Source organism: Amycolatopsis sp. La24, assembly GCF_029087445.1.
Lineage (GTDB): Bacteria > Actinomycetota > Actinomycetes > Mycobacteriales > Pseudonocardiaceae > Amycolatopsis > Amycolatopsis nivea.
On the sequence record NZ_JARACH010000004.1, the window covers coordinates 56,121 to 169,620 of the forward strand.

Annotated in this window: 102 protein-coding genes (2 of these 102 only partly in view); 42 read left to right on the top strand and 60 right to left on the bottom strand. The window is 70.1% G+C overall.

Annotated elements, in window-relative coordinates:
* Window positions 1–495: the 3' portion of a prolyl oligopeptidase family serine peptidase gene (locus PUT80_RS06975; protein ID WP_275291430.1), read on the top strand. It extends 1,515 nt beyond the left edge of the window; 495 of the gene's 2,010 nt are visible here — the last part of the coding sequence; the start codon falls outside the window, past its left edge; its stop codon occupies window positions 493–495.
* On the opposite strand, the gene PUT80_RS06980 is transcribed toward PUT80_RS06975, so the two are convergent.
* Window positions 492–1,052: a hypothetical protein gene (locus PUT80_RS06980; RefSeq protein ID WP_275291431.1), complete on the bottom strand. Its 561-nt coding sequence runs from the start codon at window positions 1,050–1,052 to the stop codon at window positions 492–494. The genes PUT80_RS06975 and PUT80_RS06980 overlap by 4 nt on opposite strands.
* A 107-nt stretch (window positions 1,053–1,159) precedes the next feature.
* Here PUT80_RS06980 and PUT80_RS06985 point away from each other — a divergent pair, with 107 nt between their 5' ends.
* Genes PUT80_RS06985 through PUT80_RS06995 form a run of 3 tightly spaced genes read left to right on the top strand, consistent with a single transcriptional unit; the run spans window position 1,160 to window position 2,646 of the window.
* Window positions 1,160–1,717, top strand: a complete 558-nt coding sequence (locus tag PUT80_RS06985; protein WP_275291432.1) for a TetR/AcrR family transcriptional regulator — start codon at window positions 1,160–1,162, stop codon at window positions 1,715–1,717.
* Between the two features lie 5 nt (window positions 1,718–1,722).
* Window positions 1,723–2,244, top strand: coding sequence for a DUF4865 family protein (locus PUT80_RS06990; RefSeq protein WP_275291433.1), 522 nt, complete (start codon window positions 1,723–1,725; stop codon window positions 2,242–2,244).
* Between the two features lie 9 nt (window positions 2,245–2,253).
* Window positions 2,254–2,646, top strand: coding sequence for a tautomerase family protein (locus PUT80_RS06995; RefSeq protein WP_275291434.1), 393 nt, complete (start codon window positions 2,254–2,256; stop codon window positions 2,644–2,646).
* Window positions 2,647–2,661: 15 nt separating this feature from the next.
* Here the strand turns inward: PUT80_RS06995 and PUT80_RS07000 are convergent, their stop codons facing one another.
* From PUT80_RS07000 to PUT80_RS07020, 5 genes are all read right to left on the bottom strand, one after another.
* Window positions 2,662–3,090, bottom strand: coding sequence for a cytotoxic translational repressor of toxin-antitoxin stability system (locus PUT80_RS07000; RefSeq protein ID WP_275291435.1), 429 nt, complete (start codon window positions 3,088–3,090; stop codon window positions 2,662–2,664).
* Window positions 3,087–3,503, bottom strand: a complete 417-nt coding sequence (locus PUT80_RS07005) for a prevent-host-death protein (protein ID WP_275291436.1) — start codon at window positions 3,501–3,503, stop codon at window positions 3,087–3,089. The genes PUT80_RS07000 and PUT80_RS07005 overlap by 4 nt, the downstream gene beginning before the upstream one ends.
* 166 nt (window positions 3,504–3,669) lie before the next feature.
* Window positions 3,670–6,486 carry a vitamin B12-dependent ribonucleotide reductase gene (locus PUT80_RS07010; protein ID WP_275291437.1) on the bottom strand — a complete coding sequence of 939 codons (2,817 nt, stop codon included), beginning with the start codon at window positions 6,484–6,486 and terminating at the stop codon, window positions 3,670–3,672.
* Between the two features lie 38 nt (window positions 6,487–6,524).
* On the bottom strand, window positions 6,525–7,016 hold the full coding sequence (gene nrdR / locus PUT80_RS07015; RefSeq protein ID WP_037809784.1) for a transcriptional regulator NrdR: 492 nt from the start codon (window positions 7,014–7,016) through the stop codon (window positions 6,525–6,527).
* Between the two features lie 307 nt (window positions 7,017–7,323).
* Complete coding sequence (locus PUT80_RS07020) at window positions 7,324–8,055, bottom strand: LysM peptidoglycan-binding domain-containing protein (RefSeq protein WP_275291438.1); 732 nt, start codon at window positions 8,053–8,055, stop codon at window positions 7,324–7,326.
* On the opposite strand from PUT80_RS07020, the gene PUT80_RS07025 reads away from it, so the two are divergent.
* Window positions 8,038–8,745: a hypothetical protein gene (locus PUT80_RS07025; RefSeq protein ID WP_275291439.1), complete on the top strand. Its 708-nt coding sequence runs from the start codon at window positions 8,038–8,040 to the stop codon at window positions 8,743–8,745. The two genes, PUT80_RS07020 and PUT80_RS07025, sit on opposite strands and share 18 nt — an antisense overlap.
* Window positions 8,746–9,181: 436 nt before the next feature.
* Entirely contained in the window at window positions 9,182–9,841 is a 660-nt protein-coding gene (gene lexA / locus PUT80_RS07030) for a transcriptional repressor LexA (RefSeq protein WP_037810096.1), read from the top strand.
* A 567-nt stretch (window positions 9,842–10,408) separates the two neighbouring features.
* Here lexA and PUT80_RS07035 read toward each other — a convergent pair.
* The 3 genes from PUT80_RS07035 to PUT80_RS07045 are packed head-to-tail and all read right to left on the bottom strand — an operon-like array spanning window position 10,409 to window position 13,459.
* Window positions 10,409–11,410, bottom strand: coding sequence for a hypothetical protein (locus PUT80_RS07035; RefSeq protein WP_275291440.1), 1,002 nt, complete (start codon window positions 11,408–11,410; stop codon window positions 10,409–10,411).
* A 53-nt stretch (window positions 11,411–11,463) separates the two neighbouring features.
* On the bottom strand, window positions 11,464–12,909 hold the full coding sequence (gene hflX, locus PUT80_RS07040) for a GTPase HflX (RefSeq protein ID WP_275291441.1): 1,446 nt from the start codon (window positions 12,907–12,909) through the stop codon (window positions 11,464–11,466).
* A 43-nt stretch (window positions 12,910–12,952) separates the two neighbouring features.
* Window positions 12,953–13,459, bottom strand: coding sequence for a helix-turn-helix domain-containing protein (locus PUT80_RS07045; RefSeq protein ID WP_238607608.1), 507 nt, complete (start codon window positions 13,457–13,459; stop codon window positions 12,953–12,955).
* Window positions 13,460–13,517: 58 nt separating this feature from the next.
* On the opposite strand from PUT80_RS07045, the gene PUT80_RS07050 reads away from it, so the two are divergent.
* The 3 genes from PUT80_RS07050 to PUT80_RS07060 are packed head-to-tail and all read left to right on the top strand — an operon-like array spanning window position 13,518 to window position 17,613.
* Entirely contained in the window at window positions 13,518–14,771 is a 1,254-nt protein-coding gene (locus PUT80_RS07050; protein WP_275291442.1) for an MFS transporter, read from the top strand.
* Window positions 14,772–14,780: 9 nt separating this feature from the next.
* Entirely contained in the window at window positions 14,781–17,288 is a 2,508-nt protein-coding gene (valS, locus tag PUT80_RS07055) for a valine--tRNA ligase (RefSeq protein ID WP_275291443.1), read from the top strand.
* A gap of 10 nt (window positions 17,289–17,298) precedes the next feature.
* The gene (locus PUT80_RS07060; protein WP_275291444.1) at window positions 17,299–17,613 is read left to right on the top strand and encodes a putative quinol monooxygenase; all 315 of its coding nucleotides are present in this window, start codon (window positions 17,299–17,301) and stop codon (window positions 17,611–17,613) included.
* A gap of 54 nt (window positions 17,614–17,667) precedes the next feature.
* On the opposite strand, the gene dapF is transcribed toward PUT80_RS07060, so the two are convergent.
* Window positions 17,668–18,501: a diaminopimelate epimerase gene (gene dapF / locus PUT80_RS07065; protein WP_275291445.1), complete on the bottom strand. Its 834-nt coding sequence runs from the start codon at window positions 18,499–18,501 to the stop codon at window positions 17,668–17,670.
* A 9-nt stretch (window positions 18,502–18,510) separates the two neighbouring features.
* Window positions 18,511–19,431, bottom strand: a complete 921-nt coding sequence (gene miaA, locus PUT80_RS07070; protein WP_275291446.1) for a tRNA (adenosine(37)-N6)-dimethylallyltransferase MiaA — start codon at window positions 19,429–19,431, stop codon at window positions 18,511–18,513.
* A 225-nt stretch (window positions 19,432–19,656) separates the two neighbouring features.
* Between miaA and PUT80_RS07075 the strand changes: the two genes are divergently transcribed.
* Entirely contained in the window at window positions 19,657–20,970 is a 1,314-nt protein-coding gene (locus PUT80_RS07075) for a DUF349 domain-containing protein (protein ID WP_037809767.1), read from the top strand.
* A 60-nt stretch (window positions 20,971–21,030) separates the two neighbouring features.
* On the opposite strand, the gene PUT80_RS07080 is transcribed toward PUT80_RS07075, so the two are convergent.
* Both PUT80_RS07080 and miaB read right to left on the bottom strand, forming a co-directional pair.
* Window positions 21,031–21,507: a hypothetical protein gene (locus PUT80_RS07080; protein WP_275291447.1), complete on the bottom strand. Its 477-nt coding sequence runs from the start codon at window positions 21,505–21,507 to the stop codon at window positions 21,031–21,033.
* Window positions 21,504–22,985 carry a tRNA (N6-isopentenyl adenosine(37)-C2)-methylthiotransferase MiaB gene (miaB, locus tag PUT80_RS07085; RefSeq protein ID WP_275291448.1) on the bottom strand — a complete coding sequence of 494 codons (1,482 nt, stop codon included), beginning with the start codon at window positions 22,983–22,985 and terminating at the stop codon, window positions 21,504–21,506. Before miaB ends, PUT80_RS07080 begins: the two co-directional genes overlap by 4 nt.
* 233 nt (window positions 22,986–23,218) lie before the next feature.
* Between miaB and PUT80_RS07090 the strand changes: the two genes are divergently transcribed.
* Complete coding sequence (locus tag PUT80_RS07090; protein WP_275291449.1) at window positions 23,219–23,932, top strand: heparin lyase I family protein; 714 nt, start codon at window positions 23,219–23,221, stop codon at window positions 23,930–23,932.
* A gap of 19 nt (window positions 23,933–23,951) precedes the next feature.
* Entirely contained in the window at window positions 23,952–24,869 is a 918-nt protein-coding gene (locus PUT80_RS07095; RefSeq protein WP_037809759.1) for a TAXI family TRAP transporter solute-binding subunit, read from the top strand.
* On the opposite strand, the gene PUT80_RS07100 is transcribed toward PUT80_RS07095, so the two are convergent.
* Both PUT80_RS07100 and PUT80_RS07105 read right to left on the bottom strand, forming a co-directional pair.
* Window positions 24,866–26,251, bottom strand: a complete 1,386-nt coding sequence (locus tag PUT80_RS07100) for a HAMP domain-containing sensor histidine kinase (protein WP_037809757.1) — start codon at window positions 26,249–26,251, stop codon at window positions 24,866–24,868. The two genes, PUT80_RS07095 and PUT80_RS07100, sit on opposite strands and share 4 nt — an antisense overlap.
* Before the next feature lie 3 nt (window positions 26,252–26,254).
* Window positions 26,255–26,923, bottom strand: coding sequence for a response regulator transcription factor (locus PUT80_RS07105; protein WP_037809755.1), 669 nt, complete (start codon window positions 26,921–26,923; stop codon window positions 26,255–26,257).
* Between the two features lie 280 nt (window positions 26,924–27,203).
* On the opposite strand from PUT80_RS07105, the gene PUT80_RS07110 reads away from it, so the two are divergent.
* The 4 genes from PUT80_RS07110 (at window position 27,204) to PUT80_RS07125 (ending at window position 30,577) form a co-directional block, all read left to right on the top strand.
* Window positions 27,204–27,932 (top strand): amino acid ABC transporter ATP-binding protein, encoded by a 729-nt coding sequence (locus PUT80_RS07110; protein WP_199817444.1) that lies wholly within the window; start codon window positions 27,204–27,206, stop codon window positions 27,930–27,932.
* A gap of 117 nt (window positions 27,933–28,049) precedes the next feature.
* Window positions 28,050–28,955, top strand: coding sequence for a glutamate ABC transporter substrate-binding protein (locus PUT80_RS07115; protein ID WP_275291450.1), 906 nt, complete (start codon window positions 28,050–28,052; stop codon window positions 28,953–28,955).
* Between the two features lie 84 nt (window positions 28,956–29,039).
* Window positions 29,040–29,687, top strand: coding sequence for an amino acid ABC transporter permease (locus PUT80_RS07120; RefSeq protein WP_037809751.1), 648 nt, complete (start codon window positions 29,040–29,042; stop codon window positions 29,685–29,687).
* Window positions 29,684–30,577: an amino acid ABC transporter permease gene (locus tag PUT80_RS07125; protein ID WP_275291451.1), complete on the top strand. Its 894-nt coding sequence runs from the start codon at window positions 29,684–29,686 to the stop codon at window positions 30,575–30,577. The genes PUT80_RS07120 and PUT80_RS07125 overlap by 4 nt, the downstream gene beginning before the upstream one ends.
* 66 nt (window positions 30,578–30,643) lie before the next feature.
* Here the strand turns inward: PUT80_RS07125 and PUT80_RS46265 are convergent, their stop codons facing one another.
* The 6 genes from PUT80_RS46265 to PUT80_RS07150 all read right to left on the bottom strand — a co-directional run bounded on the left by PUT80_RS46265 (window position 30,644) and on the right by PUT80_RS07150 (window position 37,122).
* On the bottom strand, window positions 30,644–30,991 hold the full coding sequence (locus tag PUT80_RS46265) for a VOC family protein (protein WP_343076870.1): 348 nt from the start codon (window positions 30,989–30,991) through the stop codon (window positions 30,644–30,646).
* Window positions 30,992–32,128: 1,137 nt separating this feature from the next.
* Window positions 32,129–32,881, bottom strand: a complete 753-nt coding sequence (locus PUT80_RS07130; RefSeq protein ID WP_037809745.1) for a succinate dehydrogenase/fumarate reductase iron-sulfur subunit — start codon at window positions 32,879–32,881, stop codon at window positions 32,129–32,131.
* Entirely contained in the window at window positions 32,878–34,794 is a 1,917-nt protein-coding gene (locus tag PUT80_RS07135; RefSeq protein WP_275291452.1) for a fumarate reductase/succinate dehydrogenase flavoprotein subunit, read from the bottom strand. Before PUT80_RS07135 ends, PUT80_RS07130 begins: the two co-directional genes overlap by 4 nt.
* Window positions 34,795–34,852: 58 nt before the next feature.
* On the bottom strand, window positions 34,853–35,683 hold the full coding sequence (locus PUT80_RS07140; RefSeq protein WP_037809742.1) for a hypothetical protein: 831 nt from the start codon (window positions 35,681–35,683) through the stop codon (window positions 34,853–34,855).
* Complete coding sequence (locus PUT80_RS07145) at window positions 35,680–35,967, bottom strand: hypothetical protein (RefSeq protein WP_037809740.1); 288 nt, start codon at window positions 35,965–35,967, stop codon at window positions 35,680–35,682. The genes PUT80_RS07140 and PUT80_RS07145 overlap by 4 nt, the downstream gene beginning before the upstream one ends.
* Before the next feature lie 255 nt (window positions 35,968–36,222).
* A complete protein-coding gene (locus tag PUT80_RS07150) occupies window positions 36,223–37,122 on the bottom strand; it encodes a helix-turn-helix transcriptional regulator (protein WP_275291453.1) in 900 nt (299 codons plus the stop codon).
* Window positions 37,123–37,410: 288 nt separating this feature from the next.
* On the opposite strand from PUT80_RS07150, the gene edd reads away from it, so the two are divergent.
* Together edd and eda are read left to right on the top strand one after the other, a co-directional pair.
* Window positions 37,411–39,351 (top strand): phosphogluconate dehydratase, encoded by a 1,941-nt coding sequence (edd, locus tag PUT80_RS07155; protein ID WP_043829017.1) that lies wholly within the window; start codon window positions 37,411–37,413, stop codon window positions 39,349–39,351.
* Window positions 39,348–39,971 (top strand): bifunctional 4-hydroxy-2-oxoglutarate aldolase/2-dehydro-3-deoxy-phosphogluconate aldolase, encoded by a 624-nt coding sequence (gene eda / locus PUT80_RS07160; protein ID WP_275291454.1) that lies wholly within the window; start codon window positions 39,348–39,350, stop codon window positions 39,969–39,971. The genes edd and eda overlap by 4 nt, the downstream gene beginning before the upstream one ends.
* 63 nt (window positions 39,972–40,034) lie before the next feature.
* Here the strand turns inward: eda and PUT80_RS07165 are convergent, their stop codons facing one another.
* From PUT80_RS07165 to PUT80_RS07180, 4 genes are all read right to left on the bottom strand, one after another.
* Complete coding sequence (locus PUT80_RS07165) at window positions 40,035–40,553, bottom strand: regulatory protein RecX (protein WP_037810091.1); 519 nt, start codon at window positions 40,551–40,553, stop codon at window positions 40,035–40,037.
* 635 nt (window positions 40,554–41,188) lie between these two features.
* Entirely contained in the window at window positions 41,189–42,232 is a 1,044-nt protein-coding gene (gene recA, locus PUT80_RS07170) for a recombinase RecA (protein WP_037809735.1), read from the bottom strand.
* Window positions 42,233–42,479: 247 nt separating this feature from the next.
* A complete protein-coding gene (locus PUT80_RS07175) occupies window positions 42,480–42,674 on the bottom strand; it encodes a DUF3046 domain-containing protein (RefSeq protein WP_037809733.1) in 195 nt (64 codons plus the stop codon).
* Between the two features lie 34 nt (window positions 42,675–42,708).
* On the bottom strand, window positions 42,709–44,538 hold the full coding sequence (locus PUT80_RS07180; protein ID WP_037809731.1) for an Hsp70 family protein: 1,830 nt from the start codon (window positions 44,536–44,538) through the stop codon (window positions 42,709–42,711).
* A 141-nt stretch (window positions 44,539–44,679) separates the two neighbouring features.
* On the opposite strand from PUT80_RS07180, the gene PUT80_RS07185 reads away from it, so the two are divergent.
* The 3 genes from PUT80_RS07185 (at window position 44,680) to def (ending at window position 51,286) form a co-directional block, all read left to right on the top strand.
* Window positions 44,680–45,885, top strand: coding sequence for a hypothetical protein (locus PUT80_RS07185; protein WP_275291455.1), 1,206 nt, complete (start codon window positions 44,680–44,682; stop codon window positions 45,883–45,885).
* A gap of 81 nt (window positions 45,886–45,966) precedes the next feature.
* On the top strand, window positions 45,967–50,625 hold the full coding sequence (locus PUT80_RS07190; RefSeq protein WP_275291563.1) for an ATP-dependent helicase: 4,659 nt from the start codon (window positions 45,967–45,969) through the stop codon (window positions 50,623–50,625).
* A 160-nt stretch (window positions 50,626–50,785) separates the two neighbouring features.
* The gene (gene def, locus PUT80_RS07195; protein WP_037809726.1) at window positions 50,786–51,286 is read left to right on the top strand and encodes a peptide deformylase; all 501 of its coding nucleotides are present in this window, start codon (window positions 50,786–50,788) and stop codon (window positions 51,284–51,286) included.
* On the opposite strand, the gene PUT80_RS46270 is transcribed toward def, so the two are convergent.
* The 4 genes from PUT80_RS46270 to PUT80_RS07215 form a co-directional block, all read right to left on the bottom strand.
* Window positions 51,219–53,087, bottom strand: coding sequence for a GNAT family N-acetyltransferase (locus PUT80_RS46270; RefSeq protein WP_343076871.1), 1,869 nt, complete (start codon window positions 53,085–53,087; stop codon window positions 51,219–51,221). The genes def and PUT80_RS46270 overlap by 68 nt on opposite strands.
* A 104-nt stretch (window positions 53,088–53,191) precedes the next feature.
* Window positions 53,192–53,908, bottom strand: a complete 717-nt coding sequence (locus PUT80_RS07205; protein ID WP_275291456.1) for a VOC family protein — start codon at window positions 53,906–53,908, stop codon at window positions 53,192–53,194.
* 169 nt (window positions 53,909–54,077) lie between these two features.
* Window positions 54,078–54,842: a maleylpyruvate isomerase N-terminal domain-containing protein gene (locus PUT80_RS07210; RefSeq protein ID WP_275291457.1), complete on the bottom strand. Its 765-nt coding sequence runs from the start codon at window positions 54,840–54,842 to the stop codon at window positions 54,078–54,080.
* Entirely contained in the window at window positions 54,832–55,650 is an 819-nt protein-coding gene (locus tag PUT80_RS07215; RefSeq protein ID WP_275291458.1) for an SAV_6107 family HEPN domain-containing protein, read from the bottom strand. The genes PUT80_RS07210 and PUT80_RS07215 overlap by 11 nt, the downstream gene beginning before the upstream one ends.
* 735 nt (window positions 55,651–56,385) lie before the next feature.
* On the opposite strand from PUT80_RS07215, the gene PUT80_RS07220 reads away from it, so the two are divergent.
* The gene (locus tag PUT80_RS07220) at window positions 56,386–56,910 is read left to right on the top strand and encodes a YbaK/EbsC family protein (RefSeq protein ID WP_275291460.1); all 525 of its coding nucleotides are present in this window, start codon (window positions 56,386–56,388) and stop codon (window positions 56,908–56,910) included.
* Window positions 56,907–57,482: a GNAT family N-acetyltransferase gene (locus PUT80_RS07225; protein WP_037809718.1), complete on the top strand. Its 576-nt coding sequence runs from the start codon at window positions 56,907–56,909 to the stop codon at window positions 57,480–57,482. The genes PUT80_RS07220 and PUT80_RS07225 overlap by 4 nt, the downstream gene beginning before the upstream one ends.
* A gap of 92 nt (window positions 57,483–57,574) precedes the next feature.
* Here PUT80_RS07225 and PUT80_RS07230 read toward each other — a convergent pair whose 3' ends face one another.
* The 5 genes from PUT80_RS07230 to PUT80_RS07250 form a co-directional block, all read right to left on the bottom strand.
* Window positions 57,575–58,564, bottom strand: coding sequence for a DUF3558 family protein (locus PUT80_RS07230; protein ID WP_275291461.1), 990 nt, complete (start codon window positions 58,562–58,564; stop codon window positions 57,575–57,577).
* 99 nt (window positions 58,565–58,663) lie between these two features.
* Window positions 58,664–59,560: a DMT family transporter gene (locus tag PUT80_RS07235; protein ID WP_275291462.1), complete on the bottom strand. Its 897-nt coding sequence runs from the start codon at window positions 59,558–59,560 to the stop codon at window positions 58,664–58,666.
* Between the two features lie 203 nt (window positions 59,561–59,763).
* On the bottom strand, window positions 59,764–60,264 hold the full coding sequence (locus PUT80_RS07240) for a GNAT family N-acetyltransferase (protein WP_134665868.1): 501 nt from the start codon (window positions 60,262–60,264) through the stop codon (window positions 59,764–59,766).
* A 51-nt stretch (window positions 60,265–60,315) separates the two neighbouring features.
* Complete coding sequence (locus PUT80_RS07245; RefSeq protein ID WP_238607643.1) at window positions 60,316–61,995, bottom strand: DUF885 domain-containing protein; 1,680 nt, start codon at window positions 61,993–61,995, stop codon at window positions 60,316–60,318.
* A 140-nt stretch (window positions 61,996–62,135) separates the two neighbouring features.
* The gene (locus tag PUT80_RS07250) at window positions 62,136–63,023 is read right to left on the bottom strand and encodes a methylenetetrahydrofolate reductase (RefSeq protein ID WP_275291463.1); all 888 of its coding nucleotides are present in this window, start codon (window positions 63,021–63,023) and stop codon (window positions 62,136–62,138) included.
* A gap of 102 nt (window positions 63,024–63,125) precedes the next feature.
* On the opposite strand from PUT80_RS07250, the gene merB reads away from it, so the two are divergent.
* The 4 genes from merB (at window position 63,126) to PUT80_RS07270 (ending at window position 67,331) form a co-directional block, all read left to right on the top strand.
* Window positions 63,126–63,770 (top strand): organomercurial lyase, encoded by a 645-nt coding sequence (merB, locus tag PUT80_RS07255; RefSeq protein WP_037809711.1) that lies wholly within the window; start codon window positions 63,126–63,128, stop codon window positions 63,768–63,770.
* Between the two features lie 71 nt (window positions 63,771–63,841).
* Window positions 63,842–64,933: a polyprenyl synthetase family protein gene (locus PUT80_RS07260; protein ID WP_037809708.1), complete on the top strand. Its 1,092-nt coding sequence runs from the start codon at window positions 63,842–63,844 to the stop codon at window positions 64,931–64,933.
* The gene (crtI, locus tag PUT80_RS07265) at window positions 64,933–66,408 is read left to right on the top strand and encodes a phytoene desaturase family protein (protein ID WP_275291464.1); all 1,476 of its coding nucleotides are present in this window, start codon (window positions 64,933–64,935) and stop codon (window positions 66,406–66,408) included. Before PUT80_RS07260 ends, crtI begins: the two co-directional genes overlap by 1 nt.
* Window positions 66,405–67,331: a phytoene/squalene synthase family protein gene (locus PUT80_RS07270; RefSeq protein ID WP_275291465.1), complete on the top strand. Its 927-nt coding sequence runs from the start codon at window positions 66,405–66,407 to the stop codon at window positions 67,329–67,331. The genes crtI and PUT80_RS07270 overlap by 4 nt, the downstream gene beginning before the upstream one ends.
* Here PUT80_RS07270 and PUT80_RS07275 read toward each other — a convergent pair.
* Window positions 67,303–67,731, bottom strand: a complete 429-nt coding sequence (locus PUT80_RS07275) for a pyridoxamine 5'-phosphate oxidase family protein (RefSeq protein ID WP_275291466.1) — start codon at window positions 67,729–67,731, stop codon at window positions 67,303–67,305. The two genes, PUT80_RS07270 and PUT80_RS07275, sit on opposite strands and share 29 nt — an antisense overlap.
* 5 nt (window positions 67,732–67,736) lie before the next feature.
* Entirely contained in the window at window positions 67,737–68,285 is a 549-nt protein-coding gene (locus PUT80_RS07280; RefSeq protein ID WP_275291467.1) for a CGNR zinc finger domain-containing protein, read from the bottom strand.
* A gap of 19 nt (window positions 68,286–68,304) precedes the next feature.
* Between PUT80_RS07280 and PUT80_RS07285 the strand changes: the two genes are divergently transcribed.
* Complete coding sequence (locus PUT80_RS07285; RefSeq protein WP_275291468.1) at window positions 68,305–69,459, top strand: MFS transporter; 1,155 nt, start codon at window positions 68,305–68,307, stop codon at window positions 69,457–69,459.
* Here the strand turns inward: PUT80_RS07285 and PUT80_RS07290 are convergent.
* The 3 genes from PUT80_RS07290 to PUT80_RS07300 all read right to left on the bottom strand — a co-directional run bounded on the left by PUT80_RS07290 (window position 69,437) and on the right by PUT80_RS07300 (window position 73,477).
* A complete protein-coding gene (locus tag PUT80_RS07290) occupies window positions 69,437–70,552 on the bottom strand; it encodes a S8 family serine peptidase (protein ID WP_275291469.1) in 1,116 nt (371 codons plus the stop codon). The genes PUT80_RS07285 and PUT80_RS07290 overlap by 23 nt on opposite strands.
* Entirely contained in the window at window positions 70,549–72,717 is a 2,169-nt protein-coding gene (locus PUT80_RS07295; RefSeq protein WP_275291470.1) for a hypothetical protein, read from the bottom strand. Before PUT80_RS07295 ends, PUT80_RS07290 begins: the two co-directional genes overlap by 4 nt.
* A gap of 391 nt (window positions 72,718–73,108) precedes the next feature.
* Complete coding sequence (locus PUT80_RS07300; RefSeq protein WP_037809697.1) at window positions 73,109–73,477, bottom strand: Rv2175c family DNA-binding protein; 369 nt, start codon at window positions 73,475–73,477, stop codon at window positions 73,109–73,111.
* Between the two features lie 92 nt (window positions 73,478–73,569).
* Here PUT80_RS07300 and pknB point away from each other — a divergent pair, with 92 nt between their 5' ends.
* From pknB to PUT80_RS07325, 5 genes are all read left to right on the top strand, one after another.
* Window positions 73,570–75,588, top strand: coding sequence for a Stk1 family PASTA domain-containing Ser/Thr kinase (pknB, locus tag PUT80_RS07305; protein WP_037809695.1), 2,019 nt, complete (start codon window positions 73,570–73,572; stop codon window positions 75,586–75,588).
* A complete protein-coding gene (locus tag PUT80_RS07310) occupies window positions 75,585–75,794 on the top strand; it encodes a hypothetical protein (protein ID WP_037809693.1) in 210 nt (69 codons plus the stop codon). The genes pknB and PUT80_RS07310 overlap by 4 nt, the downstream gene beginning before the upstream one ends.
* Window positions 75,795–75,860: 66 nt before the next feature.
* Entirely contained in the window at window positions 75,861–77,336 is a 1,476-nt protein-coding gene (locus PUT80_RS07315) for a flotillin family protein (RefSeq protein WP_037809691.1), read from the top strand.
* A complete protein-coding gene (locus PUT80_RS07320) occupies window positions 77,336–78,031 on the top strand; it encodes a hypothetical protein (RefSeq protein ID WP_037809689.1) in 696 nt (231 codons plus the stop codon). Before PUT80_RS07315 ends, PUT80_RS07320 begins: the two co-directional genes overlap by 1 nt.
* A gap of 104 nt (window positions 78,032–78,135) precedes the next feature.
* Complete coding sequence (locus tag PUT80_RS07325) at window positions 78,136–79,407, top strand: wax ester/triacylglycerol synthase domain-containing protein (protein ID WP_275291471.1); 1,272 nt, start codon at window positions 78,136–78,138, stop codon at window positions 79,405–79,407.
* A 45-nt stretch (window positions 79,408–79,452) separates the two neighbouring features.
* Here the strand turns inward: PUT80_RS07325 and PUT80_RS07330 are convergent, their stop codons facing one another.
* Both PUT80_RS07330 and PUT80_RS07335 read right to left on the bottom strand, forming a co-directional pair.
* A complete protein-coding gene (locus PUT80_RS07330; RefSeq protein WP_037809686.1) occupies window positions 79,453–80,844 on the bottom strand; it encodes a 3-deoxy-7-phosphoheptulonate synthase class II in 1,392 nt (463 codons plus the stop codon).
* Between the two features lie 52 nt (window positions 80,845–80,896).
* Complete coding sequence (locus PUT80_RS07335) at window positions 80,897–84,067, bottom strand: hypothetical protein (protein WP_275291472.1); 3,171 nt, start codon at window positions 84,065–84,067, stop codon at window positions 80,897–80,899.
* A gap of 133 nt (window positions 84,068–84,200) precedes the next feature.
* Between PUT80_RS07335 and PUT80_RS07340 the strand changes: the two genes are divergently transcribed.
* A complete protein-coding gene (locus tag PUT80_RS07340) occupies window positions 84,201–85,088 on the top strand; it encodes an NADP-dependent oxidoreductase (protein ID WP_275291473.1) in 888 nt (295 codons plus the stop codon).
* On the opposite strand, the gene PUT80_RS07345 is transcribed toward PUT80_RS07340, so the two are convergent.
* The 3 genes from PUT80_RS07345 to gltB form a co-directional block, all read right to left on the bottom strand.
* The gene (locus PUT80_RS07345) at window positions 85,085–85,456 is read right to left on the bottom strand and encodes a MerR family transcriptional regulator (RefSeq protein WP_037809681.1); all 372 of its coding nucleotides are present in this window, start codon (window positions 85,454–85,456) and stop codon (window positions 85,085–85,087) included. The genes PUT80_RS07340 and PUT80_RS07345 overlap by 4 nt on opposite strands.
* 63 nt (window positions 85,457–85,519) lie before the next feature.
* Window positions 85,520–87,028, bottom strand: coding sequence for a glutamate synthase subunit beta (locus PUT80_RS07350; RefSeq protein ID WP_275291474.1), 1,509 nt, complete (start codon window positions 87,026–87,028; stop codon window positions 85,520–85,522).
* Entirely contained in the window at window positions 87,021–91,562 is a 4,542-nt protein-coding gene (gltB, locus tag PUT80_RS07355) for a glutamate synthase large subunit (protein ID WP_275291475.1), read from the bottom strand. The genes PUT80_RS07350 and gltB overlap by 8 nt, the downstream gene beginning before the upstream one ends.
* Window positions 91,563–91,960: 398 nt before the next feature.
* On the opposite strand from gltB, the gene PUT80_RS07360 reads away from it, so the two are divergent.
* Genes PUT80_RS07360 through PUT80_RS07370 form a run of 3 tightly spaced genes read left to right on the top strand, consistent with a single transcriptional unit; the run spans window position 91,961 to window position 94,929 of the window.
* Window positions 91,961–92,302: a hypothetical protein gene (locus tag PUT80_RS07360; RefSeq protein WP_037809678.1), complete on the top strand. Its 342-nt coding sequence runs from the start codon at window positions 91,961–91,963 to the stop codon at window positions 92,300–92,302.
* Window positions 92,303–92,343: 41 nt separating this feature from the next.
* The gene (locus PUT80_RS07365) at window positions 92,344–94,101 is read left to right on the top strand and encodes a hypothetical protein (RefSeq protein ID WP_275291476.1); all 1,758 of its coding nucleotides are present in this window, start codon (window positions 92,344–92,346) and stop codon (window positions 94,099–94,101) included.
* 15 nt (window positions 94,102–94,116) lie between these two features.
* A complete protein-coding gene (locus PUT80_RS07370; RefSeq protein ID WP_275291477.1) occupies window positions 94,117–94,929 on the top strand; it encodes a hypothetical protein in 813 nt (270 codons plus the stop codon).
* 146 nt (window positions 94,930–95,075) lie between these two features.
* On the opposite strand, the gene lgt is transcribed toward PUT80_RS07370, so the two are convergent.
* From lgt to PUT80_RS07395, 5 genes are all read right to left on the bottom strand, one after another.
* The gene (lgt, locus tag PUT80_RS07375) at window positions 95,076–96,092 is read right to left on the bottom strand and encodes a prolipoprotein diacylglyceryl transferase (RefSeq protein WP_037809675.1); all 1,017 of its coding nucleotides are present in this window, start codon (window positions 96,090–96,092) and stop codon (window positions 95,076–95,078) included.
* 68 nt (window positions 96,093–96,160) lie between these two features.
* Window positions 96,161–97,351, bottom strand: coding sequence for a M20 family metallopeptidase (locus PUT80_RS07380; protein ID WP_275291481.1), 1,191 nt, complete (start codon window positions 97,349–97,351; stop codon window positions 96,161–96,163).
* Window positions 97,348–98,484: an amidohydrolase family protein gene (locus PUT80_RS07385; RefSeq protein ID WP_275291482.1), complete on the bottom strand. Its 1,137-nt coding sequence runs from the start codon at window positions 98,482–98,484 to the stop codon at window positions 97,348–97,350. Before PUT80_RS07385 ends, PUT80_RS07380 begins: the two co-directional genes overlap by 4 nt.
* An 87-nt stretch (window positions 98,485–98,571) precedes the next feature.
* The gene (locus tag PUT80_RS07390) at window positions 98,572–99,135 is read right to left on the bottom strand and encodes a CYTH domain-containing protein (RefSeq protein WP_275291483.1); all 564 of its coding nucleotides are present in this window, start codon (window positions 99,133–99,135) and stop codon (window positions 98,572–98,574) included.
* 11 nt (window positions 99,136–99,146) lie between these two features.
* Complete coding sequence (locus tag PUT80_RS07395; protein ID WP_275291484.1) at window positions 99,147–99,992, bottom strand: XRE family transcriptional regulator; 846 nt, start codon at window positions 99,990–99,992, stop codon at window positions 99,147–99,149.
* A gap of 77 nt (window positions 99,993–100,069) precedes the next feature.
* Here PUT80_RS07395 and PUT80_RS07400 point away from each other — a divergent pair, with 77 nt between their 5' ends.
* A complete protein-coding gene (locus PUT80_RS07400; RefSeq protein ID WP_275291485.1) occupies window positions 100,070–100,354 on the top strand; it encodes a hypothetical protein in 285 nt (94 codons plus the stop codon).
* A 263-nt stretch (window positions 100,355–100,617) separates the two neighbouring features.
* Here PUT80_RS07400 and PUT80_RS07405 read toward each other — a convergent pair whose 3' ends face one another.
* Entirely contained in the window at window positions 100,618–102,033 is a 1,416-nt protein-coding gene (locus PUT80_RS07405) for an APC family permease (protein ID WP_275291486.1), read from the bottom strand.
* Between the two features lie 171 nt (window positions 102,034–102,204).
* Here PUT80_RS07405 and PUT80_RS07410 point away from each other — a divergent pair, with 171 nt between their 5' ends.
* A complete protein-coding gene (locus tag PUT80_RS07410; RefSeq protein ID WP_343076874.1) occupies window positions 102,205–103,512 on the top strand; it encodes a glutamine synthetase family protein in 1,308 nt (435 codons plus the stop codon).
* Window positions 103,513–103,518: 6 nt separating this feature from the next.
* On the opposite strand, the gene PUT80_RS07415 is transcribed toward PUT80_RS07410, so the two are convergent.
* From PUT80_RS07415 to PUT80_RS07445, 7 genes are all read right to left on the bottom strand, one after another.
* Window positions 103,519–104,178 (bottom strand): peptidoglycan recognition family protein, encoded by a 660-nt coding sequence (locus tag PUT80_RS07415; protein ID WP_037809668.1) that lies wholly within the window; start codon window positions 104,176–104,178, stop codon window positions 103,519–103,521.
* Window positions 104,179–104,226: 48 nt separating this feature from the next.
* Window positions 104,227–104,769, bottom strand: coding sequence for a Uma2 family endonuclease (locus tag PUT80_RS07420; RefSeq protein WP_275291489.1), 543 nt, complete (start codon window positions 104,767–104,769; stop codon window positions 104,227–104,229).
* 50 nt (window positions 104,770–104,819) lie between these two features.
* The gene (gene trpA, locus PUT80_RS07425; protein WP_275291490.1) at window positions 104,820–105,611 is read right to left on the bottom strand and encodes a tryptophan synthase subunit alpha; all 792 of its coding nucleotides are present in this window, start codon (window positions 105,609–105,611) and stop codon (window positions 104,820–104,822) included.
* Window positions 105,608–106,843: a tryptophan synthase subunit beta gene (gene trpB, locus PUT80_RS07430; protein WP_037809661.1), complete on the bottom strand. Its 1,236-nt coding sequence runs from the start codon at window positions 106,841–106,843 to the stop codon at window positions 105,608–105,610. The genes trpA and trpB overlap by 4 nt, the downstream gene beginning before the upstream one ends.
* Window positions 106,822–107,631, bottom strand: coding sequence for an indole-3-glycerol phosphate synthase TrpC (gene trpC / locus PUT80_RS07435; protein WP_043828938.1), 810 nt, complete (start codon window positions 107,629–107,631; stop codon window positions 106,822–106,824). Before trpC ends, trpB begins: the two co-directional genes overlap by 22 nt.
* A 120-nt stretch (window positions 107,632–107,751) precedes the next feature.
* Window positions 107,752–108,270: a Trp biosynthesis-associated membrane protein gene (locus PUT80_RS07440; protein ID WP_051728716.1), complete on the bottom strand. Its 519-nt coding sequence runs from the start codon at window positions 108,268–108,270 to the stop codon at window positions 107,752–107,754.
* A 109-nt stretch (window positions 108,271–108,379) separates the two neighbouring features.
* The gene (locus PUT80_RS07445; protein WP_275291492.1) at window positions 108,380–109,942 is read right to left on the bottom strand and encodes an anthranilate synthase component I; all 1,563 of its coding nucleotides are present in this window, start codon (window positions 109,940–109,942) and stop codon (window positions 108,380–108,382) included.
* A gap of 96 nt (window positions 109,943–110,038) precedes the next feature.
* Between PUT80_RS07445 and PUT80_RS07450 the strand changes: the two genes are divergently transcribed.
* On the top strand, window positions 110,039–110,644 hold the full coding sequence (locus PUT80_RS07450; protein WP_275291493.1) for a TetR family transcriptional regulator: 606 nt from the start codon (window positions 110,039–110,041) through the stop codon (window positions 110,642–110,644).
* On the opposite strand, the gene PUT80_RS07455 is transcribed toward PUT80_RS07450, so the two are convergent.
* The 3 genes from PUT80_RS07455 to hisF are packed head-to-tail and all read right to left on the bottom strand — an operon-like array spanning window position 110,641 to window position 112,129.
* Complete coding sequence (locus PUT80_RS07455) at window positions 110,641–111,003, bottom strand: DUF1304 domain-containing protein (RefSeq protein WP_275291494.1); 363 nt, start codon at window positions 111,001–111,003, stop codon at window positions 110,641–110,643. The genes PUT80_RS07450 and PUT80_RS07455 overlap by 4 nt on opposite strands.
* On the bottom strand, window positions 111,003–111,359 hold the full coding sequence (hisI, locus tag PUT80_RS07460; RefSeq protein ID WP_037809655.1) for a phosphoribosyl-AMP cyclohydrolase: 357 nt from the start codon (window positions 111,357–111,359) through the stop codon (window positions 111,003–111,005). Before hisI ends, PUT80_RS07455 begins: the two co-directional genes overlap by 1 nt.
* Window positions 111,356–112,129 (bottom strand): imidazole glycerol phosphate synthase subunit HisF, encoded by a 774-nt coding sequence (gene hisF / locus PUT80_RS07465; RefSeq protein ID WP_037809653.1) that lies wholly within the window; start codon window positions 112,127–112,129, stop codon window positions 111,356–111,358. Before hisF ends, hisI begins: the two co-directional genes overlap by 4 nt.
* 98 nt (window positions 112,130–112,227) lie before the next feature.
* Here hisF and PUT80_RS07470 point away from each other — a divergent pair, with 98 nt between their 5' ends.
* On the top strand, window positions 112,228–112,743 hold the full coding sequence (locus tag PUT80_RS07470) for a SigE family RNA polymerase sigma factor (RefSeq protein ID WP_037809651.1): 516 nt from the start codon (window positions 112,228–112,230) through the stop codon (window positions 112,741–112,743).
* Window positions 112,740–113,500, top strand: partial view of a hypothetical protein gene (locus PUT80_RS07475; protein ID WP_275291495.1) — the 5' portion only. The gene runs 208 nt beyond the window's last position; the window shows 761 of its 969 coding nt (coding positions 1–761); it begins with the start codon at window positions 112,740–112,742; its stop codon lies off the right edge, out of view. The genes PUT80_RS07470 and PUT80_RS07475 overlap by 4 nt, the downstream gene beginning before the upstream one ends.

Here is a 113,500-nt window from a genome sequence, read left to right on the forward strand (position 1 = left end):
GCCGCGGTCGCGCGCGATCTCGTCGCGCGGGGCATCACGACGAAGGAACGGCTCGGCATCCAGGGCGGCAGCAACGGCGGGCTGCTGATGGGCGTCATGCTCACCCGCTACCCGGAACTGTTCGGCGCGATCGTGTGCCAGGTGCCGCTGCTCGATCTGAAGCGCTACCACCTGCTGCTGGCCGGTGCGTCGTGGATGGCTGAATGGGGCGACCCGGACGTCCCGGAGGAGTGGGAGTACATCTCGAAATACTCGCCGTACCAGAACGTTTCCGCGGACGGCCAGTATCCGCCGATCCTCTTCGTCACCTCTACCCGCGACGACCGCGTGCACCCTGGGCACGCGCGCAAGATGTTCGCGCGGATGCAAGAACAGGGCCACGACGTGGAGTACTTCGAGAACATCGAAGGCGGCCACGGAGCGGCGGCAGACAACGAACAACTCGCGTTCCGTTCAGCGGTCGCGTACGAATTCCTCTGGTCGAAGCTTTCCTAGACCAGCCCCCGGGGCCGCGCCCGCACGCGCGGCCCCGGGCGGATCGACGGTCCTCTGCGGGCCTCCGCGAGCGCCCGCTCGAACCGCGCCCAGGCGTCGGTGACGAACGCCAGCCACGGCACGCCGAGCCGCCGCAACGCGCGCCCGTGGCCGACTAACACGCCGCCGGTTTCCACGATCGCTTTGGCTCGCCATCTCGCACTCGCTGAGATTCTTTGCCGCCGCAACCGATCCACGTGATAGCTGAGCCGCCGTTCCACCCCGGCGAACACCCGGGCGGCGACCTCCACGGTGACCGGGTCGCGGGTGCCGTCCCGCACCGCGCTGTAGTAGCCGAGCGCGAGCACGTCGGAGATCAGCTGGCTCATCACGTCGCTTTTCGCTGACTGGCTTGCGGTTTCGAGAAGCCTCAGCTCGTCCGGCGGGTGCTGGAACCTCCGGACGCTGCGCGCCACGACCGGATCCAGCGGAACCCCGCTCCCCCACACCGGCCGCGGCCGGACCTTCCGTCGCCGCGCCTCCGCCTCGAACACCGCACTCCAGTCCACGGCGGCCATGCTGCCGCCCGGATGTGCCGGTGCCGCGGGGAGAATGTGGAGATTCAGTGGAGGGAGAGCTCGCACCCGGCCTTGTCTCTGTACCTACTAGTATGTACGGTGAACTCATGTCCACGAGAGACCAGCTCATTGCGAGCACGCAGGACCTGCTGTGGGAGCGGGGGTACGTCGGCACCAGCCCGAAGGCGATCCAGCAGCGCGCCGGGGCCGGGCAGGGCAGCATGTACCACCACTTCACCGGCAAGGCCGACCTGGCGCTCGCCGCGATCCGGCAGAACGCCGACGATCTGCGCGCCTCCGCCGAGACCGCGTTCGCCCAGGGCACGACGGCGGTCGAACGCGTTTCGGCGTACCTGTTGCGCGAGCGGGACGTCCTGCGCGGCTGCCCGGTCGGACGGCTGGCGCTGGACCCCGAAATCGTCACGAACCCGGAATTGCGTGCGCCGCTGGAGGAAACGTTCGACTGGCTGCGCGGTCGCCTCGCCGAAGTGCTCGCCGAGGGCATCGCGAACGGCGAACTGCCGAGCGACCTCGACCCAGCGGCAACGGCAACCACGCTGGTCGCGGTGCTGCAGGGCGGGTACGTCCTCGCTCGATCGTCCGGGACGGTCGAGCCGTTCGACCAAGCGATCCGCGGCGCGCTCGCACTCCTCGAGCGGCGGTGACGTCGATGTACGCCATGCAGTACGAGATCGAGTTGCCTGCTGGATACGACATCGAGCACCGAGTCGCGACCCGAGGCCACCGCACGGACGCGTTCCCCGGCTTGGGGCTGAAGGCATATCTGGTGCGCGACAACCAGTACGCGCCGTTCTACATGTGGGCCGACACCGCCGGAATGAGCCGATTCCTTTGGGGAGGCGGCGGATTCGACGGCATAGTCCAAGATTTCGGCCGACCGCCCGTACACCATTGGACCGGCGCGCGCTGTCTTCCCGGCCCAGCGCGCGCGACCGCCCCGACGTTCGCGACTAGACGCGTCGGGCAGTTTTCGGAAGACATCGACCGCGAACTAGCCGAAGTCGCGCAGTTGTCCCAAAACCCAGCCGTGCACACCACCGCACTGGCCATCGACCCGGAGCGCTGGGAAACCGTGCGCTTCACCCTCTGGACCACCATCCCGGACGAGGACAGCGACGTCCAGTACCGGGTTCTTCACCTGTCCCGCCCCGAAATCGACCAGCTGAGCTGAGAGGTCCCCATGCCGCTCGTCCGCATCGACGTGCTGTCCGAACCGAACGCCGACCGCCTCCCCGCCATCGGCGAAGCCGTGCACCAGGCGATGACCGAAACGATCGACGTCCCCGCCGACGACCGGTTCCAGATCCTGAACAGCCACGCCCCGGGCCGATTGCGTTACGACCCGGGCTATTTCGGCGTCCAGCGCGACGACGACATCGTGTACATCGCCATCACAATGCGCGCCGGCCGCACCAACGAACAGAAAACCGCGTTGTACCGCCGCGCGACCAAGCTCATCGCCGAGGCAACGGGGATCGAACCGCGGAATGTGTTCTTCAGCCTGACGGAAAACCACGAGGTGGACTGGTCGTTCGGCGAGGGTGTCGCGCAAATGCTGCCGTCAGCACACTGAAACTTCGCCGCCCGATCAAGATCCCTCTGTCCAGTAGCGCTGAGCCCTGGCCACCGCCTCAGCCTTGCTCATCCCAGCCACCTCCGCCTCTTCGAGGCCCACGCGCGAGAGCAGCAGATACACGAGGTCGGCAGGCAGAGCCTCGGCCGGCGGCTCAGGCATCCCGCGATCCGGCTTGACGCCGTCCTGCACGCAAGACCAAAACGCCGGTTCCTCCACCTCGAGCTGATCGCGGAGAATGTGCTTCCAGATACTCGGGCCGTAGCCGCTGCGGTCCGCCGGATGCGAGACGCGGGTACGCAGAATCCGGCCGTCGACAAGATCGAGTTCGTAGGTGAGGTGATGCGTGCCCGTTCGCCCGCGTGCGTCGCGCACTCTGCGCCATTCTTCGACCTGACAGAACTTCTCGTGATCGGCACGGGTCGGATGCGGCCAGGAAGTCACCGCGCGGCACCGACGAGCCAGTCGCGCAACTGTCCGTCGTCGCTGAAGCTGATCAACTGCACCAGCCCCCAGTTGTCCCGGTGGTTCGGAGCGTCCAGCAGACGTTCCTGCCAATCCTGCGCGTACTCGCGCAGGGCGTCGACCATTTCGTCGACTGCCTCGTCGAACGACGCGCCGTCAGCGGCCACCGGCAGCCCCGGGATGAAGACGGACCAGCCGTCGGCTTCGGGGACCACCTGGGCGTGCGACGGAACGATCGAAGCGAGAAAGTGGCGCAGGCGCACGACATCCACCACAGCGGTCGTCGCGGAGTCGCGCCGGACTGTCGCGACCAGCCCTCTCTCGGCGGCGTCCAGCAAGTCCTTCAAATGTGCACGCGCATCGGTGTAGCTGTCGTAGTGCACAGCAGACATGTCAGCCTCCCAAACGTCCCCTACCAGGGTGCCTCATCGCATCAGGTACGTCAAGTACGTCACGTACTTGACGTACCTGACGTATCCGCCGGCAGGCAAAAGCCGGAGCTGAAGCAGTACTGCCGCCTCAGCTCCGGCCAGCCGTTCAGCTGTCGAAATGCGCTCCCTAGCTGCAGCCGGACGTCGCCCCGCAGCCCTCGCAGGCGTAGCACGATCCCGCGGGCCGCATCTTCGTGCCGCAGGTCATGCAGAGCGGTGCGTCCGCGGCCTTGCCGAGGTGCAGTTCCATCAGCTCGGCGGTGCTGTGCGCGTCACGTCCCGAAGTGTCCGTTGTGGACTCTTCGGTGCGGGCTGGCGACGCGTCGACACTGCTGCGCAGCGCGTCGATGTCGAGGCTCTGGCCGCCGTAGTTCGCCTCGACCTCGGCCGAGCGCTCGTCCGCGGTGAAAATGCCCAGCTGCGCGCGCTTTTCGTACGGCAGGTAGTCGAGCGCCAGGCGGCGGAACAGGTAGTCCATGACGCTCGTGGCGATCCGGATGTCCGGGTCGTCGGTCATGCCTGCCGGTTCGAAGCGCAGGTTCGAGAACTTCGAGACGTAGAACTCGAGCGGGATGCCGTGCTGCAGGCCGACCGAGATGGACATCGAGAAGGCGTCCATCACGCCGGACAGCGTGGAACCCTGCTTGCCGAGCTTCACGAAGATCTCGCCGAGGCCGTCGTCCGGATACGAGCCCGCGTGCAGGTAGCCCTCGGCGCCGCCAACGGTGAACGACACCGTCTGGCTCGGGCGCTTCTTCGGCAGGCGGCGGCGCACCGGGCGGTATTCGACAACCTTCTCCGGCTCGGTCTCCGCCGCGGCTTCCTTCTTCTTCCCCGTCGACAGCGGCTGGCCGACCTTGCAGTTGTCGCGGTAGATCGCGAGCGCCTTGAGGCCGAGTTTCCAGCCCTGGAAGTAGATCTCCTCGACGTCCTCGACGGTCGCCGACTCCGGCATGTTGACCGTCTTCGAGATCGCGCCCGAGATGAACGGCTGCACCGCGGCCATCATCCGCACGTGGCCCATCGGCGCGATGGACCGGTCGCCGACCGCGCAGTCGAACACCTCGTAGTGCTCGGGACGCAGGCCCGGCGCGTCGACCACGTGGCCATGCTGCGCGACGTACTCGACGATCGCCTCGACCTGCTCGGCCTGGTAGCCCAGCACCTGCAGCGCGCGCGGCACGGTCTGGTTCACGATCTGCATCGACCCGCCGCCGACGAGCTTCTTGAACTTCACCAGCGAGAAGTCCGGCTCGATGCCCGTGGTGTCGCAGTCCATCATGAAGCCGATGGTGCCGGTGGGCGCGAGCACCGAGGCCTGCGCGTTGCGCCAGCCGTTGCGGGTGCCGAGTTCGATGCCCTTCTGCCACTCCTCCGACGCGAGCGCGCGGACCGCGGCGTCGTTGCTGTGATAGGTGCGGACAAGCTCGTTGGCCGCGGCGTGCTTGCGCATGACGCGCTGGTGCGCTTCGGCGTTGCGCGCGTAGCCCTCGTACGGCCCGACGACACCGGCCAGCTCGGCCGAACGACGGTAGGACACGCCGGTCATCAGGGACGTGATCGCGGCGGCGAGCGCGCGGCCGCCCTCGGAGTCGTACGCGTGGCCCAGCGCCATCAGCAGCGCGCCGAGGTTGGCGTAGCCGATGCCGAGCTGGCGGAACTTGCGCGTGGTGTCGGCGATCGGCTCGGTCGGGAAGTCGGCGAAGCAGATCGAGATGTCCATCGCGGTGATGACGAACTCGACGGCCTTCGCGAACAGCGGCGCGTCGAACGTGCCCTCCTCGGACACGAACTTCAGCAGGTTGAGCGACGCGAGGTTGCAGCTCGAGTTGTCGAGGTGCATGTACTCGCTGCACGGGTTCGACGCGGTGATCCGGCCCGATTCGGGGCAGGTGTGCCAGTCGTTGATCGTGCTGTCGTACTGGACGCCCGGGTCGGCGCATTCCCACGCCGCCTGCGCCATGCTCCGGAACAGCTTCTTCGCGTCGGTGCGGTCGATGACCTCGCCGGTGAGCCGGGCGCGCAGGCCGAAGTCGGTGCCGTTCTCGACGGCGTGCATGAACTCGTCGGACACGCGGACCGAGTTGTTCGCGTTCTGGTACTGCACCGAGGAAATGTCGGAGCCGGAGAGGTCCATGTCGAACCCGGCGTCGCGGAGGACCTTGATCTTTTCCTCTTCGCGGGCCTTGGTCTGGATGAATTCCTCGATGTCCGGGTGGTCGACGTCGAGCACGACCATCTTCGCCGCGCGCCGGGTCGCCCCGCCGGACTTGATGGTGCCCGCGGACGCGTCGGCGCCGCGCATGAACGAGACCGGGCCGGACGCGGTGCCGCCGGAGGTGAGCAGTTCCTTCGAGGACCGGATGCGCGAGAGGTTGAGGCCCGCGCCGGAACCGCCCTTGAAGATCAGGCCTTCCTCGCGGTACCAGTTGAGGATCGACTCCATCGTGTCGTCGACGGCGAGGATGAAGCAGGCGGACACCTGCTGCTTCGAGGACGTGCCGACGTTGAACCACACCGGGGAGTTGAAGCTGAAGACCTGGTGCAGCAGCATCCAGGTGAGCTCGTGCTCGAAGATCTCGAGGTCGGACGGACCGGCGAAGTAGTCGTGCTCGGCGGCGGCCTTCACGTAGGTGCGCACCACGCGGTCGATGAGCTGCTTGAGGCTGCTCTCGCGCTGCGGACTGCCGACCGCGCCGCGGAAGTACTTGCTGGTGACGATGTTGGTCGCGTTGACCGACCAGAACTCGGGGAATTCGACCCCGCGCTGCTCGAAGTTGACGCTGCCGTCGCGCCAGTTGGTCATGACGACGTCGCGGGTCTCCCACGCGACCTCGTCGTAGGGGTGGGTCCCCTCGGTGGTGAAGACCCGCCGGACGTTGAGGCCCTTGTTCGGCTTCTTGTTCTGTCCGGCCGCGGCGCCGGTTCCCACGGTTTCGGTCATGCGGTCCTGTCCCTCGCTCCCCGCGACCCGGTGACGGCTCAGTCGTCGCCGGCGCGCTCGCCTTCCTGGTCCTCCGCAGTTCCCGCCATGGCTTTCCGCAGGTCGGAGATCTCCTTCTCGAAGTCCTCGACCGAGGAGAAGGAGCGGTAGACGCTGGCGAACCGGAGATACGCGACGCCGTCCAGTTCCCGCAGCGGGCCGAGGATGGCGAGGCCGACCTCGTGGCTGGGGATCTCGGCGAGCCCGGCGGACCGGATCGACTCCTCCACGCGCTGCGCGAGCTTCTGCAGCGCGTCGTCGTCGACCGGGCGGCCCTGGCAGGCCCGCCGCACTCCGTTGACCACCTTGTCCCGGCTGAACTGCTCGGTGGCGCCGGACCGTTTGACCACGGCCAGCACCATCGTCTCCGACGTGGTGAAACGCCGTCCGCACTCGGCGCACGAACGCCGCCGCCGGATCGCCTGTCCCTCGTCCACCTCTCGGGAGTCGACGACCCGAGAGTCCGCATGCCGGCAGAACGGGCACCTCATCCGCCGATCACCTTCCCCTCCGCGCCGGTCGATTCCTGTCCCGACCGGCCCCTGCCGCCACGCTACGGCCTGGACCGCGGTCACCGCGCGCGACCCCGCGCCTGGTGATCGACTTGTGGACATCCGGTGGGCAACTGCCGACCAGCTGTGGACAACTGCCGCCAGTCTACCCCTACCTGTGGACCAACTACAGCGGTGTAACTACTAGATATAGGGGTAGACCATAGATCGCCTCCGGGGCGGGCGCAAGAAACCCGAGAGGGTGAAAGAGCGGTTGCGCAAGATGCGACCGGGTGGTTTCCGAGAGTCATGGCCCCGACGCGCCGCCTGTTCCTTCGCCCGAACCGGCCCCGGACCAGGCAACCGGCACGGTGAGCGGCATGCCGGGCAGCAGCGCGGTGTCGTCGAGGTTGTTGAGCTCCTTGATGCGTTCGACGACCGCGCTCTGGTCGGCGTTCGGCGCGAACCGGGCGGCGAGCGTCCCGAGCGAATCGCCGGGCTGCACGGAAACGGACGCGGTCCGCGACGGCACCGGACCGCTGGACACGCCGGCGCCGAACACGCCGAGCCCGGCGACGATGAGGCAGGCCGCGAAGGCGATCGCGAACAGCCACGGCCACCGCACCGACGGCCGGGCCTCGGAACGGCAGGCCACGCCACCGCGCCGCCCGGCGACGACCCGCTCCCGAGACGGCGGCCGCAACGGCTCGCCACGCCGCTCGCGCGCGGTGCGCCCGGGGTTGGCCGGGACGGCGGCGGGGATGTGCCGGACTGGGCGGCGGGCCTCGCGAGGAGGGGCCTCTTCGGTTTCGACGGCCGAGGGGGCGGAGGTCTGGAATCCGGCTCGTTCGGCGGACCGGACCGCAGCGCGGCTGCGCGCCGCACGCTCTTCAGTTCCGACGGTGGAGGGAGCCGAGGTCTGGAACCCGGCCCGCTCGGCGGACCGCACCGCAGCACGGCCGCGCGCCGCACGGGTCGGGCGTGCTTCGATTCCGACAGTGGACGGGGTCCGGAACCCAGCTTGCTCAACAGGCCGCACCGCACGCTCTTCAGCTTCGGCACCAAAGCGGGCGGAGGTCCGGAACCCGGCTCGCTCGCCAGAGCGCACTGCAGCGCGGCCGCCGACCGCATCGGTCGGGCGCTCTTCAGCTTCGACAACCGCGCGGGCGGACGTCTGGAACCCGGCTCGCTCGACGGATCGAACGGCGGCGGCAGAGCGCAGTTCAGCGTCACCGCTCGGCGCCGAACGTTGGAGATCAGCTCGCTCGCCGCCTCCGAGTCCGGCTTCCTCCGCTGCCAGCCACGCACGCCGCCGTCCGGCCGCGCCGCGTGCGCCTTCCCGGGGCTCGCCCGCGCCGCGGCCGCGCCGTGCGTCACCCCGGACGGACTCGCCGCGCGCAGCCTCGCCGGGCCGATCCGCGCCAGGGCGGCGCCGGGCACCGGTCCGGTCGCGAAGGTCGACCACCTCGGCGGAACCGGCCGCGGGGCCCGGAACCTCGCCGGATTCGGCTTCGGAGCCCGAAGGAACACCATCCTTTCGGGTGGCGTCTATCCGCTCCGCGCGTCGCCGCGAACGGCGCGTCGGGCCGCCCCGCCCGGGTTCCCTCCGGGCGGGGACCGTCCCGTCCGACGCGGCGCCGCCCTCGACAGGGCGGACGGCAGGGACGGGCCGAAGCGGGCGGACCAGCCCGCGATCTGCCAGGATCGACATTCCGGAACCTCCTCGTGACCTGCGAATCCGTCCGGTCCGGGCCGTACACCTGCGCCGCAGCGGTCCAGATCGAACAGGCGTTCTATCGAACGTCCGTGCGAAGGTCTACCACCCCGCACCGACAAAATCGAGAGGACACGGCGTGTCGATCGAACAGATGTTTGAAATCGTCGCGCGCGGTGGCTAACGTCGGTGACCAGGACATCTGCCGGACCGGCTCCGGCGGGTGCCGCCGGACGGGCGTTCGCGGAAAGCGCGGATCCCGGCCCGGCGCACGCGGACACGCGCGGGACGCCGACACGGCGACCGCGGGACGGCTGGAGGCGACGCAGCGTTGGAGAAGGACACGGTGAAGGGCACCGCGGCGAAGGGGGCCAAGACGGCCTCGCGAGGCAAGGCGTCCGCACAATCCGCGCGCGAGTCCGGCCACGAGAGCACGGGGAAGGTGAGCGCCATGCCGGAGGTGTACGACGTGGACGAGACGCTGACCGTCCGCCAGCAACAGGTGCTCGACGTCATCCGCACGTGGGTGAGCCGCTTCGGCTACCCGCCGAGCGTGCGCGAGATCGGCGAGGCGGTGGGGCTCACGTCCACGTCGTCGGTGTCGCATCAGCTGCGCGCGCTGCAGCGCAAGGGCTACCTGCGCCGTGACGCGAACCGGCCGCGCGCGGTGGGCGTGCTCGCGTCCACCGACGACAACCCGATGGGCATCGACATGGACCAGCAGCCGTCCGTGCCGAAGGCGGCGTACGTGCCGCTGGTCGGCCGGATCGCGGCAGGCGGTCCGGTGCTCGCCGAGCAGGCCGTCGAGGACGTCTTCCCGCTGCCGCGCGAAATCGTCGGCGAGGGCGAACTGTTCCTGCTGAGCGTCACCGGCGATTCGATGGTCGACGCCGCCATCACCGACGGCGACTGGGTCGTCGTCCGGCAGCAGCCCGCCGCGGAGAACGGGGACATCGTCGCCGCGATGATCGACGGCGAGGCCACGGTGAAGACGTTCAAGCGCAAGGACGGACACGTGTGGCTGATGCCGCACAACGAGGCGTACGAGCCCATTCCCGGTGACGACGCTTCGATCCTGGGCAAGGTCGTGGCGGTACTGCGGCGGCTCTGAGCTGTGGCGCGCTCCCCCTTCCCCGAGGCCGGGGCGAGGGGAGCGCGCTGGGGTTGGGGCTCGCCGCCGACGGTCGTGAGGCTGCGCGAGGCCGGAAGCAGTGCTACGGCAGGAACGGCGGCAGCTCTGGCGCGGGTTCGTGCGGAGCGGTGGCGCGGCGGGAGTGGTGGCGCAGCAGCGGGCGGTACGCAGGAGCAGTGCGCATGCGTGGTGTTCCGGTTCGGTGTTTCGGCAGGAACGGCGGCGCGCAAAAACGGTGCGGCGAGAGTGGTGCCGCACAAAAGCGGTGCGGTGAGTGCGGTGCCGCGGCAGGAGCGGTGCGGCGAGAGCGTTGCCGCGGCAGGGGCCTGCCGTCAGGAACGGTGCTGCGGCGGGAGCGGCAGCGCGCGGCGGCGGCGCGTGAGGAACGGTGCCGCGCGCGGGGGTAGCACCTCTGGAACGGCGGCGCGCGCAAGAGCGGCATGTCAGGAACCGCGCCACGGCAAGAACGGCGTGTCAGGGACGGTGCGTCACGGCGGGAGTGGCGCGGAAGAACGCGCAGCGAGTCGTGGCGAGTACGGCGGCGAGTCAGGCGCGGCGACGTTTCCTGGCCAGCAGGAACCAGGCACCGAGAACGACAACCGCGGCAATGGCTGCAGCGGGAATCAGCGGAAACCCACCTGACTCCTGCTCGGCTGGCTGAGGAGTAGCAGCACCACCGGGCTTAGGCGCAGGTGCTTGCGGCGTGACCAAAGAAGTCGCGTTCTTGATCGCCCGCACCGGTTCGCCGACGCCTTCGCTCGCGGACAGCAACGTGCCGTCCGGATCGAAAGCAATAGCCTCGCCCTGCTTTTCATTCGGCAGCGGAATCCGGACCGGTTCTCGTTGCAGGGCCGCCGCGACGTCGCCGTCCGGGGCCGCGTACAAGTACGCGTCCGTGTAGGTCCGCAGTGCGATGACTTTCCCGTCCGCGCTCGTCGCGCCTCCAGTGATCAGCGCCGACCCGAACGAGCCCACCGGGCCGCCTGGGGTGTCGGTGCTGTGGACGCGCAGGGTGCCGACCTGCTCCAGCTTCGTCGGGCCGGGAGTCGCCAGCGGGGCTGACGGCCGATAGACCTTCGAGGTGCCCAGCAGATCCTTGGTCACCAGGAACGGCGTGCCGGACTGGTCCAGAACCAGGGTCTCCGTGTCGTGCGGGCCGTCCGGGTAGGTCAGGCGATGCACGACGGCCGGGCCGCCAGTCGGTTTCAGTTCCAGCAGGGCGATCGTTTCGCGTTTAGCGCGGTTGTCGCCGGTATCGGAAAGCCAGAGGGTGCCGTCTTTGCCGCGGGCCAGGTCCTCGACGTCGTACGGGTCCGTCGAGTCGGTCAGGACGTCCGTCACCTGGCATTTCCGGTCCAGGACGAAGACCTGCACTTTGGTGCCGCCGTCGTTGATCGCGTACCAATGCTCACCGTCGGAGGCAAGGCCGGACAGTTCGTTGAGGCGCTTGTCCTTGACCTGGCACAGCGTCTCCGGAGCGGGAGCAGCCGCAGCGGGGACAGCTCCCGCGAGCATCAGGACAGCCGTCAGTGCCAGGACGACCCGCACCAGTTCACCTCCGTAGTGCACGGCCCGCTCGGACCGTGCACTACGGAAGACGTTCAGAGCGCCGAGGCGTTGGTCTCGAACGCCCGGAGAGCCGCGGCGAGATCCGGCCGGACTCGCGCCTTCAGGCGCGTGCCGTCGGCGACGTGCTCTTCTTCCAGCACCTCGCCTTCCGCGTGCGCCCGGGACACGAGCTCGCCCCGCGCGTACGGGACCAGCACGTCGATCACCGTTTCCGCGCGCGGAAGCCGTTCGGCCAGCACCTCGGCCAGGTCGGCTACGCCCGAACCGGTGCGCGCGGAGATCTGCACCGAACCGGGCAGCGCGTGGCGCAGCCGGGCCAGGGTGACGTCGTCGGCCGCGTCGGCCTTGTTGATCACCAGCAGTTCCGGCGGGAGCGGCTCCTTGCGGCTGCGGGTGATCTCGGCGAGCACCTCGCGCACCGCGTTGACCTGGTCCTCCGGGGCCGCGTCGGAACCGTCCACGACGTGCACGAGCAGGTCGGCGTCGGCCGCCTCCTCCAGCGTCGAGCGGAACGCGTCCACCAGCTGGTGCGGCAGGTGCCGCACGAACCCGACGGTGTCGGTGAGGGTGAAGGTGCGCCCGTCGGCCGTCTGCGCCCGGCGCGTGGTCGGGTCGAGGGTGGCGAACAGCGCGTCCTCCACCAGCACCCCGGCCCCGGTCAGGGCGTTGAGCAGGCTCGACTTGCCGGCGTTGGTGTAGCCGACGATCGCCACGCTCGGCACCTCGTTGGCCACGCGCTTGCCGCGCTTGGTCTCGCGGATGGTGTCCATCGCGGCGATCTCCCGGCGCAGCTTCGCGACACGCTTGCTGATCCGCCGCCGGTCCGTCTCCAGCTTCGTTTCACCAGGTCCGCGCAGGCCCACGCCGCCGTTCGCGCCGCCCGCGCGGCCGCCTGCCTGCCGGGACAGCGCCGAACCCCACCCGCGCAGCCGCGGGACGAGGTACTGCAGCTGGGCCAGCTCGACCTGCGCTTTGCCCTCCTTGGACCGGGCGTGCTGGGCGAAGATGTCGAGGATCAGGGCGGTCCGGTCGATCACCTTGACCTTGACCTTCTCCTCCAGCTGGCGCAGCTGGCCGGGCGAGAGCTCGCCGTCGCAGATCACCGTGTCGGCGCCGGTCGCCACGACCACGTCGCGCAGCTCGCGGACCTTGCCGGACCCGACGTACGTCGCCGGATCGGGCTTCTGCCGCCGCTGGACGAGGCCTTCGAGCACCTCCGAGCCCGCCGTCTCGGCCAGTCGCGCCAGTTCGGCCAGCGACGCCTCGGACTGCTGGGCGGTGCCTTCAGTCCACACGCCGACCAGCACAACGCGCTCCAGCCGAAGCTGCCGGTACTCGACCTCGGTGATGTCCTCGAGCTCGGTGGACAGGCCCGCGACCCGGCGCAGCGACGCGCGGTCCTCGAGTTCCATCTCCCCGACCGAGGGGTCGTAGGGGTCGTTGTCGTCGTAAAAGTCTTCGTGTGTCTGTTCTGTCATCGTGCCTCCATGGTCCCACGTTTCGGCGCGGGAACCGAACGGATTACCTGCTGGGATAAACCGAGACGTACACGGCCGTGCGTTCCGAGGCCGGATCGCGGGGCCTGGCCTTGAATTCTTCGAGCAGCCCCTCGAGCCGCCGCTTGAACTCCGCGACGTCCTCGGCGCCCACCTGGACCACGAGCCGGGTCGTCTCCGTCTCCGCCAGGTCGGCCTCCGCCATTTCGGCCAGATAGGCCTCGAGCATGGCCTGGTTGACCGCGACCGCTTCGGCTTCGGCGTTGTCCAGCTGCCACGAAAGCCCGGTGGACAGATACGGGATCTCCTTCGCCCCGCGCGCACCGCGCCGAGGTTCCTGTGCCACGAGAAAACCGGTGTCGACCAGGCGCCGCACGTGGTGCAGCGTCGTCGCCGGGTCGCGGCCGAGCCGGGCTGCCAGCTCCTTGTTCGTCATCGCCTCGAAAGAGGTCAACCGGATGATGCGCAGCCGTATTCCGGACGCGAGCGCGGCCGCCTCGGCTTCGGTGGAGGGACGTCGGTGGAACGGCATCCCCGCAGCCTAGACAAAGTGATTGACACTTTCCAATCACTCGGCAACACTCGATCGGGTGCGTCGCGACTCACTCTTCTTCCACGCCGATTTCCGCAGGCTGTGGGCCGGGGACACGGCGAGCCAGTTGGGGATGTTCGTCGGCGTCACGGCCATTCCGCTGCTCGCCGCCGTCACGCTGGCCGCCACGCCGTTCGAGATGGGCCTGCTGACCATGGCCGAGACGCTCGGCTTCCTTGTCCTCGGCCTTCCCGCGGGCGTGTGGGTGGACCGGATGCGCAAACGGCCGCTCATGCTCGCCGCCGACCTGATCCGCGGGGTGCTGCTGCTCAGCGTCCCGTTCGCCTGGTGGGCCGGCGTGCTCACGATGGCGCAGGTCCTGGTGGTCGTGCTCTTCGTCGGGTTCGCGACGGTCTTCTTCGACGTCTCCTACCAGGCGTATCTGCCCGCGCTGGTCGGCCGCGAGAAGCTGCTGGAGGGCAACGCGAAGCTGCAGGGCGTGCAGTCGTCGGCGCAGATCGCCGGGCCGAGCCTCGCCGGCGTGCTCGTGCAGTTCATCGGCGCGGCCAGCACGGTCCTGGTCACCGGGCTCGGCTACCTCACTTCCGCGCTGTGCCTGTGGCGCATCCGCACCGTCGAAACCCTCCCGGAACGCACCGAGCACGACCGCCTGGTGCCGCAAATGCTCGAAGGCCTGCGGTTCGTCGTCGCCGACCGGCCGCTGCGCGCGATCGTCGCCTGCACCGCCACGTCGAACTTCTTCGGCGGAGTGGTCCAAGCCGTCCAGGTGCTGTTCCTGACGCGCACGGCCGGGCTGAAACCGGCCGAGGTCGGCGGCCTGCTCGCGGTGAGCGGCATCGGCGGCATCGCGGCCGCGCTCTGCGCCGGGCCGATCATCCGGAAGATCGGGCAGGCCCGGTCGATCTGGCTGGTCCCGGTGCTGTTCTGGCCGGGCGAGATCCTGGTCCTGGCGGCCGCGCCGGACTGGCGGATCGCGCTCGCCGGGCTCGGGATGGCCGCGTTCGGGTTCGGCGTGATCCTCTACAACATCGCGCAGGTCTCCTACCGCCAGGCGATCACGCCGGACCGGCTGCTGGGCCGGATGAACGCGAGCGTCCGGTTCGTCGTCTGGGGAGCCCTGCCGCTCGGCGGGCTGCTGGGCGGCGGGCTCGGCGAATGGCTCGGGCTCGCCGGCGCGCTGTGGATCGGCACCGCCGGGCCGATCGCGGGCGCGCTGTGGGTGATCTGCTCGCCGCTGCGGCGCATGCGGGACCTGCCGACGGGCGGGGAAATCGCTGTACCCGCCCCGTAAAGTGCGGGCATGGACGAGAAGATCCCGCACAAAGCCGGCGTCGACGGCCTGACCGCCAAATGGGTGCCGGTGTGGGAACGCGAAGGCGTATACCGGTTCGACCGGACGCGCCCGGACGTCTACTCGATCGACACGCCGCCGCTGACCGCGAGCGGCTCGCTGCACATCGGGCATGTCTTCTCCTACACGCACACCGACGTTCTCGCGCGCTACCAACGGATGCGCGGCCGTTCGGTCTTCTACCCGGTCGGCTGGGACGACAACGGCCTGCCCACCGAACGCCGCGTGCAGAACCATTTCGGCGTGCGCTGCGAGCCGTCGCTGCCCTACGACCCGGCTTTCACCCCGCCGGAAAAGCCCGGCAAGAACGCGATTCCGGTGTCCCGGCGCAATTTCGTGGAACTGTGCCGCCAGCTGACCGAAACCGACGAGAAGGTGTTCGAGGAGGTCTGGCGGAGCATCGGGCTTTCGGTCGACTGGACTCTGGCGTACCAGACGATCGACCCGGCGACCTCGGAAATCTCGCAGCGCGCGTTCCTGCGCAACCTCGCGCGCGGCGAGGCGTACCAATCCGAAGCCCCGACGCTGTGGGATGTCACCTTCCGCACCGCTGTCGCGCAGGCTGAGCTGGAAGACCGCGAACGGCCCGGCGCGTATCACGACCTCGTGTTCACCGCGGAAGACGGCGCGGAAGTGCTCATCTCCACCACGCGGCCCGAATTGCTCCCCGCGTGCGTCGCGCTCGTCGCGCATCCGGATGACGAGCGCTACCAAGGCCTTTTCGGGAAGACCGTGCGCACGCCGGTGTTCGGCGTCGAAGTGCCGGTGCACGCGCATCACCTCGCGGATCCGGAAAAGGGCACCGGTATCGCGATGGTCTGCACCTTCGGCGACACCACCGACGTCACCTGGTGGCGTGCACTGCAGCTCGAAACGCGTCCGGTGCTGGGCCGCGACGGTCGATTCCGCTCCGAACCGCCGCACGGCGTCCCGGCCGACAAATACGAACCGCTGGCGGGCAAGACTGTCCACACTGGACGCCAAATTCTGGTGGACCTCCTGCGCGAGGCGGGCGCGCTGCGCGGCGAGCCGAGGCCGATCACGCATCCGGTGAAGTTCTACGAAAAGGGCGACAAGCCACTGGAAATCGTCACGAGCCGTCAGTGGTACCTGCGCAACGGCGGCCGCGACGACGCCTTGCGCGCGAAACTGCTGGAGCGCGGCGAGGAGCTGAACTGGGTCCCGCCGCACATGCAGGTCCGCTACCGCAGCTGGGTCGAGGGCCTGACCAGCGACTGGCTGGTGAGCCGCCAGCGGTTCTTCGGAGTGCCGATCCCGGTCTGGTATCCGCTGGACGCCGACGGCGAGCCGGACCACGACGCGGTGCTGACGCCCGACGACGCGAATCTTCCGGTGGACCCGAGCACCGACGTCCCGCCCGACTACACCGAGGACCAGCGCGGCGTCCCGGGCGGCTTCGTCGCCGAGGCGGACGTGATGGACACCTGGGCGACGTCGTCGCTGACGCCGCAGATCGCCGGCCGCTGGAGTCTCGACGACGACCTGTTCCGCCGCGTGTTCCCGTTCTCGCTGCGGCCGCAGGCGCACGAGATCATCCGCACCTGGCTGTTCTCCACCGCGGTCCGCGCCGAACTGGAGGAAGGCGTGCTGCCGTGGCGGGACGCAGTGATCTCCGGCTGGGTGCTCGATCCGGACCGCAAGAAGATGTCGAAGTCGGTCGGCAACGTCGTCACCCCGGCGGATCTGCTGGAGCGGCACGGTTCCGACGCGGTGCGCTACTGGGCGGCGAGCGCGCGGCCGGGCGTCGACACAGCGGTCGACGAAGGCCAGATGAAGGTCGGGCGACGGCTGGCGACGAAGCTGTTGAACGTGAGCCGGTTCGTGCTCGGGCTGGGGATCCCCCAGCCGGAGTCAGCCGTCACGGAGCCGCTGGATCAGTCTGTGCTCGCCACGCTGGCGAAGGTGGTCGAGGAAGCGACGGCCGCGTTCGAGGCGCTCGACCAGGCGCGTGCGCTACAGGTGACCGAGACGTTCTTCTGGACGTTCTGCGACGACTACGTGGAGTTGGTGAAGGGCCGGGCGTACGGCGATCTCGGCGCCGAGGCGGCCGAATCGGCCCAGGTGGCGCTGCGGACGGTGCTGTCGGCGCTGGTGCGCATGTTCGCCCCGGTGCTGCCGTTCGCGACCGAGGAGATCTGGTCGTGGTGGCAGGAAGGTTCGGTGCACCGGGCGGCGTGGCCGTCGGTGCCGGTGGTCGACGGTGACCCGTCGCTGCTGACGCTGGCGGGCGAGGTGATCGCGGCGGTGCGCCGGGCGAAGTCGGACGCGAAGGTGTCGATGCGCTCGCCGGTCGAGACGCTGACCGTGGGCGGCCCGGCGGAGACGCTGGCCCGGTTCGCCGCGGTGGCCGCGGACGTCCGGCTCGCCGGGGCGATCGGCGAGATCACCACGCGTGACGGCGACTTTTCGCTCGATGCCAAGATCGTGACCCCGTAGGGTGGTTTTCGTGGATTCCTACGTGCTCGTAGTCGCCGATGTGTCAAGCAGCCCCGAGAACTCCGAGGAGTCCGGCCGGGCGCTGCACGAGTTCGCGGCCGCCTGCCGCGAAGAACCGGGCTGCCTGTCGTACGAAGTGTTCCGCTCCGACGAAACGCCGGGGCGGTACGTGAGCATCGAGAAGTACGCCGACGACGCGGCGTTCAAGGCGCATCGCGAGTCGGACCACTTCCGGGAGATCGGCCTGGGCCGCGTGCTGCCGCTGACCGTCGACCGCGATGTGCGGATGTACGACCGGCCGCGGGAAATCCCGCCGGCGAACTGACTCTGCCGCGGCTGGCCTTGAACGGCGAGCCGGGTTACGACCCCGGCTTGCCGCTCACAGCGGCGAACCGGCGGCAGCCCACCAAGCCTCGTCGATCTCGCCGCGGGCCACGATCTCCGCGGGGCCGGACAGCGTCGAGTCCCCGCGCGAGATCGTCACCGACACCTGCCCGCCCGGGATGTCCACTGTGGACTCGCCGGTGTCCTTGCCCGCGAGGTGCAGCGAGGCGGCCACCGCGGCGACCGTGCCGGTGCCGCAGGCGCGCGTCTCCCCCACGCCGCGCTCGTGGACGCGCATCCGCAGCGCGCCCTCGCCGAGCACGTTGACGAACTCCAGGTTGACCCCGGTCGGGAAGACGTCGTGGTCGAAATCGGGCTGGTCGCGCAGGTCGAGCCCGGCGATGTCGGTGTCGGTGACCGAAACGAGGTGCGGGTTGCCGACGTTCACCGCGACCCCGGAGAAAGCCTGCCCGGCCACCATGGTGACCGACGTGCCGGTGATCGCCGCCGGGCCCATCTGCACGGTGACCGAACGGTCCGGGTGCACGACGACCGGCCGGTCGCCCGCCCGGGTGCCGATGACGAACTCGCCGTCCGATTCCAGACCGGCGTCCACCAGGTAGCGCGCGAAAACGCGGGTGCCGTTGCCGCACATCTCGGCGATCGAACCGTCGGCGTTGCGGTAGTCCATGAACCACTCGCCGGCCGATTCTTCGCCGATCGCCTTCGCGCGCACGACGCGCAGCACGCCGTCCGCGCCGAGACCCCGCTGCCGGTCGCACAGCGCCGCGACGCGCTCCGCCGTGAGGTCGAGGCGGCCGGCCGCGTCAGGCAGCAGCACGAAGTCGTTCTGCGTGCCGTGGCCCTTGAGGAATTCGATGCCGCCCATGCGTCCAGGTTACTGGTCGAGCGCGGCGCGGACCCGCGCGGCCAGGTCCGCCGATCCGCCGTCGAACCACCGGATCCGCTTGTCCCGGCGGAACCACGAACGCTGCCGCCGCACGAACCGGCGGGTGGCCTGCGCGGTCGCCGCCGCGGCTGCCGCGAAGTCGCCTTCGCCGTCCAGTTCGGCCAGCACCTGCTGGTAGCCGAGCGCCCGCGAAGCGGTTTTCCCCTCCCGCAGCCCGCGGCCGAGCAACGCGCGCACCTCGTCCACGAGACCGGCCTCGAACATCCGCTCCACCCGCAGGTCGACGCGCTCGTCCAGCTCGGCGATCTCGCGGTCGATCCCGATCAGCACGGTGTCCCAGCGCGCCGGACCCGGTTTCGGCAGGTTCGCGGAGAACGGCTCGCCGGTGATCTCGATGACCTCCAGCGCCCGCACGATGCGGCGGGTGTTCGTGGGCAGGATCGCCGCCGCCGCGACCGGGTCGCGCTCCCCCAGCCGGGTGTAGAGGGCGGCGGTGCCGAGTTCGGCGGCCTCTTCGTCGAGCCGCGCGCGCACCGCGGGGTCGGTGCCGGGGAAACGGAGGTCGTCCAGCACCGCTTGCACGTACAGCCCCGAGCCGCCGGTCAGCACCGGGACCCGGCCCGCGTCGAGAATCCGCTCGATCGTGCTGCGAGCGTCACGCTGATAGGCGGCGACCGACGCGGTCTCGGTCACGTCGAGTACGTCCAGCAGGTGGTGCGGGACCCCTCGCCGTTCCTCCGCGGTCGCTTTGGCGGTGCCGATGTCCATGCCCCGGTAGAGCTGGAGCGCGTCGGCGTTCACCACCTCGCCGTCCAGCGCCAGCGCGAGTTCGACGGCCAGTGCTGTCTTCCCGGTGGCGGTGGGGCCGACGACGGCCACCGGACGGGGCCGTTGAGCTGGGCTGATCACGCCGCAGAACGGTACCCGGCCGGGGCGGGACGCGGGCACGGAGCGTCAAGGAGAAGTAGGATCAACGCTTTCAGGCGGCTCATCCAGTACCACGGCGCGCGCTGAGCTGCTTGAATGCCGCTGGGGCCCCATGCCCCCGGCAGAGCACGACAACAGCGTAACCCGGCCCCGCTCACGCGGCGGGGCGCCCGCAGCCGCGGGCGTACAGGCGATAAGGAGCCTGCGATGGCCCAGGAGAACACGTCCCCCGGCACCCCGGCACCGCACCCGGTGCCGCACGCGCAGGGCGCCGGCCATGCCGCGCCTCCGGTGCCGCCCGCCGAGCCCGCCCCCGCCACCTGGGGCCGGGTCGACGGGGAAGGCACCGTTTACGTCTTCACCGCCGACGGCGAACGCGAGGTCGGGGTCTGGCAGGCAGGCACGCCCGAGGAAGGCCTGCTGCACTACGCGCGCCGCTTCGACGACGTGCGCACCGAGGTCGAACTGCTCGAAACGCGGCTGAACTCCGGAGCGGGCGACCCGAAGCACGCCCTCTCCAGCGCCACCCAGATCCGCGACGGGCTCGGCGAGGCGGCCGTGGTCGGCGACCTGAAGGCGCTCGCCGCGCGGCTCGAGTTCGTGATCGGGCTGGCGGAGAAGGCGCTGGTCAACGTCAAGCACGAGCGCGAGGAAGCCCGGGCGGCGGCCGTGGCGCGCAAGCAGGCACTGGCCGACGAGGCGGAGAAGATCGCCGCCGAGTCCACCCAGTGGAAGGCCGCGGGCGACCGGCTGCGCGCGATCCTCGACGAGTGGAAGACGGTCAAGGGCGTCGACCGCAAGACCGACGACGAGTTGTGGAAGCGCTTCTCGAAGGCGCGCGAGGCGTTCAACCGCCGCCGCGGCTCGCACTTCGCCGAACTGGATAAGCAGCGGGCGAGCGCGAAGCAGCGCAAGGAAGAGCTGATCGCCGAGGCCGAGGCGCTGTCCGACTCGGACGACTGGGGCGCCACCGCGGGCCGGTACAAGGACCTGATGGCCGAGTGGAAGGCCGCCGGACGCGCGCCGAAGGACAGCGACGAGGCGCTGTGGCAGCGGTTCCGCGCGGCGCAGGACGCGTTCTTCGCCCGCCGCTCGGCCGTGTTCTCCGAGCGCGACGCGGAGTTCGCCGGCAACGCTCAGCGCAAGGAAGAACTGCTGGTCGAGGCCGAGAAGATCGACGTGGCGGCCAACCTCGAGGCGGCCAAGTCGGCGCTGCGGCGGATCCAGGAGCAGTGGGACGAGATCGGCAAGGTCCCGCGCGAGCGCATCCGCGAACTGGACGGGCGGCTCAAGGCGGTGCAGGACGCGGTGAAGTCCGCTGAGGACAGCCGCTGGCGCCGCACCGACCCGGAGGCGCAGGCGCGGGCCGCGCAGTTCCGCGAGCGCGTCGAGCAGTTCGAATCGCAGGCCGCCAAGGCGCGGGCCGCCGGGGACGAACGGCGGGCGAAGAAGGCCGAGGAGCAGGCCTCCCAGTGGCGGGAATGGATGGAGGCCGCGGAAGCCGCGGTCGCCGATCGCTGATCCGACGACACGAAAAGGGCCGGTACCCGCGGGTACCGGCCCTTTTTCATGCAGTTGGGTTCAGGTGCGCGAGAACGCGGTGCGCATCCAGAGCGTCGCCAGGACGATCGTCGCGATCCAAGCCACGATCATGCCGATTCCCGGGCCGTCGCCGGCCGCTCCGCTGGCGTGCGCGGACTGCTGCGACCAGATCGCCAGCAGGCCGTCGACCGAGGCGAACCAGCCGCCCGCGGCGCAGCACCACGCGACCCACCAGCGGCGCGACACGAGCGCGACCGCGCCGATGAACACGCCGACGCCGGTGGACGTCACGGCGAACAGCTGCGGGACCCCGCCTGCCTCGCCGGCTAGCGTCTCCCAGCCCGCGCGGCCCTGGGCCCACGGCAGGATCTGCGCCACGAGCAGCACGAACATCAGCACCGAGATGGTGAAGCCGCGCCTGCCCAGCTCCACCGTGCGCGAGGCGCGGCGGCCCGCGTCGTCGATCTCGTCGCTCAGCCTGGGGTCGACCTCGGCCGGCGTTCCCGGTTCGCTCATCCTGCACACCCACTCACCGGGGCCGGCTGCGCCGCCGGGGCTCCGAAGCCCGGCAGTCCCAGGGTGACCCCGCTCGTCTTGGGCCGAAGACCGGCTTCGGCGTTGTCGCCCGCTCGCGTGCGGCGATGGGTCAGGAGGTCGCCGTCCGCGACCAGGTGGTGCGGCGCGCCGTAGCTGATCACCGTCTCCACGACGTCGCCCGGCCGGACCGAACGGTCCACGGCCGGACCGGACGGTGTGAAGTGCACCAGCCGTCCGTCGCGGGCGCGCCCGCTCATCCGGTGCGTCTCCGCGTCCTTGCGCCCCTCGCCCGCGGCGACCAGCAGCTCGACCCGGCGGCCGACCAGCTTGCGGTTCTCTTCCCAGGAGATCTCGTTCTGCAGCTCGACCAGCCGGTCGTAGCGCTCCTGCACGACCTCCTTCGGCAGCTGGTCCGCCATCTCCGCGGCGGGCGTGCCGGGGCGCTTCGAGTACTGGAAGGTGAACGCGCTGGAGAACCGCGCGGCGCGGACGACGTCGAGCGTCGCCTGGAAGTCTTCCTCGGTCTCGCCGGGGAAACCGACGATGATGTCGGTGGTGATGGCGGCGTCCGGCATCTTGGCGCGCACCTCGTCGAGGATGTTCAGGAACCGCGCCGACCGGTACGACCGGCGCATCTCGCGCAGCACCCGGTCCGAACCGGACTGCAGCGGCATGTGCAGCTGGTGGCAGACGTTCGGGGTCTCGGCCATCGCGTCGATCACGTCCGAGGTGAACGCGGCCGGATGCGGCGAGGTGAACCGCACGCGCTCCAGCCCGTCGATCCCGCCGGTCGCGCGCAGCAGCTTGCCGAACGCGAGCCGGTCGCCGAACTCGACGCCGTAGGAGTTCACGTTCTGGCCCAGCAGGGTCACCTCGAGCACGCCCTCGGCGACCAGCGCCTCGACCTCGGCGAGGATCTCGCCGGGACGGCGGTCGCGCTCCTTGCCGCGCAGCGACGGCACGATGCAGAAGGTGCAGGTGTTGTTGCAGCCGACCGAAACCGACACCCAGCTCGCATAGGACGATTCGCGGCGCGCGGGCAGCGTGGACGGGAACGTCTCGAGCGATTCGAGGATCTCGACCTCGGCCTCGGCGTTGTGCCGCGCGCGCTCCAGCAGTGCCGGCAGCGAACCGATGTTGTGCGTCCCGAAGACGACGTCGACCCACGGCGCGCGCTTGACGATGTCGCCGCGGTCCTTCTGCGCGAGACACCCGCCGACGGCGATCTGCATGTCCGGATTGGCGACCTTGTCCGGGCGGAGGTGCCCGAGGGTGCCGTAGAGCTTGTTGTCCGCGTTCTCCCGCACGGCGCAGGTGTTGAACACGACCAGATCCGGCTTCGCCTGCCCGGGAGCGGGGACGTAGCCGGCTTCCTCGAGCTGCCCGGCGAGCCGTTCGGAGTCGTGCACGTTCATCTGGCAGCCGAACGTGCGGATCTGGTACGTTTTCGCGTTCATCGCGCTCCAGCCTAAACCCCGGGTCCCGCGCCGGACCCGGCACCCGGTCGGCGGACGTTATGCGACGCGGTCCGCCACGTATTCCGCTAATCGGGAAATGTGCCGTTGACCGGGAACGGAAATGCATCGGAACGGTCGTCGGCACACAATTTTCGCTATTGTTTTCCGCGCCCGCCCGAAGATAAGATCACCGCCATTGTTCCGAATCGGACCGCCGCCGCTCTGGAGGAAATGTGCGCAAGGTTTTCGCCTGCTCCGCGGCCGTTGTCGCGAGCACGCTCGTCGTCGCCGCGCTGGCGGCCGCCCCGGTCTCCGCGGAACCGGTTCGGCAGTCGGTCACCTGGTCGGCCGACCCCGCCGACGGCCCCGGCGCGTTCAACTCGGTCCAGTGCGCCGACGGCCACTTCAAGACCGCGACCGACGCCGCGAAGGGCAAGGTGTGGGTCGCGGAGCAGCTCGCCCAGGAGGAGCGCTGCGAGGCGGTCGGCCCGGATCTCGCCGCGGGCAAGACGTTCTACCTCGGCTGGTCGTCGAAGTACCGGATCACCGACTCCACCAGCCGCTACGTGTTCCAGCTGAAATGCAGCCCGAGCACCGGCACCGCGAACCATCCGATCGTCCTCAAGATTTCCGGCGGCAAACTCCAGCTCGAGGAGTGGACGACCGACCACACCAGCGTCAAGCTGTGGAACGCGCCGGTCTCGAACGACGAGTGGCACGACATCGCGTTCCGGATCTCGACCGACCGCACCCAGGGCACCATCCAGTTCTGGTTCGACGGCAAACGGCAGACGTTCGCCGACGGGTCCACCACCTACACCGGAACCACGATCGACGGAACGCGGAACTACCTGAAGTGGGGCGTCTACCACCAGGCCGACGAGACGGCGACGCAGTGGTTCAGCAAGATCCGGATGGGCGACAGCCTGGCCGACGTCACCGGCTGACCTCTGGCACCATCGCTGCATGCGATGGAGGCTGACGGCGGCGCTGGCAGTGCTCACGGTGCTGCTGAGCGGGTGCGGGCCGAGCTTCGCGAACCTGCACCTGCGCGTCGCGGCCGGGTCGGTGGGCGGCGTCTACCACGATCTGGCCGGGCCGCTGGCGTCGGCGTGGGCGGGCGAACTCGGCATCGAGACGCCGGAGGTGCTCGCCACCCAGGGGTCGCGCGACAACCTCAACCGAGTGCTTTCCGGGGGCGCGGACGTCGCGTTCGTCGCCGCGGACCTGGCCGCGGACGCGGCGGCCGCGCACCCCGGCAAGCTCGCCGCGCTGGCTCGCATCCACGACGACTACCTGCACATCGTCGTCCGCAAGGACTCGCCCTACACGTCGGTCTCCATGCTGCGCGGCCGCCACATCGCGGTCGGCTCCCCGGAGTCGGGCGTCGAGTACATCGCCGACCGGGTGCTGCAGGTCGCCGGGCTGAAAGGCGCGGTCTCGGTCAACCAGCTGAGCCTGGAGGACTCGCTCACCGCGTTGGAGAACCGCAAGGTCGACGCGATGTTCTGGTCCGGCGGGCTGCCGACGCCGCTGATCACCGAGTACAACCGCAAGGTCGGGCTGCGGCTGCTCGACATGTCCAACCTGATGCCGGGCATGCAGCGGTTCAGCCCGGTGTACGGCACCGCGACCATCCCCGGCAGCACCTACGACCAGCCCGGCCCGGTCACGACGCTCGTGGTGCCGAACTTCCTGGTCGTGCCCACCTCGATGTCCGCCGACGTCGCCGAAGCGCTCACGAAGGGCCTGTACGACGCCCGCCCGCAGCTCGCGGCGGTCAACCGGGCGGCCCTGTCGATCGACGTGCATCCGGGCATCGAGACCGGGCCGCTGCCATTGCATCCCGGCGCGCTGGCGTATTACCGCGCGGAGAAGGTCTAGCGCGCGACCGGGAAGTCCATCGCGATCCGCAACCCGCCGCCTTCCGGCAGGGACAACTGGATCTCCCCACCGGAATGCCGGACGATCTCGGTCACGATCGCCAGCCCCAGCCCCGATCCGGGCACGTTCTGATGCGCCGTGCTCCGCCAGAACCGGTCGACCGCCCGCTCCAGCTCGTCCTCGCGCAGCCCGGGCCCGTGGTCGCGCACCGAAACCGTCACCCGGTCCTCGGCAACGCTCGCGGCCACCTCGACGGAAGTACCGGAAGGGCTGAACTTGAGCGCGTTGTCCAGCAACGCGTCGAGCACGACCTCCAGCCCCCTCGGCGGCACGAGCACGCGCGCGCCGCCGACGTCCACCGCGCTCTCCAGCGAGACCTCGCGAGCCGCCCCGACCACCGACCAGTCGGCAACACGATCGGCGATCACCTCGGCGAGGTCTTCGGAAACCAGCTCGCCGCCGGCGGATTCCGCGCGGGCCATGGACAGCAGCTCGTCGAGGATCTGGTTCAGCCGCTTGGCGTCCACCTGCGCGGCTTCGAGATCGGCCGCCGCGGCTTCGTCGGTGACCTGGCCATCGAGATTGCCCAGCCGGATCTTCAACGCGGTCAACGGATTGCGCAGCTGATGCGAGGCGTCGGCGACGAACGCGCGCTGCGCGGCCAGCGCTTCCGAGACACTCGCCGCCATCCGGTCGAACGACCGTCCCAGCTGCCGCAGCTCCGGCGGGCCGCCGCTCTCCCCCACCGGCTCCGCTTCCCGGCCGCTGACCACGGACGCGACCAGCGCGCCGGTCGCCTCGTCCAGCCGCCGCACCGGGCGCAGCGTCCAGCGCACCACCGGCAGCGCGACGAGCAGCGCGAGCCCGAACGCGACCAGCGCGCACGCGGCCAGCAGCAGCCACTGCCACAGCAACTGGGTGCGGACGTGATCGGTCGCGGACTCCGTCACCACCGCGCCGCGCACCTCGCCGTCGATCAGGATCGGCTCGGCCAGCACCAGCGGTTTGCTCGCCCACGGCATCAGCAGCGGCCCGGCTTCGGGCGGACGGGCGGCGAGCGCCTCGTTCACCGGCACCCGGATCGCGGTCCGGTCGACGGCTCCGCCCACCGAGCTCAGCACCGGCTCGCCGTCCTGGTTCACCACGACCACTTTCACGCCGTAGACCTCGGTGTACCGGCGCAGTTTGGGTTCCAGCAGCCCGAGCTCGTTGTCGAGCAGCGGACGCTGGGCGAGCGAGGCGAACCGCGAGGTGTCGGTGAGCCGGTCGAGGAAAAGCTTCTGCTGGAGGCTGCTCGCGATGCTGAGCGCGAGCGGGATGCCGAGCCCGAACACGAGCAGGGCGACGAGCGTGACGACGATGCCCTGCAGCCGGACGCGCACCGGTCAGTCCCGTCCGTTGCCCAGCCGGTAGCCGACGCCGCGCACCGTCTCGATCAGCGCCGGACGGCCGAGTTTGGTGCGCAGGGTGGCGACATGGACGTCCAGCGAACGGCTCTCGGCCGCGCCGCGGTGCCCCCACACCTCGTTCAGCACCTGTTCGCGCGAGCACACCGCGCCGCCCGCCGCCGCGACCAGCGCGAGCACCTGGAACTCCTTGCGGGACAACGCGATCGGCTCGCCCGCCACCAGCACCTCGTACCGGGCGAGGTCGATCCGGACGTCGCCGACCTCCACCACCGGCACGGACGGCGCGGGCCGTTCGACCCGCCGCCGGCGCACCGCTTCGACACGCGCGAGCAGTTCCTCCACGTCGTACGGCTTGACCAGGTAGTCGTCGGCGCCGGCGCGCAGGCCGTGCACCCGGTCGTTCACCTCGCCGCGCGCGGACACGACGATCACCGCGACGTCGCTGACCGCGCGGATCTGCCGGCACAGCACCACGCCGTCGACGTCGGGAAGCCCCAGGTCGAGGAGGATCACGTCGACGTCGTGGACCCGGTCGAGCACCCCGGCCCCGGACGGCAGCCGCTGCATGGTGAGCCCGCGGCGGACCAGCGCGGGCACGAGCGCCCCGGCGACCCGGTCGTCGTCTTCCACCAGCAGCACGCGCACGCTTGCTCCTCCCCGGTGATCCAGACCACGGTAGCCGGACTCTAGGGCGCCACGCCCCGCGGACACGGTGCGTGGCGGCCGCCACAGTCCGGACTAGGCTGAACGCCGCCACGACGGCCGCATCCGATACGTAGTTGAAACCCTAAGTATTGCTCAAGCCGTCTTTACAAGAGATGTCCCGGTAGTAGGTTTCCGCAAGCGTTGCGGAACCCCGGTTCCGCGGACGCCGACGACCAACGGAGCTCTGGAGGCCACGATGACCACCGAGGTGGCGACGCCGATGATCAAGGCGGCCGCCGTGAACAAGTACTTCGGCGAGCTGCACGTGCTGCGCGAGATCACGCTCGAGGTGCCGCGCGGCCAGGTCGTCGTCGTGCTCGGGCCGTCCGGGTCGGGCAAGTCGACGCTGTGCCGCGCGATCAACCGGCTCGAGCCGATCAACTCCGGCGAGATCGCCGTCGACGGCGTGCCGCTGCCCGAGGAGGGCAAGGCGCTCGCCTCGCTGCGCGCCGACGTCGGGATGGTCTTCCAGCAGTTCAACCTGTTCGCGCACAAGACGATCCTCGAGAACGTCATGCTCGCGCCGGTGAAGGTGCGCAAGACCGCGCAGGCCGAGGCCCGCAAGACCGCGATGGAACTGCTCGAGCGCGTCGGCATCGCGAACCAGGCCGACAAGTACCCCGCCCAGCTGTCCGGCGGCCAGCAGCAGCGCGTCGCGATCGCCCGCGCGCTCGCGATGAAGCCCAAGGTGATGCTGTTCGACGAGCCGACCTCGGCGCTGGACCCGGAAATGGTCCAGGAGGTGCTGGACGTGATGACCGGCCTGGCGAAGGACGGCATGACCATGCTCGTGGTCACCCACGAGATGGGCTTCGCCCGCCGCGCCGCCGACCGGGTCATCTTCATGGCCGACGGCGAGATCGTCGAGGACACGACGCCGGAGGAGTTCTTCACCAAGCCGAAGTCCGACCGCGCGAAGGACTTCCTCGGCAAGATCCTGACCCACTGACCCGTTCGGGGGAATCCCCCGGCGCCCCGCGTCCGGGATGGCTGTAATCGGCCGTACCCGGACCGGTCCCGACGTTCCCGGACAGATGTTTCCCGGACAGATATTGGAGAGACTGACATGAGGATCCGCACCCTCGCGGCCGCTCTGCTCGCCGGCGGGCTGCTGCTCACGGCCTGCGGCAAGGAAGGCACCCCGGCCGGCCCCGGCGGGGACAACAACGCGAGCGCCGCGCCGCTGCCCACCTACGAGGTGGCCAAGGACGTCAAGCTCGACGGCTCGCCGACCTTCACGAAGATCAAGAACGCGGGCACGATCACGATCGGCGTCAAGGACGACCAGCCCGAGCTGGGCCAGAAGGACCCGAAGACCGGCAAGTTCCAGGGCTTCGACATCGAGATCGCCCGGATGGTCGCGGCGGGCCTCGGCTTCAGCGAGGACAAGATCAAGTACACGACGGTCGACTCGGGCGCCCGCGAGCAGGCCATCTCCAACGGCCAGGTCGACCTCTACGTCGGCACCTACACCATCAGCGACAAGCGCAAGAAGCTCGTGTCGTTCGCCGGCCCGTACTTCCAGGCCGGGCAGGACCTGCTGGTGCGCAAGGACGACAACTCGATCACCGGGCCGGACACGCTGAAGGGCAAGAAGGTCTGCTCGGTCACCGGGTCGACCCCGATCCAGAACGTGCGCGAGAAGAAGCTGACCGACCAGATCGTCGAGTTCCAGAAGTACTCGCAGTGCGTCGAGAAGCTGCAGACGAAGGACGTCGACGCGGTCACCACCGACGACGCGATCCTCAAGGGCTACGCGGCGCAGGACCCGGACACCTTCAAGGTCGTCGGCAAGCCGTTCTCGAAGGAGCCCTACGGCATCGGCCTGAACAAGGACGACAAGGTGCTGCGCGACAAGATCGACGACCTGCTGCAGGCCGCCGAGACCAACGGCACCTGGAAGAAGATCTACGACGCGACCCTCGGCAAGTCCGGCGCGCCCGCGACGCCGCCTGCCATCGAGCGGTACTGATCTGACCCGGCGGCCGGTGGGCGAAGCTTTCGCCCACCGGCCGCGGTACACCCACTATCGGCACACGGACGCGGGGAAGGCTCCATGGACGTCCTGCTCGACAATCTGGACCTCTTCGGTCCGTTCTTTCTCACCACGATCGAACTGTTCCTGATCGCGGGGGCGTGCAGCCTGGTGCTGGGCACGATCCTCGCGATGCTGCGGGTGAGCCCGGTCCCGGTGCTGCGCGCGATCGGCACGACCTACGTCACCGTCCTGCGCAACACGCCGCTGACGCTGGTGTTCGCGTTCCTCGTGTTCGCCTACCCGCTGCTCGACATCGTCAAGATCGACTACTTCCCGACCGCCGCGGTGGCGCTGACGATCTACACGTCCGCGTTCATCTGCGAGGTCGTGCGCTCGGGCATCAACACGGTGCCGATCGGCCAGGCCGAGGCGGGCCGGGCGCTGGGCCTGTCGTCCGGGCAGATCCTCGGCGGCATCGTCCTCCCGCAGGCGCTGCGGTCGGTCGTCCCGCCGCTCGTCAGCATGCTCATCGCGCTGCTGAAGAACACGACGATCGCCAGCGGGTTCTCGGTCGCCGAGGCCGGCGCGATCCGGCAGTACGTGTCCGAGCGCGGCGACAACCAGATGATCGCGCTGCTGTGGGTGGCACTCGGCTTCATCATCCTCGTGTCGGTGCTGTCGCTGGTGCAGCGCAGCCTGGAGAAGCGCTGGAGCGTGGCCCGATGAGCACGGTTCTTTTCGACACCCCGGGCCCGAAAGCGCGGGTGCGGCACCGGATCTACGCGGTGTTGGGCATCGTCGTGGTCGCGGCGCTGATCGCGTTCATCATCTACCGCTTCGTCGACAGCGGCCAGTTCGCCGGCCGCAAATGGGAGTGGCTGCAGTACTCCCAGGTGCAGAGCGACCTCGCGAACGCCGTGCTGGCGACCGTGAAGGCCTTCGCACTGGGCGCGGTGCTGGCCATCGTGTTCGGCGCGGTCTTCGCCGCCGGACGGCTGTCCGATCACGCGTGGGTGCGCGGGATCTGCACGTTCGTCGTGGAGTTCTTCCGCGCGATCCCGCTGCTGATCCTGATGTTCCTGTTCTACTACGGCCTCCCGACCCTCGGCGTGGACACGTCGCCGCTGTTCGCGGTGGTGCTCGGCCTGACGCTGTACAACGGCTCGGTGCTGGCGGAGGTCTTCCGCGCGGGCATCCTGTCCCTGCCGAAGGGCCAGAGCGAAGCCGCGTACGCGCTCGGCATGCGCAAGACCCAGGTGATGTTCACGGTTCTGCTGCCGCAGGCGCTGCGCGCGATGCTGCCGACGATCATCAGCCAGCTGGTCGTGCTGCTCAAGGACACCGCGCTCGGCTTCCTCGTGACGTACCCGGAGCTGCTGTACTACGCCCGCTACATCGGCAGCCAGGGCGCCTTCGGCCGCCCGATCGTCCCGTCGACCCTCGTGGCCGCCGCGATCTACATCGCGATGTGCCTGCTGCTGACCGCGCTCGCGACTTACCTGGAGCGGCGCAACCGGCGCAGCAAGAAGCACATCGACACGGACGCCGACATCGAGCAGGCGGGGCTCACCGCTGCCGCGGGCAGCAACGTGATCGGTGGTGCTGGACCTGGCTGACGGTTCGTTCCGTTTCTCTTGAAACCCCTGGCGCTGCTTTCCTTGCGGCGCCGGGGGTTTCTTGTTTCAGCCGTGTGCTGTCGGGTGCCGCGGCTGGTACAGGGGCAGCACGCTGCCGCTGGGGAGGCGGATCGATGCTCGGGTGCCCCAGGATGCTGTGGTCGCCTCGCTCGCCACTTCCGCTCCCTTCGCGGTTAGCTGCCGGACTGTTTCGTCTAGGTCGTCGCACATCAGGTAGAGCTCTTGGTGCGGCGCTCCTTCGGTTGGATGCACGGCTAGTTCTGTTGGGGGCAAACGGAAGATGAGCCAGCCTTCGCCTGCGTCTACGTTTCCTAGGTCCAGTACGTCCCTGAGGAACTCTCGGTCTGCTGCTGCGTCTTTGCTGTAGAGGATGACGTGGGCACCGGTGATCATGGTTCTTGTCCTTCCGGGAAGTCCTTTGACCGCAACGGAAATCGGCCTCGTCGCGATCGAGCCGATCGAGTGATGCCGTCCGGTCGTGGGCGGTGCTAGCGTTGGTTTTGTTGAAGTAAGTACATCGCATGTGATGTGAGCCCGCGAGCGTTCTCGTGGCGGCCGTCGCGATTCCCTTTCTCTCCCAATGCGTTGGCCAGCGCATTGGTCGGTGCGATCTTGCCTGCGCGCGGTGAGGTCACGCTGCCTGGGGATCGCGGCGTGCCGCTCGGGAGCCAGCTGCCAGGAGCAGGCCGCTGGGACCGTCCCGGTGATCCACCGTCACGACCAGACTCATCAACCGCGAGGAGGACTGCCTATTGCCCACCCACAACTGAATACGCCCGCAGCGCATGCGCGTAGTGGACCGCGTCTGCGAGAGCCCCGACCAGCGGTCTCCGAACGGGCAAGGCCACTGTCGGCACTGTGCATGCCCGTCGTTCGCGGGGAGCAAGGCTGCTGTCGGCAACGTCGCAGGCCCGCCGCCCGCGAACGAGCACGCTCAGTATCGCCAACAGCGCCCGTTCACCGCTTGTGAGACGCAAACGCGCCGTCGCCAACCTGGCAAGCCCGCCGCCCGAGGGAGAGCAAGGCCACTGTCGGCACTGCGTATGCCCGCCGTTCGCGGTAAGGCAAGGCTGCTGTCGGCAACGTTGCAGGCCCACCGCTCGCAAGAGAGCACACCGCTGTCGCCAACAGCGCCCGCTCACCAACCGCGAGAAAGCAAGCCCACTGTCGGCAACGTTTCAAGCCCGCCGCTCGCGAGAGAGCACGCTGCTGTCGCCAACAGCGCCCGCTCACCCGTGAGAAAGCAAGCCCGCTGTCGCCGCCCGCACCCGCTCGACGCCTGCGAACGAGCAAGCCTGCCGTCGGCAACTGCAGACGCCCACGGTCGACGAGGGCACGGAACCGCCGTCCGCAAGAGGGCAAGGCCGCTGCCGTGGCCAAGCAAGCCCGCCTCCCGCGGACAAGCAGACCCGCGCGGACGACAAACCCGCCGCCCGCGAAAGCAGCCCTGCCTCCCGCGAACGGGACAAGCCCGCAGCCGTCACGCCACCAGGCCCGCACCCGCGAACCCGGCCACCGCGGCAGCGGACGTCACCGATTACGGCGGAACAGCTTGTCCCCCAGCCAGACAATCGGGTCGTACTTGCGGTCGGCGACGCGTTCCTTCATCGGGATCAACGCGTTGTCGGTGATGTGGATGCCTTCCGGGCACACCTCGGTGCAGCATTTGGTGATGTTGCAGAACCCGAGCCCGTGCTCGTCCTGGGCGGCGTCGCGGCGGTCGGCGACGTCCAGCGGATGCATCTCCAGTTCGGCGATCCGCATGAGGTAGCGCGGCCCGGCGAAGCTCTCCTTGTTCTCCTCGTGGTCGCGCACGACGTGGCAGGTGTTCTGGCACAGGTAGCACTCGATGCACTTGCGGAATTCCTGCGAGCGCTCGACGTCCACCTGCTGCATCCGGTACTCGCCGGGCTTGAGCCCCTCCGGCGGGGTGAAGGACGGGATCTCGCGTGCCTTCGTGTAGTTGAACGACACGTCGGTGACGAGGTCGCGGATCACCGGGAAGGTGCGCATCGGCGTGACCGTCACGATCTCGGCCTCGGTGAACGTCGACATGCGCGTCATGCACATCAGCCGCGGCCTGCCGTTGATTTCCGCCGAGCAGGAGCCGCATTTGCCTGCCTTGCAGTTCCAGCGCACCGCGAGGTCGGCGGCCTGGGTGGCCTGCAGGCGGTGGATGATGTCGAGCACGACCTCGCCCTCGTTCACCTCCACGGTGAAGTCCTGCAGGTCGCCGCCGGTCGCGTCGCCTCGCCACACGCGGAACTTCGCCTGGTAGCTCACGCGGTCCTCCCGGGGTGGGTCTCCAGCTCGCCGTCGGTGAAGTACTTGCCCAGCTCGTCGAGTTCGAACAGTTCGAGCAAGTCTGGCCGCATCGGCACCTGTTCCTCCACGGACACGTCGACGTCCGGCACGAGCGGGTTGTCGCCCGGGCGCGCGGAGCAGACGAGCAGCCGGTGCCGCCATTCCGCGTCCATGGACGGATAGTCGTCGCGGGTGTGGCCACCGCGGCTTTCGGTGCGGGTCAGCGCCGCGCGGGCGACGCATTCGCTCACCAGCAGCATGTTCCGCAGGTCGAGCGCGAGGTGCCAGCCGGGGTTGAACTGCCGGTGGCCCTCCACCGTCACCTGACCGACCCGGCCGCGGATGTCCGCGAGTTTGTCCAGCGCCTGCCGGATTTCCCCGGCCTTGCGGATGATGCCGACGAGATCGTTCATCGACTGCTGCAGCTCGGTGTGCAGCGTGTACGGATTCTCCGGCGCGCCGTCCGCGGGCGGGTTGAACGGTTCGAGCGCCATCGCGGCCGCGGCGTCCACATCGGACTGCGAGACCGCGGGCCGATCCTTGAGTCCGTCCACATAGGACGCCGCGCCCAGTCCGGCCCGCCGGCCGAACACGAGCAGGTCGGACAGCGAGTTGCCGCCGAGCCGGTTCGACCCGTGCATGCCGCCGGAGCACTCGCCCGCCGCGAACAGGCCGGGGACGCTCGCCGCGCCGGTGTCCGGGTCGACCTCCACGCCGCCCATCACGTAGTGGCAGGTGGGGCCGACCTCCATGGCCTCCTTGGTGATGTCGACGTCGGCGAGTTCCTTGAACTGGTGGTACATCGAGGGCAGCCGCCGCTGGATCTCCTCGGCGGGCAACCGGCTCGCGATGTCGAGGAACACGCCGCCGTGCGGGGATCCGCGCCCCTCCTTGACCTCGGAGTTGATCGCCCGCGCCACCTCGTCGCGCGGCAGCAGGTCCGGCGTGCGGCGGTTGCTCTCCTGGTCGGTGTACCAGCGGTCGGCCTCGTCCTCGCTGTCCGCGTACTGGCCCTTGAACACCTCGGGCACGTACTCGAACATGAACCGCTTGTCCTCGGAGTTCTTGAGCACCCCGCCGTCGCCGCGCACGCCCTCGGTGACGAGGATGCCCTTGACGCTCGGCGGCCAGACCATCCCCGTCGGGTGGAACTGCACGAACTCCATGTTGATCAGCTTCGCACCGGCGCGCAGCGCCAGCGCGTGCCCGTCGCCGGTGTACTCCCACGAATTCGACGTCACCTTGAACGATTTGCCGATGCCGCCCGTCGCGAGCACCACCGCGGGCGCCTCGAACAGCACGAACCGGCCGCTCTCGCGCCAGTAGCCGAACGCACCGGCGATCGCGCCGTTGTCCAGCAGCAGTTCGGTGACCGTGCATTCGGCGAAGACCTTGATCCGCGCCTCGTAGTCGCCGTACTTCTTGAAGTCTTCCTGCTGCAGCGAAACGATCTTCTGCTGCATCGTGCGGATCAGCTCGAGCCCGGTCCGGTCGCCGACGTGCGCGAGCCGCGGATACGTGTGCCCGCCGAAGTTGCGCTGGCTGATCCGTCCGTCCGCGGTGCGGTCGAACAGCGCGCCGTACGTCTCGAGTTCCCAGACGCGGTCCGGCGCTTCCCGGGCGTGCAGTTCGGCCATCCGCCAGTTGTTGAGGAATTTCCCGCCGCGCATGGTGTCGCGGAAGTGCACCTGCCAGTTGTCGTTCGAGTTCGCGTTGCCCATCGACGCCGCGCAGCCGCCCTCGGCCATCACCGTGTGCGCCTTGCCGAAAAGGGATTTGCACACCACCGCGACGCTGAAACCGCGTTCGCGCGCTTCGATCACCGCGCGCAGACCGGCGCCGCCGGCACCGATCACCACCACGTCGTAGCTGTGCCGTTCGACCTCGGTCATGGAATAAGCCACCTCACGAGCTGGGGAGAACTGCCTTGCGCTGCTGGATTTCCGGGGGTCAGCCCACGAATCGCAGGTCCGAGATCGCGCCGCTGGACACGAGCATCACGTAGAAGTCGGTCAGCACGAGCGTGCCGAGCGTCGTCCACGCGAGGGTCATGTGCCGGGTGTTGAGCTTCGTGACCTGCGTCCAGATCCAGTACCGGACGGGATGTTTCGAGAAATGCTTGAGCCGCCCGCCGGTGACGTGCCGGCACGAGTGGCAGGACAGCGTGTACGCCCACAGCAGCACGACGTTCAGCACGAGAATCACGTTGCCGAGCCCGAAGCCGAACCCGGTGGGACTCTGGAAGGCGACGATGGCGTCGTAGGTGTTGACGAGCGAAACGACGCACGCGACGTAGAAGAAGTACCGGTGCACGTTCTGCACGATCAGCGGCAGCCGCGTCTCTCCGGTGTAGCGCGCGTGCGGTTCGGCGACCGCGCAAGCCGGCGGGGAAAACCACACCGAACGGTAGTAGGCCTTGCGGTAGTAGTAGCAGGTCAACCGGAACCCGAGCAGGAACGGCAGCACGAGCACGCCGAGCGGCAGCCAGGACGGCATCTCGCCGAACCAGTGCCCGAAGTGGCTCGAGCCCGGGACGCAGGAAGTGGACACGCAGGGCGAGTAGAACGGCGTCAGGTAGTGGTATTCGGGCACCCAGTAGGCGGTGCGCACGAATGCCCGGACTGTCGCGTAAACGACGAAAGTGGCCAGCCCCAGCACAGTGAGCAGGGGCGACAGCCACCACCGGTCGGTCCGCAGTGTCCGGGCGGCGAGCCGCGCCCGCCCCGGCGCTCGAACACCGGTGCGGGCGCGGCTGACGTCGTTGTCAGCGGGGGCGCTCACCGCTGGTCGCGCTTGTAGCCACCGACACCTTCGTCGTCAGCGCCGCTCCACAGCGCCGGATCGTAGGGAGTATCGGGGACAGGCACGCGTTCGACAGGCTTCGCCTGCGCGGGCACAGCGGGCGGGTGCCCGTCCAGATCGGCGGTGTCGATGTCGAGCCGCTCGACGTCGTTGGCCAGCCGGCGCACCGCGGACGCGTCGCCGTAGCGCGATCGCAATGCGCCCACGCACTGCCGCAACTGGCCGATGGTGCGCCGGAGTTCGGCGATCTCTGTGGTGGACATCGGAAGCCTCCCTGATGGTGGGGCCGGCAGTTCGGGTGACGATCAACGTCGCCAAGTACGACTCTGCCTCGCGCGGTGCACTGTGACAAGTAGCACATTTACCAGAGCGGGGCATGTTGTATCGGTTGACCTGGGGGTTTATCGCCAGATAGGGGCCGAAAGTGGGGTCCAGGACGGCACCAGGACGTCAGACGTCCGACTCAAGCCGAGCAGCAGGACAGAGAGTCATCCGGCGATCACCCCAAGCAACAGTCGCTATTCAACCGGATCCTCGCCCGTCAGGAGCTTCGTCAGTCCGGTCTCGTTCGCGAGCCGCTGGGCCCTCACCTCCTCCTCGAAACCGGCAGCCGCGGCCGATAGATGCTGCAGTGAATCCTCCGGGGACAACGCGGACTCGGCTAACTGCTCGATGATGTCCGCGTACGGGGCGGCCTCCCGACCGGACAGGAAGACACCCGCGTGTTGGTGCGGGCAGTACACGACTTCCGTCGCGTCCCACAGCCGGTACCAGCTGAACGCGCCCTCCGACACAGCCTCGCTCGAGACGAGCCGAACCTTCACTGTCGGCGAAATCTCGACGAGGTACCGCACCTGTCGCAGCATCACCTCGACGTCGCCGAAGTGCTGCCGCAGCGCCTCAGTCCCGACGAAAATCTGCGCCTCCGCGGGCTCCGCTTCGAACAGAATCGCTTTGCGGCTCAGGCGATTCTCGACGACGTGTTCCAGGATTTCGTTGTCCCACAAGGCCGGGCCGAACACCAGCCGCGCGTAATCGGGGATTTGCAGCAGTTCCGGGATCTGCAGCGGAGCCCACACGGTCATCGACTCGGCGTTCCGCTCGTGCCCGGCGACCATCGTGTAGTGCGCCGTGTCCGCCTGCGACCCGTACATGATCCAGCTCGCCCCGGCGACCTCGCGCGCCAGTTCCATGATCCGCGACTTCTTCTCGCCGACCACTCCGAGTGCGCCCAGCACCCCGGCCACGTCCTCCAGCGTCGGAACTTCCTGGCCCAGCTCCCAGCTCGACAGCTGGTCCGGCTCCACCCCGACCCACCGACCCAGTTCGCGCAAACCGAAGCACGCCTCGAGCCGGGCATCCCGCAATGCCGTGCCCAAAGCGCGCTCGCTCGGGCCGGGCATCTCCGAATCTCGCATCCACCGTCACCTCCAGCCGCGGATAGTGCCTGTTTCGCGCTGATGACACCTATCGATCGTCATCAGCCGCAGACACCGCCTTGCGCTACGGCATATCCCCAGGTCAGCGGCTGTAGCCAGCCAGCCTGCCGACAGCGGTGCACCCCGCCCATCGCTCCTGACGACCCCACAGGGGGTTTCTGAATCGATTTTGTTTCCGGAGGGTTCTCGGGTTACCGTGTGCACCGTCACGTTCCCGCGACGCCAGCGCCGCCGTCTCGCGAACCCGTCACGAGCCGGGAGCTTGAGATGAGCAGCAGCCCGAACCCGACCGCCGCGGTGCACCGCGTGCTTGCCGACGTCACCGACCGGATCGCCGAGCGCAGTGCGGACACGCGGGCGGCGTACCTCGCCCGCAGCGCGGCCGCTTTCGAGGAGGGGCCGGTCCGCCGCGGCCTCGCTTGCAGCAACCTCGCGCACGGATTCGCCGCCATGGACGGCGTCGACAAGCAGGCGCTGCGCCAGTTGCGCGCGCCCGGCGTGGCCATCGTGTCCTCCTACAACGACATGCTCTCCGCCCACCAGCCGATGCAGGAATACCCGGCGTGGCTGAAGAAATCGGTCCGCGAGGCCGGGGGCGTGGCCCAGTTCGCCGGTGGCGTGCCCGCGATGTGCGATGGCATCACGCAAGGGCGTCCCGGCATGGAGCTGTCGCTGTTCAGCCGCGAAGTGATCGCGATGGCGACGGCGATCGCGCTGTCCCACGACATGTTCGACGCGGCGTTGCTGCTGGGCGTGTGCGACAAGATCGTCCCGGGGCTGTTGATCGGCGCGCTATCGTTCGGGCACCTGCCCGCGGTGCTCGTGCCTGCCGGTCCGATGAATTCAGGCTTGCCCAACAAGGAAAAAGCCCGGGTGCGACAGCTGTACGCGGAGGGGCTCGCGACGCGGGAGGACCTGCTCGACGCGGAAGCCGCGTCGTACCACTCAGCAGGCACCTGCACGTTCTACGGCACCGCCAACTCGAACCAGATGGTGGTCGAGGTGATGGGCCTGCACCTTCCGGGTGCCAGCTTCGTGCCGCCGAACACGCCGTTGCGCCAGGCGCTCACCGAAGAGGCTGGCCGGCGCGTCGTCGAACTGTCCCGGGGCGAGGCGTACACGCCGATTTCGCAGGTGCTGGACGAAAAAGCGTTCGTGAACGGCATCGTGGCGCTGCTAGCCACCGGCGGGTCGACGAACCACACGATGCACCTGGTGGCGATCGCCGCGGCGGCCGGGATTCAGCTGAGCTGGGACGATTTCTCGGACCTGTCCGCGGTCGTGCCGCTGCTGGCGCGCGTGTATCCGAACGGCAGCGCGGACATCAACCACTTCCACGCGGCGGGCGGCATCCAGTTCCTCGTCGGCACGCTGCTCGACGCGGGTCTGTTGCACGAGGACGTGCTCACCGTCGCGGGTCCCGGGCTGCGCCGGTACACGCAGGAGCCGATCTTGTCGGACGGCGAACTGGTGTGGCGTGACGTGCCGACGCGCAGTCTCGACGAAGAGGTGCTGCGTCCGGTGTGGCGGCCGTTCGCACCGGACGGCGGGCTGCGGATGGTGGAAGGAAACTTGGGCCGAGCGGTCACGAAGGTGTCGGCGGTCGCCCCGGAGCACCACGTCGTGGAGGCACCGGCGCGGGTGTTCACTTCGCAGGAGGCGTTCCGGGTCGCGTTCGAGGCCGGGGAACTGGACCGGGACGTGGTCGTGGTGCTGCGTCAGCAGGGTCCGCAGGCGAACGGCATGCCCGAGCTGCACGGTCTGACGCCGGCGTTGGGAGTGTTGATGGACCGGGGTTTCCGGGTCGCGCTGCTCACCGACGGGCGGATGTCGGGTGCGTCGGGCAAGGTGCCGGCCGCGATCCAGGTGACGCCGGAGGCCGCGGTGGGCGGGCCGATCGCCCGGATCGCCGACGGCGACGTGGTCCGATTCGACGCCCGGTCCGGAAGCCTGGACGTGCTGGTAGCGGACGACGAACTGGCGCGCCGCGATCTGGCGGACGCCCCGCCGTCGGAGGCCGCGTGGAGCGGGACCGGGCGGGAGCTGTTCGGGGCGTTGCGGCGCGCGGTCGGCCCGGCTGACCAGGGCGCGAGCGTGTTCGGGGCGCTCACTCCGGAGCTGGACCTCGCCCGGGGCGTTCCGCCATTCGGAAGCGGGACAATGGGCGAGTCCTCGTATGCTCTCCAGACCCAGGAGGTCGGTCAGTGACCACCGGCACGGACCTGCTCGCCCTGTCCCCCGTGATGCCCGTCGTGGTGATCGACGACGTCGACGACGCGGTGCCGACGGCCCGCGCCCTGCTCGCCGGCGGGATCGGGGTGATCGAGCTGACGCTGCGCACGCCGGTCGCGCTGACCGCGATCGAGCGGGTGGCCGCGGAGGTGCCGGACATCGTCGTGGGCGCCGGCACGGTGACATCGCCGGAGCAGGCGAAGCAGGCCGCCGACGCTGGCGCGAAGTTCCTGGTGACACCGGGCTGCACGGATTCGGTGCTGGACGCCGCGTTCGCCACCGGACTGCCGTTCCTGCCGGGCGCGGCCACGGTGTCGGAGGCGATGCGGCTGGCCGAACGCGGGCTGAGCGCGCTGAAGTTCTTCCCGGCGGAGGCCAGCGGGGGCGCGGCGCTCCTGAAGTCGATCGCCGGACCGCTGCCGGAGCTGCAGTTCTGCCCGACCGGCGGGATCTCGGTGTCGTCGGCCCCGTCGTACCTGGCGCTGCCGAACGTCGGCTGCATCGGCGGCTCATGGCTGACGCCCGCGAAGCTGTTGGCGGCCAAGGATTTCGCCGCCGTCGAGAAGCTGGCCGCCGAAGCCGCCGCGCTGCGCTGAGCCCTTCCGGAAACCCGTCGTCTTCGTACCGGAGGCGGCGGGTTTCTCGGTGCCGCGAGGCGATCAGTCGACCGGCACGTCGTCCAGCATGCTGGATTCCGCCCCGAACTCGCGAAGTTCGTCGCGGATCACCGTGTACGCCAGCCCTTGCGGATAGCCCTTGCGCGCGAGGAACCCGAGCAGCCGGCGGATCGCGGTCTGCTCGTCGACGTTCCCGAGCGACCTGAGCCGTTTGCGCACCAGCTCGCGGGCACGCTGTTCCTCGGCTTCCCGGTCGACTTCCTCCGCCGCTTGCGTCGCGATCTCGTCGTCGACGCCCTTGCGCCGCAACTCCGCGACGAGCGCGGTACGCGACAGCCCTTGGTTGGCGTGCCGGTCGCGGACCCAGGTTTCGGCGAACTCGGCGTCGTTGACGAGACCGGCACGGTCGAGCTTGCCGAGCAGGGTTTCCACGGTGTCGCTGTCGAAACCCTTGCGCTGCAACGTCTGTCGCAGCTCCTCGACCGCCCTCGGCCGGGCGGCGAGGAGGTCGAAGCAGATCTCCTTGGCCTTCTTCGCCCGTTCCTCCGGAGGCAACTCCATCGGCTCGACCTTCGGCGCCCTGGCCACGACCACACTCCTTGTTCACGGTGCCGCCCTCGGACGACGGCACCTCCACCTCAACACCAGTTTCCCGGTGCCGAACACCGCGCTTCGGCACGGTTCGCCACCCGCCGACCGAAGCGCAGCCGCCGGAACTCGCACCGGCTCGGGCAAGAACCCGCACCGATGCTCGTCACAACGGCCAGCGCTCACCCGCGGAGCTTGCCCGCGCGCACCGCTTCAGACCGGCCGAGCACGTCGTACCCGGGAGATCCCCACCGCACCGGCAGAGATCCCGGCAGCAATCCCCGCACGACCCGCTGGCCGCACCCAGCCGGGGATGGCCACGCCCAGCCACCTCGCGCCCAGCCGGAGATGGTCACGCCCCGCCACCTCGCACTCAGCCCGGAGATAGCCGCCCCAGCCGCCTCACACCCGGCCGGAGATGGCCGCACCTAGCCACCTCACACCCAGCCGGAGAACCGCCGGGCAAGGGCACACCTGCGCATGCGGAACACCGTCGTACCCGAAGATCCCGTCGCGGCGAAACCGCGCTGGTCCCCGGTTTCAGCGGCGGACCGGTGCGCGGCCCGAGCACCGGGGAGGGAACCTGCCGATCCCCTCCCCTCCCCGGATCAGAAGTCGACCGGCGCGGGCGCTGCCTCGGCTTCGGCATCGACCTGCGGACCGATGTTGAGCTTCTCCTTGATGCGCTTCTCGATCTCGTTGGCGATGTCCGGGTTGTCGCGCAGGAACTTCCGCGCGTTCTCCTTGCCCTGGCCGAGCTGGTCGCCCTCGTACGTGTACCAGGCACCCGACTTGCGCAGAATGCCCTGGTCGACGCCCATGTCGATGAGCGAGCCCTCGCGGGAGACGCCCACGCCGTAGAGGATGTCGAACTCGGCCTGCTTGAAGGGCGGGGCCATCTTGTTCTTGACGACCTTGACGCGGGTGCGGTTGCCGACCGGCTCGCCGCCGTCCTTGAGCGTTTCGATGCGGCGGACGTCGAGGCGGACCGAGGCGTAGAACTTCAGCGCCTTGCCGCCCGTGGTGGTCTCCGGCGAGCCGAACATGACGCCGATCTTCTCGCGCAACTGGTTGATGAAGATCGCCGTGGTGCCGGAGTTGTTCATCGCACCGGTCATCTTGCGCAGCGCCTGGCTCATCAGGCGAGCCTGGAGGCCGACGTGCGAGTCGCCCATCTCGCCCTCGATCTCGGCGCGCGGCACGAGCGCGGCCACGGAGTCGATGACCAGGATGTCGAGCGCGCCGGAGCGGATCAGCATGTCCGCGATCTCCAGCGCCTGCTCGCCGGTGTCCGGCTGGGAGACGAGCAACGCGTCGGTGTCCACGCCGAGCTTCCTGGCGTACTCCGGGTCCAGCGCGTGCTCCGCGTCGATGAACGCCGCGATGCCGCCGTTGCGCTGCGCGTTGGCCACCGCGTGCAGGGCGACCGTGGTCTTGCCGGAGGATTCCGGGCCGTAGACCTCGATGACCCGGCCGCGCGGCAGGCCGCCGATGCCGAGCGCGACGTCGAGGGCGATCGCGCCGGTGGGGATGACGGAGACGGGCGGGCGGTTGTCCTCGCCGAGGCGCATCACCGAGCCCTTGCCGTACTGCTTGTCGATCTGCGCAAGGGCGAGTTCGAGCGCCTTGTCCTTGTCGGGTGCTGCTGGCATGGAAGTCCACCTCGCTGGTTGGGGCCTGTGTGTTCGGTTGTCCAGATCAAGCTTGTCCGGGGTCCAAGCTCTGTCCGGTCCGACGCTACGGGGAGGGACCGACAATTCCAGGCGCGGCGACTGATCTGTGGATCGCTGGCCCCGTTGTGCACAACACCATAGACGAACAGGTGTTCGAGGTTTACAGCGACACGCCCATCCGCCGAGGTTTTCGCCCTCCCCCGCGTCCGGACCCGGAACTCGCAGGTCAGCGCCGTTCCGGCGGCACCTCGAACTCGACGCAGACCGCTCGCCAGATCTCTTTGGCCGGCGTTCCCGCGCTCAGCGCCTCTTCGACCGTGCGCCCGCCGAGCCCGCTGAACACGTGGTCCTTGGCGAGCATCTCGGCGCGTCCGGACCCGAACTCGTCGGCCATCAGCCGTCGGAACACCGTGATACGCATCAGGCGAATGCTAGCTTTCCCGCTCCGGCGGGGATCACTCCCCCGGCTGGACGTTCTGCTCGAAGTAGTCGGCCAGCGCGCCCGGCGTGGCCGCCTGCCCGCCGGAATTCACCTGGTAGAGGAACCCGACGAGGGGCCGGTCCTTCACGGTGAACACGAGGACCGCCGACGACTGCCCGGCCGCCGCCGCGTAGTGCCCTTCGAGCGCGTTGCCCTTCCAGTCCGCTTCGGTGCGGTCGCCGCCCGCGGAGGAGAGCAGTCCGTCGGTGTACTGCTTCAGCTCCGCTGCCGACTGTCCCTGCACGTACGTCACCTGAGTGCCCGCGCGCCCCGGCGCGGCGCACGTCGACGCGGTCCCGAGGCTCTTCGCCGGCGCGGCGGGGCCGTTGCCCATGCCGGGAGCACAGCCGCCGTTGTCAGCGACCTTGCCGGCGAGCTGACGCATGCAGCCGGTCAGTCCGGACGAGTCGGCTTGCCCCGGCGTACGGCACTCGTCGGCGGTGTACGTCTTCACTGACGAACCCTGTGTTGTCAGGAACACGGTCAACCCCGCGGCGAGCACGACCACCACAGCTGCCGCGATGCCGATCCACAGCTTGGTGCGGCTCTTCTTCTCCGGCTTAGCGGGCGTGTACGTCGGGAAGTTGGACGGTGCTGGCGAAGGCTGGAACGGCGGCATCTGCTGTGGCTGCGTCGGCGAGTACGCCGGGTAGCCGCCCTGGGGCGCGGCAGGCGGCGCGTACGGCGCACCTGACGCCACCTGGCCCTCGACGTTCTGCGTACGCATCGACAGTCCGTCTTTAGCGACGTGCTGTGCACCCAGGGCGACGGCCGTCTCGGGCTGGTCAAGACTCGTGGGGACGACGCCGAGCTTCTCCGCGATCATCGACCCGACCAGCGGCAACCGGCTCGAACCGCCGACGAGGTAGATGCCGGCGAGACGCTCCGAGGTCAGCCCAGCCGAACGAAGTGTCCGCGAAAGCAGCTCCACGCTGCGCAGCATTGCCGGACGGACCAAGCCTTCGAGCTCTCCGCGCGTGACGAGCACGTCCTTGAACGGCTCCGGCATCGGCACCTCTGTCTGCGGATGCCGAGACAGTGCCTCCTTCGCGGCCTTCACGTCTTCTTGCAGCGCGCGTCGCGTACGCCGGTCCGCAGTGGACTCGGGGCGAAGCAGCCGTTGCCAACGCTGCGGGTCCGAGTGGGACACCTCACGTCCTACGTGGACCATCAGCGCCTGGTCGACGTCGAGGCCGCCGAGGTCGGGCAGACCGTCCTCGGCGAGCACTGTGTAGCCGTTCTGGTTCGCGCCGACGACTGCGACGTCGAACGTGCCCGCGCCGAGGTCGTACACCGCGAGAGCCTGCCCTGGAGCCAACGCGCGCTCAGGGAACGACGCGAAGTGCGCCGCGGCCGCGACGGGCTCCGGCACGAGGATGACGTTTCCGCGGACGCCCGCGAGCCGCGCCGCGCTCAGCAGCACGTTGCGGCGCACCGGACCCCACTGCGCGGGGTGGGTGAGCCGGACCTCGTCCGGCTGTTCGCCGCCGAGCTGGCGCGTGGTCTCGTCGAGCACCCGGCGCAGGATCGCGGCGAGCGCTTCGTTGACCGGCACGACGTCTGTGCCGAGCAGCAGCGTCTGCTCGTCGATGCGCCGTTTAGGGTTGGGCTCGAACCGTGTCGGGTCGAGCCGCGCACGACGTTCGGCGTCCCGGCCGACCATGAGCGTGCCGTCTTCCCCGGCGAACACCGCGGAGGGCATGTTGGCCGACCCGTCGACCTCGACGACGCGTGGCGGCCTGCCGTGCGCGGAAAGGACGGCAACGGTGTTGGACGTCCCGAGGTCCACCGACAGGATCCGCACAGTAATTTCCCCTCGACTCAAGCAGCGCTGGCGGAGATGCTGCCACGTGCCCGGTCACCGTGCGTGCGGACCCGCGAAACTCGCGACGCGCGCAACCCCGGGGAACAACGGAACGTCTCGTCTTCCGAGGACGGGGAGGCAATGACAGAGCTAGTGGACAAGACCCGCCGGGAGCAGTTCGAACGGGCAGCGGACGGTCCGGCGCGCTCGTTGCGGGTCGCGGCGGGCAGATGGAGCCGCTCCGGCTACCTGCACGCGACGGTGCTGTACCTCGTGGTGCGGCTGGTCGGTCTCGGCGCGCTCGCGGCGATGGCCGCGCCCCGGGACCTGCCGTTCGGCGAGCGGCTCAAGGCCTGGGACGGCTGGTGGTACCTGCAGATCGCGGAGCACAGCTACACCGGCGTGAGCAATCCGCTCGACGCCGCCGGGCTGCCGTATCCTGACGCGTCGTACGGCTACTTCCCGTTGTATCCGGCGCTGACCGGGCTGTTCGAGAAGCTGCCCGGGGTGACGTACTACGGAGCGGGCCTCCTGGTGTCGACGCTCGCCGGAATCGCGGCGGCGACGGCGATGTACCGGATCGGCCGGCTCGTCCACAGCCAGCGGGCGGGGTTGCTGCTCGCGGTGTTGTGGGGCGCCGCGCCGATGGCGATCGCCGAGAGCATGGTGATGACCGAGGCGCTTTTCACCGCGCTCGCCGCGTGGGCGCTGGTCGGTGTGCTCGAACGCAGGTGGTATCTCGCCGCGACCGCGACGCTGTTCGCCGGGCTCACCCGCTCAACCGCGTGCGTGCTGGTCGCGGTCGTGGTGGTCGCCGCGGCCGTCGACGTGTGGCGGAACAGACAGCGGTGGAACGCGCTCGTGTGCGTCTTCGTCGCGCCGCTCGGCCTGCTCGGGTACTGGCTGTTCGTCGCGGTGCAAACCGGCAGTGTGACCGGCTGGCAGGACGTGGAGCTGCGCGGCTGGAACACGCGTTTCGACGCCGGGGCCGAAGCCTGGCAGTGGATCACGCAGACGCTTTTCACCTCGGGCAACGCGTGGGAAACGCTCGTCGTGCTGGTGATGGTCGCGGCGATCGCGCTCGCGGTCGTCTGCGTCACCGGCCGCCGGATGCCGTGGCCGCTGGCCGCGTACGCGGTGGGTGTCCTGGTGCTGGTCCTCTGCAGTGCCGGGCTGCCTGCCCTGAAGTCGAGGTTCGTCCTCCCCGACTTCGCGCTCCTGCTGCCCGTCGCGATGGGGCTGGCCGGGCGCAAGAAGTCCACGATGATCGCCGCGGCAACCGTGTTCGTGCTGGTCGGGGCCTGGTATTCGGCTTATTCGCTGACCGTGTGGAAGTACGCGATCTAAGCCGATCGGTCACCCACACGAGGGGATCCGGCACGGGGTTCGCTGCCGGGGCCCCGGAAATTGTCGGGGGCGCCGCGCATGATGGATCCCGTGGCAAACGACGTCCTCGACCTCTTCTCCCCGGCGACCAGCACCTGGTTCGCCGGAGCCTTCGCCGCCCCGACGGCCGCGCAGGAAGGGGCCTGGCGGGCCGCACACGCCGGGCAGCACGCCCTGGTCGTGGCGCCCACCGGGTCCGGCAAGACGCTGTCCGCGTTCCTGTGGGCACTCGACCGGCTGGCGGCGGAACCGCCGCCGGCGAACCCGCGCGAGCGGTGCCGGATCCTGTACGTCTCGCCGCTGAAGGCGCTGGCGGTCGACGTGCAGCGCAACCTGCGCGCGCCGCTGGCGGGCATCTCCCAGGCCGCGCACCGGCTCGGCCTGCCCGTGCCGGAGATCGAGGTCGGCATGCGCACCGGCGACACCACGGCGGCGGAGCGCCGGTCGTTCGGGAAAACCCCGCCGGACGTGCTGGTCACCACGCCGGAGTCGCTGTTTCTCATCCTCACGTCCTCGGCGCGGGAATCGCTGAAGGGCGTCGAGACGGTCATCGTCGACGAGGTGCACGCCGTCGCGGGCGGCAAACGCGGCGCGCACCTGGCGTTGTCGCTGGAACGGCTCGACGCGCTGCTGCCCAAACCGGCTCAGCGCATCGGATTGTCGGCCACCGTGCGGCCGGTCGACGAGGTCAGCGCGTTCCTCGCCGGCGGCCGTCCGGTCACGGTCGTGCAGCCGAAGCTCGCGAAGACGATCCAGGTGCGGGTGGAGGTGCCCGTCGAGGACATGGCGAACCTCGACGGCCCAGCGCCTTCGCCGCTGGAGCGGCTCGACGACCTCACGTCGCTGTCGCAGTTGCCGTCGGAGGGTGGGATCGGCACCCAGGAAGAAGTGGCCGGCGCGGCGGTGCAGCGGCCGTCGATCTGGCCCGCGGTCGAGGAACGGGTGCTGGAGCTGATCCGCGCGCACCGCTCTACCATCGTGTTCGGCAACTCGCGGCGGCTCACCGAACGGCTCACCGCGCGGCTCAACGAACTCGCCTCCGAGCAGACCGGTCTGTCCCGGAGCGATGCGTTCCCGGCGGAGGCGGTCGGGCAGTCCGGCGTCACGACGGGTGCGGAGCCGGTCATCGCGCGAGCGCACCACGGGTCGATGTCCCGCGAGCAGCGCACCCATGTCGAAGAAGAACTGAAGTCCGGGCGGCTGCCGTGCGTGGTGGCCACGTCGTCGCTCGAACTCGGCATCGACATGGGCGCGGTGGACCTGGTCGTGCAGATCGAGGCTCCGCCCACGGTGGCGTCCGGGCTGCAGCGCGTCGGCCGGGCCGGGCATCAGGTCGGCGCGGTGTCGTCCGGCGTGATGTTCCCGAAGTTCCGCGGCGATCTGGTGTCGTGCGCCGTCGTCGCGGAACGGATGGCGACCGGGGCGATCGAGGCGGTGCGGTACCCGCGCAACCCGCTCGACGTGCTGGCCCAGCACGTCGTCGCGATGGTGGCGCTCGAACCGTGGACGGTGCGGGAGCTGGCGGCGCTCGTCCGGCGGGCTGCACCGTTCAGCTCGCTGCCGGACGACGCGCTGCACGCGGTGCTCGACATGCTCGCCGGCCGCTACCCGAGCGAGGAGTTCGGCGAGCTGCGGGCGCGCATCACGTGGGACCGGGTCGGCGGCGAACTGCGCGGGCGGCCGGGTTCGCAGCGGCTGGCGGTCACGTCCGGCGGCACGATCCCCGACCGCGGCCTGTTCACCGTGATGACGCCGGGCGACGAGGGCAAACCCGGCTCGCGTGTGGGCGAGTTCGACGAGGAGATGGTGTACGAATCGCGGGTCGGCGACACGATCCTGCTCGGCACCTCGTCGTGGCGGATCACCGACATCACCCATGACCGGGTGATCGTCGTGCCCGCCCCGGGCCAGCCCGCCCGGATGCCGTTCTGGAAGGGCGACGCCGCCGGACGCCCGCTGGAACTGGGGCGGGCGCTCGGCGCGTTCGTCCGCGAACTGTCCACTTCGGACACCGCGACGGCGCGGGACCGGGCCGCCGCGGCCGGGCTCGACCAGCGCGCCTGCGACAACCTGCTGGCGTATCTGGAAGAACAGAAGTCGGCGACCCGGCACGTGCCCAACGACCGCGTCATCCTGCTCGAGCGCTACCGCGACGAACTGGGCGACTGGCGGATCGTGCTGCACTCGCCGTTCGGCGCGCAGGTGAACGCTCCGTGGGCGCTCGCGATCGCCGCCCGGCTGCGGGAAAACCGCGGCGTCGACGCCCAGGTGGCGCACTCCGACGACGGCATCGTGCTGCGGCTGCCCGACGCGCTCGACGCCGACGGCGGCGAGGTCACCATCACCGCAGACGACGTCCTGCTGGATCCGGAGGAGGTCGAGCAGCTGATCGTGGCGGAGGTCGGCGGCTCGGCGGTCTTCGCGGCGCGGTTCCGGGAGTGCGCGGCACGCTCGCTCTTGCTGCCGCGCCGGGATCCGCGGCGGCGCACACCGTTGTGGCAGCAACGGCAACGGGCGTCGCAACTGTTGTCGGTGGCGGCGAAGTACGAGCGGTTCCCGGTTGTGCTGGAGGCGATGCGCGAGGTTCTGCAGGACGTCTACGACGTCGGCGGACTGCGGGAGCTGATGTCGGACGTCCGGGCGCGCAAGGTGCGGCTGGTCGAGGTGGAGACGCCTGCCGCGTCGCCGTTCGCCCGAAGCCTGTTGTTCGGGTACGTCGGGATGTTCCTGTACGAGACGGACGCTCCGCTGGCCGAACGACGAGCCGCTGCGCTTTCGCTGGATTCCGCGCTGCTGGCCGAATTGCTGGGCACGGAAGCGATTCGCGAGCTGCTCGATCCGGAGGCCGTGGCCGAGGTCGAACGGTCGTTGCAGCGGCTCGAACCAGACAGGCACGCCCGGTCGGCAGAGGACGCGGCCGACCTGCTGCGGTTCCTCGGCGATCTGTCCGTCGCCGAAGCCGCGGAACGCGGGATTCAGCCGGAGTGGCTGGAAGAACTCGCCTCGGCACGGCGGGCGATCCAGGTGCGCATCGGCGGCGAGGAGCGGTATCTGGCCATCGAGGACGCCGGACGGGTGCGGGACGCGCTGGGCGTCGCGCTTCCGGTCGGCGTGCCGGAGGCGTTCACCGAGCCGGTGGCGGATCCGCTGGGCGACCTGCTCGGCCGCTACGCGCGGACCCGCGGCCCGTTCTCCGCGACGGCCGCCGCGGATCGGTTCGGGTTGGGTTCAGCGGTCGTCACCGGTGTGCTCGACCGGCTCACCGGTGAAGGCAGGCTGGTCCGCGGCGAGCTGAGTCCGGTCGGACATCCGGAAACTCATGGCGTGGGCGTCGAATACTGCGACGCGGCCGTGCTGCGGCGGTTGCGGCGCGCGTCGCTCGCCCGGCTGCGGGCAGAGGTCGAGCCCGTGGAGCCGGCGGCGCTGGGCCGGTTCTTGCCCTCGTGGCACGGAATCGGCGCGCGGCTGCGGTCCGCGCCGACGGCCGACGACGTGCTGTCAGTGGTCGAACAGCTTGCCGGTGCGCCGTTGCCGGCGAGCGCGGTCGAATCGCTGATCCTGCCGAGCCGGTTGCCGGGCTACTCCCCCGCGCTGCTCGACGAACTCACCACCGCGGGCGAGGTCACGTGGGCAGGCTGTGGTTCGCTCTCCGGCGGGGACGGGTGGCTGGCGCTCGCTCCGTCGGACGTCGCGGATCTGCTGCTGCCCGAGGTCGAGGAGAATCCGCCGACGAGTCCGCTGCACGACGCCATCGTGACGGCGCTGGAAAGCGGAGCGTTGTTCTTCCGCCAGCTCGTCGACCGGGTCACGCCGGGTCTGGAGCAGTCGCCGGACGACGGTGCCGTGGTGGCCGCGCTGTGGGATCTGGTGTGGGCCGGGCTGGTCACCGGCGACACGCTCGCGCCGCTGCGCGCGCAGGTCGCCGGGCACGGCGCGCACAAACCCCGGCGGCAAGCGCCACGCGGCCGCTACGCCCGCATGCGCGCCGGCCGTCCGGCGATGCCGTCGCGCACCGGGCCGCCGACCGCGGCCGGCCGTTGGGCGCTGACCCCGCCTCGCGAAGCCGACCCGACGCGACGCGCACATGCCCGCACCGAGGCATTCCTGGAACGGCACGGCGTGCTCACCCGAGGCGCGCTCGACACCGAACGGGTCACCGGCGGGTTTTCTGGGATCTACAAGGTGTTGCGCGGCATGGAAGACACCGGGCAGGTCATCCGCGGCTATGTCGTCGAAGGTCTCGGTGCCGCACAGTTCGCCGCGAAGGGCGCGGTCGATCGGCTGCGGGCGCTCTCCAGCACCGCGCCCGCCTCGGCGGCCCGAAACGACAACGCGCGTGCCGTAGTGCTCGCCGCCGCGGATCCAGCACAGCCGTACGGCGCGGCTCTGTCCTGGCCTGCCGCGACAGGCGACACGAAACACCGCCCGGCGCGCAAAGCCGGAGCGCTGGCGGTGCTGGTCGACGGAATCCCAGCCCTGTACGTCGAACGCGGCGGCCGCTCGTTGCTGAGCTTCACCGAGGAACGCAGCTCACTGCAAGCCGCCGCGGCCGCGTTGTCGACCGCGGTTCGGGAAGGCTGGCTGGGTCAGTTGGCCGTCCAGCGCGCGGACGGAGAACACGCGCTGACCTCGGAGCTAGCCGAAATCCTGCAGGAAGCCGGCTTCCGCGCGACGCCGAAGGGACTCCGTTTGAGAGCTTGATCCTTGCCCCGTGCTGCTCGGCCGATACGCGAGCGGGTGCGGCCTGTGGTTCCGCCGTGCGGGCGGTGCCGTCGGGCTTGCCTAGTGGACCCGCGTCGGCGAAGCAGGTGGTGTCACTAGACTTCTCGTGGCCCCTCGGTGGACAAAAGGACGTTCGATCATGGCGATGCGCGAGTTGCGCTACTTCGGTGACCCGGTGCTCAAGTCCGTGTGCGACCCGGTGACCACGTTCGACAGCAAGATCGAGGCGCTGGTGAAGGACCTCCTCGACAGCGTGCAGCCGGAGGGCCGGGCAGGGCTCGCCGCGCCGCAGATCGGGGTCGGGCTGCGGGTGTTCAGCTACGACGTCGGCGGGCTGACCGGGTACGTCATCAACCCGGAGATCGCCCACCTGTCCGAGGAAACGCACGAAATCGGCGAGGGCTGCCTGTCGGTGCCGGAACTGTGGTTCCCGACGGTCCGCGCGAAGCACGCCGTGGTGCGCGGCGTCGACCTGCGCAACGAGCCGATCGAGGTCGAGGGCGTCGACGTGCTGGCCCAGTGTCTCCAGCACGAAACCGACCACCTCGACGGCAAGCTCTACCTCGACCGGCTCACTCCCGACCGGAAGAAGCAGGCGCTGCGCGAGGCGCGGGGCAAAGACTGGTTCTGGAACCGCTGACCGTCCGCGGCGTCCGGTCGGCGACGAGCCGCAGCACCGTGCCGTCGTCCGGACTGGTTTCGACCCGCAGTCCGGCGCGAACAGCGGTCCGGGCCATCGCGTCGTTGCCCGAAAGACGGACCGCAGTCAGTTCCGTGATCCCGTCGGCTCCGGCGAGGGCGACCAGCCGAGCGAGCAACGCCGTGCCGATTCCCTGGCGCTGCCAGGCATCCTCGACGAGAAGCGATACCTCGGCAGTACCGTCGCGCTGGGAAATCAGCTGACCGAACCCGATCACGTCCCGGCCGCACACCGCGAGCAAGCTGGTTCCGCGCGGTGGCATGAGCAAGCGGTGCAGCCATTTCCGGGGAACCGTGCGCAGCCCTGTGTGGTAGCGGTTGAACAACGTCTTCGCCGAGCAGCGAAGATGCACCGCACCGATCGCGTCGGTGTCGCGCGGAGTACCGAGGCGCAGAACAATCGCCGCCCCGTCCGGACGGTCGAGCACCGCCGGACCGGCCAGATTCTGCTCTGCCGCGGCGAGCAGTTCCAGGAAGGCCGCGGCCTGGGTAAGTTCGGGTTCAGCGAATGCCACCCATCGCCGCCGGGCGACAAACGCCTGCCCTTCCCCAAAGGCGAATACCGCCCGGTGGCCGCCTTCGGTGCGCCCAGGGTTGGCCTCGCTCATGGGCACGAGCGTCACAAGATCCGCGGACAGCACCATCCGCAACATCGGAGCGCGGCAATCCGGATCAACGATCGCCCGCCGAGCGGCGACGAGCGCTGTCGCGGCTGAATCGCGAAGTCCGCGAACGGTAGTTTCGGCAATCGTCGCTCGCCCGACGGCATTGGCAATTGCTTCGGTGACCGCCGTGTCGTCGGCGGTGCTGGAAGTTGCTGCCGGAGTGGACAATTCCCGAGCGTCGGCCCCGATGCACAGCTCGCCCGCGACGGGAAGCGCAGTGGCCGCCGGAACACGGCGTGCTCCGGCATCGAGTGCAGAAGCAGTTTCTTGATCTATGGCCGTCGGGACTGAAGGAGCGCGGAGTTCGCGCGCGGAAGCCTCGGTGGGCGGCTTCCCACCGGTGCGGGACGCAGATGCCGCCTGAGCACCGCGTAGCCGAGTGTCGGAGGTTGCCTCTCGATCAGTCGCTGCCGGTGCGTGGAGTGGCCCTGAAGACGGCTCAACGCGTGCCACCGGAGCATCGGATCTTCCGACCTCAGCTCTAGAAGTTGCCTGTCGATCAGAAACTGCCGGAGCGTCGAGTGGCCCCTTCGCGGCGCGGGTCTCCGTATCAACAGTTGCTGGGGCATCGAATGGCGGAGAAGAAGGCTTGAGGCGTGTCGCCGGGGCAGGGAGTTTCCGGATGCCAGCGGTTGTCGGCAATTCAGGGGACGGTGATTCCGCGATGGGGGTGAGGAGTTCCCGGGCGGCGTCGGCGATCGGATCCTCGGCGGCGAGCGTGGTGGCAGCTGAGGCGCGGACGTCCGGGATGGTGGTTTCGGTCATCCCCAGGCAATCGCCGCCTTCGTCGCGGAGGGCGTCTATCAGGAGGTGCTGGGGCAAGCCTGCTGCTGGGCGCAGGACGAATTCGTCCAGGACGCCGCCGGGGGCTGGGTGTCTGGTCAGGCCGAGGATGCTGCATTCGAGGTCGGCCAGGCGGATTGCGAAGCGGGCCAGGGTGCCGGGGTGGGCGTCGGAGCGGACGCGTACTCGCCAGGCTTGGGTTGGCGCGAGGTTTTCGTTGGGGTGGCGGTGGTTTGACGGGTGCGCGGGGATTGTGTTCGCGAGGAGGCTGCGGGGGGTGGAGGGCGTGTCCATGGACGTACCGTCGCCGACGTACGTAACCGGGGGCGTCTTGTGGTGTTTCGGGTCTGTCAGAGGGTGGCCGGGAATGCGTGATCTGCGGGAAACAATGGCGCGGGTCAGCTTGGGAACAGGAGGCGGAATTCGTTGTCTTCCGGGTCGGTGAAGTCGACCTGAGGGGCGTTGGGCTGAGTGGTACCGATTAGGCGAGCTCCGGCGGCTTGGATGCGGTCGGTTTCAGCTGGGTCGTCGCCGGACAGGTCTAGATGGAGGCGGTTTTTGCCGTGTTTCGGGGTGTTCACGCGCAGGAATTCGAGAGTGGGGCCGCGGCCGGTGGGGTTGCGCAGGGTGGTGATGGCGGGCTCGTCGGCGGCGATCGGCCACGCGGTGAGCGGGGACCAGAAGCGGGCCAGGCGCGCGGGGTCTTGTGCGTCGACGACGATCGCTGCGATGGCACCGGAATTGGCGTAGTCCTCGCGGGGTTCGAGTACGCAGAACTCGTTGTCTTCGGGGTCGGCCAGAACGATCCACGGGACGTTGCGCTGGCCGATGTCGATCGGGCGTGCTCCTGAAGAAACGGCTCGGGAGACTGTTTCGCGCTGGTTCTCGCCGGAGGTGCTGGAGAGGTCCAGGTGGAGCCGGTTTTTGGTGGTCTTAGGGCGGGAGGTCGCGGCGAAGACCAGGGTGAGGTCGCAGCCGTCGTCGGGCGGGGGCTGGATTTCTGCCTCCGCTGGGGATTTCGCGGTGAGTTGCCAGCCTAGGAGGTCGGACCAGAAGCGGGCCAGGCGTGCTGGTTCTTCGGCGGCGATGACCAGGTTGGCCAGACGTGTTGCCATGTCGCCACGGTAGCGGGCAGGGCCGACAAAAACGGCGGGTCGCGGGGTCGGTGAAAGAACCGTGCCGGCAAGCGCGGGGGTATCACGCTTGCCGGCACAGCCGGATCGCCACGGTGGTCGAGGAAACAGCGCAGAACCGGGAAGCTTCCCCGCTTTCGGTTCTCGAACGCTATCTGGTGGCCAGTCGCAGCAGGGCCCAGGTTTGGGCGGACAGCTCGTGGTCTCCGTCGGTGTGGACCATGGTCACCGGGACTCTTCCCCACAGCCAGAGGTACACGTTCGCGGGCGAGCCGGTGACGATCGCGTCCGCGGCGTCGGCTTCTCGGGGAGAGCAGCGCCAGGCCTCCGTTTCGCCGGGGCCTGCTCTCGCGATCCAGCTGTGGCCGCCGGTGTGGAAACCCACTGTGCCGTTTCGGGTTCCCGAGATGCCCATGGTGGTGAGCTTGTGTCCAAAGTAGAGAGTGAGGGCCTCGTCGACGCCGTCGGCGGCCAGGTCGTCGGGCACTGTCGAATCGCCGATTCCGGCTGCGTTTTCGGCGTCCACTCGGTGCACGAGGGTCTCGTGGAGCATGCGGCGGCGCCAGAAACCGTGGGTCGGGTCGGCGGACCACCAAGTGGCGGTCCGGGTGGCCGGGTCGTGGTTGGCCAATTCGACTTCGAGTTCGGTACGGGCGACGGAGTAGAAGTCGACCACGGGCTGGCCGGGCAGGGGCTCGCGCCATGGCTCGGGGCGGCGGCCTTCGCGGATCCAGCCGAGGACCTGCCAGTAGACGGAGCCGACGTGTTTGAGCAGCTCGTTCAACGTCCAGCCGGGGGCGGTGGGCACCGGCGAATCGGGTGACGCCGAGTGCGCCACCTCCCCCAGCAGGTGCGCCTCCGCGGAGAACGCCTCGAGCAGCCGGCCGTGGTCGACCGTGCCGAGTTCACGCCACATGGGCTTCCCCGGACATCGGCAGGCCGTGCACGACCCGGCGGACCAGTTCGAGGAACTGGGCGGTTGCCTGCAGCAGACTCTCGGCCAGTTCGGCGGTGACGCGACCGCTGATGCCGGCTTCGGCGGCGGCTCGGGTTTCCGAGTGGTCGGCGAAGAACGCTGACCATTCGCGCAGTTCGGGGGCGACGGCGTCGAGCAGCACCCAGCCGCTGGCCGGACGGCCCCGACCCCGGCGCGGACGACCGCGGACGGCGAGCACCGCCCCCGCGCCGCGCAGGGAGGCCAGGTAGGCGCCGATGAAGCGTTCGGCTGGGTCGCGTTCGTTGTCCGCGTGGTCGAGTCCGCGGTTGGCCTGGGCGAGAAGGGTGACCGCCTCGGGCGGGGCCGGCGGACGCAGGGACAGCGGAAGTTGCGGCTGGACCTTGCCGCCGGAGCGGCGGGCGGACGGCTCGGCGGAGGGCCGGACCGCGGCCCGGGTGCGGTGGACGACCTGCCTCGGGGGCGGGGCGCTGGGCACGGTGTTTTCGGGGACGTGGTGCACGGTCGGTTTGAGGGATGAGGGGCGTTCGGGATCGGGGGCCGAGGTGTTTTCCGACGCGAAGGGCAGCGCGGGGGTGGTTGCCGGAGCGGTGGGGTTGGCTACGGACGACGCTGGCTCGGACGGCGAGTCGAGGCTCGGCTCCGCGGAAGCGGGCTGAGCGGGACCAGCCGCCGAAGCGGGTTCGTCGGAACCGGACGGCGAAGGGGACGAGGCGGGCGGCAGACCGGACTCGGCCGCTGGAACACCACGCTGGCCAGCGTCGGTCACCGAAGCGGACGACGCCGCAGAGTCGCTTCCCGGCGCGGGCGTCAGGCCCGGGCCAGCCGCCGGAGCAGCAGGCTCGTCGAAATCGGACGACGAAAGAGACGACGCGGACGGCAAGCCAGACTCGGCCCCTGGAACACCAGACCGGCCAGAGTCGCTCACCGAAACGGACGACGCCGCAGAGTCGCTTCCCGGCGCGGGGGTCAGGCCGGGGCCAGTTTCCGAAGCAGCGGACCGGGCGGGGCCAGCCGCCGAAGGAGCAGGCTCGTTCTCCGACGCGAGCCAAAGATCGAGCCCGGGCTGAGCAGAGCCAGTCACCGAAGCAGGCGACGGAACCGAACCAGCGGAACCAGCGCCCGAACGCGACACCTGAGCAGCGCTGCCCTCGGAGACACCAGCAGCACCCTCCGCAGCAGCACCAGCAGCACCTGGCCGTTCCACCGGCGCGCCGAACGTCAGCTGTTCGCCCACCGCGCCAGGTCGGTGTGCCTCGGGGGCACGGTCCGCGGGGGACACGACCGAGACGGACATGGCGACCCTCCTCCTGCTCGGGTGGGCCGGCCGGAGGCCCGAGGTGCTTCCCCCACCCCGGGACCGGCCGGTGCGTTCCCACCGGGTATCGAACGTCTGTTCGATCTGTTTCCAGAGTAGCCGCGCCGGCGAGTCCGCTCAACCCCGCCGGTGGAATCCGGGCACGTGGTGCGGGACACGGCTGCACTGGCGTGGTCTCATAACCGGGTGAGCACCCACGACCATCCCGCTGTCGCCAAGGTCACCGCCGCACTGGGCGAGGCCGGGCTGCACGCTGCCGCTGCCGGAGTGCGGGTGCTGCCCGCTGAAGTGCGCACTGCCGCGCAGGCCGCGGAGGCGCTCGGGGTACCGGTCGGCGCTATCGCGAACAGTTTGGTCTTCCGGGGCCGCGCGGCTGACGGGGCCGAGGTCGCGGTGCTTGCCCTCACCTCGGGGGCGCATCGGGCCGAAGAGTCCCGGCTGGCGGAACTCGCCGGGGTCGCCGAAGCCGGCAAGGCGGACGCGGCGTTCGTCCGGGAGCACACGGGGCAGCCGATCGGGGGCGTCGCGCCGGTCGGGCATCCGGAGAGGCTCGTGACGCTCGTGGACACGGCGTTGCGCGGGTACTCCGAGGTGTGGGCCGCGGCGGGGCATCCGAAATCGGTCTTCCCGACGACGTTCGACGAACTCGTCACCCTCACCGGGGGCACCCCCGGCGATCTCGCGAGCGAAGGGGAGGATGGTCGACTGTGACCGCGATGTCCTCCTCCGGGTGCTCCCGGTACGTGCAGCTCTCCGCCGACGAGTTCCGGTCCCGGCTGCCGGAAGCGCTGGCGATCTACGTGAACGCCATGCGCTACCCCGAGGGCACGGCCGAGCAGCGCGCGCCGATGTGGCTCACGCACGCGTTGCGCGAGGGCTGGCGCTGCATGGCCGCCCTCGACGACAACGGCGTCCTGCTCGGCATCGCGTACGGCTACAAGGGCCGCGCCGGGCAGTGGTGGCACGAGCAGGTCCGGCACGGTCTCACCCGCCGCTCCGGAACGGCGGAAGCCGAACGCTGGCTGACGGACTACTTCGAGCTCACCGAGATCCACGTGCGCCCGGAGAACCAGGGCAAGCAGATCGGCGAGGACCTGCTGCGCCGGCTGCTCGACGGCGTGCCCAGCGCGAACGTCCTGCTCTCCACCCCGGAGGGCACCAGCCGGGCGTGGAAGCTGTACCGGCGCATGGGGTTCGTCGACGTTCTGCGCGACTACCAGTTCACCGGCGACCCGCGGCCGTTCGCGATTCTCGGGCGGGCGCTGCCGCTCGAAACGCAGTAGGACCGCCGCGCGCCCGATGTCGGACCGGGCGCACGGCGCGCTCGCCTACCGCATTAACCGGCCCCCAGAAGGCCCGCGCGATGCGCGAATGATCAGGCGTGGCCCAGCGACGGTGCCACTGTCTTGGCCACGGCGACCGCCTTCGTGCAGGCGGTGGCGGAGTCGAGTCCGCTGGTGGGCTCGCCGCTGAACTCCACGGAGACGATCTCGCCGTACCCGTGCGCTTCGTCGTCCTTCGGGGTTTCGATCTTGCGCCAGGTCGCGTCGCAGCTGACTACGCTGCTGTCCTCGTCCTTTTTCTGGATGGCCGTGACGCCATTGCCAAGGTCGGCGGGCTGGCCGTCCTCGGCGTCGGCGGGCAGGCCCTGGTAGAGGTGCACCGATACCTGCGGGTAGTGGGTGTCGTCGCCGGACCAGAAGTCGCATTCGTGCAGGCTCTTGGGCTCCACAAAGGACTTCTGCCCCAACGCGGTCTCCACGGCCTGCTTGCCGGCCACCGCGCACGGGTCGGTGGTCAGCACGGAACCGGGTGCCTGCTTGTACTGCGGAGGAGCGCTGTGCAGGGCCTGCACGACCTTGGTCAGCGCCGCGCGGCCGGGCGCGCAGGCGTCGCCGCCCGGGGCCTTGGTCTGGAAGGTGATCCCCAGCGACTGTTCGAACGACGTCACGACCGAGACCCAGCACGACCCGGGCTTGTCGTCGTCGACGACCAGCGGCAGGCCTTCGAGCTTCCCGACCGGGTCCTTCGACATGATCAGCTGGTCGCCGACGCGCAGCACCAGTTCGACGGTCTTGCCGCCGGAGTCCTTGACGTTGACGCTGCACTCGCCCCATTCTGACGACGAAAGGCTCGACTGGTCCGGAGTGCCGACGCCGCCGAGAGTCTTGGCGTCCAGCAGCGCGCACGGATCCACGGTCCGCAGGGCCGCCGCCTGTACCGCGGGGTCGGTGATCGGGGGTTTCGTGCTGGCAGGCGGAGCGGTGCCCGCGGCCGAGCCACCGCCGCAGCCCGCGAGCAGGGCGAGTAGTGCCGCCCCCGTGACCAGCGCCGATGTCCGGAATATTCGGTTTTCGGCGAACATAGGCGGCACCGTAGCGGAATCCGTCACCTGTTCGTGGCGAAATCTCCAAGAATGCGGACAGTCCGTGAAAGTTGCGCAACCGACCGCGCGCGGGCGTCGTCATCGGGGCTCCGGCCGCCAGTAGCCGACCGCGAGCGCCGCGACGAGCAGCACCGCACCGCCCCACGCGAACGCACTCAGCCGTTCGTGCAGGAAAATGACCGAAAGCACGGTCCCGGTAAGCGGTTCCAGCAGCGCGGACAGCGCGCCCAGCACTGGGTGGGCACCGCCGAGGCCGCGGAAGTACGCGGCGTACGCGACGGCTGTCGGGACAACGCCGAAGTACCCGGCCAGCAGCAGCACGTCGGCGTGGGCGGGCAGGCTCATGCCGAACCACAACGCGGCGGGGGTCAGCAGCAAACCGCCGGTCAGGCAGCCGAATGCCGTGGTAGCCAACGGTTCCAGGCCGGCGACGGGCTCCGCTGTGACGAGCGTCAGCACGGCGAAACCGGTCGCCGCTAGCAGCGCGAAGGCTAGGCCGCCGACCAGTCGGGCGGGTGACGTCACGGCCTCCGGCGACCACCGCAACAGCACCAGCCCCGCGACAGAACCGCCGACGGACGCCAGCGTCCACAACCGCGGTGCGCGGCGGTGCTGCACCGCGGAGACCACCGTGAGCACCACGGGTGCGGCACCGATCGTGGTCATGGTCGCGACGCTGACCGAACTGAGCGCGACGGCAGCGAAGTAGCTGGTTTGGAAAAGTGCGAAGAGCGCGCCGACAAGGAGGAGACGACGCCAGGTTTCCTTGGCGGGAAGGCGAAGTCCGCCGGTGAGAGCGACGAAGGCGGCGCTCGCGGCGCCGCCGATGAGCAGGCGGTAGGCGGCGACGGCCAGCGGGTGCAGGCCGGCTTGCTGGCCGAGAAGCGACCCGGACAGGCCGCCGGTTCCCCAGAGCACGCCGGCGACGACTAGGGCGGCCGACGAGCGGGCGCGCGAAGGTACGGCAATAGACATTCGGAAGTGGGCTCCTGCGTCGAAGGAATCGGAAATCGACGACGCGGGGCAGCGTGTGCCGGCCGGTTCAGGACATCATCCGGTAGCCGCGGGCCCGGTTCGGGCGCACGCGGCGAAAACTGCCCCGCTCAGGAGGCTGGTGGTGGGATGACGACGAGGAGCCACTGCACGGGCGGGAGCTTAACCAGAGGCCGGGGAGCCGATCAACGGGTTTGTGGCGTGCGGCGCCAGCGGATCTCGCCGTCCTGCCGCTCGTCGGTGGCCGTGAGCCCGACGGCGGCGGCGACCGCGGCGGAGGCCCGGTTCTCCGGGTGGATGTGGGCGACGATCGCGTCCACCGGCTGCCGGTCGAGCCACGCGACAAGCCCGCGCGCGGCTTCGGTGGCGATGCCCCGGCCCTGCCACGGAGTGCCGACCACCCAAGCGATTTCGGCGACCGAGCCGCTGACCGTCGCCTGGACAGTGCCCGCCAGGCCGGAATCGCGCGGCCGGATCACCCAGTTCAGCCAGGACACCGCCGGATCGGGCGAGCCCGCGGTCATCCGCTGGTAGCGCGAGCGGAGGGCGGCCAAGGAATCCGGAGCGCCGCCGATGTAGGTGTGCAGGGCCGGATCCGACAGCACGACGGCCATCTCCTCGGCGTGCGAGACGGAAAGCGGCAGGAGGTCCAGCCGGGCCGTTTCGATGAGCTGAGCGGTAACCATGGGGGAAAGACACCCGGGCCGGTGCGGGAACACCGGCCCGGGAAAGCAGTCTCAGTCCAGTTGCGCCAGCTGCTCGCGCAGGGTGTCCAGTCCCATGCCGCCCATCTGCAGGGCCTTGGTGTGGAACTGCTTGATGTCGAACGCCGCACCCTGCCGCGCCCGGGCGTCGTCGCGCGCGGCGAGCCACAGGCGTTCGCCGAGCTTGTACGAGGGGGCCTGGCCCGGCCAGCCGAGGTAGCGGTCGATCTCGTCGCGGATGTGCGCCTGGTCGGTGATCGTGCGGGTGAGCATGAACTCCAGGCCCAGGTCCGGCGTCCAGCGCGAACCCTCGTGGAATCCGGTGCCCGCCGGGATTTCCAGCTCCAGGTGCATGCCGAGGTCGACCACGACGCGGGCGGCGCGGAACAGCTGCTCGGACAGCATGCCGAGCAGGTTGCCGTCGTCGGAGAGGTAGCCCAGTTCCTCCATGAGGCGTTCCGCGTACAGCGCCCAGCCCTCGCCGTGCGCCGAGATGAACGTCATCAGCCGCTGGTACTTCGTGAGCGTCTCGGCCTGGTTGACCGCCGTCGCGATCTGCAGGTGGTGGCCGGGGACGCCCTCGTGGTAGACCGTCGACACCTCGCGCCAGGTCGTGAAGTCGTTGCGGTCGGCGGGAAGCGACCACCACATCCGGCCGGGACGGCTGAAGTCCTCGCTCGGCCCGGTGTAGTACGCGCCGACGCCGCCGCCGGGCGGGGCGATCTTGCACTCCAGCGCCATCAGCCGGTCCGGGATGTCGAAGTGCTTGCCGCGCAACGACTTCAGCGCGTCGTCGGACAGCTGCTGCATCCACGCCTCGAACTGCGGGCGGCCCTGGATGCGGTAGCGCGCGTCGGCGTCGAGCACCGCCGCGGCTTCCGCGGGCGTCGAGCCGGGCTTGATGCGGTTCGCGACCGCGCGCATTTCCGTTTCCAGCCGCGAGAATTCGTGCCAGCCCCACTCGTAGGCCTCGCGCAGGTCCAGCTCCGCGCCGATGAAGTAGCGCGACCACAGCCGGTAGGTGTCCTCGCCGACGGCGTCCTTGACCGGGGCCTTCGGGGCCAGTTCGGCGCGCAGGAATCCGGCGAACTCCGCGAACGCCTCGTCCGCGGCCCGCGCGCCCGCGGCCAGGTCGGACTTCAGGGAATCGACGCCCGCGTCGGCGACCATGCTGGCGAAGAAACCGGGGCCGTCCTTGAGCCCGGCCCACGTCTCGCACTGCTCGGCGACCTTCGAGACCTGCCGCAGCGCGGAAACCCGCCCCTTGTCGGCCGAGGCCAGCAGCGCCGCGCGGACCCCGGCCAGCGCCTCGGGCACCTTCGGCAGCCGGGCCGCGACGTTCGCCCAGTCGTCCGGGGTGTCGGTCGGCATCAGGTCGAAGACCATCCGCAGGCCCTGCACCGGGCTCTCGATCACGTTGAGCGAGGCCGCGTCGAGACCCGCGTCGTGGATCTCCAGCTCGAGGCCGATCCGCTCGGTGAACACGGCCTTCGCGACCCGCTCCCCCGCGTCCGCCGGTTCCGCGGCGTTCACCGCGGCCAGCGCGCGCCGCGCCAGGTCCGCGCGGGCGTCGTGGCCCGCGGGCGAATAGTCGGTCAGCTGGTCGTCGTAGCCCGCGACGCCGAGCATGGTGGCCGCGACCGGGTCCACGGCCACGTAATCGTCGACGTACCGGTCGCAGATCTCCGGAACGCTCTGTTCGGTGGAAGCCATGTCCGGCACGCTACCGGCCGGAGGCGCCCCCAGCCCACGGAGTACTGTGCCGATCGTTACTAATCCGACCACAGTCACGGCCTAATGGCTTCGCAGCAACGGTTACGTGCCGGGTGGGGGTCGGCCTGCTTTTGGTCGGATTAGTAAGTGCGGGCGGGCACCAGTCCGAGCCGGGTGACCACCTCGCGCGTCGCCTTGGACCGGTTGAAGGTGTAAAAGTGCAGGTCGGGCACGCCTTCGGCGATCAGTTTCTCGCACAGTTCGGTGACCCAGTCCAGGCCGGCCGCGCGGAACGCCTTGGGGTCGTCGGAGAACGGTTCGAGCCGATCGAGCAGCCGCTGCGACGCGGGGGCACCGGAGAGCTTGATCGTGGTGTGCAGCGTGCGCAGGGTGGTCAGCGGCATGATGCCCGGCAGCACGAGCGCGTCGCAGCCCGCGGCGGCGACCCGGTCGCGCAGCCGCAGGAAGTCCTCTGCCTCGAAAAACAGCTGCGCGATCGCGAAATCGGCTCCCGCGCGGAACTTGCGGACCAGATGCTTCGTGTCCGATTCCAGGTCCGCCGAACGCGGGTGGCCGTACGGGAAGGCCGAGACGCCGACGCAGAAGTCGCCGAGCGAGCGGACCAGCTCGACCAGTTCCTCGGCGTAGGTGAGGCCCTCGGGGTGCGGCACCCAGTCGCCGTAGACGTCGCCGGGCGGGTCGCCGCGCAGGGCGAGGATGTTGCGCACGCCGACCGCCGCGTACCAGCCGATCACGTTCCGCAGTTCGGACACCGAATGGTCGACCGCCGTGAGGTGGGCCATCGGGCAGAGCGTGGTTTCGGTGGCGACGCGGGCGATGCTGCGGATGGTGCCGTCGCGGCTCGAACCGCCCGCGCCGTAGGTGATCGACATGTACGCCGGGTCCAGCGGTTCCAGCTCGCGGATGGCCTTCCACAGGACGGCCTCGTCGGCCTCGTCGCGGGGCGGGAAGAACTCGACGGAGAACGCGGGCCCGTCCCCCCGCAGCCTTTCGATCACCGACGTCATGGAGGGAAATGGTAGTGGCTCGCTTCGGCCCGCGGCAGAGTTGCCGGGTGGGCTTGGCCACGGCGCGTACCGTCAGGGGCGAACCCTGCGGGGAGGCGAGCCATGAGCAGTGAAGACGACCTGGCCTGGGACGACGACGTGCGTGTGGCGGTCTACCGCGCGTTCTCCACCCGCGGCCGCCCGCCCACCGCGCCCGAGCTGGCGGACGCCGCGCACGGGTCGCTCGCGGTGGCGAAACAGGCCCTGCACCGGATGGCCGACCCGAGATGGCTGTGGCTCGACGAATGCGAGCACGTGGCGCTGGCCGCGCCGTTCGCGGCGGTCCCGCTCGGGTTCGCGGTGATGGGCGAGCACACCATGTGGTGGGGCGGGTGCGCCTGGGATTCGTTCGCGATCCCGCATCTCGTCTCCGGCGAGCCCGAGGTGCTGGTGGCGACGCGCTGTCCCGGCTGCGGCGAACCGTCCGCGCTGGTCGTGCGGCGGGACCGGCCGCCGGGCGGCGCGCAGGTCGCGTACTTCCCGGCCCCGCCCGACCAGCTCGCGGGCGACCGGGCGAAGCAGCGGCTGTACTGCGCCGAATCCTGTGTGGACAGTCCGGGCGAGCTGCTCGGGCTCGACGCGCTGTGGCATCTCGCGAAGGACTGGTACGAGGGCTGTCTCGAACCCGGCTACCGGCCGCGCGGACCGGCCGAGGCGGCGGAGTACTTCGCGGCGAGCGGCCGTCCTGACGCGTTCCGGAGCGGCTGACCGCGTCTGGTGCGCCACATCCGAGGGCGCCCGGCGTGACCCCGGCCGCCCTCGTCCCGGAGGATGAGGGCATGGACGCGCCCGGATTCGACGCCGACCTCCCCGCGCACGTGGAGCGTGCGCTGGCCGATTTCCTCGGCCGGGCGGGGAGCGAGATCCTGCGCACCGAGCCGAGCGTCGCGGCCGGGATCGAGGCGCTGTCCGGTTTCGTGCTGGGCGGCGGCAAGCGGATCCGGCCGACGTTCGCCTGGTGGGGCTGGCGCGGCGCGGGCGGCGCGGCGTCCGGCCCGCTCGCCGAGGGCGCGCTGCAGGCGGTCGCGAGCCTGGAGCTGATCCAGGCGTGCGCGCTGATCCACGACGACCTCATCGACTCCTCCGACTCGCGCCGCGGCAAGCCGACCGTGCACGTGGCCGCCGAGAAACTGCACGCCGACCGCGGCTGGCTCGGCACTCCGTCGGTGTTCGGGCTGGCCAGCGCGGTGCTGGTGGGAGACCTGGCGCTGGCCTGGGCCGACGACATGTTCGCCGACGCCCCGCTGCCCGCGGAGACGATCGCGGCGGCCCGCCCGGCCTGGCGCGCGATGCGCACCGAGGTGCTCGCCGGGCAGTACCTCGACGTCCGCACGCAGGCGGTCGGCGACGCTTCGCCCGAGGCCGCGCTGCGGATCGACCGGCTCAAGACCGCCGCGTACACCGTCCAGCGGCCGCTGCACCTCGGCGCCTCGCTCGCCGGGGCGGACGACCGGTTGATCGCCACGCTCCTGGAGTTCGGCGGCGACGTCGGCGTGGCGTTCCAGCTGCGGGACGACCTGCTCGGCGTGTTCGGCGACCCGTCGGTCACCGGAAAGCCCGCCGGGGACGACCTGCGCGAGGGCAAGCGAACCCTGCTCGTGGCGCTCGGCCTGCAGCTCGCCGCGGAGAAGGGCGACCACGCCGCGGCCAAGGTGATCGCCGGCGCGATCGGGGCCGCCGACCTGACCAGCGGCACCGTGGACCAGGTGCGCGAGGCGCTGACCTCGGTCGGCGCGGTCGCCGCGGTGGAGCGTCAGATCGACGAGCTGACCGCGTCCGCGAACGCCGCGCTCGACCGCGCGCACCTGGCCGAGCCCGCTCCGTCGGCGCTCGCCGAGCTGATCCGTCTGGCTACCCAGCGGAAGTTCTGATGCGCACGGTGAACGGGCCCGCCGACCACGTCGTGGTCGTCGGCGCCGGGCTGGCCGGGCTCTCGGCGACGCTGCACCTGCTCGGCGCGGGACGGCGGGTGACGCTGCTGGAGCAGCAGAAGATGCCCGGCGGACGAGCCGGTCAGCAGGACTTCGGCGCGAACGCGGTCGACACCGGGGCCAGCGTGCTCACCATGCCGGAACTGGTGGACGAAGCTCTGCACGCGGTCGGTGAATCGCTGGCTGACACAGTGCCGCTGACCAGGCTCGATCCGGCGTACCGGGCCCGGTTCGCGGACGGCAGCACGCTCGCCGTGCACACCGACGGCGACGCGATGGAGGCCGAGATCCGGTCGTTCGCCGGTCCGGCCGAGGCGGACGGTTACCGGCGGCTGCGACGGTGGCTCACCGACCTGTACGCGGCGCAGAAGGACCACTTCATCGGCGCGAACTTCGATTCGCCGCTGGATCTGGTCCGGCTGGAACTCGTGAAGCTCGCGGCGTTGGGCGGCTTCGGCCGGTTAGGGCCGCGCGTCTCCAGCTTCTTGCGCGACGAGCGCGTACGGCGGCTCTTCTCCTTTCAGGCGCTGTACGCAGGTCTCGATCCGACGCGTGCGCTTGGCGCGTACGGCGTCATCGCGTACATGGACACTGTCGGCGGCGTGTACTACCCGCGCGGCGGCATGGGCGCGATCGCCCGCGCGATGTCCGACGCTGCAACGCGCGCTGGTGCCGAACTGCGGTTCGGTACGGAAGCTGCGTGGCTTGAGCGAGTGTCGTCCCGCGTACGCGCTGTACGCACGCGCTCGGGCGAGCGTATTGAGTGTGACGCCGTGGTGCTCGCGACAGAGCTTTCGGCGGCGTACCGGCTGATCGGTGCGCGTCCGCGGCGGGTGCTGCCGTTGAAGTACTCGCCGTCGGCTTTCGTGCTGCACGGACACGCGGACCGTTCGTGGCCGGAATTGGACCACCACACGATCTTTTTCGGCCAGGCGTGGGAACGGACCTTTGCCGAGATCGTCCGCGAGGGCAAGCTGATGAGCGATCCGTCGCTGCTGGTCACGCGCCCGACCGCGACGGAGCCGACGCTCGCCGGCGACGGCGGCGAAATCGTCTCCGTGCTCGCTCCCACCCCGAACCTGACCACCGGCCCGATCGACTGGGCGCGCGTCGGCCCGGCTTATCGCGAAGAACTGCTGCGTACGCTGGAAGCGCGCGGGCTCACCGGGTTCCGCGACGAGTACATTGTGGACGAACAGCTGACTCCAGCGGACTGGGCGGCGCGCGGGTTGGCCTCCGGGACGCCGTTCTCGCTCGCGCACACCTTCCGTCAGACCGGCCCGTTCCGGCCGGCGAACCTGGTGCGGGCGGCGGAAAACGTGGTGCTCGCCGGGTGCGGGACGACGCCGGGGGTCGGCATCCCGCCAGTGCTGATCTCCGGACGGCTCGCCGCGCAAAGGATCACCGGCCGGTGAGCGAGCTCGACGCGGCCGGTATCGCCGAGCCCGCGCTGCGTGCTGCCTACACGACGTGCCGGCGCATCAACGCCCACCACGGCCGCACGTTTTTCCTTGCCACCCGGCTGCTTCCGGCGCGGGCCCGGCCAGCCGCGCACGCGCTGTACGGCTTCGCGCGGATGGCCGACGAACTGGTCGACAACCCCGAGCCCGGCACCGATCCGGCAGTCGCGCTGGACAAGGTCGCCGGGCTGGTGGACGAGGTTTACGACGGGCGGGTGCCAGCCGATCCGGTGCTGGCGGCCCTTGCCGATACGGTGCGCCGGTACGACATCGGTCGTCCGCTCATCGATGCGTTCCTGCATTCCATGCGGATGGACCTGACGGTCGCGGAATACGCGACCTACGCCGATCTCGGGGAGTACATCTACGGTTCGGCTTGCGTGATCGGGCTGCAGATGCTGCCGGTGTTCGGGACTGTCGCGCCGTTGGAGGAAGCCGCGCCGAGTGCGGCGGCGTTGGGGGAAGCGTTTCAGCTGACCAATTTTCTGCGCGATGTCGGCGAGGACCTCGATCGCGGGCGGTTGTACCTGCCTACCGAGGAATTGGCGGCGTTCGGGGTGGACCGGGAGAGGCTGGTCGACGCGCGTCGCCAGGGTCGTGCGGATCCACGAGTGCGGGCGGCGCTCGCGGTGGCGGTTTCCCGGGCGCGGGCGGTTTATCGGCGGGCCGAGGCCGGGATTGCGTTGCTGCGGCCGGAGTCTCGGCCTTGTGTGCGGACGTCGATCACGTTGTACGAAGGCATTCTGGACGAAATCGAAGCCATGGACTACGCCGTGCTGAACCGACGCGCTGTGGTGGGCAAGGGGCGACGGGTCGCGGTCGCGGTGCCTGCGCTGGTGCAGCGTGCGCTCAGTGCCAGGCCGGGGCGCCTTCGCTGACTTGGGCTGGATCGGCGCTGGCATCGTAGGAGCGCAGCCAATCCGGGGTCAGGCGGATGAGGGCGAAAGCCTCGTCGAGGGCGCGGGAGCCGGGGAACTGTTCCAGGTACACCTCGCCTGCGTCGCGACGGGAAGTGCCGGATTCGATAACCGCCTCGCCTTCGACTTGGACAGAGACCGTGTCGGTGCAGCCGATGACCGCGGCGGTGCGCGGGTTGGCGCGGAGGTTGGCCACTTTTCGAGCGGTGCGGTGGGTGTTGAACAGCAGCGAGCCGTCCGGGGTGACGGCGAAGCTGACCAGGGCCGCTTCGGGGTGGCCGTTCGCGGTGGTGGTCGCGACGACGCCTAGCGGGTTGGCTCGGACGAAGCTCGTGAAGTCCGCCAGGGACAGGATTTCCATGAACGTCAGGTTAGCCGGGCCCGGTGGGCGGCGACGCGTTCCCTTGTGGCGCAACGGGAAGAGCAGTACCGGCGCGGGCTGCCGCCGCCTAGGTGGGCGAAGGGTTTTCCGCACGACGGCGACGCGCACAGGCCGCCGGGGGCGCTTTGGCGGTCGGCCAGCAAGGTGGCCAAGGCCAGCGCCGAGGACGTGATCAGCCAGGTGCCCCACGGGCCGTCGTCGGATGCGTCGACGTGGAGGTGCCAGCCGAAGTTGTCGTCGTGTGCGGTCAGGCGCGGGGGTCCGGCGTAGGCGGTGAACAGCGCGTTCAATACCTCGGCGGCCGAAGCGGCGTCTGGTGCGGCGAAGACCTCCCGCAGTTCCAGTGCGGCGGCGCGTAGCTCGGCCACTTCGCGCGTGGAAAGCTCGAGTTGCGGTTCTCCGTGCTCGACCAACACTGCGGCTACCGATTCCGGCGCAGGGTCCTCCGTCAGCAGCACATCGAGCAGCGCTACGGCACGACGGACCGCGTCCCGGGCGGAGCGGCCCGCGAAATCCGGCTGCGTTCCAGGCATGCCTCACTGTAACATCTTGATGGTGACAAGCCGTTACAGATTCGCGGCATATCTCACCGGGGCCACTGCGGCGCGCACTGGGGACGAGCTGTCCGGTCCGGCGGTGTTGCTGCTGGGCGTGGGTGCTTCGGGAGCCGTCGCGGGGTCGACGTTGCTGGCCGGGCTCACGATCGCGGCGGCGGTGGGCGGGCCGTTGCTGGGTGCGGTTCTGGACCGGTCGCGTACGCCGGGACGGATCCTGGCGGTCGGGTTGGTCGGGTATGCGGTGGGGCTGACGGCGATCACGGCACTTTTCGGACAGGTGCCGTTTGCCCTGGTGGTGACGATTGCGGTGGTGACCGGGTTGCTCGCACCGGCGATCGGCGGCGGGTGGACCGCGCAGGTGCCCGCGCTCGTACCGACGGAGAAGCTCAGCAAGGCGAGCACGCTTGACGCGATGACGTTCACTGCGGCAGCGCTCGTCGGGCCGGGGCTGGCCGGAGTGCTCGCCGCGACGGCGGGGGCTCCGGTCGCAATGGTCCTCGCGGGTGGGTTGATGCTGGTTGCGACGCCGTTCGCGTGGCGACTGCCCGGGAGTACCGAGAAACAGCCGTCGCGATTCTTTGCCGCGGCCACGGTTCTCGTGCGCAATCCCGCGTTGCGGCAGTCGACCGCGACCTCGACGTTGTCGTGCGTCGGGATCGGGATGGCGTTCGTCTGCTATCCGCTGGTCGGCGCGCAGCGGCTCGGCAGCGCGGGATACGGGACGTTGCTACTCGTCGGATTGTCAGTCGCGTCGTTGCTGGCGAACGCGGTCCTTTCGCGACGGTCGTATTCTCCGGACCGCGCGGTGCAACTGAGCACCATCGCAATCGGGATCGGGCTCGCGGGGGCGGCGGTGGCGCCGAACGCAGTGCTGCTGGTGGCTGCGGTGGCGCTCACCGGGGTTGGCGAAGGACCGCAGCTGGCGTCGTTGTTCGCGGTGCGGCATCGGGAAGCGCCGCCGGAAATGCGGGCGCAGGTGTTCACCACCGCGGCGAGTATCAAGATCGCCGGAATTGCGCTGGGGAACGCGGTGGCCGGGCCGTTGGCTGCCTGCTCCCCCGCCGCCGGATTGGCCGCGGCGGCGGGGATGCAGGTGGTCGCGGCGGTCGCGCATCCGTTGTGGACGGTCAGAAAGCAGCTAGTCCGTTAGGGGTTCCGTTGCCGGTCGGTCCGTCGTATCCCGGGACGCCGGTGCACAGGTAGTCACCGCATTCCTCGAAGCCGACGTTGTTTCCGCTGACGACATCGTTGAGCTTCCCCGAATACAGCCGCGAAGCGTCCGGATACTGGTCGTGGTGCCCGGCCAGCGCGATGACTCCGGCGATGAACGGCGCCGACGCGCTGGTCCCGCCGACCACACTCCAGCCGGACAGGACTGTGGTCTCGTAAACGGCGGGCCCGGTGACGGGATCGGCTACCGCGGCGACGTCGGCGACGGTCCGGCCGGGACAGTTCGAATCCTTCTGCCACGACGGTTTCGCCACCCAGGCCGAACATCCGCTCGACGCGCCGATCCACACCGATTCGGTCCAGCCGCGCGGGTTGTCCGCTTTGGACAGTGACGTGCCCCCGACCGCGACGACACTCGAGTACACCGCAGGCGCGTTGGGTGCGGCGAATCCGCCGTCACCGCTCGACGCGACGATCGCGACGCCGGGATGCTGATAGTGCGCGGCGAAATCGCCGGACCAGTGGCTTTCGGGCGCTCCGTAGCTGTTCGACACGATTGTCGCGCCGAGTTTCACGGCGGTGTCCACAGAGGTGCCGAGTGCGTCGAAGGACGCGTCGTCTCCTTCTACCAGCAGGATTTTGCACTGGGCGCAGGCGGCGGAAGCCATGTCCAGGTCCAGCGCGGTCTCCACCGGCCAGTCGCCTTGCTGCGGCGGGAGCGGCGTGGCGTCGCCGTGCTGGTTGACTTTGCGGAAGCAGCCGTTCGCCGTGGTGCAGGGCGGGAGGCCGTAGGTTTGTCGATATACCGCCAGGTCTGCTTCGGCGGTCGGGGCGTCGCCAGCGTCGACGATGGCGATCGTTTCGGCAGCGCCGCCAGTGTCGGGCAGGCGGTAGGCGGAACGCAGGTCGGCGGGGCTGTATCCGGTGGCGCGCAAGGCAGTCCGACTGTCCACTTTGGCATAGCAGCGGGCGAATCCTGGCGCAGCGGGACCACAGATGTCTCGTGGGGCGGCGGACGCGACGGACGGGATGAACGCGCCGAGGAGAATCAGCACAGCCAGGATGCGTTTCATCGCTGGGCCTTCCCGACGGTGTAGGCGTTGCTGATCGTTTGGGTGATCGCGTTGCCCGCCAGGTCCTGCGCGGTCACCTTCAGCGAGGGCGAAGTCCCGGCCGGTGGATTCCGCCAGACCGCCACGTATTCGCCGAACAGTCCGAAGACCTGGGCGGGCTGCCAGGTGGCTCCGTTGTCGACGGACACCGAGACCGTCGCCGAGGTGATCGGCGAATGGGAACCGGCACCGCTGTACGCCGCGTGGCCGACGTGCAGTTCCAGCATCTGCACCGGCGAGGACGACGTCGTGGAGAGATCGGAATCCAGCCGGTAGTCGACGGTCAGCGCACCGAGGATCCGGCACGGTTGCGTCGGATCGCTGGCCCGGCAGCGATGCGGGGTCGGCAGCGTGGTGCGCGCCGCCGGGTCGTATCGCAGGGTCAGTTCGGTGCGCAGCTTTCCGGCTTGGCTGACGCCGGGAATAGCAGTCCGGTCGACGTCCAGTACTCCGCGGAAGGTCGCTGGCGTCTTCGGCACCTCGACTGACGCGCCATAGGCACCGTCCTGGTCGAAGACCTGCTGATCGTCGCGATACAGGGAGAAATGCAGCCGCGGGGCGTAGAACAACGGAAGTGCGGTGTGGTCCGGCACGCTGTCCCGCAATGCCGGAATCGCGACCGAAACGGTGCCGCCGGAGTAGCAGGCCTCGCAGAGCCGGTCTCGCTGCCACTGGCCGAGACCGGCCGACAGCGGACCGCGGGACCAGTCGACGGTCGTGGTGCTGCCCGGCCGATAGGGGTGCGGATCGGCGGTCATCAGCTGGTACGACGAGCCTTTTTGCTCGTACTGCACCCATTCCCTGGTGTGCGTGGTGCCGAGGTAGTCGGTCAGCACCCCGGGAGCGGGGATGAAGAAGCCGCTCGCGCCGAGGCCGTGCCGCCGGATCACCGGGTCGACCGGACCGCTGTCGATCGCGACCGGCATCTTGTCCGCGGGATCGGCGTACATCCGGTCCCGGACCGTCGCGAGTTCACTGTCCTTTGTGGAGAACGACTGGTTCTCGGAGATGTCCTCGGTGGCGAAGGAAAGATCCACGCGGTACCGGTCTTCGGGCTTGGGTGCTTTGCCGCCCCATTGCACGACGTAGTGCAGCAAGCCCTGGTCCGGCTTCGGCACCGGCCGCACGTACTGCTTGGTCTTGCCGCCCGCGATGCCGACGGCGAATCCGCGGCCGGTCGGGTCCTCGCGGAAGAAGTTGGTGGTGAGCAGGTCCTGCGTGGCCGACTTCGGCGCGGCCACCTTGACCTCGGCGGTCGCGTACTTCTCCTCGACGGTCAGGGTCTGCACGTCCGGCGAGTCGCCGACGACGAAGCCCTCGACCCACGAGGTCCGCGTCGCGGTCACGCTGCCGGAGCTGTCGAAGTCGGAGAAGGTCGCGGACGCGGCGTAATGTCCCTCGGGGACCGCGATCCGGGTGACGCCGTCGACGTCGACGTGCCGCAGCAGCTTGGCCGAGGAATCGGTGTTGATCAGCGACACCATTCCGTTGACCGAGCGGCCCTGCAGATCGGCGAGGCGGAGTTCGAGGATCTTCATCGGGTAGCGCGGCTGCTGTTCTCGGGGCGCACCGGCCAGCCGGATCGTCGCGGGCAGCGCACTGCTGCCTGCCGGACGGCCGGCGGACGCGTCTTCGGCGAGGCGTCGGTGCAGGTCAGCGGTGAATTCGGCGGCGGAAACCAGGGTGCCGGTCGCTGTGTTCCCGGCGGCCGAGGCGAGCGTGATGCCGGGCAGCGCTGCCGGGGCCGCGCCCGCCGGGAAAGTGATCTCCAGCGGGGTGTTCCCGGGCCGCGTCCGCGCGAGCGCGGTGACGTCGAACAGCGATTTGTCCAGCTTTCCGAGAAACGGAACGGCGTCGCTCGGAATGACGTAACGGTCGCCACCATCGGCTTGATAGGACTGAAAAGTGGTGCGCGGCGGCGACGAAAGGGCGTAATTCGTACCGCCGTTCGGTCCCGGGAAAACCGTGACCCGGTCCCCCGTCACCAGCGTCACTTCCCGCGCTTGCGGCGCCGCCGCGAAGGGCGCGGTCTCAGCGGCCGCAGGCGGTGCCGGCAAAGCGGAACCGCCCAGCACCAGCACCGCCGACGCGAGCGCGCAGCGTCTTCCGGAAACCCGTCCTCCCATGCCCGATGCTCCTCTCCAGCATGCGGCCGAGCAGGATTTTCAGGACGGTTTCCGACGATGGACCAGACCAATTGACCGCGTCAACGAAAAACGCGGGTTCTGTCCGGAAGGGCAATTGTTGTCAGCCCGACCGGAGCAATGCGGCGGTCGGCGCGGTCCGTGAAGGGCTCCTTGAGGGAATCAGATTCCCTCAAGGAGCCCTTCACGGACCTCAAGAATCAGTCAGATGACCATCAATCGGGCATTTCGGCACCGTTGGCGTCTCGCGTGGACGGTCATCAGCCGGAATCGGCGCGGCCTCAGTTCCTGGCATTGACCGCGATTCCCGCAGTGCGGCCCTCACGGGCAGGAAGACGCGACAGCTGCTGAGCACCCGCAATGCGGGACGGGGCTAGAACGCCATCGCCTGCGCGCGCCGCTTCACCTCGGTGCCGTGGCTGGTGCGCAGCGCGTTGATCGGCGTGCTGCCCGGGAGCGTGTCGTCGGCGGTGAAGAGCCAGCGCAGCATCTCGGTGCGGCTGAACCCGGAGTCGGCGAGCACGGTGATCGTGCCGCCCAGCCCCTTGACGATGCCGTCCTTCACGAAGAAGTCGCCGGGCACGCAGAGTTCGCCTTTGCGCCGGACAGCGATCAGCTCGCCGTCCCGCAGCATCTGGCGCACCTTGTTGGCCGACACGCCCAATGCGGCCGCCACCTCCGGCAACGGCTTGACCGCGACCGCGGCGTCGAGGATGTCGTCGGCGACAGGAATCCCACTCACACGTGACACTGTGCCACATTCCCCCGTCCGGACCACTGCTACGCACGGGTGACCCGCCCCGGCACGCGCGGCCTTCCGTACGATTGCCCACCGTGACGCGCACCCAGCCCAGCCTCGTCGGCACCCTGCTCGAACGCCGGTACCGCGTTGACCAGCTGCTGGCCAGGGGCGGGATGTCGGCCGTCTACCGGGGCCTCGACACCCGCCTGGACCGGGCGGTGGCGATCAAGATCATGGATCCGCGGTTCGCCGACGACCGGTCGTTCGTCGACCGGTTCGTGCGCGAAGCGCGTTCGGCCGCCCAGCTGCATCACCCGAACGTGGTCGCCGTGCACGACCAGGGCTTCGACACCCCGGCCGGTCAGGACGCCGGTCTCGCCTTCCTGGTGATGGAGCTGGTCAACGGCGGCACGCTGCGCGACCTGCTGGACGAGCAGGGCCAGCTGGACGTCTCGCTGGCGCTGAGCGTCGCGGAGCCGGTGCTGGCCGCGCTGGCCGCCGCGCACGCCGCCGGGCTGGTGCACCGCGACGTCAAGCCCGAGAACGTGCTCATCGGCCGCAGCGGGCAGCTGGCGGGCGGCGTGGTCAAGGTCGGCGACTTCGGACTGGTCCGCGCGGTCGCCAGCGCGGGCACCACGAGCTCGAGCGTCATCCTGGGCACCGTCGGCTACCTGGCCCCCGAGCAGGTCGCCACCGGCGACACCACGGCCCGGAGCGACGTCTATTCGGCGGGCATCCTGCTGTACGAGATGCTCACCGGCCGGCTGCCCTACACCGGCGACACCGCGATCTCGGTCGCCTACCGGCACGTGAACGACGACGTCCCGCGCCCGAGCGAGCTCCGGCCGGACCTGCCGCCGGCGCTCGACGACCTGGTCCTGCGCGCCACCCGCCGCGATCCCGAGCAGCGCCCGGCCGACGCGAACGAGTTCCTCGCGCAGTTGCAGGCCGCGCGCGCCGAACTGGGGCTGCAGCCGGTCGCGGTGCCGGTGCCCCCGCCGCCGGACGGCGACCGCGTGTCGGACGTCGAACGCACCCTCCCGAACATCCCGGCCGTCCAGCAGAACGTGCCGGTTGACCAGCAGACCATGCCGGTCTCCGGACCCCGCGGCACGCGCGCCCTGACCCGGGCCGTGCCCGCCGCGCCGCCGCCTCCGGTACCGCCGCGCGCCGGGCCCTCCGCCGCGCCGGACGAGCCGCGGAAGCCGCGGGACAAGCGCAAGCTGATCGCGCTGGCGATCGCCGGGGTGCTCGTGCTCGGCGGGCTGATCGGCGCGTTCGCGTTCATCCTCAGCGATTCCAAGGTCACGACCACGACGGTGCCGAAGCTCGCCGGGCTGACCCAGGCCGAGGCGGGCGACCAGCTGCGCGCGGCGAAGCTGAACCCGCGCTACAGCCAGGAGTTCGACAACACGGTCGAGGCCTACAAGGTCATCAAGGTGGATCCGGCCCCGGGCACCACGCTCGACCAGGACGCCACCGTGTCCGTGGTGGTGTCCAAGGGCAAGCCGAAGGTGCCGAACATCCAGGTCGGCACCGCGCTCGACACGGCGACGAAGGCGATCCAGGAGCAGAAGCTCACCGTCGTCCAGGGCACGCCGGAGTACAGCGACACCGCGCCGCAGGGCACCGTCGTGAGCGTGAGCCCGGCGGTGGGCACCCCGGTGGACGTCGGCGGCCAGGTCACGCTGGTGCTGTCCAAGGGCCCGGAGCCGCTTCCGCCGGTCCCGGACGTGACCGGGCGGTCCAAGGACGAGGCGTTCCAGATCCTCAAGCAGGCCGGATTCCAGCCGCAGGACGGCGGCGAGGAGTTCTCGCAGACCGTGCCCGCCGGGGCGGTCACCCGTACTGACCCGGGCGCGGGCTCGCCGGGGACGAAGAAGGTCAAGGTCTACGTCTCGAACGCGGTGCAGGTCCCGGACGTCCGGTACCGCCCGTTCGACCAGGCCGCGGACGCGCTCAAGGCGGCCGGGCTCGAGGTCGACCGCAAGGGCGGCGACGGCAACGGCCACGGGCACGGCGGCTTCGACTTCGTCCTGCAGCAGGACCCGGCCCCGGGCACGTTCGTGCCCAAGGGCACCAAGGTCAAGATCCGGGGGTTCGGCGGATGATCGGCAGCCGCGGCCGGGTGACCGGCACCGTCGGGCCGGGGCTGATCGGCGAGGTGCTGCTCAGCGTCCGCGGCGGCACCGAGGCCTTCTACGCCTATCCGGCCGAGCCGGACACCACGTTCGCCGTGGGAACACCCGTTCTGGTGGTCGATTTCGAGCCCCCGCGCACGGTCTACGTGGAAAGGTGGCAACCGTTGCGCGCTTGACCGCGTCGCAGTGCTGACGGCGTCTGAGCGCCGTGCCAGCTGAATACGGAAAGTGCGGCGAGGGCTATGGAAATCTGGGTCATCGTGGTGATCGCGGTCGTGGCCGTGATCCTGCTGTTCGGGCTCCTGCGGATCCTGTACAAGGTCGCGGAGCCGAACGAAGCGCTCATCATCTCCGGCTGGGGCGTCCGGGTCGAGCGCACCGAGACCGCCGACAGCCTCGGGTTCAAGATCGTCACCGGCCGCGGCGTGAACGTGCTGCCGGGCTTCCAGACCGCGCGCAGGCTGTCGCTGGACACCCGAGGGGTGAACCTGCAGGTCTCGTGCGTGACGAAACAGGGTCTGCCGGTCACCGTGCGCGCGGTCGTGATCTACAAGGTCGGCGACGACTTCGCGTCGATCGCGAACGCCGCCCGCCGGTTCCTCGACCAGCAGAAGGGCATGAACGACACCATCCACGAGCTGTTCTCCGGCCACCTGCGGTCGATCGTGGGCGGGCTGACCATCGAGGAGATGATCCACAACCGCGACGCGCTGACCGGCGAGGTCCGCCAGTCGTCGGCCACCGAGATGATCAAGCTCGGGCTGATCGTGGACTCGCTGCAGATCCAGGAGATCGACGACGAGTCCGGCTACATCGTCAACCTCGGCAAGCCGCACGCGGCCGCGATCGCCGCCTCCGCGCGGATCGCCGAGGCGCAGCGCGACCAGGAGGCCACCGAGGCCGAGCAGATCGCCGCCGCGCGCAAGGCGGGCGCGATCCGGGAAAGCCAGATCCAGCAGGCCGGGTACCAGGCCGAGGTGGACCAGGCCAAGGCGAAGGCGAGCCAGTCCGGTCCGCTGGCCGAGGCGACCGCGCGCCAGGAGGTCGTGGTCCAGGAGACCAGGGCCGCCGAACTCGAGGCGGCGCTGTCCGAGCAGCGGCTGCAGTCGCAGGTCCGCAAGCCGGCCGACGCGAAGGCGTACGAAACGCGCACCACGGCGGACGCGGAACGCGACGCGCAAATCGCCCGCGCGCAGGCACAGGCGAAGGAAACCGAGCTGCGGGCCGGCGCGGACGCGACCCGGGTCAAGACCGCGGCGGACGCCGAAGCGCAGGCCACGAAGGCACGCGCGGAAGCCAGCGCGAGTGCGACGAAGGCCACTGGCGAGGCGGAAGCGGCGGCGGCCAAGGCGAAGGGTCTCGCGGACGCCGAGGCGGCGAAAGCCAAGGGTCTGGCCGAAGCCGAAGCGGCGAAAGCGAAGGGGCTCGCCGAGGCCGAGTCGATCAAGGCGCGCGCGGCCGCACTGGCGGAGAACCAGGAGGCTGTGGTAGCACAACAGCTGGCCGAGCGCTGGCCGGAGATCGTCGAAGCGGGCGCGCAGGCCTTCGGCAATGTCGACCACATGGTGGTCCTGAACGGCGCGGACGGGATGTCGGACATGTTCACCAAGGCGCTCTCCCTCGGCGGCACGGGCCTCGGCCTCGCCCGCCAGCTGATGGACGCCATGGGCCCCAAGCAGTCCGGTTCCGACGGCAGCGTCGCCCCTCGCGAGGACTGATGAGCTTCTTCACGGACGGTCCTCGCGAGCGCCCCCTGTTCCCAGTGCGGGAACGGGAGCTGTTCGGCTACGAGGGCCGTCCGTGGACGGGCCCGCCCGCCGACCACATCGTGCCCGCGCTGGTGCCGTGGGCGACGCCGCTGGGCCGGTCCGAGCGCACCATCGTGGCGCTGCGCGCGGTCGAGGTGTGGCCGGAGGCGATGACGCTGCGGATCGCGGTGTATTCGCGCGACCGCATGGACGGCGCGCCGCTGATCGGCCACCGGCGCGTCCCGGACTACAACTCGCTGCTGGTCGGCGTGCTGTTCCCGGACGGCGGACGGGCCAGTTCCGAAACCGTTTCGGTGCCGAGCGCGGGCGAACCGCACGAGCCGGTGCTGCGCGTCGAGGAAGGCAGCGGGTCGGAGTTCCGCTACGAGCATCCGGTGTTCGTGTGGCCGCTGCCCAGCGCCGGTCCGCTGAAGGTGATCGTGCAGTGGCTCGACCGCGAGATCGCCGAAACGCACACCAAACTCGACGGCGGACGGCTGCGTGCCGCCGCCCTCGAAGCCAGCGAGCTGTGGCCCGGGCTGCCGAAGCGGCCGGGCAACGGCGTCGCGATGCGCCAGATCGCCGCCGAGGTCACCGAGGCGGGCGGCCCCGGCCCGGCCGCCGGGCCCGGTCTGCCGCAGCGGCGGCGCTCCACGGGCGAGTGAAATTTCGCGGAATTAGCGTCCTCGCAACATCACGGCCGTGCGCCGGTCACACCCGGGCGGTGTCGTTGCATTCGCCCTCGACGTCCGACGTTGGAAGGTGGACCATGGCGCCTGCCCCGCTCAGCTCGCTCGATGTCGCTTTTCTTTGCCTCTCCAGGGAAACCGCGCCGATGCAGATGGGCGCGGCGCTGGTTTTCGCGCCGGAGGAGGCGGTCGATCCGGACCGGCTGACCGCGCTGCTCGCGCGCCGGGCGGCGGATATTCCGCCGCTGCGCCGGAAAATCCGCGCCGGACTGTTCCCGCCCGGCTCCGCGACGTGGGTGGACGACCCGGATTTCCGGGCAGTGAACCACATCCGGCACCACCGGCTCACTACGCTGTACGACCCGGACCCGCTGCCGGAGTTCGCGGCGAGGTGGATCGCCGAACCGCTCGACCCGCACCGTCCGTTGTGGGAACTCACTGTGGTGACCGGCTTTCCGGACGGAAGCTTCGCGGTGCTGCTCAAATTGCACCACGCGTTGACTGACGGGGCGGGCGCGTACGCCGTCGCGGCGGGGCTTCTGGACGGATTGCCGATCCCGCAGCCCGCACCGGTGATTCCGCAGCCGCGTTCGCCGCTCAGCGCGGCGTGGGAGACAGCGGGAATCGCGTCGTCGGTGGTCCGGGCGGCGCGTCCGCCGTGCCTGCCGCTGGCCGCACCCGCCACCGCCGAACGACGCCTCGGTTTCACCCGGCTGGCGTCGGCCGATCTTCGCCGGATCCGGCGAACGCACGGCGGCACCACCAACGACGTCGTGCTCGCGGTGCTGTCGGGCGCGTTGCGCGAATGGCTCGTCAACCGCGGCATTCGCGCGACGGGACGGTCGGTGCGCGCGCTGATTCCCGTGAGCGTGCGCGGGAGGGCGGCTGAGCAACGGGGCGGGAACAAGCTTTCCGGCTATTTGTGCGATCTGCCGATCGGATTGGACGATCCGGTGCGGCGGCTGGCCGAAGTGCGCGCCTCGATGGCACGCAACAAAGCCGCTGGCCCTGCTCGCGGAGCCGGGGCGTTTCCGCTGCTGGCTGACCGGATGCCCGCAGCGCTGCACCGGCTCGGGACGCGGACTGCGGGGTTGGCCGCGCCACTGCTGTTCGACCTGGTGGTGACGACCGTTCCGGTGCCGCGCGCGCGGCACGCGCTCGATGGTGCGCCGTTGGCGGAGGTGTATCCGTTCGTGCCGTTGGCTCCGCGCCAGGCGGTGGGCATCGCGGTCGCGCCTTATCGCGACAGCGTCCACATCGGGCTGCAGGCGAACGCGGACGCGGTGGCGGACCTCGGCTCGCTGCGCGACGCGGTGGCCAAATCGGCGGCGGAACTGCTGGACGTCTCGTGAGTGTCTAGGCCGGTTCTCACCGGCCTAGACACTCACCAGCTGTGCTCAGCCGCGCAGCATCTCCGCCACGAGGAAGGCCAGTTCCAGCGACTGCTGGGTGTTGAGCCGCGGGTCGCAGGCGGTCTCGTAGCGGCCGGAGAGGTCGACGTCGGAGATTTCCTGTGCGCCGCCGAGGCATTCGGTGACGTCCTCGCCGGTCAGTTCGACGTGGATGCCGCCCGGGTAGGTGCCGAGCTTGTGGTGCACCTCGAAGAAGCCCTGGACCTCGTCGACGATGCGGTCGAAGTGCCGGGTCTTGTAGCCGGTGGACGACTCGTGCGTGTTGCCGTGCATCGGGTCGCACTGCCAGATGACCTTGTGCCCGGACGATTCGACCTTCTCCACGATGGCGGGCAGCACCTCGCGGACCTTGCCGTTGCCCATCCGGGAGATCAGCGTGAGCCGCCCCGGCTCGTTGCGCGGGTCGAGGCGCTCGACGTACTCCAGGGCCTGTTCCGGCGTGGTCGTCGGGCCGATCTTGAGGCCGATCGGGTTCGACAGCAGTTCGGCGAACGCGATGTGCGCGCCGTCGAGCTGGCGGGTGCGCTCGCCGATCCACAGGAAGTGCGAGGACAGGTTGTACAGCTTCGGGTTCGCCGCGTCGGCCTGGTCCAGCCGCAGCATCGCGCGCTCGTAGTCGAGCAGCAGCGCCTCGTGGCTGGCGAAGATCTCGGTGTACTGCAGCGACGTGTCGGTGACGCCGCAGGCGTTCATGAACCGCAGGCCGCGGTCGATCTCGGCGGCGAGCGCCTCGTACCGCTCCCCCGCAGGCGACGAGGACACGAAGTCCTTGTTCCAGTCGTGCACCTGGTGCAGGTCGGCCATGCCGGCCCCGGTGAGCGCGCGGACCAGGTTCATCGCCGCGCCCGCGTTCGCGTAGGCGCGGATCATCCGGCCCGGGTCCGGCACCCGCAGCTCCGGTTTGGCGACGAGCGAGTTGATGATGTCGCCGCGGTAGACCGGCAGCCCGAGCGCGTCGGTGCCGGACGAGCGCGGCTTCGCGTACTGGCCCGCGATCCGGCCGACCTTCACCACCGGCAGGCTGGCCCCGTAGGTGAGCACGACGGCCATCTGCAGCAGCGTGCGCAGGTTCGCCCGGATGTGCGGTTCGGTGTTGGACTCGAACGTCTCCGCGCAGTCCCCGCCCTGCAGCAGGAACGCCTCGCCGCGGGCCACCATGGCGAGCCGGCTCTTCAACCGGTCGATCTCGGCGGGCACGGTGATCGGCGGCACGCTCTCCAGCACGCCGCGCACCCGCTTGGCCAGCGCGGCGTCCGGCCACTCCGGCTGCTGCGCGGCGGGCAGCGACAAGGCGGTGTCGAGGCGGTCCCGCAGCTCAGGAGGCAACGGCGGCAGCTCGGGGAGAGTGTCTACGGGAACGTCGACTGTCCAGTTCACGCGTCTCAGGATAGGGTCTGCCGCCTTCGCCCGGGCCGGTGGGCGGCGAGGGTCACGCGTCCGGGGCGTCTTCGCGGTACAGGGCGCCGAATCGGTCGGCCACGTCCAGCAGACCTGCGAGTTCGGCTGTTTCAAGGGCTGGGACGATGACCGACCAGTGGTCGAGGCTGACCGCTTCGGCGAGGATCCGGCGGCGCTCGTCCGGCGGGGCGGCGGCGGAGATCTCGACCAGCAGACGGGCGCGGTCGTCGGCGGATTCGACGAGACGGGTCCGGGCGAGTGCGCCGGGCAGGTCGTGCTTGGCCAGTTCCGGCAGGAACGCCAGGGTGAGCCGGTCCCGTTCCTGATCGCTTTCGGCGCTCTCGAAGACACCCTCGGCCTGGTCGAGGTGCCCGGCCGCGGCCAGGCCGCGGACCAGGAGCCGCCGGGCAGACACCCGGAACGCCTCGTTCAGGTATCCGCACAGCTCGAGGGCCGCCGCGACCTCACCGCGCGCTGCCAGGTCCTCGATCGCGTCCTCGATCGCCAGCTCGGAGTTGTCCTCCTCGCGACCGGCGGCCACCAGTTCGACGACCTCGGCGGGGTCGCCCACCGCGGCCAGCATCACGATGGCCGCGCGCCGGTCGAGCCGCACGAACTCCCGGTCCGGGGACTTCTCCGCCATCCCGCTCCGCACGTACTCCGCGATCCGGGCCAGCGCGGCCCGGTCGCCGTCGGCCCGGAGCCTGCGGGCGAGCAGGACCACGGGTTCCCGCATCGCCGACCAGAATCCGACGCCGCGGATCAGCTTCTCGGCGATCAGCGGATCGCCCTTTTCCGCGAGAAGGCACGCCAGCGACTTGATTTCCTTCAGTCCCTGCCATTCCGAGCGCACCAGCGGGGCGAGCAGTTCGGCCCGGCGGACGTCGCCTGCCGCGACGACGGTTGTGCTCAGCGCACCGATCGCCGCTGCCGCCCGCGGATCGTCCGCCGCACGTCGGGTCATCGATTCGGCCCGCTCCGCAGCCTCGTGCGCGCGGGCGCGGTCCTCGGTCGCCAGCAGCGCATCCGCCAGGGACACGAACCGGTCCGCGTCGCTTTGCAGTTCGCGGGACGACCGGCGGGTGGAGAGGTGGCGGGCAGCCCACTGGAAGGCCTGGTCGGGCTGGCCCGCGGCCACGAGTGCCTGGACGAACCGGTTCACCGCGTCGCGCCGGGCGAAGGGGTCAGTCATCGCATCGAGCACCGCGGGAATGTCCACCAGCCTGCCCGCATCGGCCAGGAAATCGATCAGGACAGGCACCAACGTGTGCTCGCGGTGCGCCTCGGCGGATCTCGCGTCGACAGCTGCGACCGGGTCGTCCGCCGCGGCCAATTCAGCGGTGACGTCGAGGCGAAACAGCACTCCGGACGCGCCGTGCTCCTGTGCGAAGGCGCGTGCCCGCTCGACTTCGCCCCGCTGGACGAGCTGCTGCGCGATCTCCGCGAACGCCTTGTCCCGGCTCATATCGCGAGTCATCGCGCCGGCCAGTTCCGCAGCCGCGGCCACGTCGTCGACAGCCTGCACGGCCAGTTCGCTCAGTGTCCGGTCCCGGAGGTCTTCGCGGGAAATCTCCCTGGCCAGCTGCCCGGCCCGGGAGAGGTCCGGTTCGGCGACGGCGGCGATCCGCCGGCGTTGATCCGCGCTGACCCGCCCGGCGATCCGCTCGGCCGCGTCGGGCTTCCCGCCGTACCCCAACGCGACCGCAGTTTCCGCGAGCAGGGAGTCGCGCAGCTCCGGATCGTGCTCGTCGTCGGCCAGCTGCTCGGCTCGCTCCGGCTGTCCGGCGCGGACCAGCTCACCGGACAGCTCGAGCAGTGCCCGCCTGCGCGAAACGGGATCGGTCATGGACTGCGCGAGCGCCACGGCGTGGTCGAACTGCCCCAGCGCGGCCCACACCGCGGGCAAGCGCACCGGCGTGATCTTGTTGCGGTCGCGGAAATTGTCCCGGTACGTGTCGAGCATGACGAGCCGGACGAGGTCGGGATCGTTGGACGCGAGCAGAGCCGCGCGAGCGGTGTCCAGCTCCCCCATCGCGGCCAGGTCGCCGCCGGATACGTCCAGCAGGCGTTCGTGCCTCGCCGGGTCTCCGGCCAGGTCGACGAGAGCGGTCACGTCGCCGCTTTCCTGGACCAGCCGGAAGTAGCCGCGCAGCAGGAATTGGGGCGTGTCCGGCGGCCAGCCCGCCGACCGGTATCCGACGGCCCATTCGTCGATCGCCGCGCGGTACCGGGACAGTTCGCCACCGAGGGCTTCGACGGCCTCGCGTTGCAGATTCTCGTGGCCCAGCAGGAAAACCGCCGGGGCCTCGCGGGGTCGCCAATGCGCTGGGCGCCGGGTGAACGAACGACTCGCCACACTGTTCAGCACTCGTTCGACGTCGCGTGGGCGCCGCTGGGTCAGCTGCGCCAGGTCGTCGCTGCTGAGGCCGCCGCGAGCCGCGACGAGGAAACCCAGCAGGTCCTCTTGGTCGCGGAGCAAAGCGTCTAGCTCGTGCTCCATATCGGCCTTCGCCGCGACGGCTGCGGGCGAAGGTGCCAGGGAACGCTCGATTCCGGGAGCCCGCAACGGATGATCACCGCGGACGTCGGGCGGGACGCCGGGGTTGAGGCGGCTCGCGACGATCACGCGGAGACCGTTTTCGGGGAACGGCAGCAGCGCGGCGATGCTGTGGCCGCCGGAGCTGGCGCCGCGATCCTCGTCCAGGCCGTCGACGACCAGTACCAAACGCTCGCCGCGGTTCCGGCAGTGTGCGGCGGCTTCGGCGAAGACCGCGTTGAGGTTTCGCGCCTCGGGGTCTTTCGCCGCGCCCAGGACTTCGGCCAGTTGCTCCTGGACGACGTCTACGAACGCCTCACGCGTGTCGTCGCCAAGCGAACGCGCCGTGACGAAGAACGACACCACTCGCACTCCCTCGGGCGGCGAGAGAACGAATGAGGCCATCAGAGCCGACTTGCCGGTCCAGGGAGCCGCGCGCCACCACACGTACGCGGGAGCATCGTCCGGGGCGGTGCAGAACCGGGCGAGTTCAGCCAGTTCCGTTTCGCGGCCGACGAGCTGGTCCGGGGCTACCTGGCGCACCCATTGCCGGTAGCGGGACCGGGCGGGCGGAGCCGCGTGGACGACGACCGAGTCGGCGTGGCCCACCTGCACGACCTTGCCCGTGACCGGGCCAAGGACCTGGTTCGTGATCCGCTCGTCCACCTGGGCGTCCCCCTCCGACGCGGTTCAGCTTCGCACGAAGCGTGTCGGCCGGGTCACATTGGCTGGAAGGTGACACCGGTGTCAAGAAATAGCGTCGCTCCCGAACTGAGCCTGCCGCGGAAGGGACAAGCGAATGAGCACTGCCTTGGGATACCGGGCATTCGGCGCTGCCGACGTCCAGGAGTTCTTCGACCGGCCGGACCCGGCGCCCGGCCCCGCCGAGGTGCTGGTCCGGGTCGCGGCCGCCGGGGTGAATCCGCTCGATCATCTGCTGCGGTCCGGGCACGTCCCCGACCTGAACGGGCGCCTGCCGTTCCCTCAGGTCATCGGGATTGAAGCGGCCGGAACCGTGCTCGCCGCAGGAGAAGACGTGACCGGCCTCGACGTCGGCGACCGGGTCACCGGGTTCGCGCTGACCGGCGCGGGGACGTACGCGGAAACGACGCTGCTGCTCGGCGAGTCCACCGCTCGCATTCCCGACGCTCTCCCGTGGACCTGGGCGGCGACCATTCCCGTCGCGGGCACCACGGCGCTGGACGTGCTCGACCAGCTCGATCTGCCGAAGGGCGCGTCGCTTCTGGTGAACGGGATCGGCGGGGGCGTCGGCATCGCGTTGGCGCAGCTGGCGCGGGACCGGGGGCTCGTCGTTACAGGCACGGGCAGCACGGCCAAGCGGCCTCTCGCGGCGAAGTACGGCGCTGCGTTCGTCGACTACACGACGGAAAGCGTCGAGGGCAGTTTCGACGCCGTGGTCGACACCGTTGGCGGCCAGTCCCTTCGCGACGTCGCGCCGTTAGGGAAGAAGCTCGTCGCGGTCGGAGATCCGTCGGTGACCGAACTCGGCGGCGAGTTCGTCCGTCGTCGGCTCGATCGGGCGAGTCTGGAACGCGTCGCTGATCTGATGGCCGAAGGGCGGCTCGATCCGAACATCACCGGGACCTATCCGCTCGCACGGGCCCATGAAGCGTTGGCGCTGGTCGAGTCCCGGCACGCCGCGGGCAAGCTCGTCATCACCGTCTAGCACGAACTGCCCGCGCCCTGCCGATACCGCGTGTTCGCCTCGATCAGCACGTCCAGCGCGGCGCGGGCGTCGGCGAGGCGGGCGATGTCGGCGGTCAGCCGGTCGCGTTCGGACACCATGGTGGTGAAAGCGTCTTCGATGACGGCCGCGTCGTCGCTGTGCACGCAGGGCAGCAGCCGGGCGATCACCTTGCTGTGCAAGCCCGCGGCGAACAACCGGCGGATCAGTTCGACCCGTTCGACCTCGGTCGCCAGGTAATGCCGCTGCCCGCCCGCGGACCGGGTGCTGTGCACCAGGCCCTGCTGCTCGTAGTACCGCAGCGAGCGGGCGCTGACCCCGGTCTTCCGGGCTAATTCACCGATTCGCACGCTCTCCAGCGTAAAGAAACGGGCCCCGGCGCGCCGTTGCGCCGGGGCCCGAGCTCGAGCCGATCACACCACCGCGAGCGGCAATGCGGTCGGGTGCACCGGAGCGGGGAGGTCCGAAGCGCCGGTCAGGAAGGTGTCCACCGCGGCCGCCACCGAGCGGCCTTCCGCGATGGCCCACACGACCAGCGACGCGCCGCGGTGGGCGTCGCCGCAGACGAAGACCCCGGGGGTTTCCGTCTGCCAGTCCGCGCCGCACGACAGGGTGCCGCGGCGGGTCAGGGTCAGGTCGAGGCCTTCCAGCAGCGGCATTTCCTCGACGCCTTCGAAGCCGATCGCCAGCAGGACCAGGTCCGCGGGCAGCGTTTCGACCGCGTCGTTCACCGGGATGACCTCGCGGCGGCCGGTTTCCGGGTCCTTCTGCACGCGGACTTCCTGCAGTTCCACGGCTTTGACGTGGCCGTTGCCGTCGTCGACGAACTGCTTGACCGCCACCGCGAACTTCCGCTCGCCCGCCTCCTCGTGCGCCGGGTAGGTGCGCAGGATGTAGGGCCAGGTCGGCCACGGCGAACGCTCGTCGTCGCGGATTTCCGGCGGCGTCGGGTACTGGTCGAGCTGCGTGACCGACAGCGCGCCCTGCCGGGTGGCGGTGCCGTAGGAGTCCGCGCCGGTGTCGCCGCCGCCGATGATCACGACGTGCTTGCCGTTCGCGTCGACCGGGGACGGGCCGTCGCCCTCCACGAACTTGTTGGCGGGCACCAGGTGTTCCATCGCCAGGTGGATGCCCTGCAGCGATCGGCCCGGCGTGGTGCGGTCGTCGCGGCCGCGCAGGGCGCCGACGGCGAGCACGACCGCGTCGTATTGCGCGCGCAGGTCTTCCACCGACAGGTCGACGCCGACCTCGCAGCCGGTGACGAACTTCGTGCCCTCCTTGCGCAGCTGCGCGAGGCGCCGGTCGAGGACCTTCTTCTCCATTTTGAACTCGGGAATCCCGTACCGCAGCAGGCCGCCGAGCCGGTCGTCCCGTTCGAACACGGTGACCTCGTGGCCCGCGCGGGTCAGCTGCTGCGCCGCGGCGAGCCCGGCCGGGCCGGAGCCGACGACGGCCACCTTGCGGCCCGAGGACACCTCGGAGACCTGCGGCTGCACGTATCCGGCTTCCCACGACTGCGCCGCGATCGTCTCCTCGACGCGCTTGATCGCCACCGGCCCGCCGGACAGCGGCGAGATCGACAGCACGCAGCCCGCCTCGCACGGCGCGGGGCACAGCTTCCCGGTGAACTCCGGGAAGTTGTTGGTGGCGTGCAAGCGATCGCTGGCCGCCGTCCAGTCGCCGCGGCGGACGAGGTCGTTCCATTCCGGGATCAGATTGCCCAGCGGACAGCCGGAACCGCCGGAGTGGCAGAACGGGATGCCGCAGTCCATGCAGCGCGACGCCTGCGTGCGCACCTGCTCGTTGCGCTCTTCGGGCGCGACGTCCGCGTAGACCTCGCCCCACGAGGAAAGCCGTTCCTCGTAGGACTTCTTCTTCGGTTCTTGCCGTTCGTGCTTCAGAAAACCGGTGGGGTCAGCCACGAGCCGCCTCCATGATCGCTTCGTCGACATCGCGGCCGGCAGCGCGCGCTGCCTTCGCCGCATCGAGGACCCGCTGGTAGTCGCGCGGCATCACCTTGGTGAACGCCGCCGCGCGCCGGGTCCAGTCGCCCAGGAGCGACGCGGCCACGGCCGAGCGGGTGAGGTCGTGGTGCTGCTGCACGATCTGCTTGAGCCAGGCCAGATCCTCGGGAGCGGGCGGAAGCAGGTCCACCATCTCCCGGTTGACCTTCGCCGGGTCCAGGTCGAGCACGTACGCGCTGCCGCCGGACATGCCGGCCGCCAGGTTCCGCCCGGTCGGGCCGAGCACCACCGCGCGGCCGCCGGTCATGTACTCGAACGCGTGGTCGCCCACGCCCTCGGCCACGACTGTCGCGCCGGAGTTGCGGACGCAGAACCGCTCGCCGACCTGCCCGCGCAGGAACAGCTCGCCCGACGTCGCGCCGTAGGCCAGCGTGTTGCCCGCGATCGTCTGCTGTTCGGCGGCGAAGCTCGCTTCCGGATGCGGGCGGACCACGATCCGGCCGCCGGAGAGGCCCTTGCCGACGTAGTCGTTGGCGTCGCCGACCATTTCCAGCGTGATGCCGCGCGGCAGGAACGCGCCGAGCGACTGCCCGGCCGAACCGGTGAGCCGCACGTGGATCGTGCCCTCGGGCAGGCCCTCGCCGCCGTAGCGGCGGGTGATCTCCGAGCCCAGCAGTGTGCCGACGGTGCGGTTCACGTTGCGCACCGGCAGTTCCAGGCGCACCGGATGCGCGTCCTCCAGCGCCGCCTCGGCGAGCTGGATGAGCGTGCGGTCGAGTGCGTGCGCCAAGCCGTGGTCCTGCTCGCGCACGCGTCGCTTCGCACCGCCGTACGGCGTCTCCGCGGGCATCTCGAAGACCGGGCTGAGGTCGAGCCCGGAGGCCTTCCAGTGCTGCACGGCCTCGTCGGTGTCGAGCATCTCGGCGTGCCCGATCGCCTCGTCGAGCGTGCGGAATCCCAGCTGTGCCAGGGTTTCCCGCACTTCTTCGGCGACGAACTCGAAGTACCGCACGACGTGGTCGGCCTGTCCGGTGTAGCGCTTGCGCAGCTCCGGGCTCTGCGTGGCGACGCCGACCGGGCACGTGTCGAGGTGACAGACACGCATCATGATGCAGCCCGCGACCACCAGCGGCGCGGTCGCGAAGCCGTACTCCTCGGCGCCGAGCAGCGCCGCGATCACGACGTCGCGGCCGGTCTTCATCGCACCGTCCACCTGCACCGTGATCCGGTCGCGCAAACCGTTGAGCAGCAACGTCTGCTGCGTTTCGGCGAGCCCGATCTCCCACGGCGTGCCCGCGTGCTTGAGCGAGTTCATCGGCGACGCGCCGGTGCCGCCGTCGTGCCCGGAAATGAGCACGACGTCCGCGTGCGCCTTGGACACGCCCGCCGCGACCGTGCCGACGCCCAGCGAGGACACCAGCTTCACGTGGATGCGGGCCTGCTCGTTGGCGTTCTTGAGGTCGTGGATCAGCTGCGCCAGGTCCTCGATGGAGTAGATGTCGTGGTGCGGCGGCGGGGAAATCAGCCCAACGCCCGGCGTCGAATGCCGCGTGCGGGCGATCCACGGGTACACCTTGTTCGGCGGCAGCTGCCCGCCCTCGCCCGGCTTCGCGCCCTGCGCCATCTTGATCTGGATGTCGTCGGCGTTCACCAGGTACTCGCTCGTGACGCCGAACCGGCCCGACGCGACCTGCTTGATCGCGCTGCGCCGCTGCGGGTCGTAGAGCCGCTCCGGGTCCTCTCCGCCTTCGCCGGTGTTGGACCGGCCGCCGATGCGGTTCATCGCGATGGCGAGGGTTTCGTGCGCCTCCGCCGAAATCGAGCCGTACGACATCGCCCCGGTGTTGAACCGGCGCAGGATCGCCGACGCGGGTTCGACCTCGTCCAGCGGGATCGGCTCGCGTGCGCCGTCGCGGAACTTGAACAGCCCGCGCAGCGTGCCGCCCTCGCGGTAGAGCCGGTGCACCTCTTCGGTGTACTTGCGGTACACCTCGTCGCGCCCGGTCTTCGACGCGTGCTGCAGCAGGAACACCGTCTCCGGCGTGAACAGGTGCAGCTCGCCCTCGCGGCGGTACGCGTACTCGCCTCCGGTGTCGAGTCCACGATGGACCCGGTCGGTCGGGTTGTCCGGGTACGCCCGGCGGTGCCGTACCGCGACCTCCTCGGCGAGCACCTCCATCCCGACGCCGCCGAGCTTCGACGACGTTCCGGTGAAGTACTCGTCGAGCAGTTCCTGGCTCAGGCCAAGGGATTCGAAGACCTGCGCCGCGGTGTACGCGCCGACCGTCGAAATGCCCATCTTGGACATGATCTTCAAGACGCCCTTGACGAGCGCCTGCACGTAGCTGCGGACCGCCTTCGCCGGCTCGATGCCGGTGATCGCGCCCTGGCTGATCATGTCTTCGATGGTTTCGAAGGCCAGATACGGGTTCACCGCCGCCGCGCCGTAGCCCAGCAGCAGCGCGATGTGGTGCACCTCGCGGGCGTCGCCGGTCTCCACGACCAGCGCGACGCGCAGCCGTTCCTTGGTGCGCACGAGATGGTGGTGCACCGCGGAAACCAGCAGCAGCGACGGGATCGGCGCCATCCGGTGGTCGGAATCGCGGTCGGACAGCACGAGCGTGCGCGCGCCCGCCGCGATCGCCTCGGACGCGTCGCGCCGCACCCGCTCGATCGCCGCCGCGAGCGCGTCCGCCCCGCCGTCCACTTCGTACAGTCCGGAAAGGACAGTGCAGGCGAAACCGGGCAGATCGCCGTCGTCGTTGATGTGGATGAGCTTGGCCAGCTCGTCGTTGTCGATCACCGGATACGGGAGGTTCAGGTGCCGGCACGACGCGGGCCCCGGCGCGAGCAGGTTGCGCTCCGGACCCATGATCCGGCTCATCGACGTGACCAGCTCTTCGCGGATCGCGTCCAGCGGCGGGTTGGTCACCTGCGCGAAGTTCTGCTTGAAATAGTCGTACAGCAGCCGGGAACGCTTGGAGAGCACCGCTACCGGGGTGTCCGACCCCATCGACCCGATCGGCTCGGCCCCGTTGGCGGCCATCGGCGCGAGCAGGATCTTCAGTTCTTCTTCGGTGTAGCCGAAAGCGAGCTGGCGGCGCAGCACCGAATCGTGGCTCTGCACGACGTGGTCGCGGTCGGGCAGCTCGGCGATCTTCAGCAGGCCGGCGTGCAGCCAGTCGCTGTACTGCTGCTTGCGCGCCAGCGCGGACTTGACCTCTTCGTCGTCCACGATCCGGCCCGCGGCGGTGTCCACGAGGAACATCCGGCCCGGCTGCAACCGGCCCTTCGCGACGACGTTTTCCGGTGCCACGTCGAGGACTCCGGCCTCGCTGGCGAGCACCACGCGGTCGTCGGCGGTGCGCCACCAGCGCGCCGGGCGCAGCCCGTTGCGGTCGAGCACCGCGCCGACGAGCGTGCCGTCGGTGAAGGTGACGCACGCCGGGCCGTCCCACGGCTCCATCAGGCTGGCGTGGAACTGGTAGAAAGCGCGCCGTTCCGGATCCATCGAGGTGTGGTTCTCCCACGCCTCCGGGATCATCATCAGCACCGCGTGCGGCAGCGAGCGGCCCGCGAGGTGGAGCAGCTCCAGCACCTCGTCGAAGGACGCCGAGTCCGACGCGTCGGCCGAGCAGATCGGGTACAGCCGGGAAAGATCGCCCGGGAGCAGATCGGATTCGAGCAGCGCCTCGCGGGCGCGCATCCGGTTGCGGTTGCCGCGGATCGTGTTGATCTCGCCGTTGTGGGCCACGAACCGGAACGGGTGCGCGAGCGGCCACGACGGGAAAGTGTTGGTGGAGAACCGGGAGTGCACGAGCGCGATCGCGCTCGCGAGCCGGGAATCGCGCAGATCGGGGAAGAACCGCGGCAGCTGCTCGGGAGTGAGCATGCCTTTGTAGACGATCGTGCGCGCGGACAGCGACGGGAAGTACGTGCCGCAGCCGGAAGCGAGGCTCTCGTGCTCGACGCGCTTGCGCAGGCAGAAGGCCAGCCGGTCCAGCTCCAGGCCGGTTTCGCCGTGCGGGGACGACACGAACAGCATCGCGAAGCGCGGCATCACCGAACGCGCGGTGGGGCCGATGTCCGCGCCGTCGGCGTCCACCGGGACCTCGCGCCAGCCGAGGACGGCGAGCCCTTCCTCGGCCGCGATCCGTTCGGCGAGCCCGATCGCCTTGCGGCGCTGCTCGTCGTCGGAGGGCAGGAAAGCGATCCCGGCGGCGTAGGCGCCGGTGGGAGGCAACGGGAAACCCGCCTCGGCGCGCAGCAGTTCGTCGGGCAGCTGCAGCAGGATCCCGGCGCCGTCGCCGCTCGTCGGCTCGGCTCCCGCGGCTCCGCGGTGGTCGAGATTCGTGAGCGCGGCGAGACCGTCGGTGACGATGCCGTGCGTGCGGCGGCCCTGGACGTCGGCGACCATGGCGACGCCGCAGGAATCCTGCTCGGTGTCCGGGTCGTACAGACCCTGCTTGCCGGGGATGGCGGAGAAGATCATGGAAAAGGGACCTCCTTCGTCGTTTCGTGCGGTGGCCGGCGAACCGGCCGCGGGGAGCGCACGGGACGACGATGGCCCGCTTGTTAGCGCGACTTTAACACCTGGGAAACACCCCAGCAGCGCCTCGGAGCTCCCCGAACGGGGAAGAACGGTAACGATCCGGCAGCGCGGAACGACATAGTTCCGGATGGGTCCTGAGATGCTTCGGTCCGCGAAGCATAAGCCCCGGGGCCGCCTCGCGCACCCGGCACGTGACGAAGTCGATGCGCCCGCTTCGTCCCCTTCGCCCGATCTTCCCAGGTAATCGCACAAATTTCGGGGAACCGCCCACGCCCGGTGATCGTCGGTTGCCATAGTGTTCGGCAACCGAATAGCTCACGGGGAGGGCGGTTTCTTTCATGTCCGGCATAGAAGTCGACGTCGAGACGATGAACCAGTACGCCGAGGTGCTCGACAGCCTCCACGAGAAGATCAGCAAGATCAACGACTACATGCGCTCCACCGCGTGCGACACGTCCGGGTTCACCGGCCTGTTCGTGGTGCTGCAGCCGGTGGTGCAGCTGGTCGCGAACCTCTACGGCGGAACGCTCGACTTCGGCCACTCGCGGCTGACCTCGCTGTCGGACGGGGTCAAGCAGGCGGCGCAGGCCTACGCGCACCACGACGCCAATTCCGCGCAGCTGCTCCAGCAGTTCATCGACCAGTTCGACGGCATCGACTCCGGCCGCGGCGCGGCCTGATGCGCATCCGCACCGCACGGTTCTGACGAGGGGGAAAAGACATGGCACGGCACGGCGGAGGGCATGGCGGCGGCCACGGCGGCGGCCACCACTCCGGGGGATCGGGGACGACGCATCCGCCGTCCCATCCCGGCGGCAACCAGCCGCACCCCGGGAACCAGCCGCATCCGGGAAACCAGCCGCATCCCGGCAACCAGCCGCCTCCCGGCGGCCATCAGCCCACCCATCCGGGAGGGAACCAGCACCCCGGCACCGGCCCGGACGGACGCCGTCCGTCCGGAGGGGACGACGGGACGCATCCGAGCGGCACCGGGGGAAACTCCGGCGACGGCAACGGCCGGGACGGTCGCGACGGCCGAGACGGCCGTGACGGTCGGGATGGTCGTGACGGCCGCGACGGTCGCGACGGCCGTGACGGTCAGGACGGCGGCGACGGCCGGGATGGCCGGGACGGCGGCGGAGAAGGCGGCGACGAGCGGGGCCGCGACCGCGGCAACGAGGGCGGCGACGAAGGCGGCGGCCGGGGCGGCGACGAGGGCGGCTCCGGCGACGAAGGCGGTGACGGGGGCGGCGAAGGCGGCGACGAGGGCGGTTCCGGCAGCGAAGGCGGCGGCAACGGCGGCGAGGGCGGCACCGGGGCTTCGGGCGGTGAGCCCGGCGGGGTTCCCGGCGGCACCGGCGACTTCGACCGCGGCGATTCGATCGTCGAACTGCTGCAGCCGCCGGAAGACACCTCCGGCGAGGACATCCAGGCGCTGGTGCAGGACGCCGGCGTCGAGGTGATGGCCGTCGAGTGGGTGTACCAGAAGTTCACCGGCACCACGCTCACCCAGCAGTTCATCGAACCGCTCACCGGCGATTTCTCGAAGATGTCGGCCGACGCCGAGGCGTGGCGCAACATCTCCGAGGCGATGAAGGCGTTCTCCGAGGTGATGGTCGCCAACGAGAAGACCGTCAGCGATTCCTGGCACGGCATGGCTTCCTTGGAGCACAAGGCCTACGTGCAGGCCGGGTGGCGGGCCGGGCTCGCCGCCGAGGCCGGGATCGCGTCGCTGATCGCCAAGGGTTTCGACCTCCTGTCGGACACGTCGAAGAAGCTCGCGGCCAAGGCGCTCGACCTGCTGAAGAGCCTGATCGACCGGCTGCTGGTGATGGCCGCGGAGGCGTGCGTCCCGATCGCGGGCTGGATCGCCGACGCGATCACCGCGTTCAGCGAACTGCTCCCGCTGATCAACGCCCTGATCTCGATCATCGAGATGATCCAGGACATCATCACGAAGGTCCAGGACATCTGGAACTCGATCAAGGACATCGGGTCGCAGCTGCAGAAGATCAAGGACGTCGGCAGCATCGGCGATCTCGTCGACATCGCGAAGAACATCGGCGGCGACGTCGGCGACATCAAGGACAACGCCAAGGGCATCGGCCAGGACGCCAAGGACGCCGTGCAGGCGGGCAAGGACGGCGTCCACGAGTCGCGCGAGGCGCACGCGGAAAACCGGCGCTCGCGCGAAGGCGGAGACGACGAAGGCGACCGCACGTCCGGCGACGAGGGGAACGGCGACCGCCGCTCCGGCGACGAGGGCGACCGGTCGCAGGGTTCCGGCGAGCGCGGGCAGAACCAGCGGTCCGAACCGGACGGTCCGCAGCACCAGCCCCCGCAGAACCAGCAGCACCACCAGCCGCCCCAGCAGCCCAGCCACCCGCCGTCCCAGCCGAACCACCCGCCCGCGAACCATCCGCCGTCCCATCCGCCCCGGCGCTCGGCGAGCGGCCGGATCCACGGCCGCATCGACTAAGGAGGAACTGCCGAGATGTCCTATCCCGTCACCGCGGACGATTCGTGGAAGACGCCCGAGCTGCGGGAGGCCGAGGCCGCGCTCGACCGGACGGTCCGCAAGTCCCAGCAGCTGCTGAAGGACCTGGAGAAGATCAAGCTCCGCCCGCTGCCCAAAACCGACACCCCGGAACGGATCGAGGCGATCAAGCGGGCCGCCTCGCGTCCGGACGCGCCCGCTCAGCTGCGGCTGGTCAAGCGGAAGGTCGAAGCGGGCGAATTCTCCTGGGAGGACGTCGCCGCCGGCCGGGCGTTCGCCGACCCCGAGGTCCGCGCGCTCGCCGACGAGAAGCTCAGCGAGGCCAAGGACATCCTCGAGGAACTGGAGGAGGGCCAGAGCCCCGAGGAGATCCTCGAGGCGCGCACCGGCGGCGCCGGGAACCCGTTGTCGGACACCGGAAGGTCGACGTATCCGGACACGCCGGACAAGCCCGCCGGGTTCTCCGCCGCGGACCCCCTGGCGTCCAGCGGCCGTCCACAGCCGCCGCCCCCGCCCGCGCCGGAGCCCGCGGAATACTCGAACGACAATCCGCTCGTCGACCGGACTCCGCCGCCCCCGCCCCCGCCCCCGGCGCCGGCTCCGCCTCCGGAGAAGGAAGCACCGCCCGCTCCGCCTCGGCATCGCGCCCCGGAACCGGAGCCGGAGGACGATTTCGCCGATCCGCTCGCCAATCGAGGCGACCGGCCGAAGCGGTCGGCACCGCAGCCGCCGCCGTCGTCGGGCCGCCGTGCCCGGCGTCAGGACTCCGGCAATGACGACGACTACTTCGGCGGTTCGTTCCTCAGCTGAACCCCGGTGCCGCGCTCCGAGGACGTCCGTGAGGGGAACCCTGAGGGACTCTGATTCCGTCAGGGTTCCCTTCACGAACCTCGGCCGACCACACGAAAAGAGGTCCCCGCCCAATCCGGGCGGGGACCTCTTTTCCGGCTCTGCGCCTAAGACTTCTCGGACTTGCCGTTCTCGGCTGGGGAAGAACCGGCGTCCACAGTGTCCTCCGCGGCCTTCTCGTCCGGTTCCGGCTTCTCCCCCGCGTCGCCCGATTCGGACTCGACGGCGGCGTTCCGCTCGTCTCCCTTGCTGCGCAACGTCTCCGGGGCCTCGCGCGGACCGCGTTTGGCCGCGACGACGAAGTACGCCATCGCGCCGATGAACAGCAGGATCGAGGTCCACACGTTGACCCGCAGGCCGAGGATGTGGTTGGCGGTGTCGGTGCGCATCAGCTCGATCAAGCCGCGGCCGACGGTGTAGCCCGCGACGTAGAGCGCGAACGCGCGGCCGTGGCCGAGCTTGAACTTGCGGTCCGCCCACACCACGAGCAGGGCGATCAGCAGGTTCCAGATCAGCTCGTACAGGAACGTTGGGTGCACCGGGCTTTCCGGCAGCGGGATGTGCCCGGTCGCGACGCCGCCGAGGGCGTCCGGGGCGCCGGTGGCCGGGTCGAAGCGCTGGTAGATCTCCAGGCCCCACGGCAGGTCGGTGTGCGCGCCGTACAACTCCTGGTTGAAGTAGTTGCCGAGCCGCCCGATCGCCTGCGCGACGATGATGCCGGGCGCGATCGCGTCGGCCATCGCGGGCAGCGGGATCCCCCGGCGGCGGCAGGCGATCAGCGCGCCGACGGCGCCGAGCGCGACCGCGCCCCAGATGCCGAGCCCGCCGTCCCAGATCGCGAAGGCGTTCCAGGGGTTCTTGCCCTCGGTGAAGTACAGCTCCGGGTCGGTGATGACGTGGTAGAGCCGGCCGCCGACCAGGCCGAACGGCACCGCGAACACCGCGATGTCGAGCACCGTGCCCTTGGTGCCGCCCCGGGCCTCCCAGCGCCGCTCGCCCCACCAGATCGCGACGATGATGCCGGCGATGATGCAGAGCGCGTACGCCCGGATCGGGATCGGGCCCAGGTGCCAGACGCCTTGGTCGGGGCTCGGGATCGTGGCCAGGAATGCTGCGGAGTACACGCGGCCACCGTAGCGCGTCGGGCCCCGGTCGTGGTCCCGGTGCCGCGGAACCCTTAGTCAAGACCCGGTCACAGCCCGGTCACGGCCGCCTCCGGGTACTCCAGGTCCGAGGCCGCGGCCAGGTATCCGGCGAGCAGCGCGTCCGCGACCTGGCCGACCGCCGCGTCCTCGGGCAGGAACGTTTCGCCGTGCAGGCTGGGCGCGCCCGCGGTCTCGCCGAGTCCGACGAACAGCATCAGGCCGCGGACGCCGTCGCCGCAGTAATGCGCGAAATCGTCCGCGCCGAAAGACCGGAAATCGACGTCCACGTCCGCGCCGCCGCGTTCGAGCCAGGTCCGTGCGGCAGCGGCCAGCGCCGGATCGTTGACCAGGACCGGTTCGCACGGGCTGATCCGGAGGTCGGCAGTGCAGCCGTACGCGCGGGCGGTGGCGTGCACGACCTCGTCGAGCGCCTCCAGCGCACGTTCGCGGTCGCTCGCGCGCATCAGCCGCAGCGAGCCGAACGCGGACGCCGAATTCGGCACGACATTCGCCGCGGTGCCCGCGCTGAGCCTGCCGATCGTGCAGACCGCACCGTGCATCGGGTCGATCCGGCGGCTCGCGATCTGCTGCAGGCTCACCACCAGTTGGCTGAGCGCCAGCACCGGGTCGCGCAGCAAATGCGGATACCCCGCGTGCCCGCCTTCGCCGTGCACCACGACCTCGAACTCGTCCGTGGACGCGTTCACCGGCCCCGGCGCGGCCGAAACGACGCCGTACGGCAGCCGCGGCTGGACGTGCGCGCCGATGACGGTGTCGACGCCGCGCTCCTCCAGAATGCCCGATTCGACCAGGTCCAGCGCTCCGGACGGCGACGTTTCCTCACGCGGTTGCAGGATCGCGTACAGCGGGCGCGGGAGTTCGACGCGCCGCGCCGCTCGGCAGACCGCGGTCAAGGCGGCGAGGTGGACGTCGTGGCCGCAGGCGTGCATGAGGCCGGTTTTCGCGGCCCATTCGACGCCGGTGCGCTCTATTACCGGCAGCGCGTCGAGTTCGGCACGCAACGCTACGGCTGGGCCGGGGTGCGGTGCGGCGATCTCGATCAGCCGCCCGGTCTTGGCCACTCGCTCGCCTTCGCCTAACGCCGCCGACACGATCCGCGCGGTGTCGTCTTCGTCGCCGGACGCGCGCGGGTCGGCGTGAATCCGGTGCCGCAACTCGACCGCAGCGGGCAGTTCCTCGGCCAACGCCGCGCGCCAAGCCTCGACCAGGTCCTTCATTTCCGCTCCAGCCGGTAAATCCGGGCCGCGTTCTCGTGGCCAGCCAGGCGGGCCAGCCGGATCGCGTCTACTTCGGACAGTGCGTCGGCGGCGAGGGCGGTGCGGAGGAAGTCGGACAGTCCTTGCCGGAACAGCGCGGTGCCCAGGTGATACAGCTCGGCCAGGCCGAACGCGTCCGTGGAGAACAGCAGCTTCCCGAACGGCGCGAGTTCCAGCGTCTCGGCCAGGATCGCGGGGGCGCGGAAGCCCGCGTTGTGGGTGACGAGGCCGACGTCGACGAAAACGTGCTCGAAGACTTGCGCCAGGTAGGCGGCGTTGCGGTGGAACGGGTAGTTGTGCAGCAGCAGGACCGGGACGCCCGCGTCGCGGGTCGCGCGCAGCAAACCGGTGAGCCGCAAGGGATCGCAGCGGTGGAGGTCGATGTCGGAGTCTCCGTAGCCGACGTGGAATTGCACGGGCAGCCGCCGGTCGATACCGGCCCAGATCAGGTGGCGGTGCAGCACCTCGTCAGCCAGCCGGACCGGTTCGCCCGCCTCGATCCGGGACAGCCAGCGTCCGGCGGCGGCTTCGACCTCGGCCGGAGCCGGACGTTCCCCGGACAGCTCCAGCCCGACCCGGTACGCCGCGATCGACTTCACGCCTACCGCGGTGGCGGTGCGACGGTCGAGCTCGGCAGCGAAGTCCTCGGCGAAACCAGTGGCGCTGGTGCCGCGGATGACGTCTTCGGCGACCTGTTCGAGCCGGACGATGTCGTGCGCGCGGGCGTCGGCCAGTGCGGCGAAGTCTGGCGTGGTGGTGAGGGATTCGGGGAGGAAACCGCCGTCCAGCAAGTAATCCGTGCTGCCGGTGCTGCGAAGGAACCGCCGGTTGACCTCTTGCGCACCCAGTTCGTCACGGCGCGCGAGATACTCGTCGGCCGGGGCGTGTTTCGGCAGGTCGAGGATCGGCGCACAGCGTTCGCGCACGGCGAGACCGATGAGCGAATCGAAGAGCGACGTCCCCAGCGTCGACACGCTGTCCGCCTCGGTCAGCATCCGCTCGAACCCGTCGCGGTCGACGCCGCCGGTGCGCACGCCGTGGCAGTGGTGATCGACCAGCGGCAGGTCCGCGACGAAATCCAGCAGATCGGTCATGCCTCTCCTTCAGCGAGCCTCTCCCCCACCCTACGGGCGAATCCGGGCGCCAACGCGACAGCCAGCACGACCACCACGCCCGCTGGCCTAGTCGCCCCGGGCCTTCATCACCATGTCGGTATAGGACTGCTCGACCGCGTCGTCCTCGCCGACGCCGAGCCCGTCGAGCACCTCGCGCAGCGACCGCAGCGCTTCCGGCAACTCGTCTCGCTCGGCCATCGTTTCCAGTTCGATGAACGTCTGCCCGGCCAGCTCAGGGACCGTGACGACGGTGGCAAGCATTTCCCGCCCATCAGCGGTGAAACTGTAGTTCTCGCAACGCTTTTCGAGTGAGACCAGCTCCACCAACCCCAGCGCGTCGAAGATCGTCGCCATGACCGCGGGATCGTCGGCGGCCGTCTCGTGCTCCGGCTTGGACCGCGAGGACGCGTCCACCGGCGGCTCTTTGTAGGTCACCACGGTTCGCTGCTGCCTGCCGGTCGTGATGGTGCGCACGCGCAACTCGTAGCCATCCCGATCCATCGAGTGGTCAGGACGGTCATAGTAGGTGTCAGCGTAGACCGAGCGCACCGGCTTGGCCCGTTCGGCAAGCTCCGCCCGCACGCGATCGGGGTTCCGGACGACGGCGGTCAGCTCAGCCTCTATCGACACTCGGCACCTCCCTAGACGACGCGGCGTGCGGTCCGCCGCAGCTCGTCCATGAACCTACGGAAGCCGCGGTGGAGTGCGCCATGCGGCGACCCGGTGATCTTGTACATCGGCGACGTGTGCCCCTCGTGGCTGTTGCCGAACGCCGACACGAACAACGTCGAGTCCAGGCCGATCACCCGCCACGTCGGCAACACGTCATAGGTGTGCGCCTCGACTTCCGCCCCCTCGTCGGCGAGGTCGTGCAGCAGTTCGATCGACAGCCGGATTCCGGCGGAGAAGCTGCCCCATTTCTCGCCGATCTCAGCAGCGCGACGCTCCGCCGCCTCTCCGTCGGGATCGAGCAGGAGCACCCGCACAGACGCCGCGCGTTGCCGGACGTGGGTGCGCAACAGCGAGTCGTTCATGCCGAGGATGCCGAGCCCGCGCACGGCCAGCACATCGACTTCGGTCGCTTCGCCGGCCCTCTGCTCGATCTCCGGCCGCGCCCTGGACTGCGAGGGGAACACAGCCAGGATCTCGGCCCGCCCGCTCGCACCGAGGTGGTCGAGCCCAGCCGGGTGGACGGGTGCCAGGCCGAGCAGCATTCGCGCGTCGTCGGGCATCTCCAGCCCGTCAGCGATCCGTTCGAACAGCTGCAGAGCGGTCACGGTCCGGCTGCCGCGCACGATCTCCGACACGCGGCCTTGCAACAGTCCGACGGCGACAGCGATCCGGCTTTGGCTCGCGCCGGTGTAGCGCTGCACAGCTTGCAGCAATGCGCCGATGTCGCGTGCCTTCAGAGCATCCCGCACGTCGGAGCGTCGCCACGCCCAGTCCGGCAACGCCAGCGGTCCGCCTCTGGGGTTCGGCTCGGCCATCTCACGATGGTACTTCTCAAGGTGAGATACCCGTTGAGGGATGGGTCCGGCGCCGTCCGTAGTCGAACGTTGAGATCATGACCAAGCGAACAGGGCGCGTGCGAGCCGGGGAAATACGCACTCATGCGACGCACACGTCGGATCTGGCGTTGCGAGTGCACGCTGACCCGACCGCCGCGTTCCGGCGGACAGTGCATCGCTACGGGAAACGAGAGTTGGCCGACCCGTCTGTTCGGTGGCTGATCCCATGGTGCTCGGTCGATGACGCCTACCCGGAGCGCCACGAACGCGACGAACTCGCCTCGACCGGATTCGCCGGTGTCGAATGGTGCAGCGGTTGCACCGGGCTGGATACGCAATGAGCGCGGCGAGGCCCCGACTCCGAAGCCGCGGTTACCAGCGCCGCTATCACCCCGAGGACCAAACCGGCATCAATCCCTTGTATCTGTTCACCAATTGGTTGCGCCAGGAACCGGGCTTCGCCCGCCCAGGTCCGCCTCCCCCGCCGACACAGATACGCCTCGCATGCAAAGGGTGCCGTGCCACCGCAACGCCGACAGACAACAAGTGCCACGAGTGCGGCGAACGCTTCTAGCGCAACGACCAGACCCGGCACTGCTCAGGGTCATGCCTCTCCTTCAGCGAGCCTCTCCCCCACCCTACGGGCGAATCCGGGCGCCAACGCCACCACGACCACAGCCAGCACCAGCACCCCGCCCGCTACCACCGGGAACCATCGCGGCGGGCCCTCGGTCGGGTACGGCACGACGTTGACATACACGGTGTAGCCGAGCAGCACCAGTGCACCGATCGGGAACACCAGATGCCACCACGGCACGCGCATCCGTCGCCGGACGAACAACAGCAGGATCGCGCCGACTGTGGTGAGCAGGTAGATCACCAGCAACAGCAGGGTTCCGATGGATCCGGCCCACGAGAAGGTGTCGTCCGCGGTCGCGCCGAAGAACACCGCGCACACCAAGATGATCAGCGCCGCCGCGAGTGCGACCACGGTTACCGCGACGGCGGGGATGCCCTTGGCGGAGATCCGGCCGATGCCGCGGCCGTCGAAAGCGTCGCGGCCGAGGGCGAACAGCAAGCGCGAGCCGCCGACCACGCAGGCCAGGCAGCAGCCGAACGCGCTGATCGCGGCACCCGCGCTGATGACGTCGCCGACCCACGGGCCGACGAAGCGGCTGCCCAGGTCGCCCAGCAGCGATGGGGAGTCGTGGAACGCGGTGGCGTTGCCGCCGAAGGCCATCATCTCGACGGCGGTCACGAGGACGAAGTAGGCGCCGCCAAAGATGGCCGTGCCGAGGATCGCGCGCGGGATGTTGCGGCGCGGGTCTCGGGTTTCCTCGCCGAGCGTCGCGGCGGCCTCGAACCCGGCGAACGACAGGAAACCGAACACCGCGCCGAGGAAAATGCCGGAGATTCCGGTGTCCGGCACGAAAACCTGGAGGGTGAAGCGGCCGCTGGGGGCGTCGCCCGCGATCAAGCGGACCAGGATGACCACGGTGACCAGCAGGATGAGCGCGATGGTCGCGCCCTCGACGGCGAGCAGCGTGCTGGTGCCGCGGCGGGCCGGGGCGACCGCGAGCAGCCAGCTGCCGATCAGCGCGACCGCGGTCAGCACGAACGGCCCCCACGACGGCGGATGCGGCCAGATCCCGACCTGCGTCAGGAACGCCGTGCCCAGCACGCCCGCGGCGGAACTGGTGACCACGGCGTAGAAGGTGTACGTGCCGAGAAGCCCGATCCCGGACACCACGCCCGCGCGCGGGCCGAGGGTCGCGCCGACGAAAGCGTAGACCGATCCGGCGTGCTGGTAGTGCCGGCAGAGCTGGACGAAGCCGTACGCGACCAGCAGCACTCCCGCCGCCGAAAGCAGGAACGCCAGCGGCACCGCGCGTCCGGCGGCCGCGGCTGTTTGCTGTGGATTGATGTTCGCGGCCATGCTGGGTGCCATGAGCGCGACGGACAACCCGACGGCCTGCCAGACTGAGAGGGTGCGCCGCAATTCGGGACGGTCTCCGGACACGGATGCGCTCCTTTCCCCGCGGAGTACACAGTGAACATCCGAGGCGGCGCGGACAACCAGCGCCGACTGGCTGAACCTCGTCCGGTATCGAAGGAGCGCGCCTTGCCGTCCACCCCCTCGCACCTCGACCGCGACCGGCTCGCGGAACTCGGTGCTGCCGCCGCCGGCCGGATGAAGGAAGCGGGCGTCGAGCTCGTCGCGCTGAGTTTCGTGGACAACTCCGGGATTTCGCGGGTCAAAGCCGTCCCGGTGGCGAGGCTGGCGACGGTCGCGGCGTGGGGCGTCGGCGCGTCCAATTCCTTCGACTTCTTCCTCGGCACCGACAGCATCGCGAACGGCGAGCACTCCCTCGGCCCGGTCGGCGACCTGCGGCTGCATCCCGACCTCGACGCGCTTACCGTCCTCGCCGCCCAACCCGGCTGGGCGTGGGCCCCGGCGTGGCGGTACGACCAGGACGGACAGCCGCACCCGCAGGACACGCGCGCGCTCGCCGCGACCGCCGTGGCCCAGCTCGCCGACCGCGGCCTGACCGCGCGGATGGCGTTCGAACTGGAGTGGATCGCGACCGACGCGGACGGGGTCCCGCTCCCCGGACCGGCTTACGGATACTCCCGGTTGAGCGCGAACCACGAGTACCTGCGTGCTCTTGTGTCCACTTTGGAGCGTTGCGGGGTGACGGTGGAGCAGATCCACCCGGAGTACGCGGCGGGCCAGTTCGAGCTGTCGATCGCGGCGACGGACCCCTTGCGGGCAGCCGATTTTGCCGTGCTGACAAGGGAAACCGTGCGGACGGTGACCGCCGCGCACGGGTTGCGCGCGTCGTTCACGCCGAAGTTCGAACCCGGCGGCGTCGGCAATGGCGGGCACGTGCACTTGAGTCTTTGGGACGGCGACCGGAATCTGTGCGCGGGCGGGACCGGCGCGTTCGGGTTGACCTCGACCGCGGAATCCTTCGGTGCGGGGATTTTCCGCCGGTTGCCCGCGTTGCTGGCGGTGGGCGCGCCGTCGGTGGTCAGCTATCTGCGACTGGAACCGCACCATTGGGCAGGCGTGTTTACCGCGTGGGGACTGGAAAACCGCGAAGCACCGCTGCGGCTGATCCGCGGCGCGGCCGGACAGCGCGACACGGTGGCGAATCTGGAAGTGAAGTGCTTCGACCTCACCGCGAACCCGTACCTGGTGGTGGCTGGCCTGCTTTTCGCCGGACTGGCGGGGATCGATGCCGAGGCGCGCCTGCCGGAACCGGTCAGCGTGGATCCAGGCTCGCTCTCCCCTGCTGACGCCGCCGCGGCCGGAGTCGCCCGGTTGCCGAAGTCGTTGTCGGAGGCGGTCGACGCGTTCGAGGCCGACGACGTGCTGCGGACGGCGTTCGGACCCCAGCTGGCCACCACGTTGGCGGACGTGCGCCGCGCCGAGGTGGCCGAGCTGGGGTCGCTGGAGGACGCCGAATTGTGCCGGGCAATGCGTTTCCTGCACTGAACCCGCTCAACGAAGCAGGGCCGCCACCCGGGACTGCAATTCCGGCAGCATCGCGTACAGCTTGTCGCCCGGGCAATCCGTGTTGTAGAAGTCGCGGTGTCCCTTGATTTCCTTCACCGGGATGCCGTACTGGCGGCACACATACGCCACGAACACCACCAGCGAATCGAACTGTGCCTTCGGCGGGGCGACCTGCATGTAGGTGCCCTCGTTCTCGATGCCGATCGCGTTGTCGTTCTGGCCCGGGCAATGCGCCGCGCGGACGATCTTTTTGCCGCTGCGCAACGCGTCCAGGCTGCCGTGGCGGCCTTCGAGACGGTAGCCGCCGCGGGAGACCGTGAAGTGCTGGCCGGTGTCGGACCAGCCGTTGTTGTCGATGTGGTCAGCCTGGTCGTCGCGCGCGACCTGGAACGCGTGCTCGAGCGAGTAGTCGGTGCTGTTGGGGCAGTCGATGTGGTGGATGAGCACGCGGTTGGCGGGATGGTCGAGCGTGGTGAGCGGATCCGCGGGCGGGCGCGCACCCCATTCGGCACAGCTGTAGATGCGCGGCGCGTCGGCGGCGTCCGCGAGACCGGGCAGCACGAGCCCCGCCGCCGCGGCAGCGCTCACGCCGGCCGCCCCGCGCAGGAACGTCCTCCGGGGAACTTGTCCGATGTCGAAAGCCATGCGCCGCACTGTGCGCGGACGGCGTACACGATGCGTACAACTGGCCGCTCAAGCCCGCAGATCCAGCTCCGCGGGGAACGGTTCGGCCAGGGTGAGCACCCCGCCTTCGCTCTTCGCGTGCGGCAGGTAGTCGCCGTCGGAAAGCGCGTAGACGGTGGCGGCTTCCTGCTCCGGGTCGACGAGCAGGTAGTACGGGATGAGGGCTTCGGCGTAGAGGGCTTTCTTGAAGATCCGGTCCTGCACCCTGGTGGAGGGCGATTCGATCTCCGCGGCCAGCAACACCTCGGACGCCGGGTACCAGGTCGTCGCGACGTCCGGGCAGGTGACGATCACGAAGTCCGGGATCAGCAACCGGCTTTCCCCGCAGCGGACAGCCACGCCGGGGAGCAGTTCAGTGCCCTTCGGCAAGACTGGCACCACTGCGAGCTGCAATCGCTGCAGCCACTGCTGATGGAGCGCGGTCGGAGCCGGACCCATCACCAGGGTCCCATCGACTCCTTCGATCCGATTGCCGAGGAGCTGTTCGTTCGGCAGGGCGAGTACTTCTGCCAATCCGGGAGCTTCACTGAGAGTGCTGTCGCTGGTCTGCATACCGAGAGAGTACGAACGACCACCGACAGTTTCCGGCGACCGACCCGCGATCAGGCCGGAGCGACCGCCTCGCGCACGCCCTTCGCCAGCTCCGCGGCCAGCTTCGCCACGCCGTCCGGACCGTCCGCCGCGGCTGTGACCAGCGCCGACCCGACGATCACCGCGTCCGCGAACCCGGCCACCTGCGCCGCCTGCTCGCGCGACCGGACCCCGAGGCCGACGCCGATCGGCAGCTCCGTGTGCGCACGGGTCCGCCGCACCAGGTCCTCCGCGTGCACACCCACCGCGTCGCGGGCGCCGGTCACGCCCATCACCGCGGTCGCGTACACGAAGCCCGACGAGGCCGCCGTGGTCTTCGCCAGGCGCTCCTCCGACGACGACGGCGCGACCAGGAAGATCCGGTCCAAGCCGTGCTCCTGAGACGCGGCCATCCACTCGTCCGCCTCGTCCGGGATCAGGTCCGGCGTGATCAGGCCCAGCCCACCAGCCGACGCCAGGTCGCGCGCGAACGCGTCGACCCCGTAGCGGTGCACCGGGTTCCAGTACGTCATCACTACCGCGCGACCGCCGCGCGCGGACACCGATTCCACGACCTCGAACAGCTGCTTCAGCCGGAATCCGCTGGCGAGCGCCGATTCGGCGGCCGCCTGGATGGTGGGGCCGTCCATGACCGGGTCGGAGTACGGGACGCCGACCTCGACCAGGTCCGCTCCGCCGTCGATCGTCGCGGCCAGCAGGTCCTTCGACCCGTCCACGGAGGGGAATCCGGCGGGCAGGTAGCCGACCAGCGCGGCCCGGTGTTCCGCCCGCGTCGCCGCGAACAGCTCGTCGAGGCCGCTCACTTGCCCTCCCCGTCCACGAGCCCGAACCACTGGGCCGCGGTGTCCATGTCCTTGTCGCCCCGGCCCGACAGGTTGACCACGATCAGCCCGTCCGGGCCCAGCTCGCGGCCCAGTTCCAGGGCCCCGGCGAGCGCGTGCGCCGATTCGATCGCCGGGATGATGCCCTCGGTGCGCGACAGCAGCCGGAAGGCGTCCATCGCGGCCGCGTCGGTGACCGGGCGGTACTCGGCGCGGCCGGAGTCCTTGAGCCACGCGTGCTCCGGGCCGACGCCCGGGTAGTCGAGCCCGGCGGAGATCGAATGCGATTCGACCGTCTGACCGTCCTCGTCCTGCAGCAGGTACGACATCGCGCCGTGCAGGTTGCCCGGGCTGCCCTTGGTGAGCGTCGCGCCGTGCCGGTTGCCCTCGATGCCCTCGCCGCCCGGCTCGAGGCCGACCAGCCGCACCGACGGGTCGTCGTAGAAGCCGGAGAAGATGCCGATGGCGTTGGACCCGCCGCCGACGCACGCCGCGACGACGTCCGGCAGCCTGCCCGCCTTCTCCAGGATCTGGGCCCGCGCCTCCTCGCCGATGACGTGGTGGAAGTTGCGCACCATCATCGGGAACGGCGACGGACCGGCGGCGGTGCCGAAGAGGTAGTGCGTGGTGTCGGCGTTGGTGACCCAGTCGCGCAGCGCCTCGTTGATCGCGTCCTTGAGCGTGCGCGACCCGGTCTTCACCGGGATGACCTCGGCGCCGAGCAGCTTCATCCGCGCGACGTTCAGCGACTGCCGCTCGGTGTCGACCTCGCCCATGTACACGACGCAGTCCAGACCCAGCAGCGCGCACGCGGTGGCCGTGGCGACGCCGTGCTGGCCCGCGCCGGTCTCCGCGATGACGCGCTTCTTGCCCATCCGCACGGTGAGCAGCGCCTGGCCCAGCACGTTGTTGATCTTGTGCGAACCGGTGTGGTTGAGGTCCTCGCGCTTGAGGAACACCCGCGCGCCGCCGGCGTGCTCGCCGAACCGCTTGGCCTCGGTGAGCAGCGACGGACGGCCCGCGTACTCGGTGAGCAGCCGGTTCAGCTCGTTGGTGAACGCGGGGTCGTGGCGGGCCTTCTCGTACTCCGCCGCGACCTCGTCGACCACGCCGATCAGCGCTTCCGGCATGAACCGGCCGCCGTACGGGCCGTAGTAGCCGCGTTCGTCCGGGTCGTGCTTGCTTCGTTCGGTCACCGCGAGGGCCTCGGGCAGGCGGGGTGCGAACCGGCGGTGACGAGCTTGACGACCGCGCCCTTCGGGTCTCCGGACGCGACCAGGCCCTCGCCGACGAGCACCGCGTCCGCGCCGTGGCCGGCGTACGACATCAGGTCGCCCGGGCCGCGGACGCCGGACTCGGCGACCTTGAACACGTCCATCGGCAGGCCGGGCGCGAGGCGGGAGAACACGTCGCGGTCCACTTCGAGGGTGTGCAGGTTGCGCGCGTTGACGCCGATGACCTTCGCGCCCGCTTCGAGCGCGCGGTCGGCCTCCTCGGCGTTGTGGATCTCCACGAGCGCGGTCATGCCGAGCGATTCGACGCGGTCGAGCAGCGCGGCGAGCGCGTTCTGCTCCAGCGCGGCGACGATCAGCAGCACCATGTCCGCGCCGTGCAGCCGGGCCTCGTGCACCTGGTACGGGCTGACGATGAAGTCCTTGCGCAGCACGGGAATGTCGACCGCGGCGCGCACCGCGTCGAGGTCGGCGAGCGAGCCGCCGAAGCGGCGCTGCTCGGTGAGCACGCTGATCACGCGCGCGCCGGCGTCCTCGTAGTCGCGGGCCAGCGCGGCCGGGTCGGGAATCGTCGCCAGCTCGCCCTTGGACGGGCTGCGCCGCTTCACCTCGGCGATGACGCCGATGCCGGATTCGCGCAGCGCGGACATCACGTCACGCGGCGGTACGGCCTTGGCCGCCCTTGCCTTCAGTTCGTCGAACGGCAGCGCGGATTCCCGCTGCGCGAGGTCCTCGCGCACGCCGGCGACGATGTCTTCGAGCACGCTCATCGGACGCCCCTACTCGCTGCCGCACTCCTGGGTCCACTCGCAAGCTCGCTCACAAAAACCTTCCCCTTCCCGCCGAAACGATGCTAACCCCCGCTCGATGACCGGCCGGTTCCGGGTTGCTCAGCGCCGCGGATCCGGCGGATCGGTCGGGTCGTCCCCCTCCGACAACGCCTCCCACAGCTCGGTGTCCGGATCCTTGCGCGCCGCCTTGGCTCCCGGCGCGGCGTAACGGGCCCCGAGCTTCCGCGCGGCGCCCGCCCACTTGATCGCTGCCAACCCGCCGAGCGCGACGAGAATTCCGCCGAGCACGGCGATCAGGTGGCCGAGCACGATTTCCGTGCCCGGCAGCCCGGGTGCGAAGCCGCCGAACTTGATCCCGTCGACGCCGTTCCAGACGCCCGCCGCACCGGCGAGCACCAGCACGATCCCGAGCGCCCGGCGCAGCCAGCCGCCGGTCGCGACCGCCCCGGCGACGCCCGCGAGCGCCAGGAGCGCCAGCGGCACGAGCGCGGTGGCGCGCTGTTCGCCGGGTTCGGTGTACAGGACGGTGCCGCGCACGCCCTCGTCGCGGAATTCGGCGAACCACACCATCCGGGACGCTCCCCACAGCGCCAGCGCGCCGAGCAGGAGGGCGAGAATGATCGTCCACAATGGACGCTTCGCCTTCGCCCCGTTCGCGGGCCGGGCTTCCGGGCCCGCCGCTTCCGCCTCGGCGCCGCCGCGCCGTGGTTCCGCCTCGCCGGACTGCTCAGACACCGGCCGCGTCCTCAGCCGGGTCCAGCTCCCCCGCCGGGATCATCGTGCCCGCCGCGGCGATCGCGGACAGCACGGTGCGGGCCTTGTTGAGCGATTCGGTGTCCTCGTAGTCCGGGACCGAGTCCGCGACCACGCCGCCGCCGGCCTGGACGTACGCGGTCCCGTCGCGCATCAGCGCGGTGCGGATGGCGATCGCCGTGTCCGCGTCGCCGGCGAAGTCCAGGTAGCCGACCACGCCGCCGTACAGCGCGCGGCGCACCGGTTCCAGCTCCTCGATCAGCTGCATCGCCCGGACCTTGGGCGCGCCGGAAAGGGTGCCCGCCGGGAAGCAGGCCGCGACCGCGTCGAACGCCGTGGCGTCGTCCTTCAGCTCGCCGGTCACCGTGGACACGATGTGCATGACGTGGCTGTAGCGCTCGATCTGGAAGAAGTCGACCACGTGCACGGTGCCCGGTTTGCAGACCTTGCCGAGGTCGTTGCGGCCGAGGTCGACGAGCATCAGGTGCTCGGCGCGTTCCTTCTCGTCCGCGAGCAGGTCCTTGGCCAGCTGCGCGTCCTCCTCCGGATCCGCGCCCCGCCAGCGGGTTCCCGCGATGGGATGCGTGGTGGCGCGGCCGTCGCGGACGGTCACCAGCGATTCCGGGCTGGAGCCGACGATGTCGAAGCCCTCCAGCCGCAGCAGGTACATGTACGGGCTCGGGTTGGAGGTGCGCAGCACGCGGTACACGTCGAGCGCGTCGGCCCCGGTCTCGATCTCGAATCGTTGCGACGGCACGACCTGGAACGCTTCGCCGGCCTTGATCGCCTCGACCGCCTTGTCGACCGCCGCGTGGAAGTCTTCCTTGCTGCGGTGGCGGCGGAATTCCGGCGCGGGACGGTCGAACGTCGCGACCGTGGGCGGCGCGGGCACCCGCAGCTGCTCGGTCATCGCGGACAGCCGGGCCAGCGCGTCGTCGTAGGCGGCGTCCACGCGCTCGGCCGAGTCGTCCCAGTTGACCGCGTTGGCGATCAGCGTGACGGTGCCCTCGTGGTGGTCGAACGCGGCGAGGTCGGTGGCGAGCAGCATGGTCAGCTCGGGGATGTCGAGGTCCCGTTCGGCCAGCTCGGGCAGCTTTTCCAGCCAGCGCACGGAATCGTAGCCGAGGTAGCCGACCATCCCGCCGGTCAGCGGGGGCAGGCCGGGAAGCGGTTCGGTGTGCAGCGCCTCGACGGTCGCGCGCAGCACCTGCAGCGGGTCGCCCTCGGCGGGCAGGTTGTCCGGCGGGGTGCCGGTCCAGACCGCCTTGCCGTCGCGCACGGTCAGCGCGGCCGGGCTGCGCACGCCGACGAACGACCAGCGCGACCACGATTTCCCGTTCTCGGCCGATTCGAAGAGGAACGTGCCGGGCCGGTCGGCGGCGAGCTTCCGGTAAATCCCCAGCGGGGTCTCGCCGTCGGCGAGCACCCGGCGCACCACGGGGATCACGCGGCGGCTCTCGGCCAGCGCGCGGAACTCGGCGCGGGACGGGCTGACCGGGCCGGGCCCGGCCGTGGACGTGGCTGCTGAGCTGACCATGCGTCTCATTGTGCCGCTACGCCCGGGTGCGCCGGTCAGCGGGCTCTCAATTCAATGACTGTTGAATTCGAGGCGGCGACCGGTCAAGATGGTCCGGTGAGCACCGAAGACACTACCGCGCGCCGCCGCGGCCGCCGCCCCGCTGGTCAGGACACCCGTGCGGTGCTGCTCGAAGCGGCCCGCGCGGTGTTCGCCGAGAACGGCTACGAACGCGCGACGGTCCGCTCGATCGCCGCGCGCGCCGGCGTCGACGCGGCCATGGTCAACCACTGGTTCGGCGGCAAGGAGGGCCTGTTCGCGCAAGCGGTGCTGAAGCTGCCGTTCGAACCGGCGGAGCTGGTCACGGTCCTGCGCGCCGGCCCGGTCGAGGAACTGGGCACCCGGATCGTGCACACGTTCCTGACCCGCTGGGACGGCGTCGGCGGCGACACGTTCCAGGCGCTGATCCGCAGCATTGCCAGCCACGAGGCGGCGAGCACCGTGCTGCGCGAGTTCTTCTCCGGGTTTTTCACCGGACTGCTGAGCGACCTCGGCGGCGACCGTCAGGAGCTGCGGGTGGCGTTGTGCGCTTCGCAGTTGGTGGGGGTCGGGTTGATCCGGTACGTGGCGCGGTTCCCGCCGATGGTGGAGGCGGAGGTGGACACGCTGGTCACGGCGGTGGCGCCGACGTTGCAGCGTTATCTCACCGGGGACATCGACTAGCGCGACAGCAGCAGGAAAACCAGCGCCAGCACGCCGGGCAGCACCTGCACGAACAGAATCCGCTTCGACGCCGTCGCGGCCCCGTACAGACCGGCGACGATCACGCACGCCAAGCCGTACAGCTTCAGCTGGAAACCCGCCGGGTCGGCCGCGATCAGGCCCCAGATCAGCGCGGCGGCGAGGAATCCGTTGTACAGCCCCTCGTTCGCGGCCAAAGTCTTGCTCTCGCGGGCGAATTCCTCGGTGGTGCCGAACGCCGCGCGCGCCCGCGGCGTGGTCCACAGGGCCATCTCCAGCACCACGATGTACAGGTGGATCAGGGCGACGAGCCCGATCAGCACGTTCGCGACGACGGCCATCACGCGTTCTCGTCCGCGAGCAGCAGCCGGTCGTCGGTGTCGAAGCACGTGTGCGTGCCGGTGTGGCAGGCCGGGCCGGTCTGGTCCACGCGCAGCAGCACCGTGTCGCCGTCGCAGTCGATGCGGACTTCGCGGACGTGCTGGACGTGGCCCGAGGTCTCGCCCTTCACCCACAGTTCCTGCCTGCTGCGCGACCAGTACGTGCCGCGGCGCGTGGTGAGCGTGGATTCCAGCGCGTCGTCGTTCATCCAGGCCATCATCAGCACGTCGGACGTCGCGTGGTCCACCACGACCGCGGCGATCAGCCCGTCCGCGTTGCGCTTGATCCGGGCGGAAAGTTCCGGCGAGAGGCTCATCGCACGACCACCCCTCCGGTGCGCAGCGCGCCCTTCACGTCGCCGATCGTCAACTGTCCGAAGTGGAATACGCTCGCCGCGAGCACCGCGTCCGCGCCCGCTTGCACGGCGGGCAGGAAGTGCTCGGTCGCGCCCGCGCCGCCGCTGGCGATCACCGGGACCCGCACCGCCTTGCGGACCAGGTCGATCAGTTCGAGGTCGAAGCCGGTTTTGGTGCCGTCGGCGTCCATCGAGTTGAGCAGGATCTCGCCCACGCCGAGTTCCTCGCCGCGCGCGGCCCACTCCACCGCGTCGATGCCGGTGCCGCGCCGGCCGCCGTGCGTGGTGACCTCGAAACCGGACGCGGTCGGTTCGCTGCCTTCGGGCACTCGGCGGGCGTCGACGGACAGCACGACGCACTGCGCCCCGAACCGGCGCGACGCCTCGCGCAGCAGCTCCGGGCGGGCGATCGCGGCCGTGTTGATGCTCACCTTGTCCGCGCCGGTGCGCAGCAGCCGGTTGACGTCGTCGGTGGAGCGCACGCCGCCGCCGACGGTGAGCGGGATGAAGACCTGCTCGGCGGTGCGGCGGACCACGTCGAAGGTGGTTTCGCGGTCTCCGGAGGACGCGGTGACGTCGAGGAAGGTCAGCTCGTCGGCGCCTTCGGCGTCGTACCGGCGCGCGAGCTCCACCGGGTCGCCCGCGTCGCGCAGGTCGGCGAAGTTGACGCCCTTCACGACCCGGCCCGCGTCGACGTCGAGACAGGGAATCACCCGAACCGCCACAGCCATGCCCGCCAGCCTAGTCGGCCGCCCGGGCAGGCCCGCCGCGACGGCTTCGTCACCAATTTGCGGATCCGAAGCATCAAAACCGGCCCCTCGCGCGTCTGATGATCGTGACCACCGGTTTCGACGATTTCGTGGCGGAACGCCTCGACGGGCTGCTGCGCTACGCGACCGTTCTCGCCGACGACCCGCATCTGGCGCAGGACATCGTCCAGGACGTGCTCCTGCGCGCGCAGCAACGCTGGTCGAAGATCGAATCGCCGCCCACCTACGTCCGCCGGATGATCACCAACGAGTACCTGTCGTGGCGCCGCCGCGCCGCCCGCCGCGTGGTCCCGTCGAACCACACGGTGCTCGACGCGCTCGGGCCGCCGACCGCCGATCCCAGCACCGCCTACGACGAACGCGACGAAATGCTCGCCCTGCTGGCCACGCTGCCGCGGAAACAGCGCGCCGCGGTCGTCCTGCGCTACTACGAGAACTACACCGACGCCGAGATCGCGGATTTCCTCCGCTGCGGCGTCTCGACCGTGCGCAGCCAGATCTCGCGCGCGCTGGCGACGCTGCGCGCCGGAATGCCCTCGTTGCCGGCCGCCCTCACCACCGGAGCAGGAGAATGACCCCCTCGAACGAGACCGAGACGCTGGTGCGCGACAGCCTCGAACGGCTCGCCGAGCGGGCACCGGACGGCAACCAGGTGCTCAACGCGCTCGCCCGGGCCCGGCAACGCCGACGCCGTCCTCGCCTCGCGCTGGCCGCCGCGGCCGCCGCGGTGATCGCGGTCGCCGCCGGGGTGCCGCTGGTGGTCGAAACGGTCGCCGAAGCGCCCGCGCAGCTCACGCCCGCCGCCGGACGGCCGGTGCTCGCGTACACGCCAGGCTGGCTGCCGGACGGCTTCACGGAGCAGTACCGCTCCGGCGGGCCCGGAACGACCGCGCAGGTGCGGCAATGGCAGTCCGGCGCGAGCCGGGTGGAACTCGCGGCGCACTCGACGGCCGATCCGGAATGGGCGCAGACCGCACTGCGCATCTCGGCGGTGAAGGACCAGGTCGTGGTGCACGGCCGGATCGCCATGGTGACCGGCCCGAGCGACACGATCGCCACGCTTACCTGGATGCCGGACAACCGCTACGTGCTGACCGCCAAGGTGGAAGGCGTCCCGGACGCGCGCGAGGCGGCCCAGCAAGTAGCCGATTCCGTGACCGTCGAACCAGTCCGGGTCCGCGGCGAGGCGCGCTTCGGGCCGCTGCCCGCCGGTCTGCACGAAGAGGCCACGACCGTTCGCGGCACCAGTTCCGACAACGCGACGACCGTGCTCGACGCGAGCGGCCCGAGCGGCAAGGTGCGCGCGACGATCAGCGGCGGCTCCCCGGCGCT

Bases quoted from the DNA above. Each gene is read 5' to 3' on its own strand.
- PUT80_RS07230 (WP_275291461.1), bottom strand. From the start codon at position 58,564: ATGTTCGCCGAAAACCGAATATTCCGGACATCGGCGCTGGTCACGGGG.
- PUT80_RS07120 (WP_037809751.1), top strand. From the start codon at position 29,040: ATGGACGTCCTGCTCGACAATCTGGACCTCTTCGGTCCGTTCTTTCTC.
- PUT80_RS07370 (WP_275291477.1), top strand. From the start codon at position 94,117: ATGTCCTATCCCGTCACCGCGGACGATTCGTGGAAGACGCCCGAGCTG.
- nrdR (WP_037809784.1), bottom strand. From the start codon at position 7,016: ATGAGGTGCCCGTTCTGCCGGCATGCGGACTCTCGGGTCGTCGACTCC.
- PUT80_RS07135 (WP_275291452.1), bottom strand. From the start codon at position 34,794: ATGACCGAGGTCGAACGGCACAGCTACGACGTGGTGGTGATCGGTGCC.
- PUT80_RS07280 (WP_275291467.1), bottom strand. From the start codon at position 68,285: ATGCCTGGAACGCAGCCGGATTTCGCGGGCCGCTCCGCCCGGGACGCG.
- PUT80_RS07235 (WP_275291462.1), bottom strand. From the start codon at position 59,560: ATGTCTATTGCCGTACCTTCGCGCGCCCGCTCGTCGGCCGCCCTAGTC.
- PUT80_RS07165 (WP_037810091.1), bottom strand. From the start codon at position 40,553: ATGGAGTTGCCTCCGGAGGAACGGGCGAAGAAGGCCAAGGAGATCTGC.
- hisI (WP_037809655.1), bottom strand. From the start codon at position 111,359: ATGAGCCTCTCGCCGGAACTTTCCGCCCGGATCAAGCGCAACGCGGAC.
- PUT80_RS07275 (WP_275291466.1), bottom strand. From the start codon at position 67,731: ATGGAAATCCTGTCCCTGGCGGACTTCACGAGCTTCGTCCGAGCCAAC.
- PUT80_RS07470 (WP_037809651.1), top strand. From the start codon at position 112,228: ATGATCGTGACCACCGGTTTCGACGATTTCGTGGCGGAACGCCTCGAC.
- hisF (WP_037809653.1), bottom strand. From the start codon at position 112,129: ATGGCTGTGGCGGTTCGGGTGATTCCCTGTCTCGACGTCGACGCGGGC.
- gltB (WP_275291475.1), bottom strand. From the start codon at position 91,562: ATGATCTTCTCCGCCATCCCCGGCAAGCAGGGTCTGTACGACCCGGAC.
- hflX (WP_275291441.1), bottom strand. From the start codon at position 12,909: ATGACAGAACAGACACACGAAGACTTTTACGACGACAACGACCCCTAC.
- PUT80_RS07410 (WP_343076874.1), top strand. From the start codon at position 102,205: ATGAAGGAAGCGGGCGTCGAGCTCGTCGCGCTGAGTTTCGTGGACAAC.
- PUT80_RS07190 (WP_275291563.1), top strand. From the start codon at position 45,967: ATGGATCCCGTGGCAAACGACGTCCTCGACCTCTTCTCCCCGGCGACC.
- PUT80_RS07295 (WP_275291470.1), bottom strand. From the start codon at position 72,717: ATGGGAGGACGGGTTTCCGGAAGACGCTGCGCGCTCGCGTCGGCGGTG.
- PUT80_RS07420 (WP_275291489.1), bottom strand. From the start codon at position 104,769: ATGCAGACCAGCGACAGCACTCTCAGTGAAGCTCCCGGATTGGCAGAA.
- miaB (WP_275291448.1), bottom strand. From the start codon at position 22,985: ATGAACGCGAAAACGTACCAGATCCGCACGTTCGGCTGCCAGATGAAC.
- PUT80_RS07045 (WP_238607608.1), bottom strand. From the start codon at position 13,459: ATGCCGTTCCACCGACGTCCCTCCACCGAAGCCGAGGCGGCCGCGCTC.
- PUT80_RS07260 (WP_037809708.1), top strand. From the start codon at position 63,842: ATGGACGCGCCCGGATTCGACGCCGACCTCCCCGCGCACGTGGAGCGT.
- PUT80_RS07075 (WP_037809767.1), top strand. From the start codon at position 19,657: ATGGCCCAGGAGAACACGTCCCCCGGCACCCCGGCACCGCACCCGGTG.
- PUT80_RS07340 (WP_275291473.1), top strand. From the start codon at position 84,201: ATGAGCACTGCCTTGGGATACCGGGCATTCGGCGCTGCCGACGTCCAG.
- PUT80_RS07415 (WP_037809668.1), bottom strand. From the start codon at position 104,178: ATGGCTTTCGACATCGGACAAGTTCCCCGGAGGACGTTCCTGCGCGGG.
- PUT80_RS07360 (WP_037809678.1), top strand. From the start codon at position 91,961: ATGTCCGGCATAGAAGTCGACGTCGAGACGATGAACCAGTACGCCGAG.
- PUT80_RS07310 (WP_037809693.1), top strand. From the start codon at position 75,585: ATGATCGGCAGCCGCGGCCGGGTGACCGGCACCGTCGGGCCGGGGCTG.
- edd (WP_043829017.1), top strand. From the start codon at position 37,411: ATGAGCAGCAGCCCGAACCCGACCGCCGCGGTGCACCGCGTGCTTGCC.
- PUT80_RS07115 (WP_275291450.1), top strand. From the start codon at position 28,050: ATGAGGATCCGCACCCTCGCGGCCGCTCTGCTCGCCGGCGGGCTGCTG.
- PUT80_RS07455 (WP_275291494.1), bottom strand. From the start codon at position 111,003: ATGGCCGTCGTCGCGAACGTGCTGATCGGGCTCGTCGCCCTGATCCAC.
- PUT80_RS07285 (WP_275291468.1), top strand. From the start codon at position 68,305: ATGGTGACAAGCCGTTACAGATTCGCGGCATATCTCACCGGGGCCACT.
- lexA (WP_037810096.1), top strand. From the start codon at position 9,182: ATGCCGGAGGTGTACGACGTGGACGAGACGCTGACCGTCCGCCAGCAA.
- PUT80_RS07095 (WP_037809759.1), top strand. From the start codon at position 23,952: ATGCGATGGAGGCTGACGGCGGCGCTGGCAGTGCTCACGGTGCTGCTG.
- valS (WP_275291443.1), top strand. From the start codon at position 14,781: ATGGACGAGAAGATCCCGCACAAAGCCGGCGTCGACGGCCTGACCGCC.
- PUT80_RS06985 (WP_275291432.1), top strand. From the start codon at position 1,160: ATGTCCACGAGAGACCAGCTCATTGCGAGCACGCAGGACCTGCTGTGG.
- PUT80_RS07290 (WP_275291469.1), bottom strand. From the start codon at position 70,552: ATGAAACGCATCCTGGCTGTGCTGATTCTCCTCGGCGCGTTCATCCCG.
- PUT80_RS07080 (WP_275291447.1), bottom strand. From the start codon at position 21,507: ATGAGCGAACCGGGAACGCCGGCCGAGGTCGACCCCAGGCTGAGCGAC.
- dapF (WP_275291445.1), bottom strand. From the start codon at position 18,501: ATGGGCGGCATCGAATTCCTCAAGGGCCACGGCACGCAGAACGACTTC.
- PUT80_RS07150 (WP_275291453.1), bottom strand. From the start codon at position 37,122: ATGCGAGATTCGGAGATGCCCGGCCCGAGCGAGCGCGCTTTGGGCACG.
- PUT80_RS07315 (WP_037809691.1), top strand. From the start codon at position 75,861: ATGGAAATCTGGGTCATCGTGGTGATCGCGGTCGTGGCCGTGATCCTG.
- PUT80_RS07365 (WP_275291476.1), top strand. From the start codon at position 92,344: ATGGCACGGCACGGCGGAGGGCATGGCGGCGGCCACGGCGGCGGCCAC.
- PUT80_RS46270 (WP_343076871.1), bottom strand. From the start codon at position 53,087: ATGGACACGCCCTCCACCCCCCGCAGCCTCCTCGCGAACACAATCCCC.
- PUT80_RS06980 (WP_275291431.1), bottom strand. From the start codon at position 1,052: ATGGCCGCCGTGGACTGGAGTGCGGTGTTCGAGGCGGAGGCGCGGCGA.
- PUT80_RS06990 (WP_275291433.1), top strand. From the start codon at position 1,723: ATGTACGCCATGCAGTACGAGATCGAGTTGCCTGCTGGATACGACATC.
- PUT80_RS07125 (WP_275291451.1), top strand. From the start codon at position 29,684: ATGAGCACGGTTCTTTTCGACACCCCGGGCCCGAAAGCGCGGGTGCGG.
- trpC (WP_043828938.1), bottom strand. From the start codon at position 107,631: ATGAGCGTGCTCGAAGACATCGTCGCCGGCGTGCGCGAGGACCTCGCG.
- PUT80_RS07320 (WP_037809689.1), top strand. From the start codon at position 77,336: ATGAGCTTCTTCACGGACGGTCCTCGCGAGCGCCCCCTGTTCCCAGTG.
- PUT80_RS07250 (WP_275291463.1), bottom strand. From the start codon at position 63,023: ATGACGTCGGTGATCGAAAGGCTGCGGGGGGACGGGCCCGCGTTCTCC.
- PUT80_RS07445 (WP_275291492.1), bottom strand. From the start codon at position 109,942: ATGGTCAGCTCAGCAGCCACGTCCACGGCCGGGCCCGGCCCGGTCAGC.
- crtI (WP_275291464.1), top strand. From the start codon at position 64,933: ATGCGCACGGTGAACGGGCCCGCCGACCACGTCGTGGTCGTCGGCGCC.
- PUT80_RS07185 (WP_275291455.1), top strand. From the start codon at position 44,680: ATGACAGAGCTAGTGGACAAGACCCGCCGGGAGCAGTTCGAACGGGCA.
- PUT80_RS07145 (WP_037809740.1), bottom strand. From the start codon at position 35,967: ATGTCCACCACAGAGATCGCCGAACTCCGGCGCACCATCGGCCAGTTG.
- PUT80_RS07400 (WP_275291485.1), top strand. From the start codon at position 100,070: ATGACCAAGCGAACAGGGCGCGTGCGAGCCGGGGAAATACGCACTCAT.
- PUT80_RS07175 (WP_037809733.1), bottom strand. From the start codon at position 42,674: ATGCGTATCACGGTGTTCCGACGGCTGATGGCCGACGAGTTCGGGTCC.
- PUT80_RS07110 (WP_199817444.1), top strand. From the start codon at position 27,204: ATGATCAAGGCGGCCGCCGTGAACAAGTACTTCGGCGAGCTGCACGTG.
- PUT80_RS07240 (WP_134665868.1), bottom strand. From the start codon at position 60,264: ATGGTTACCGCTCAGCTCATCGAAACGGCCCGGCTGGACCTCCTGCCG.
- PUT80_RS07380 (WP_275291481.1), bottom strand. From the start codon at position 97,351: ATGAAGGACCTGGTCGAGGCTTGGCGCGCGGCGTTGGCCGAGGAACTG.
- PUT80_RS07010 (WP_275291437.1), bottom strand. From the start codon at position 6,486: ATGACCGAAACCGTGGGAACCGGCGCCGCGGCCGGACAGAACAAGAAG.
- def (WP_037809726.1), top strand. From the start codon at position 50,786: ATGGCGATGCGCGAGTTGCGCTACTTCGGTGACCCGGTGCTCAAGTCC.
- PUT80_RS07395 (WP_275291484.1), bottom strand. From the start codon at position 99,992: ATGGCCGAGCCGAACCCCAGAGGCGGACCGCTGGCGTTGCCGGACTGG.
- PUT80_RS07205 (WP_275291456.1), bottom strand. From the start codon at position 53,908: ATGGCAACACGTCTGGCCAACCTGGTCATCGCCGCCGAAGAACCAGCA.
- PUT80_RS07210 (WP_275291457.1), bottom strand. From the start codon at position 54,842: ATGTGGCGTGAACTCGGCACGGTCGACCACGGCCGGCTGCTCGAGGCG.
- PUT80_RS06995 (WP_275291434.1), top strand. From the start codon at position 2,254: ATGCCGCTCGTCCGCATCGACGTGCTGTCCGAACCGAACGCCGACCGC.
- PUT80_RS07385 (WP_275291482.1), bottom strand. From the start codon at position 98,484: ATGACCGATCTGCTGGATTTCGTCGCGGACCTGCCGCTGGTCGATCAC.
- PUT80_RS07005 (WP_275291436.1), bottom strand. From the start codon at position 3,503: ATGTCTGCTGTGCACTACGACAGCTACACCGATGCGCGTGCACATTTG.
- recA (WP_037809735.1), bottom strand. From the start codon at position 42,232: ATGCCAGCAGCACCCGACAAGGACAAGGCGCTCGAACTCGCCCTTGCG.
- PUT80_RS46265 (WP_343076870.1), bottom strand. From the start codon at position 30,991: ATGATCACCGGTGCCCACGTCATCCTCTACAGCAAAGACGCAGCAGCA.
- PUT80_RS07245 (WP_238607643.1), bottom strand. From the start codon at position 61,995: ATGGCTTCCACCGAACAGAGCGTTCCGGAGATCTGCGACCGGTACGTC.
- PUT80_RS07325 (WP_275291471.1), top strand. From the start codon at position 78,136: ATGGCGCCTGCCCCGCTCAGCTCGCTCGATGTCGCTTTTCTTTGCCTC.
- merB (WP_037809711.1), top strand. From the start codon at position 63,126: ATGAGCAGTGAAGACGACCTGGCCTGGGACGACGACGTGCGTGTGGCG.